Source organism: Lactococcus sp. FSL K6-0773 (genome assembly GCF_038006485.1).
Classification (GTDB): Bacteria; Bacillota; Bacilli; order Lactobacillales; family Streptococcaceae; genus Lactococcus; species Lactococcus lactis.
Genome location: NZ_JBBOVF010000001.1, coordinates 1,441,192 through 1,556,534, shown reverse-complemented (window position 1 = coordinate 1,556,534; position 115,343 = coordinate 1,441,192). Strand labels below are relative to the sequence as shown.

Below are 115,343 nucleotides of genomic sequence, written 5' to 3'. Positions count from 1 at the left end.
TTCGGGTGATTCGTGCTTTTAGACGAGACCAATATGAAATTGATAAATTTGATGAGGCTAACCGTGATTTGACACATACCAGTCAAGTGGTTTTGACGACGATTGCGATGTTAATGCCAATTATGACAGTTATTCTCAGTTTTACAAATATTGGAATTGTTTGGTTTGGCGCTCATCTTATCAGTAAAAATATGATGGAAATGGGTTCATTAGTTGCCTTTTTGACCTATGCCACACAGATTTTGATGTCATTTATGCAATTATCAGCAGTTGCTGTCATGGTGCCACGAGCTCAGGTTTCAGCTGTTCGAGTTCGAGAAATTTTAGAATCTAAAGATAAAATTACTGATGAAAATTCGAGCATATCCGTAGAGGCGCTAAAGCGCCAACGGCTATCCTCTGACGGAAATGACAAGTTGTCTGAAAGCAATTCTGTCCGCAATTCTCTAGCTCTTAATCATGTATCTTTCAAATTTGATGAAGCAAAAAGACAAGCGCTAAGTGACTTGTCAGTAAATGTAGCAGCTGGTCAGACCTTAGCAATTATTGGGGGGACTGGTTCTGGTAAATCAACGATTTTGAATTTGATTGCCAGATTAATTGACCCAACAAATGGAAGTGTCACAATTGATGGTACTGATATTCGCCAAATTTCACAGTATGACTTGCATGAAAAAGTTTCTTTTACGCAACAAAAAGCTCAACTTTTTTTGGGAACTGTCCGCTCGAATCTTCAATTTGGGAAAAGTGATGCAACAGATGAAGAAATGTGGCAAGCTTTGGAAATTGCACAAGCTGCTGATTTCGTTCGTGAACAAGGTGGACTTGAGCTGGCGGTCGAACAAAATGGCGCAAATTTCTCTGGTGGTCAAAAACAAAGAATTTCGATTGCTAGAACCTTGATTAAAGAGGCAGAAATTTATCTATTTGACGATTCATTTTCGGCCTTGGACTTTGCTACTGACAGACAATTACGAACAGCTATTAATCATTCGGAAAAACATAAAAATAAAATCAAGGTGATTGTGGCTCAAAGAATCGCAACCGTTATGTCAGCTGACCAAATCTTAGTTTTAGAAAATGGAATTGCCGCAGGACTTGGTACTCATGAAAGTTTGGCAAAATCCTGTCCGCAATATCAAGAAACAATGCAATCTCAACTCTCGGATGATGATTTGGTCAAGATGGGTGTTTCAATTGCACATTTGACCGCCAGAGGAGGTGATGACCAATGATGAGAGGAAATTATCTCAATCGAGGTGGCAAAGGGGCTGACCGTTTTCAAAAAGGTCGGCGAGCTCAAAATTTCTTTCCAACGATTATTCGACTTTTCAAATATATGCGCAGAGATTTATGGGGACTTCTTTTTTCAATTTTAATTGCTTCGCTGTCAGTCATTTTGTCGGTTCAGGCACCCAAAATTTTGGGAAATGCAACCACAGTGATATTTGATGGCGTAACAAAAAGTCTAAAAAATCATACCGCAATTCAAATTGACATGGCTAAGGTCGAATCTATTTTGCTTTATGTCATGGTCATTTATCTGATTTCATTTATCTCTGGGATTTTGCAACAAAGCATTATGACACGCATTTCGCAACGAACAGTTTATACTTTACGTCGTGAATTTAAAAACAAAATGAAAAAATTGCCAGTTTCATATTATGATAGCCATAGTAATGGGGATATCATGAGTCGAATGATAAATGATATGGATAATATTTCAGGGACTTTAAATCAAACTTTGATTCAGCTTATCACAAGTCTCTTGCAATTTGTTGGAACTATTTATTTCATGTTGACCATCTCTTGGCAGTTGGCACTCGTCGCCTTTATCACAGTTCCTTTGGCAATGATTACGGTAAGGATTGTCGCACCTTTATCGCAAAAATTCTTTGCGGAACAACAAAAAAATCTGGGATTATTGAATGACCAAATTGAAGAAAATTATGCAGGGCATGCGGTCATTAAAACATTCAATCATGAAGCCTCAGCTGAAAAAGAATTCGCAAAAAGAAATGATAATTTTTATAAATCAGCTTGGAAAGCTCAATTTGTATCGACTTTGATTTATCCAACCATGCGATTTATCAATAATTTAGATTACTTAGCCATGGCCGTAATTGGTGGTCTTAAAGTTATTTCAGGGACGGTTAATCTCGGAGATGTTCAAGCCATGTTGCAATATACCAATCAATTTGCACAGCCAATCACAAATATCTCGAATATGCTCAATACCATTCAGGCTACAGTTGCGTCAGCCGAACGAATTTTTGAAGTATTAGATGAAAAAGAAATGACTGACGGAATTCCTGTCAGTGAAAAAGTTGCTGACGAAAGTTCAAAAAAAGCTGTCAGTAATTTAGGAGCGACTGACAAGACTGATTTCATCAATTTTGACCAAGTCGCATTTTCTTATAATGAAAATCAATCCTTAATGACAGATGTTAATTTTTCCGTTGAAGTTGGGCAAATGATTGCCATTGTGGGACCAACTGGAGCAGGTAAAACAACAATGATTAACTTGCTCGAACGATTTTACGATGTCACTTCGGGAAAAATTTTACTTGAAGGAAAAGACATTCGCGAAATTAACCGTGAACAATTACGTGGACGAATGGCAATGGTTTTACAAGAAACCTGGTTGTTCTCAGGGACAATTATGGATAATTTACAGTATGGTCGTCTTGAAGCAACACAAGAAGAAGTGATTCAAGCAGCTAAAATGGCACATGCTGATGAATTTATCACCGCTTTACCTCAAGGTTATCAAACCCTTTTGAATGAAGCCGCAAGCAATATTTCTCAGGGTCAAAGGCAGTTATTAACCATCGCCCGTGCCTTTTTAGCAAATCCAGAAATATTGATTTTGGATGAAGCCACATCCAGTGTAGATACAAGAACGGAGCGCCTAATTCAATCAGCGATGAATCGTCTATTAAAAGGACGGACAAGCTTTGTCGTTGCTCACCGTTTATCAACTATTCGTGATGCCAATCAGATTTTGGTTATGGAAAATGGAAATATTGTGGAAATGGGGAACCATGAAAGTCTCCTTAAAGAAAACGGATTATATGCCAGCCTTTATAATTCGCAATTTGCAAAATAAGATATCGAAAAAATCAGTCTCTTTTTGATTGATTTTTTTGTTTATTAAGCGCCTATTTTGTTATAATGAGTTAAAAATAGGCGAGAAGGAGCGATAATGTTTAAAAAATCAGACAAGAAAATAAAAGAAAATGATCAAGAAAGCAATGCAGCTTTTGAGGAGTTTTTTAATCAAGTGCTCAAAAAAATGCCTGCTCGTTCCGCAAAAATAATCAGTTCTTCTTTAACTGTTTCAAAAGCGAAAGCAGAGCAGTTTTTAGCTAGCAATTCTCAGAAATTTGACCACCTCTTTGATGAATTTTTGATTGGAGTGGACAGTCAAACGCGAAGGAAATGCCATGAAACCATTCATTTCGCTACCTTGACGGCGGCAATTGTTGGCTTTTCACCGATCCCTTTTTCAGATGCCGTCTTGCTTGTTCCGATTCAATTGACAATGATGATGCGACTTTATAAGATATTTGGGGCTTCTTGGTCAGAAGCATTGGCAAAAGGAATCACTAAGGAATTAGTTGTTGTTGGTTTAGGTCGAAGCCTTGTAGGGAATGTTTTAAAATTTATTCCAGCGGTGGGAACAATTGCAGGTGGAGCAATTAATGCCACAGTGGCAACAACAATTACAGAAGCCTTAGGCTGGGTAACTGTCAAAATGCTTAATGATGGCGAAGATATTTTCAATAATGTCCTGACTTTTGAAGGTCAATTCAAAGGTTTGGTCAGTAAATTACAAAAAGCCAATAAGAAAAAATAGGCTGTCAGTAAAAAAAGACTTATCAGTTGATAAGTCTTTTTATTATTATTTAGAAAAACCATTTTCCAAAGTTTTAATGACAGCCAAAATTTGTTCATCGGAAACCAACTTGTCAGCTCCATTAATAATTGATTCATAAGCTGAATCATAAACTCTACCATAATCACCAGCAACCGTTGGAATATGTTTCACAATACGGTCACCATTTTGATTGAAATAGGTAAGTTGCCCAAAATCAGCTGGACTGTCTTGCCCAAAACCTTCATCACCTGGGAACATGCCAACTTTTAAATCATTTTCTTGTTGGTCAACATCCATTTTGATGAAAGTTCCTCTCGTACCATAAACAAGCCATTTTGGATGTGGTAGAGCAGCGACTTCAGTAGCAGCAACAGTTGCTCGCAAGTTTGGATAAAGAAGATTGACAGAAAAATAGTCATCGACACTGTCATAATCTCTTGTTGCTCGAATATCATATTGAACTTCTTTGGGAGTGCCAAAAAGTGAAACCATTTGGTCCACTAAATGAACACCGTGACCATACCAAGCGCCATCAAAAGTTCCACCTTGACTGGCATCATTAGGTCTAAAGTGGTCCATATTGACAGTGATATCTACCAAATCACCCAAATAACCTTGCTCAATCACTTTTTTGACGGTTAAAAAGTCGCTGTCAAAGCGTCGATTTTGGAAAGGCATGAAGAAAAGATTTTTTTCTTTGGCAAGAGCTACCAATTCTTTAGCTTGTTCCAAGGTTTCGACTAATGGTTTATCACAGAGTACATTTTTTCCAGCTGAAAGGAGTTCCTTAGCATAGTCATAGTGAGCAAAAGCTGGAGTCACAATGACTACTAAATCAATTGAATCATCATTAATAATATCAGCGATGTCAGTGGAGAACAAAGTTCCATTTGCTTCTAATTCTGCTTGTTCAGGACGTTTTCCTAAAGTCCGGTTGACAATTCGTTTAATCACAATATTCTCACGTTCTTTCACGTAAGGAATATGATAGCGATTTGTTGATTTACCAAAACCAACATAGGCAATATTAAGCTTTTTTGTCATTCTTTTTATTCTCCATTTTGGCACGGAGGGCTTCAATTTTAGCTTGAGTGGCATTCTTTGTATTAATGCCTTTTCCGCCTACCGTTGAGTTTTTTTCGTGAAATTTTCCGACAGATTTCTGTCCTTTATTATCAAGTTGATATTTTCCCATAAGATAAATTAGGTTTCAGTAAGTAAAGTGCCTACTGAATTCAGTTCCTTTCTAAGTGGATTTGACTGATAAAAGTCAAAAAGTTACTGACAAGAGCTGTCAGTAAAAATTTGACCGATTAAATTCCTTACTAAAGGAAATGAAGTTGCACTTGTAATTTAAAAATGCTGAACTTTTAGAATAAACTTTAAATTACTTTACGTTCGTAAGGGTCAGTAGAAATTCCTTCAGAAAGAATTTTCTTAGACCATTCTTTAGCACCGAAAAGTGAGTGATTACGGTAATTTCCGCATTCTTTTTCAGCAACACCAGGGACATTATCCCAACCAAATTCGTCACTTGCAAGCTCTTCTAGAGAAGATTTAATTACTTTAGCAATTTCTTCTGAACTATGTTCACCCCACATAATCATGTGGAAACCAGTTTGACATCCAAAAGGTGAAAAGTCAATCATGCCATCAATTCTATCGCGAATTAAACTAGCCATGCTATGCTCAATAGTGTGTAAAGCGGCCATTCCAATGGCATTCGCATTAGGTTGAACAAAACGAACGTCAAAATTAGTGATAACATCGCCTTTAGGCCCAGTTTCGCTACCGATTAAGCGGACATAAGGGGCAAGTACTTTTGTGTGGTCTAATTGAAAAGATTCTACTTCAGCCATAAGATATAGGATACAAAACTCAGCTGATAAAAGTCAGCCTTGTTAGTATCTCCTCCTTTATTTTAAATTCTAATTCTATTCTATCATTTTTTGAGCGAAATATTTTTTCATTTTAATTATAAAGTGGTAAAATGACTTTATAACGGTTTCAAAAGAAGCCTTATTGCTTAAAAAAGCAAGAAACATCATTGTCAAAAAGAGTGAGGAGGGGAAGTGAACATCAGAGAAGTTGAAAAGTCATCTTTCTCCATCATTGGAAAAGAAGGCTTAGGTAAAGCACAAGAAGCTGACATTTGGATTCCACCACTCTGGCAAGAAGCAACCAACGCTTTTGAGGAAATTATTCATTTGATTAAGCAGCCACTCACAATTTGGGGGGCCATGTCTGATGAATCAGGGCAATTTAAACCATGGAATAATGGTGGACTCTATCTGGCAGGCGTTGAAGTTGAAAATTCAGTGCAAAAGCCTGAAAATTGGACTAAATGGACACTTCCAGGCTTTCGTTATTTCGTTGTTGAAACAACAACTTATGAAATGAACAAGACTTATTCAGATATGTGGAATTATTTAACTCAAAATGATTTAAAAATTGTTGGAGCAGTACAAGAACATCAATCAATTTCAGCAGAAAATCCTGAAGAGTTAGAACTATGGTTTCCAATTGAAAGAATATAAAAGTCCAAATAGTTTCATTGATGACGAATTGTTGTATTTTAAAAATTACTAAGGAGAAAAAATCATGACATTAACAGACACTTACACACTAAACAATGGCATTAAAATTCCAAAAGTTGGCTTTGGAACTTGGCAATCTGCGAGCGGAGAAGAAGCTTATAATGCGGTAAAAGCAGCACTTGAAGCAGGATATCGTCATATTGATACAGCGGCAGTTTATAAAAATGAAGAATCAGTCGGTCAAGCAATTGCTGATTCAGGAATTCCCCGTGAGGAACTTTTCGTTACAACAAAACTTTGGGGTGTAGGAACAACAGAGGACGCTGCGGAAGCCTTGGATGAATCCTTGAAAAAATTGGGACTTGATTATGTTGATTTGTACCTCATTCATTGGCCAAATCCTAAAGCATTCCGCCCTGATTTTGAAACACGTAATCTTGCAGTTTGGAAAGCCATGGAAGCAGGCGTAAAAGCTGGTAAGATCCGTGCAATTGGTGTCTCAAACTTCCACCCACGTCACCTAAAACCATTGTTGAAATTTGCTGAAATTAAACCAGCAGTTAACCAAATTATGGTCAACCCAAGTGATCAACAAGAAGAAATTGTAAGTTTTAATGTTGACAACAATATCTTGACTGAGGCTTACAGCCCACTTGGAACAGGTAAAATCTTTGAAGTTCCAGAACTTGCAGACTTGGCAAGTAAATACAACAAGAGTATTGCTCAAGTGGTATTACGTTGGTCTCTTCACAAAGGATATTTACCACTTCCTAAATCAGTAACCCCTGCAAGAATTAAAGAAAATGCAGAAATCTTTGATTTTGATTTAAGTATTGAAGATATTGCTTTTATTGACAGCCTTCATGGAAAAGCTGGTTTGGCTAAAAACCCTGATGAAGTTGATTTCTAAAGAATAATTATGAACATATTTTACTGACAGATTGTTTACATCTCTTAAAAGACAGCAGAGAATTTGGTCAGTAATTTAAAAAAGGTCTGTCAGTAAAATTTTGCTGACAGGCTTTTTAGATTTTTGCTATAAGATTTTTGCTATAATAAAGAAAAATGATCAAATATCAAGGAGAAATGATGAAAAAAGCACTTGTTTTAGTTGATTTTCAAAATGATTTTATTGATGGAAGTTTGGGCACAAAAGAGGCACAAGCCATTATCTCAAATGTCATTGAAAAGCTCTCTCAATATTCTAAAGAAAATCGTCTAGCAACCCAAGACACCCATTTTGAAGATTATTTAACGGCACAAGAAGGCAAAAATCTGCCAGTTATTCATTGTCAAAATGGTACTTTTGGTTGGGAAATTCGTAAAGAAGCTCAAGTTGGCTTTGCTAAAATTTTTGAAAAAACAACTTTTGGTTCCAGAACATTGGCAGAATTTATTCGAGATGAAAATTATGATGAAGTTGAACTTGTCGGAATTTGTACGGATATTTGTGTTGTTTCCAATGCCTTGTTAATCAAAGCCTATGCGCCAGAAGTAAAAATAAGTGTTGATGCTTCTTGCTGTGCTGGAGTTTCACCTGAAAAACATTTGGCAGCACTTGAAACAATGCGTTCTTGTCAAATAGAAATCACGAATGCCTAATTTTGGTAAAAAGTTACTGACAGGTCTGTCAGTAATTTCAACTTGACAAAATCCTTATGATAATTGATAATGGAGTGAGAAATAAGAAAAATTTTGAAGGTGAGTGCGAGGTATAAATTTGGATTATCATCAATTATTTTCCCGCTTGAACGAAAAACTTTCAGAAGAAAATTTGCAACTTCACTTACATTGTGTTGGTGGTTTCGTCCTTGAATACTATGGAATGAAGGCAACAGAGGATATAGATGCCTTTTATGAAAGTACCGAAAAAGTTGAAAAAATCATTCAAGAAATTGGTGAAGAATTTCATGTCGGAACCTCTAATGAACCTTGGTTGAGTCAAGCAGTCGGCGAAGTCATGTCTCATTCAAAAACAGATGAAACAATTATTTTTGTGGAAAGTCATTTGACTGTTGGTCTGTCATCACTCGAATCTATTCTTATCGATAAAATACAGGCTGGCCGAACCAAAGATGTTCCAGACATCGCAAAAATAATGAAAAAATTAAAAATTGAAAGTCCAGATCCTCTCTTAGAACGATTTAAACATACAGATGGTTCAGCAGACCCAGCGGTCATTTTAGAGGCTTTTAGTTTAGCTTATGGCGAAGAAGCCTTAAAAAATTATTTACGAAAAAATCCAAAAATACTGAGGTTATTGCAATGACGTGGATTGAATATCTCCTGAATGCTGCTCAAAAGTCTAAATGGAATTTAGAACTTTGGGTCCGTTATTTAAATAAAGTGATTCAACGGGACAAAATTTTACTTTCAAAAACAGATATTGATTATTTAATGAGTTCTGAAGAATTAACTTCTTTTCAACGCGTTTTTCTTGAACTCGCGCTTGAAAAAGAAACAACACCTTGGGAAATGACTGTTGGCATGTCTGAACCGACTCAATCGATTCATCTTCAGTCTGTTTTAAAAGAATTAAAAAAAGAATGAATTAACTTTCATTCTTTTTATATTTTATAAATTACAATTTATTTAATACGAAGATATTGACCAATTAAAATGGTATCACTTGATAAATGATTCCAAGCCTTAATTGAAGCAATTGGGCTACCAGATTTTTGTGAAAGTCCCCAAAGTGTATCTCCTTTAACAACCTTATGGATAGAGGTATTTGAAGCTGCAGAAGAGTTAGAAGTTGAACTCGTAGAGGCTGAGCTTGAACCTGTTGAAGAACTTGAAGAACCGGCAGATTGTGAAACAATCAAGTTTTGTCCAATGAAAATTGTATCAGAATTCAAATGATTCCAACTCTTGAGTTGAGCAATCGTCGTTTTATATTTGACAGAGAGTCCCCAAAGCGTATCACCAGATTTAACCTTAATCGTCGTCTGTGAAGCTGGTTTGGCAGGAGTGACCGAAGTAGTAGGCGTTGTAGTTGCGGCAGAATTTCCTGAAGAAGTTGAACTATTTGCATTAGACGAAGAACTTGAAGTTGTCAATACAAGCTTTTGCCCAATATAGATGACTGTACTTTTAAGATTGTTTGCGCTTTGAATTTGAGCAACACTAATTCCATATTTTTGCGAAATTCCCCAAAGTGTATCGCCAGATTTAACTGTATAAGTGGTTGAGCTTGTATTTGAATTATTATTGGTATTTGTAGCTGTTGAACCACCGGAATTAGAAGTACCAGCAGAAGAAGCACCGTCAAAACGAGTCAAATTATATTGAGAAATAATTCGATTCAGGGAAGCACCATAATTAGGGTCAGTTGCATATTTTCCTGTTAAAGCTGCGGTTGCAGCTTGATAAGTTGCCGCGTTTGCTCGCCAAGCTTTAGCATAATAAGGACCATTTCCAAAGTTTGTAGTTTTTAAAACATAAGCATTGTCTTGGAAACTTTGATTAAAGGAAGGATAAACCCTAAATGGCATATCTTTTGTGACCCATTTACCATTGAGATATTCTTGAGTTTTAAAAACAACGCTTTTTCCTTGATAAGTTCCTTGAATACCGAATAAATTATAATAGGGGGCACGAGAAAGTTGGCTTGAACCCCAGTTACTTTCCAAAATAGCTTGAGCAATCATAACTGAAGGATAAAGACCATTACTATCGGCAACTGGTTTTGCTGATGCAGCAATACTTTCAATAAAAGCTTCTGTCGAATTGGTTGCAGCCTGAACCATTGGGCTTGTTTGTTGGAGCAAAAGCTCATGAGTGGTCGTCAAAGTTCCTGCAATGAGAACAGCGCCAGCAAATTTGGTCGCTGGTTTATAAAAAGCCAGTGGTTTTTTGGCTTTCTTTTTTAAATGTCTATTTTTAACTTTAATACGAGAAACTGGCATAAATAATTCCTTTCCTGAAAATACAGAATAAAATAAGTACTACCCTATTTTACCACGGTTAATGGAAGAAAAAGATGACAATTATGTGGCGGTTTGTAAACGTTTTTTATTTAATGTTTTATATTGGCTAGAAAATGTGAAAATTTAGAGAAAAAGTCTGATTTAAGACGCAATGATTACATTTTAAATACAAAGAGATTATATTTTGCTTTGCGAAATTGAGAAAAGGGAACGAAAACAAGCAACACAAGATATTGTGTGTGTTTACATAATTTAACCTATATATTGTGTCATTTCCGAGAATTTGATAAAATAGATGATGTAATTGAAGAGGATGGTTAATATGAAAAGTGAAGTAAAATATCAAGATGTAACACTAGAAGAAATTAATGTGATAAAGCGTGACGGACGCTCAGTGAAATTTAACAGTGAGAAAATTTTTGATGCTTTGACTAAAGCGGCTAAAAAAGTCGAACTGACAGATATGTCGGTTCTTTCAGAACTTACTGACAGAGTAGTCAGTGAAATCTTTACTCGTTTTTCTGAAAATGTCAAAATTTATGAAATTCAATCGATTGTTGAGCAAGAACTCCTTGAGTCTGGTGAAACTCAATTGGCTGAAGAATATATCTCTTATCGTGCTAACCGTGATTTGGCCCGTACCAAAGCAACGGATATCAATTTCACGATTGAAAAATTAATTAATCGCGACCAAACTGTCGTTAATGAAAATGCCAATAAAGATTCTAACGTTTTCAATACTCAACGTGATTTGACAGCTGGTGCGGTTTCCAAAGCAATTGGTTTGAAACTTCTTCCGCCACATGTGGCAAACGCTCACCAAAAGGGTGATATTCATTATCATGACCTTGATTATAGTCCATTTACTACAATGGCTAACTGTTGTTTGATTGACTTTAAAAATATGTTTGAAAATGGTTTTAAACTTGGAAATGCGCAAGTAGATTCGCCAAAATCAATTCAAACAGCAACTGCGCAAGCCAGTCAAATCATCGCTAATGTGGCTAGTTCACAATATGGTGGTTGTTCATTTGACCGTGCCGATGAAGTATTGGCGCCTTACGCGAAATTAAATTATAAAAAACATTTAAAAGATGCACAAAAATGGATTGATGGTGCTGAAAAACAAGAAGCTTATGCTCGTGAAAAAACAGCCAAAGATATCTATGATGCAATGCAATCTTTAGAATATGAAATTAATACTTTGTTTACTTCAAATGGTCAAACGCCTTTTGTAACGGTTGGTTTTGGTCTTGGAGACGATTGGTATTCGCGTGAAATTCAAAAAGCAATTTTGAATGTCCGGATTGGTGGTTTAGGTTCAGAACACCGTACTGCCATTTTCCCTAAATTAATTTTCACACTCAAACGTGGACTTAACCTCGAAGTAGGGACACCAAACTATGACATCAAAGAACTTGCACTTGAATGTTCAACAAAACGGATGTACCCTGATATTTTGAGCTATGATAAAATTGTTGAATTAACAGGTTCATTTAAAGCTTCAATGGGTTGTCGTTCATTCTTGCAAGGCTGGAGAGATGAAAATGGGAATGACGTGACTGCTGGACGTAATAATCTTGGAGTTGTTACAGTTAATCTTCCACGTATTGCTCTTGAAGCCGCTGGAAATAAAGAAAAATTCTGGGAAATCTTCAATGAAAGAATTGAAATTGCTCATGATGCGCTTGCCTTTCGTGTTGAACGTGCTAAAGAAGCACAACCTAAAAATGCACCTATTCTCTTTATGAATGGTGCATTGGGACGCCTTGATGCCGAAGGTTCAGTTGATGAATTGTACAATAAAGAACGTTCAACTGTAAGTTTAGGTTACATTGGACTTTATGAAGTGGCGACTACTTTTTATGGCCCAACTTGGGAAAATAATCCTGAAGCTAAAGCTTTTACAATTGAAATTGTGAAACGAATGCATGAAGATTGTGAAGATTGGTCTAAAGCCTCTGGTTATCATTATTCTGTTTACTCAACACCGTCAGAAAGTTTAACTGACCGTTTCTGCCGAATGGATAAAGAAAAATTCGGTTCAGTTGCAGATATTACTGACAAAGATTACTATACTAATTCTTTCCACTATGATGTGCGTAAAAATCCAACTCCATTTGAAAAATTAGAGTTTGAAAAAGACTATCCTGTTTATGCCAATGGAGGATTCATTCATTACTGTGAATATCCTGTTCTTCAACAAAATCCGAAAGCTCTTGAAGCAGTTTGGGACTTTGCCTACGATCGTATTGGATATCTTGGAACAAATGCACCAATTGACCACTGCTATGCTTGTGGCTTTGAAGGAGATTTTGCGGCAACGGAACGTGGATTTAAATGTCCACAATGTGGCAATGATGATCCTAAAACCTGTGACGTTGTCAAAAGAACTTGTGGATATCTTGGAAATCCGCAAGCACGTCCAATGGTTCATGGTCGTCACAAAGAAATTTCATCACGTGTAAAACATATGAATGGTTCTGTCGGAGCTTTGAACGATGGAAATTTAATTGATTCAGTCGAAGTTGACGAAGCGAAATCAAAATATTTTGCGGAGAAATAAGTATGAACAATCCAAAACCAGGAGAATGGAGAGCTGATGAACTCTCACAAAATTATATTGCAGATTATAAACCCTTCAATTTCGTTGATGGTGAAGGGGTGCGCTGCTCACTTTATGTGAGTGGCTGTATGTTTCATTGCGAGGGCTGCTATAATCAAGCCACTTGGTCATTTCGTTATGGAACGCCCTATACCAAAGAGCTTGAAGATAAAATTATGGCTGACCTTGCTCAGCCTTATGTCCAAGGACTGACGCTTCTTGGTGGGGAACCTTTCTTGAATACGACATTTTTGATTCCTTTGCTCAAACGGATTCGTCGTGAGTTACCGGATAAAGATATTTGGTCATGGACAGGTTATACATGGGAAGAGATGTTGCTTGAAACAGATGACAAATTAGAAATGCTTGATTTGTTAGATATTTTAGTTGACGGTCGTTTTGAATTATCAAAGAAAAACTTAATGCTCCAATTCCGTGGGTCATCAAATCAGCGGATTATCGATGTACCAAAATCTCGAAAACAAGGACAAGTTGTCATTTGGGAAAAACTCAATGATGGTGAAAAAACTTTTGAACAAATTCATAAAGAAAAATTAATTTAAAAGTTACTGATGGACATTTGAGTATATCCGTAAGCGCTAAAGTGCCAACGGCTATCTTCTGACAGAAATTCTGTCACTAAAAATAAGCACTGACAAATGCGTCAGCGCTTATTTTTTAAATAATTTTGTAAAATCTGGTTCGTCGTCAGTAATTTTGAAATCTTTTAGCGCCGATTTTAGAGGGAGATGTTTCTTTTTTCCTTTTAAATAATTTTGACTTTCTTTGCTTTGGGCACTTTCGGCTAAATAATTTTGCTTTTGTATAACTCTATTTTCAATTTTTCTTTTGCTTTTCTTATTTTCGTCGGTGCTTTCAAAAGATTCATCTGGAAAAGTTTGAGAAAGTTGCTTGATAATGGTTTCTAAACCGAAATTACTACTAATCCAAAAAGGTGTATCGGTTGCTTTACAAGCTTCTTTAGCAAATTGAACTGAATGATGAGCCACATTGCGGTTTCTCATAACGACGAAATCAGCTTTGGCAACAAGTTGGTCAATCTCAAATCGATTAGGTTTTTTCTTATCAAAACCAAGAAAAGAAACGCCAACTTTTGCCAAGCCCTCTCTAAAATCATGCCAATATTTAACTTCACATAGAACAAGTAGTGTTTTCATGTTATTCCTTACTGATGGCTCTGTCTTTACTGACAGGAGCGAATTATAGTGATTATAACACAATTTTGCTTAATGATAAATGTATTTTTTTAAATATAAGTTTCAAAAATTTGACCTCATAAAAATAAAGTGGTAAATTAATAGTAGATGGGTATGGTGCACACCCGAAACCGTTTCAAGAAATAGCTTGAATCTAATGGCGCCTACAAAGCAAAGTCTTTTTTTGCCTTGTAGTCTGCCATTTTTTCTTTGACTTACAAGGCATTAAAGGCAAAGAAAAGGAGATTTATTATGACAGTCACAATCGAAAACATCCACGCAAGAGAAATTTTTGATTCTAGAGGAAATCCAACCGTTGAGGTAGATGTTAGATTAACAGATGGAACATTAGGACGCGCAGCAGTACCCTCAGGAGCATCAACTGGAGACCGTGAAGCAGTTGAATTAAGAGATGGTGGAGACCGTCTTCAAGGGAAAGGCGTTTCTAAAGCCGTCGCAAATGTCAATGGCGAAATTTATGAAGCCTTGAAAGGACAATCACCATTTAATCAAGCAAAATTAGATCATTTGATGATTGAGCTTGACGGGACAAAAAATAAATCTCGTTTAGGGGCTAATGCAATTTTAGGGGTTTCAATGGCCATTTCTCGTGCGGCAGCGAATAGTGAAAAAATTCCACTCTATCGCTATCTTGGTGGAGTTGATTTGGAACTTCCACAACCATTTTTCAATGTCATTAATGGTGGAGTACATGCCGATTCAGGAATTGACGTTCAAGAATTTTTGATTACACCAGTCAAACGGGAAAGTTTTCGCGATGGTTTAGAAAAAATTGCAAATATCTACCATACTCTGAAGAAAATTTTAGCTGACAAAGGGCTAGAAACAGCCGTAGGTGATGAAGGTGGCTTTGCCCCTAAACTTGGTTCTACTGAAAATGCAATTGCTACACTTTATCAAGCAATTGAAAGTGCAGGATATGTTCCTGGTGAAGAAATTGCGATTGCCATTGACCCAGCTTCAAGTGAATTTTATGATGATAAAGAAAAAGTTTATCGTTTTGAAGGGCAAAAATTGACTTCTAAAGAACTATTGACTTACTATGAAAATTTAGTTGAAAAATATCCAGCACTTATTTCTATTGAAGATGGATTTTCTGAACATGACTGGGAGGGCTTTGCAGCTCAAACGAAAGCTCAAGGTCAAAAAATTCAATTAGTAGGTGATGATATTTTTGTGACAAATCCTGAAATTTTCAAAGAAGGAATTAAAAAAGGTGTAGCAAATGCTATTTTGATTAAACTTAATCAAATCGGAACAGTAACTGAAGCGATTGAAGCCATTAGTTTAGCGAGAAAAGCAGGCTATAAGACAATGATTTCTCATCGTTCAGGTGAAACAGTTGATAGCTACATTGCCGATTTTGCGGTAGCCATGCATGCTGGCCAAATAAAAACAGGTTCAATGGCTCGAAGTGAACGGGTTGAAAAATATAATCAATTCTTGCGAATTGAAGAAGAATTAGGAAAAGATGTAGCTCTTGCTAGTTTTCCAGGATAGATAAAAATAAAAAAACATTAATTTTTATAATTAATGTTTTTTTATTTTTAAGAATGTGAATTTATAAAGGAGAAGAGGGGATTCGAACCCCCGATACGCTTGTGACGTATACACACTTTCCAGGCGTGCTCCTTCGGCCACTCGGACACTTCTCCGATTACTTTAATATTATAACAAAATCCCTTCTCGTTTAGCAATGACTTTTGAATGTTTTGTTTTGGCGATAAAGAATGTCATTTTTAGTAGAAATATAAAACTAAATGCTTAAAAGTGTCTAAAATTTGGTATAATAAGGGCTATGAATAAAATTCTCGAAGTAGAAAATTTAGTTTTTAAATATGAAAAAGAAAGCGATGTAAATCAGCTTAATGGGGTTTCCTTTTCGATTACAAAAGGGGAATGGGTTTCGATTATTGGCCAAAATGGTTCTGGTAAATCGACAACTGCTCGACTGATTGACGGTCTTTTTGAAGAATTTGAAGGAAAAGTCAAAATTGATGGAGAACTTTTGACTGCTGAAAATGTCTGGAATCTTCGTCGAAAGATTGGGATGGTTTTTCAAAATCCGGATAACCAATTTGTTGGGGCAACAGTTGAAGATGATGTCGCTTTTGGTATGGAAAATCAAGGAATTCCACGGGAAGAGATGATTAAACGGGTTGACGAAGCTTTGCTTGCTGTCAATATGCTTGATTTCAAAACCCGCGAACCCGCGAGACTTTCTGGTGGACAAAAGCAAAGGGTAGCTGTGGCCGGAATTATTGCTTTGCGACCTGAAATCATTATTCTTGATGAATCAACCTCAATGCTTGATCCGACCGGGCGTCAAGAGATTATGCGCGTGATTCATGAAATTAAAGAGAAATATCAACTGACCGTTTTATCTATTACTCATGACCTTGATGAAGCAGCAAGCTCTGACCGAATTTTAGTGATGAAAGCAGGAGAAATAATTAAGGAAGCGGCACCGTCTGAACTCTTTGCAACGAGTGAGGATATGGTTGAAATTGGACTAGATGTTCCCTTCTCTTCAAATTTAATGAAAGACCTGCGAAAAAATGGCTTTGATTTACCAGAAAAGTATCTGTCAGAAGACGAATTGGTAGAGCTTTTGGCTGATAAGTTGCGCTAAATTTACTGACAGAATTTCTGTCAGTTACACGCGATTAACGTGAGTGTGAAATTGGCGGATAAATGAAGTTTCTGTCAGTTCAAGGCGATTAATGAGAGTCCTTGAATCGGTGACTTAATAAAATTCTAGTATGCTAGAATTTCTGTCATTAAAATGGATATTATTGGATTTGAGAAAAAAGAAAAATGATTAAATTTGAAAAAGTAAATTATACTTATCAGCCCAACAGTCCCTTTGCCAGTCGTGCCCTTTTTGACATTGATTTAGAAGTCAAAAAAGGAAGTTACACGGCTTTGATTGGGCATACTGGTTCTGGTAAATCGACACTTTTGCAACATCTGAATGGATTGTTGCAACCTACACAAGGGACGGTTAGAGTAGGTGATATTGTTGTCACTTCAACAAGTAAACAAAAAGAGATTAAACCTGTCCGCAAAAAAGTAGGTGTAGTCTTTCAATTTCCTGAAAGCCAACTTTTTGAAGAAACGGTTTTAAAAGATGTCGCTTTTGGACCACAAAACTTTGGAATTTCAAAAGAAGAAGCTGAGAAAATTGCTGCTGAGAAACTGGAAATGGTCGGTCTTTCAAAAGAATTTTGGGAAAAATCTCCTTTTGAACTTTCAGGAGGACAAATGCGTCGTGTGGCCATTGCTGGGATTCTCGCGATGGAACCAGAAGTTTTGGTACTTGATGAACCAACAGCGGGCCTTGACCCAAAAGCTAGAATTGAGATGATGAAACTTTTTGAGAGTATTCATCAAACGGGTCAAACCGTTGTTTTAGTCACTCATTTAATGGATGACGTGGCCGATTATGCTGACTATGTTTATCTTCTTGAAAAAGGACATATTATCAGCTGCGGTACTCCGTCAGATGTTTTTCAAGAAGTTGATTTTTTGAAAGCACATGAATTGGGAGTGCCAAAAGCGACTCATTTTGCTGACCAACTTCAAAAAACAGGGGTCTATACTTTTGAAAAATTACCAATCACACGAGCTGAACTTGTTAATTTACTGACAAGTCTGTCAGTAAAATCAGGAGGTGAAAACTGATGCAAAATATGCTGATGGGACGTTATATTCCAGGTGATAGTATCATTCACCGCATGGACCCGCGTTCAAAACTTTTGGTGATGATTGCTTTTGTTGTCATTATCTTTTTGGCTCATGATTGGTTAGGTTATCTTCTTTTAGTGCTTTACACTTTAGCGGGTGTTTTATTATCCAAGATTTCAGTTTCCTATTTTTTAAAAGGCCTACGGCCAATGATTGGTTTAATTCTGTTCACAGTTATTTTCCAAATGCTTTTTACTAATGGTCAACATGTCATTTTTAGTCTATGGTTTATCAAAATTTCCACAGAATCTTTGATTAATGCCGTCTATATTTTCTTTCGTTTTGTCTTGATTATTTTTATGTCAACAATTTTGACGCTGACCACGCCACCATTGACCTTGGCTGATGGAATCGAAAAAGGCTTAGGACCTTTGAAAAAAATCAAAGTCCCTGTTCACGAATTAGGTTTGATGTTATCTATTTCTTTACGCTTTATTCCAACATTAATGAATGACACAACAATGATTATGAATGCTCAAAAAGCCAGAGGAATGGATTTTGGCGAAGGAAATTTACTGAAAAAAATTAAATCAGTCATTCCAATTTTAATTCCATTATTTGTCAGTTCTTTCCGCCGTGCGGATGACTTAGCAGTCGCAATGGAAAGCAGAGGCTATCAAGGGGGAGATGGACGTACAAAATACCGTCAACTCAAATGGAAAATGCGAGATAGCTTGCTCGTTGTATCTATTATCATAATGACAATTTTACTTATTTTATGGTCAAAAGTTTCCTAAATAAAAGCTCAAGAGGAGAAAAAATGATTACTTTAAACGTAAATAGCTTGGAAAATGCAGAAATTTTTTGGAAAGAATTAGGTTTGGAAGATGAAGTAGCACTCAATGAAACCTATGACCCAAATCCTGAAACTTTAGCAATTTCAGTAGAAACAATTGATGAAATTCATGATAAAATCATTGAACTTGGACTTCCTGTGAGTCCAATTACGCCAGCTGTTGATGGAAGATTCATGTTTTCTTTTATTGCTCCTGAGGACAATACCTTTATTGTTATTGGTGAATGGGTCGAAAGACCTTACACTGGAGAAATGCGCACTGAATTTTTTGAAAATGTAAAAGGACTAATTCCACTTGCGCCAGAACGTCTGTCAGAGCTGACAGAAGGCCAATTTGTACTTTTTGGACGTGTCACTTGTCCTTGGACCAGAAGATTTGTTAAGGCTCTTCCTGACTATGCTGACAAAATGATTTATTACGTTGACACAGAAAATACAGACCTCAATCCAGAATTACAAGCGATTCGTAAAGCTCACGAAGTAGAAACCGTTCCAACATTTATGAAGAGAAGTGCTGACGGAACTTTTATCAAATTTGATAAAAAGAAAGAAAGTCTTTCTGAGTTTATAAAATAAATGCTGACAGTTCTGTCAGTAAAAAAACAGTTTCGGCTGTTTTTTCTTTAAGCAGAATTGAAAATTTTCCAAATATTTGATAATTTGCTATAATATAGAACAATAATATTGTAGGTAAAATGATTCTGTCAGTAAATTTTTACTGACAGAATCATAAAAAGGCCTATAAAGTGTCATCAATAACTGAATGGCCCTAGAATGGAGTAAAAATGGAAGCACAAAAACTATCAGCACAAGAAATAATTCAATTTATCGGGAACGCTGAGAAAAAAACACGTGTCAAGGTAACCTTATCAGGAATGCCTAGTTTTAAAGCAGCTGGTTTTCTTGCTGAAAATGGGCGTCCAAATTTTAAGGCACTAGCCAATAAAGGAATCCAAGTTCTGGGAGATTTTCACACACATTACAGCTTAAAAATTATCATTGGAGATTGGCAAGCAGTATGTCCATTGCTTTCTGGCTTGACTGAGAATAAAGATTACACCCTAGAACTTGAAGGCCGAAATTCAGCTGTTCCTCTCCTTGATACCAGAGAAATCAATGCTCGAATTGAGCCAGGAGCAATTATTCGTGACCAAGTAACTATTGGCGATAGTGCGGTCATTATGATGGGGGCTATCATCAATATCGGAGCTGAAATTGGTGAAGGCACAATGATTGATATGGGGGCAATTTTGGGTAGCCGTGCGACGGTTGGTAAGAACTCTCATATTGGTGCTGGAGCTGTTTTGGCTGGTGTTATTGAGCCTGCAAGTGCTGAACCTGTTCGTGTTGGGGATAATGTCCTTGTGGGAGCCAATGCTGTTGTAATCGAAGGAGTACAAGTCGGTTCAGGTTCTGTTGTTGCAGCAGGGGCAATTGTTACCCAAGATGTTCCAGAAAACGTTGTTGTTGCGGGTGTTCCAGCTCGAATTATCAAAGAAATAGATGAAAAAACACAACAAAAAACGGCTTTAGAAGATGCCCTTAGAAATTTGTAAAATTAAAGAAATAGCTTATTTCTGAACTTTTGTTAATCTTAGCAAAAGTTTTTTTGCTAAAAAGAGCAATATACAGCCAAAAAAGAGTAAAATAAATAAAAAAGATTGAAATTTAGCTTAGTAATGAGGAAAAAATATGATAAATTTAATCGAAATCAGACGGCAGCTTCACCAAATTCCTGAAATTGGTCTTGAAGAATACGAAACTCAAAAGTATTTACTAGCCATTATTCAAGAACTGACTCAAAATAAACCATTTATACAAGTAAGAACATGGCAAACCGGTATTCTAGTTTATCTAGCAGGAAGTCAGAGTCAAAAGACAATTGGTTGGCGAACAGATATTGACGGTCTGCCTATTGAGGAATTAACTGATTTACCTTATGCTAGTAAAAATGGACGAATGCACGCTTGTGGACATGATATTCACATGACCGTTGCTCTTGGTTTATTGGAAAAAATGAGTGAAAGCCAACCAAGAGATAATCTCCTCTTTCTCTTTCAACCTGCTGAAGAAAATGAAGCGGGCGGAAAATTAATGTATGATGCTGGAGCATTTGAAAATTGGCTTCCTGATGAATTTTATGGATTACATGTCAGACCAGATTTAAAAGTAGGTGATATCGCTACGAATCAGCATACACTTTTTGCAGGGACTTGTGAAGTTGAATTATCCTTTATTGGAACAGGAGGACATGCTGCTTTTCCCCACACAGCAAATGATGCTTTGGTAGCAGCCGCTTATTTTATCACTCAGGTTCAGACGATTGTAAGCCGTAATGTGGATCCGTTAGCTTCAGCAGTGGTTACATTTGGAAAAATGGAGGCTGGGACAACGAATAATATTATCGCTGAACGTGCTTTTTTACATGGAACTATCCGGAGTCTGACCCAAGAAGTCAATGAATTGACTCAAAAACGTTTAAGAGAACTTGCAAATGGAATCGCGCAATCTTTTAACATGGAAATTGAGCTTAAACTTAAACAAGGCGGCTATCTTCCAGTTGAAAATCATCCTAAACTTGCTAAAGAACTGATGGAATTTTTCAAAAAAGAAACTAAGGCTAATCTTATTGACATCGCTCCAGCCATGACTGGTGAAGATTTTGGTTACCTTTTGAGCAAAATTCCTGGAGTCATGTTCTGGTTAGGAATTGATAGTGATGCTCCCCTTCATTCACAAAAAATGAATCCAGACGAGCATGTTCTCAATTTTGCTGTTGATACAATTAGCCAATTTTTACAATTTAAAGTTAATAGGTTATCAGAAGGTGAAAAAACAATAAATTAATGGCTTTAATCTTAAGAATGGATATGTTAAGATAGGAGGATAGAGTTTTTTAAATCATTCAGTAGTTAAATTGTTACAATTGAACTTTTTTGAAATGATAAAAGTTATTTAGGGAAGAATAATGAAACAAAGAAGATTAAAATCAAAAGGAGCAAAAAAAGCTTTTTGGAAGCTTACCTTGCTTATAGGTGCGTTATTAATAGTGGTAGCGGGAGTAGGAACCTATTATTATGATCAAGGAGTTCAAAAGCAAAAAATTGCTTATGAAAAACAAGTAGATGAGGCGAGAAATGCAAAAGACAAGGCCTATGATTCAAGAAAAGCAAACGATATTGAACAGGCTCATAAGTTAATTGATAAGCTTCATGTTAAAGATAAAACTTCTTTAGATAAATCAATGAGCCAATTGACAAACTATTTGTCAGAGATTGACAAAGTGAACCAGATTGTTGCAAAAGCCCATGAAAATATAAGTGAAGAAGGAATAAAAAGCTCTGAAGAGGCTTTAGAATTATTAAAGGCTCCATATGAGAAATCAGACAAAGAAGCATTGGCAAAACAAGTAAATGCTGACAAACAAATACTTATTGAACGTCAAAAAGAAGCGGAGCGTATTGCGAACGTTCAAAATCAATATGCAAATAAAAAATTGATTGCCTTGACCTTTGATGATGGACCAAACCCTAATACGACCCCTCAATTATTAAAAATTTTATCAGATGCACAAGTTCCAGCAACCTTTTTTGCTTTAGGAAAACAAGCCCAAGCCTGCCCCCAAATTATTAAAGAAGAAGCTGATAGAGGAAATGAAGTCGCTTCGCATACATGGGACCATAAAGACTTGGTAACACTCTCACCAGACCAACAAAAGCAAGAAATTGAGAGTGCAAATCAGTTAATTAATAAAATTACAGGTAAAAACGTAACACTCTTCCGTCCACCTTATGGAAGTTATAATAAATCTGTTTTAAGTCAAACAAATTTAAGTGCAGTTAATTGGACTGTTGACACTAATGACTGGCGTTATCGTACAAGTGCTCCAGTTGTTCAAAATGTTTCGACTTACGCTCATGATGGAGCAATCATTTTAATGCATGATATTCATCAATGGTCAGTAGATGCGGTGCCACAGATTATTAAAAATTTGAAAGCACAAGGTTATACCTTTGTAACGGTCAGCACTTTGCTAACAGTACAAGATGGGGGAGCTAAGGCTCAACAAGTTTATTTTGGTAGATAATAAAATAAGAAGAGGAGAAGTGATTCTACTCTTTTTATTCGTCTTTAACGAAGGTTTATTCTAAAAAATTCATATCCAATGAGTTTATTCTTGACAACTTATGGGAAACTTGATATACTAATATAGTCGTTTGAGAGAAACGCAGGCGTGGCTCAACTGGATAGAGTACCTGACTACGAATCAGGCGGTTGTAGGTTCGAATCCTACCGCTTGCATAAACAGAATATGGCGAAAGTCATTTTTTTGTTTGATACTGATATTTTAGATAAAATGAGAGAAGTATCGGTAAGAATTTAAAAATTCTAAAATAATATTTGGAACTTCGCGATAAGCGCGAAGAACTGAATTGCTAAACGCTAAAGCGTCAAGCACTTCATGTCCGGGAAGTAGCTCAGCTTGGTAGAGCTCAAAGCATGCTTTGAGGCTGTGGATAGGAATTTGCGAAGCAAATTTACTTTACAAGTACTTTTAAAAGTGGAGATACTGAACAAAGAAGTTTCAAAAATTTAATATTAGCTACGGGAAGTAGCTCAGCTTGGTAGAGTACTTGGTTTGGGACCAAGGTGTCGCAGGTTCGAATCCTGTCTTCCCGATTACCGACTAACCCTAACTCATCTTTCGTGGATGAGTTTTTTTGATGTCAAAATTAAATAATCTTCCATAATTCTTGAAAGTGTTATCAAGATATGATAAAATTCAAGTGATAATGTGAGTTTAGAAAATTACTAAAAGCGAGCATTAAATGAAAGGAGCCATCATGGCATATAAATCACATAAATTTGGTAAACGTAACGGTAAAAAACATTTCAACGCAGTAGGCGTAAGAACTGCACCAAAACCAGAAGCTAAAAAAGAAGAAAAATAATTTTTGTTTAGGAATTTTAAATTACTTAAAATTGAATCCTAATCTCTTGATTTTCTAACTCATCTCTTGCAGATGAGTTTTTTTATTTAAATCACTTGTTCTAATGTGAAAAATATTGACAAAATAAGGATTTTTGGTATAATAGAAAAGTTGAATATAGCAGTCAGCTAGAAAGCTCGTCAACATTTTGCTGTTATGTCAGGGAGCGTAAGCTATTATACTCCTTGTGTCAAGTAACTGAAGCTATAAGCGAAGGTAAAATGAACGAATTCGAGGCTGTCAATATTCTTCAAATAAAATATTTGGAGGACATAAATTATGTCACGTTACACTGGTCCATCATGGAAACAATCACGCCGTTACGGTATCTCACTTTCTGGTTCTGGTAAAGAAATCGCTCGTCGTAACTACGTACCTGGACAACACGGTCCAAACAACCGTTCAAAACTTTCTGAATACGGTCTTCAATTGGCTGAAAAACAAAAACTTCGTTTTTCATACGGTCTTTCTGAACGTCAATTCCGTAACTTGTACATTGCTGCAACTAAAGTTAAAGAAGGAACTGTTGGTTTCAACTTCATGACTTTGCTTGAACAACGTCTTGATAACGTAGTTTTCCGTCTTGGTCTTGCGACTACTCGTCGTCAAGCACGTCAATTCGTAAACCACGGACATATCCTTGTTGACGGAAAACGCGTTGATATCCCATCATTCCGCGTACAACCTGGTCAAGTGATCTCAGTTCGTGAAAAATCTATGAAAGTTCCTGCAATCCTTGAAGCTGTTGAAGCTACTAAAGGTCGCGCTAACTTCGTATCATTTGATGCTGATAAACTTGAAGGAACTCTTGTTCGTCTTCCTGAACGTGATGAAATCAACCCAGAAATCAATGAAGCATTGATCGTTGAATTCTACAACAAAATGATGTAATTTCTTATTTGCATTTTGAAATCGCTCCTGTTTGGGAGCGATTTTTTTGTGACTTTTTTGGTAAAATAGAGGTAGGACACTGTCCTTTAAAATTGATGACAAAAACTAGTTAAGGATTATTTCTAAGTGGAAAATGTTAAAAAAATTGCTGAATTGTTGAATATTAAAAATTCACAAGTTGAAAAAGTATTAGAATTGACGGCAGAGGGGAACACAGTTCCGTTTATTGCTCGTTATCGTAAAGAAGCAACAGGTTCACTTGACGAAGTTGAAATCAAAAAAATTATTGATGAAGATAATTTACTGACAAAATTATCAGAACGTAAAACGGCTGTTTTGTCAAAAATTGAAGAGCTTGGTAAGTTGACTGATTCGCTAAAAGCACAAATTTTGGCTGCTGAAAAACTAACAGAAGTTGAAGATTTATATCTGCCTTACAAAGAAAAACGGCGCACAAAAGCAACGATTGCAAAGGAAAATGGTTTATTTCCTTTGGCTCAATTGATTGTAAAAAATTCAGCGAATCTTGAAGAAGAAGCTGAAAAATTTGTCAATGAGAATTTTACAAGCCCTCAAAAAGCTTTGGAAGGTGCTGTGGATATCTTGTCAGAAGCGATTTCTGAGGATGCACGTTTGCGCTCATGGCTGACCGGTGAAATCAAAAACAATAGTTTACTGACAAGTAGTTTGAAAAAAGATGCCGTTGATGAAAAGCAAGTTTTTCAAATGTATTATGAATTCTCAGAAAAAGTTTCAGAATTACCAAATTATCGTGTATTGGCTTTAAACCGTGGTGAAAAATTGGGGATTCTGTCAGTAAAATTTGAAAATAACGAAGATAAAATTTTACGTTATTTTGCCGCCCGTTTTGCTGCTCAAAATAATCCAATGATGCAAGTGGCGATTAAAGATGCTGTCAAGAAAAAATTGATTCCGGCTATGGAACGTAGTATTCGGACTGAATTGACAGAAAAAGCTGAAGCATCTGCCATCGAAGTTTTTGGCGAAAATTTGAAAAATTTATTATTGGTGGCTCCGCTTAAAGGGCGTGTAGTCATGGGATTTGACCCTGCTTACCGTACTGGAGCAAAGCTTGCTATTGTTGATGAGACAGGTAAATTATTGATGACAACGGTCATTTATCCTGTGAAGCCAGCAAATGCAGGTCAAATTGCTCAAGCGAAAAAAGATTTAGCAAAATTCATTCGAGAATATGGTGTGAATATGATTGCGATTGGGAATGGAACTGCCAGTCGCGAATCTGAAAGTTTTGTTGCAGAAGTACTCAAGGAAAATAATTTTTCTGATGTTTATTATGTGATTGTCAGTGAATCTGGAGCCTCTGTTTATTCAGCGAGCGAGTTGGCACGTGAAGAATTTCCAGAATTGACTGTTGAAAAACGTTCAGCAATTTCGATTGCACGCCGTTTGCAAGATCCATTGGCTGAACTTGTAAAAATCGAACCAAAAGCCATTGGTGTTGGTCAATATCAACATGATGTTTCTGAGAAAAAATTAACAGAAAATCTTGATTTTGTCGTGGAAACAGTAGTTAACCAAGTTGGTGTTAATGTCAATACAGCCAGTCCTAGTTTGCTTTCACACGTAGCTGGCCTTAATAAAAGTTTGGCACAGAATGTAGTAAAATATCGTGAAGAAAATGGCGCACTCAAAACAAGAGCGGAACTAAAAAAAGTCCCACGTTTGGGAGCTAAAGCATTTGAACAAGCGGCAGGTTTCTTAAGAATTCCAGAAGGTAAAAATTTCCTTGACAACACCGGTGTTCACCCAGAATCTTATAAAGTGACGGAACAACTTTTGGCGGAAATTTCCGCTGATAAACCTGTCAGTAACGAAGAATTGCTGACCAAACTTTCATCAGTAAATATTCCTGAAATGGCTGAAAAACTTGGTCTTGGTCAGGAAACATTGACTGATATTATCAATGATTTACAAAAACCAGGCCGTGATTTGCGTGATAGTTTTGATGCCCCAATTTTAAGACAAGATGTTTTGTCAGCTGGAGATTTACAAATTGGTCAACAACTTGAAGGTGTAGTTCGTAATGTTGTTGATTTCGGTGCCTTTATTGATATCGGAATTAAAAATGATGGCTTGGCACACGTTTCTGATTTGAGTAAATCTTTTGTCAAAAATCCAAGTGATGTTGTCGCTGTAGGGCAAATCGTAACGGTTTGGGTTAAATCTCTCGATTTACAAAGAGGGAAAATTAATTTAACCTTAGTGAACCCACGAGAAAAATAATCTGTCAGTAAATTTTTTTGATTCTAGTTTCATTAAGCGAAGCTGTCAGTAAAATTTACTGACAGTCGTTTGTGCGAGCCTGTCAAAGGAGGAAAAGTGTTAACTAATCAAGAATTGACAGCAAAAGTAAAAGAAATATCACTCACATATTTTAAGCAATCATTTGACCACGAAGCAAAATGGAATCAACGCCTACGGACAACTGGTGGTCGTTTCTTTCCCAAAGATTTACATCTAGATTTTAATCCTAAAATGGCTGAACTTAAAGATTTTGAAGGAGTGATACTTCATGAATTAACTCATTATCATCTGTATCGGTCTAAAAGAGGTTATAAACATCGAGATGCTGATTTTAAAAGGCTTCTGTCACAAGTTGGTGGCTTACGATATGCTCCCTCAGTGATTGATAAGAAGATAAAATATTATTATAGCTGTAAAATTGCGGCCAACTTTATCCTCGACAAAGAAAAATTGATACAAAAAAGTATCGCTGTGGAAAATGTCGAGGGAAATTAATCTTAAAAACAAGCGGAAATTAAAAATTCCGCTTGTTTTTTATTAAGAATTAAGAAATTTATCCACATTTTCTTCACTTTTTCCCCAAAAACTGTGAATAAGTTAAGATAAATTGGGGATAATTACAAAAAAATGGCTTAATTGAGCCAAAAAAATCTTATCCACAAGATAAAATAAATGCGTAAAGATGATAATTGCTTTTTCTCACAAAAAAGCGTAGAATAGTAAAAATACATTTTTGAAGGACTTCGAGCTATTTAGCTCGAAATCTTTTATATCATGTAAAATAATATTGAATGAAAAAGAAAAGGGAGAAACTCGTGCTTAAATCAGAAATTATTGCTCAAATGCCAAAAGTTGAACTTCATTGCCATCTTGATGGTTCGCTTAGCTTGTCAGTCATTAAAGAACTCGCTAAAAATGCTGGAATTCATATGACAATGTCCGATGAGGAAATTTTAGAAAAGGCACAAGCCCCAGAAAATACAAAAAATTTGCTAGAATACCTGCAACGTTTTGATTTCGTCTTACCACTTTTGCAAACTTATAAGAATTTAGAGTTGGCTGCTTATGATGTTGTCAGACAGGCAGCAAATGATAATATTAAATATATTGAAATCCGTTTTGCTCCAAGTCAACATCTCTTAGAAAATCTAACCCTTGAAGAAGCAGTAGAGGCTGTCATCGCCGGCCTTTCTCGTGCAGAAAATGATTTTGATATAAGAGCAAATGCACTCGTTTGTGGATTAAAACAAGAACCAATTCAAAAATTACAAAAACTGCTGCCACTTTTTGATAAGATTCCTGATGAACATCTTGTCGGATTTGATATGGCGGGTGATGAATTAAATTATCCACAGGAAAAATTTGTAGATTTGATTCATGATATAAAAATTAAGGGTGTCAATGTGACGCTTCATGCTGGAGAATGTCCAGCATGTGAGAAAAATATTTTAGATTCAATTGCAATGGGGGCAAGTCGCATTGGACATGGAATTATGACTAAAAATCTGTCCGAAGCCGAACAAAAAATGATGATTGAAAAACAAATTGTTTTAGAAATGGCTCCGACTAGCAATTTTCAAACAAAAGCGGTGACAGAGCTTGCGCAATATCCTTTTAAAGAACTTTATGACAAAGGAATACACGTGACATTAAATACCGATAATCGAATGGTTTCGGCTACAAATTTAAGCAAAGAATATGAGAAAATCTCAGCTTGGTACCCAGATTTTTCTCTTTCTGATTTTGAAAAAATAAATCATTACGCAATTGATGGCGCCTTTATTGGTCAAGAAGAAAAAGAAGAACTTCATCAAAGATTTACCAAAGAATACAAAAAAATCTCTGAATAATCAGAGTTTTTTTAGATTAGATGAATTATTATTATTTAATTTCTATCTTAGAAATGATTTGAGCAGCTTGTTCATCAAATGAAGTTGGAATGGCAAGCGTTTGGCTACTGTCCAATAGTTTTTGAGATTCTTCTTTTACCCAAGCAGAATCTTTAAGATATCTTTCATCTTGGTAATGATTTGGATCTTTATAAAAATTGATTGACCCATTATGATTAGAACTATAGGTAACAATAGTGGTTCCAGCCATTGTATTATCAGAACTAAAAGATAATGTTACTGTGTCCTGAGGAACAACTACAGAACCGGAAAAAGGAAAGACTTGGTGATTAGCTCCATTTTTAGTAACACTGATAGAAACAGGTTGATAATCATATTTATAATAACTTAGAAGGGTTTCGGTTACGCGTGCATACTCAACCTGTTCAGCGCTATATCCAGATAAAGGCGAAGAACTTTTTTGTACTTTTTCAGAATTATTGGTATTTGCTTGACTGCTTGAAGGAGAAGTGTTCGTAGAATGAGTAGCAGAATTTTTACCATTGCTAGTTTTTGAACTTGAGGTAACTTTAGAACTAGAAGTATTTTCTTTTTTGGTCTGATTTTCAGAACTTTTAGAATTTGAACAGGCAGCTAAGGCAAATAAACTCAAAAATGTAGCTGACCAAAGGATTGTTTTTTCATAAGATTTATTCTCCATTTTTATTACTTTATAATAATAGAATTAAATTTTTATAAAGTAAAATTTAGCTATGATTACTATAATCTTAGAATATATTTCTACTTGGTATAATCTATTGTGGGAATGAGCTTTATTTAGATATTCTTATTTCTAAGGTGTTGCTTTAGGACAATAAAAAAAGCTGAATCATTATATATTCAGCCTTTTTTTATTAATAAATATTATTCATCAGGAATAATAATAAGCTTTGAACTGTTTAGTATGCTTATGTTTATTTCAAATCAATACTTCTCATTATCATCTGTTTTATTAGATTCTGAGTGAGTTGTTTCTAAATTGTTGCCAGAAATACTATCAAAATTTTCGGTGTGACTTAATATAAAATCGTCTTTTAAACTATGGTGTGTAATTGGATGGTCTTTTATGTATTTATTATGTATCTCATCATTTGCTTTTTGAATTTTTGTTGTTAACTCGTGCAAATTTTCTTGAGTAAGGACACTATATTTTTTTATAAAGTCATCGTTAATTTCTTTAATTCTAGTGTTCAATTCCGCTTCTTCTTGTGGTAGTAGTGTGAAAGAAGGATGATATTTTATTTTTTCTTCTATATCTTCGTTACGACCGAGATTTAAATCACTTTGTCCTAGCATATAGTCTAAAGAACTATCAAGTTCCCAAGCCAACTCTATTAATTTATCTATATTAGGTTCAAGTTTACCATTCTCCCAACTTGATATTTTTCCTTGTGGTACTTTTAGATGGTCTGCTAATTCTTTTTGGGTCAGATTTTTTTCTTTCCTTAACTCTTTAAGACGCTCTTTAAATGTAGCCATTTCAATCCCTTTCAAAATAAATATACAGTTTTCGTATTTATTCATTGACAAATATACGAAAACCGTATATAATTTGTTTATACGATTTCTGTATATTTGAATTATATCAAAACATAGCAGAAATGGAAAGGAGAAATAGCCGCCTATCGACCAAACAAAATAAAAAATCGTCTTTCACAACCACGAAAAAGACGACATACTAAAATTTATACCACAATTATAACACAAACCACGTATGAGGTAAAATATGGAAAATCAAGAAAATAAAGTTGAATTAGATGAATTAATCAAAGGGTTGGGAATCATCTCAAACATTATGTTACTCGGTCGGCTATTACCAACTGAAACGAGTGATTTTAAGGATGTGTCTGACGAACAAATGCTTACTAATTACAATAATCTTTGTGAAATGACTGAAGTTTATACCGACCATTTAATTAGTGGACTTTCAGAAGTTGAGAAAAACAGGCGTACGGATAATGTTGACGCAAATAAGTTCCGAAAAATTGAAGCTGTCATTAAAGCTGGATGAATTATAGAGAGCTTGCTGAAGCAATTGACCGTCCTTATAATACAGTTCGTAAATGGCGTGGAGAAATTACAAAGATTTCAGGAAACGAATTTAAGCGAATTAAAGTTAGAAATGGTCGAGGTCGGAAAAATAGAACCACTTATGATTTTAATGAACTAGATGTGAAATGCTTTAAAGAGTTGGATGGACTGCTAAAAACTGGTACAAATAAAGTTGAGGCAATTTATGAAGTCTTTGGGAATAAAGAAGTTGAGGAACTTCAAAAACAAAAGAGTGATTTTGAAATTCTAGAGCGTAAAAGTCAGGCATTAAGGCGACAAATTGTAGCTCTTTCTAAGAGAATACAAGACCAACAGAGTGAGCTTGATACTCTGAAAACAAAGACAAGTGATCTAACAGAACGAATTGAAACCCTCGAAAAAAGAGGAATAAAAAATATATTTAATAAGAAATAAATGGAGAAAAAACATGAACGTATTTAGCTTGAAAGATGAACAACCAAACTTATCCGCAGTAGAATTGAATGTCAATCAATTTGAAGTTCCTAAACAATTTTTAGCTGATTTTTCAAAAGCTCGTCATAATTTTGTTTATGAAAAAGGGCACAAAACAGATAAAATTTCAAAAGCAACATTGATTACTATTGCAAAAGATGAAGCAGATAAACTGGCAAGTGTTGGGTTAGATGTCAAAGAATATATGAAACTTCCTGTAGAAATTGAAGATTACAAGAGTATTGACGCTCTAATGGATAGTGAAGAAATGCTTGCGGTTGAGTTGGTAGATGTCCGCGTGAAGTTCAAAGTGGATAATTTCCGTGCGGTTGGTTATAAATTGGTTGCTCGGTCGTTGAAAGTAATCGAGGACACAAAAGCGCCTGTTAAGCCTGCCAAATAATAAAATTGACTAAGAAATAAAACCTGTTTTAGAGAGTGCGTTGAGGTCTGACTACATAGCCTGTCGCCCTCAAGGCGATAAGGGCGAGTAGTCAGAAGCTCTGCTAACAAGGCGCTCTCGATAAAAAACTGGTTTTGTTTTGTTAGATATAAATTAAATTATCTGACAATAGACGGAAAAGTGCAAGAGTTTCTGAGGATATGTGAGTGGTTAGCCACCACCCTACACCCGCACCGTTTTAGGGCTTGTCAACAGAAACGGTGTAAACCCCCACTAGCGCTAGTTTTAGGTTAGACACCTCCACCCAACTAAAAGCCGAAAATTACTAAAAAACAATGGTTTAAGGTGGCTATGAAAGGTGGCTATGAAAAGTGGTTAGCCATTTTACCCCTATTTTTCAGAGTGGTTAGCCCCCAATATTTTGAAAAAATACAAGAAAAATCTAAAAACCATTGATTCACGCTTGATAATTAAAAAATAATAAGAATAGTAGAAAGAATAGAATATGAAAAAACAACGAATTAAAATTTTTGTTTTTGAGCAATACTTTGATTCAGAATTTTGGGATTGGGACGAAAAAAAATCTTGGTTTCAAAATTGGGAAGAAAATAAAGAAAAAATCTTTCAAGAAATCTATGAGCGTTTAAAATTTTACGATACACCAGAAAAACAATTAAAAATTGCTTTGATTGTTCATGATAAAGATAGAAAAAATAACGGTCAGTTGATTGACCCTCATGTTCATGTCTATGTAGAATTACCTACAAAACGTTCACTTGAATTGGTTGCCGATAGAATAGGAATTTCTCAACATTTTATTGACTACCCCAAAGGAAGAAATAACTACTTTCCTTTTAATCAAAAAGCCTATCTTATCCATGCGCAACAACCTACTAAACATCAGTATGAGATTAGCGAAGTTGAAACTTTTGGAACAATAGATTATGAAAAGTTCATTTTGGATAATAAAGATAACTTTCTCAAACGGAGTGCAACTGTACGTTATAAAGAAATCAATGAGAGTTTAGACCTTATCTTTGATAAAGTTCTCTTTGGGCAAATTACCTATGATGAAATTATGGAAGATGACAGCTTATATCGGCTTTATGCAAACAATGAGCAACGCTTTATTTCAGCCTTTAATTCCTTCTCTCAATATAAAGCGCGAAAAACTTTAAAAGCCTTGCGGAATAATGAATTTAAGCTGAGTGTAGTTTATATTCAAGGAAATTCAGGAATAGGAAAATCACACCTAGCTCAAGAAATTGTAGAAAAATTATGTGATGAATCAGAACAATTAGGTTATAACGGAGTTTCTATCTACTCGGCTTCATCCTCTAACCCTTTTGATGAATATAAGGGAGAAGAAATCATTTTACTTGATGATCTTAGACCTGAATCAATGGAACGTGCAGACTGGTTAAAAGTTTTAGACCCTATGAATCGTTCAAGAATATCGGCTAGATATCGTAATAAAGTGATTGCAGCTCGTGTGATTGTATTGACGAATACTGAAACAGCAGAATCTTTCTTTAAAAATATAAAAAATGAAGATTTAGACCAGTACGTTCGCAGAATCAATTTAAATGTTGGAATTACTGAAAAACAATTTCCTCGATTTGAATACGATAATTATTATAACTTATCAGAAACAAAGAAATTAGATGAACCTATGAAAGAGCGAGTTTCAGCAAATGAATTTTTAGAGCGTCGCTACGGCTTTCAGCCAGTCTTTTCATCAGATGATAAAGAAATATTTCTAAACAAATTAATCTTTGATGAATTGTTGCCTAAGAGTTTTCCTAAAAATAAAGGAGTGATAAAAAATGATTAAAGAACAAAGTAGAAAAAGCAAATTTGAAATTGAAGGTATTACTTCAAAAATCAAGCAAGATAAATCACTTAAGAAAGAGGTAATGTCAAATCATCATGGCATGGTGTGCGGTCAATGTATAAAAACGACAGATATTACAGCCCTTGTCAGAAGTGAGTATCTTAAAGGTTTGGCATTTGGTACTTTTCCAGTTCATTGTGGAAGTGAAAGAACCGTTACATTAGATTTTAGCGAATAAAAAGTAGAAATGGAGAAAAAATATGTTTATTGATAAAAATGATTTAGTAAAATGTGGATTTGGTCCTTATCAAGCGTATATGCTTATTAAACAAGCAAAGGCAATCATGGTAAAAAGAGGATTTGCTTACTATAAGTCTAACGGTGTTGGTAAAGTTCCAAAAGAAACTGTAGAAGAAATTCTCGGTACAAAGTTAGAAATCGAAAGTGTGGCAGATATTGCCTAAGGTTTCTCACGTATATAAAGATAAAGTGAGAGGAACGTATTATGCAGTCGTCTCTCTCGGTTTTGATGATATTACAGGTAAGAGGATTCAGAAAAAGAAAACAGGCTTTACAAGTCAAGTAGAAGCTCAAAAATGGTATGACTTTACAAAAGCAGATTTATCAAGAAGTTCAGTGCAAATGAATAGTACAATGAGTTTCAAAACTTTTGTTGATAAATACTTTATGCCAGATTACAAGACACGGACAAAGTTGCAGACCTATGATGTTGGAGTAGCTCGATTGAAAAGATTAGATTATTTCTTTGATAGAAAATTAAGTTCGATTTCTCCAATAGTTATTCAAGATTGGCACAACAGCTTATTAAAAGAAAATGTATCAATGAGTTATATTTACTCCTTACATCAATTTTTACAAATAATTTTAAACTTTGCTGAGAAGTTAGGACTTGTAAGCAGAAATAATGCTAAAGTTGCTGGAAATGTAAAAAGGTCAAGAGGTAAAGTTGATTTTTGGACAATTGAGGAATTTACTGCTTTTATTCAGACTTTTAATCAAAAAAGAGTGAATGAAAAGCTGATGTTTACAGTTTATTGGTTTCTATTTTTTACAGGTCTGCGTATTGGAGAACTCCAGGCTCTGACTTGGAAAGATATTGATTTTGAAGAAAAGTGGGTATATATCCACAAATCTATTTATTACCGAAATCGAAAAAATTGGAAATTTACTGATACAAAAACACAAAGTAGTATTAGAAAACTATATCTTGATGATGACACATTGAAGTATATGAGAGAGTGGAAAGAAGTACAAGAACAAATCGGTAAAATTGATTTCATATTTTCAGACAATGGCTTACCTATTGTTAAAAATCGAGTGAATAAAATGTTAATTCGACATGCTGAAAAAGTTAATATTAAGCCAATTCGTGTGCATGATTTAAGACATTCTCACGCTTCACTTATGCTCCAACTAGGAATGAATGACCTAGAATTAAAGAATCGTTTAGGACATTCTGATATAAGTATTACACTTGGCGTCTATTCACATCTCCACCCGACTGCAATGAGAAGTGTAGCAGATAAATTTAATGGACTAGTCAAGGTATCTGTGAGCGATAGCGAAATTTCTTAGGGGACTGAAATGTCCTCTTTTTATATAACGTGTGTACAAGAGGAACGACAAGAGCAATAAAGGGAAAAAAAAGAGCGAAATCTATTTTATTTTGGGGAAGTGATGTTTTAACTAGAATATAATACTGGTATTTGTTATAATTATGTAGGAATTTAGGAGGAAAAATGAAAATTAAAAATCTATTTTTATTTGCTACATTGACTGTTATTGGACTATTTGTATTCAGTGCCTGTGGACAAAAACAAGTAACCAATTCATCAATTAGTAGTAGTAGTAGTAGTTCGTCAATGCAAAGTTCATCACAAACTGCAAGCACTGTAGAAGTCACTGGAACAATAGAAAATCCAATTAATTTAACATTTGAACAGGCACAAAAAATGACGGCAAAAGAGTTTGTTTCTGAGTTTAGTGGTAAAATTATAAAATTTGATGGTTATATTTATATGTTAGAGCAAGCTGCTGGTACTTCTGCAAAGAATATTTCTTTAACGATAGATAGAACTGATATGAACGGTGGCGGACTGAAAGATGCAGATTTTTCATTTTCATTTTTATACCCAGAAGATGTTTCTAAGAGTTTGTTGTGGATTCTGTCTGACGCAGATAAAGCTAATAGTACGATTAATCAAAGGACAATTGATGGTCTCACAGACGATATGATCCCCGTTAATGTAACCGCAAAAGTTGGAAATGTCATTGAAAAGGATTGGGGAACAGAGGTAAGCTTAGAAACTGTTAAATTACCAAATAATGAAGCTAGTATCAAATCTAGATAAATAAAAAATAAAAAGAAGCAAAATTTATTATTTGCTTCTTTTACTATTTCTACTTTTTGTTTCTAAACTGTTACCATGAACAAAAATAAAAGTCGGTAACTCTTGGAAATACTACCTTTGTTAATATAATGGGAACTATTCATCAGGTGTCATAATCATTGGAACAACAAGTGGTGAACGTTCAGTTTGTTTATAAAGGAATGGTGAGAGTGCTTCACGCATCGCACGAGCCACAGAAGCTTCATTTGCATTTTCTTCATGCATCGCTTCACGAATGGCATTGAAAAGGACACGTTGACCACTACGAATCAAATCACCAGACTCACGCATGTAGATAAATCCACGCGAAAGCATGTCAGGGCCAGCAAGAACGGTTTTCTTTTCAAAGTCAACGGTTGCAACCGCAAGGACAATTCCGTCTTCTGAAAGTTCATGACGGTCGTGGAGAACGGCATTTCCGACATCACCAATTCCTGAACCATCAACATAAGTGTCAGAGGCTGGGAAATGGTCGGCATATCTTGCGCTGTCAGCAGTTAATGCAAGGACGTCACCATTTTCTTGAATGAAACAATTTTCTTTAGGGACACCAGTATCTTGAGCAAGTCCAGCGTGAATTTTGAGCATTCGATATTCACCGTGAACAGGCATAAAGTATTTCGGTTTGATGAGACGTAACATGAGTTTTTGCTCTTGTTGCCCACCATGACCAGAGGTGTGAATGTTGTTCATTTTACCATAAATAACTTCAACACCAGCTTCAGCGATTTTGTTAATCAATTGGTTAACACCGTGGGTATTCCCAGGAATAGCATTTGATGAGAAGACAACCGTATCGCCCATTTGTAAGGTAATATGACGGTGCATTCCGTTGGCAATTCTTGAAAGTGCAGCCATTGGCTCACCTTGCGAACCTGTACACATAATCAAAAGTTCATGTGAAGCGTATTGATTAACTTCATTTGGTTCAATGAAAGTTCCTTTAGGAGCTTTGATATAACCGAGTTCCAAACCATTCACGATTGCTTTTTCCATTGAACGACCGAAAACGACAATTTTGCGTCCAGTCTTAACTGCTCCATCAACGGCTTGTTGCAAACGGAAAATATTTGAGGCAAATGAAGCGAAAATAATTCGACCTTCAATACGTTCAAAAATTTTCATGATGCTTGCACCAACGACTTTTTCAGAATGTGAAAAAGTTGGAATTTCAGCATTGGTTGAGTCAGAAAGAAGGAGTAAAACACCTTCGCTTCCAAGTTCAGCCATTCGGTGAAGGTCAGCAGGTTCACCCACTGGTGTGAAGTCAAACTTGAAGTCACCAGTAGCCACAATTTTACCTTGAGGAGTATTTACAACAATCCCTAAAGGTTCTGGAATTGAGTGAGTCGTGCGGAAGAAGTCAAGACTTAAATGATTAAATTTAATGACTGAATCTGCATGAATTTCATAAAGTTTAGCATCACGTAAAAGTCCGTGTTCTTCGAGCTTTCCACGAATGAGCGCAAGTGACAATGGTCCAGCATAAATTGGAATATTGGCCTGTTTCAAGAGGAATGGAATTCCTCCGATGTGGTCTTCGTGTCCGTGAGTGATGAAGAGACCTTTGATACGATCAATATTTTCAACGATGTAAGTATAATCAGGAATGACGTAGTCAACACCTAATAAATCGTCTTCTGGGAATTTAATTCCGGCGTCAATGATGATAATTTCATCTTTATACTCAACGCCGTAAGTATTTTTACCGATTTCACCCAGTCCGCCAATGGCGTAAACTGCGACTTCATCAGCTTTTATTTTAAGTTGCTTTGGCATGTTTCTCCTATTCTTTGGATTTTTTATTTTATTTTTTGACTGACAAGTTGGTCAGTTCGGTTTTTTAATGTAATATTTACTGACAGAATTTTAAAGGTACAAGAAAATCACTTTAGATTGCTGTCATTTTTGACAAAAATCTAAAGTGCTCTCCTTTATACTCCAGTCAGTCTTAGAAGCTTGTGATTTCAAATACGCCAGTTTCTTTTTCATATTCGACAGATTCATCAGAAAGTGAGTCAATAAACTCTACATGGTAGGCAGTATTTTTAGCAAGAAGTTCGCGTGCAAGGATAACTCCTTCTTCTTTAGTAGCAACATCAAGGTCGAGGTAAAGAGCCTCAGTAGTCTCACGACGTGGTGAGCGGGTATTATCTTTTTGGTAGAAAACTTTAAAAATCATTCTATAAATCACGAGCAAAAGCTCGTTCCTTTCTTAATAGTTCGTGTTTGCTGTTCTTTGCAATTACTATCATTTTAGCATATTTGCAAGGAAATGAAAAGTTGAGTTCATTAATTTTATAAATGAAGCGCTTCCTAAAAAATAATGGTGGAACTTGTAAGACAAGCGTGGTAAAATATAAGGAAGTAGAACTGATGACAGAGAAGATAAAAATTATTTGTAGATAGGTCGCATTGGATAAGTGGCTGTCAGTAAAAGTCTATCAGTAATTAAAAAATAACATACTTTCAGAAATATTATAGGTAAAAAATGAAAATATTAGCATTTGATAGCTCATCAAAGGCTTTGTCAGTAGCTGTGGTTGCTGACGGAATATTACTTGGTGAAGTAACATTAAATTTGAAAAAAAATCACAGTACAACTTTGATGACAAGCATTGATTTTTTGATGGCTCAAGTTGGTCTTGAAGCCAAAGAACTTGACCGGATTGCGGTAGCACAAGGCCCTGGTTCTTATACAGGTTTGCGACTTTCTGCGACAGTTGGAAAAACATTGGCTTTTAGCTTAAATAAAGAGCTTGTTGGTCTATCAAGTTTATTGGCAATTGCTAATCGTGTTCAAGACAAAAATGCTTACGTGCTTCCGATAATTGATGCAAGACGTGGAAATGCCTATGCAGCTCTTTATAAAAATGGTCAGCAAATAATTGCGGATCAACATTGTAATTTTAGTGAATTTTTGGCTGATTTATCAGAAAAAGTTTCTTCATTTGAACAAATTATTTTCACAGGAGAAACTGATAATTTCGTTGAAGCAATTCAAAATGCTGGTTTCTCTGAAGAACAAATCATTTCTGACAGTTTAGAAAAGCTCCCGTCAGCCTATGAAATTGCTAAGATTGCCGAAAAATTAGCTCCTGAAAATGTGCACGCTTTTGTGCCAAATTACCTCAAAAAAGTTGAGGCCGAAGAGAAATGGTTGGAAAGTCATGAAAAAGCTGAAAACACTCCTGACGACTACGTTCAAAGGGTTTAGTGGAAAAAAATTTAATCCTCGTCGTTATTTAGAAATGGCTGACATTGAACTTGAACATGACCGAGAAGGTGTTCACTATCGATTGGCAGACAGAGTTGATATTGTTGCTTTGCTTGCGATTGAACGAGATGTTTACAATGGAGATATTCCATGGACCTTCTCTCATTTTGAACATGAAATTGTCAAAAATGATGAAGCCTTTTTCATTGTGGCCGAAATTTCTGGCAGTGTCATTGGTTTTATTGGAACTAGAATCAATCACCATGGTCAAGATGCACATATCACTAATCTCGCAGTGTTTAAAGCCTTTCAAGGACAACAAATTGCTTCAACTTTGATTGAACAACTGATTGTATTGATGAGTGCACTTGGAAAAAATGAGATGACTTTGGAAGTCCGTCGTGACAATACTAAAGCACAAGGACTTTATCGTAGGCAAGGTTTTGTCACTGACAAATTATTGCCAGAGTACTATGAAGACGGTGCTGATGCCATTTGGATGATTAAGAAATTGAAAAAATGAAAAAATGAAAAAATGAAAAAATGAAAAAATGAAACTAAAACATCTCTCTTACTTTGAAGAAAAATTAGAAGATAAAAAATATTTTCCAACCATAGAAAACCTATCAGCTCAGATTTATGAACTTTTGTCACTTGCTTACGAAGAATCACCGTGGACACGAGCTTATATTTTAGCTGATATAAACAATGAAAATTCCGATTATTTCTTCCTAGAAGAAGAGGGGCAAATTGTTGGTCTTTTAGCAATTTCAACAATAATGGATGAATTAGAAATTACAAATATCGCTATTCATCCTGATTTTCAGGGGCAAGGACTAGCGAGTTTTTTACTGACAGAAGTGTCAACATTTAGTGGGACTTTATTTTTGGAAGTTCGGAAGTCCAATCTTACCGCTCAAAAATGTTATGAAAAATTTGGTTTTAAGATTTATCATACAAGAAAAAATTATTATGACAAACCTCTTGAAGATGCTTTGTTAATGAGAAAAGAGCAATTTTAAAAATGAAAGATAATTATATATTAGCCTTTGAAACTTCATGTGATGAAACTTCAGTGGCAATTTTAAAGAATGGAAATGAATTATTATGTAATATCATTGCCAGTCAAATCAATAGTCATAAACGCTTTGGTGGAGTTGTGCCAGAAATTGCCAGCCGTCATCACGTCGAACAAATCACTGTTTGTATTGAAGCAGCACTTGAAGAAGCAGAAATTTCGGCTGACCAACTGACGGCCGTTGCGGTGACCGAAGGTCCAGGCTTAAATGGCGCTTTGTTAGTTGGAATCATGGCAGCAAAAACTTTTGCATGGGCAAATCATCTTCCTTTGATTCCAGTTAATCACATGGCCGGTCATTTGATGGCTGCAAGTTTAGTGGATACCATTGAATATCCAGCTATGGCCCTTTTGGTTTCAGGTGGACATTCTGAACTTGTTTACGTAGAAAAAGAAGGAAGCTATAAAAAAGTTGGTGAAACTCGTGACGATGCTGCCGGTGAAGCTTATGATAAAGTTGGTCGAGTGATGGGCCTGACTTATCCGAGTGGAAAAGTCATTGATGAATTAGCACACAAAGGAGCTGATACTTACAATTTCCCACGAGCAATGATGAACACACATGAAGTAGAATTTAGCTTCTCAGGCTTAAAATCAGCCTTTATTAATCTCGTTCATAACGAAAATCAAAAAGGAAATGACGTGATTGCTGATGATTTAGAAAATTTAGCTGCTTCCTTTCAAGCTGCGGTCGTCGATGTCCTTATGGCCAAAACCAAATTAGCCATGGAAAAATACCCAGTAAAAACGCTAATAATTGGCGGTGGAGTATCAGCAAATCAAGGCTTACGCGAACGTTTGTCAGCAGAAATTACTGACGAAAAGTTAATTATTCCTCCTTTAAGACTCTGTGGTGACAATGCTGGAATGATTGCAGCAGCAGCATATATCGAATGGAAAAAAGGTTTAGAAAATGTTCAAGCAGGATTAGATTTAAATGCAAAACCTAGTCTCGTTTTTGAAGACATAGAAGAAGGAGAAGTTTAATGATTAAATTAATTGGAAAACTTCAAAATGGCATGACCTTTACTGAAGAATTTGACGGAGTCAACGATTTCCTAGCCCTTCAACAAAGCGATTATAATGCCATTGCTGATGAAATTGAAGTTGTTGAAGTAAAAATTGCTGACGAAGTCCTTGATTTTAAAGGCAATATGGGTCAACTTTACTATGAACTCATGAAATAAATAAAAAGTTACTGACAGTTCTGTTAGTAACTTTTTTTATTTAGAGTTGATTAATCATTAATATTTTTGTCTGTGGAAAACTTTCTTTAAGCTCTTTCAGATGAAGTTTGAGCTCTGGATAACAAAAGATATAATCAATTATTTCATTTTTTTCGTCAGTAATTCGGACAAATATATTTTTTGAAGTTGAATGTCATTGCCAACTATCACTTGAGCTTTTTTTTAACCAAAGTTTTTCCATTTCTTTGTAAGCAAATATTTTTCCAATTGGTAATCCTGCGGGTGTTTCTAGCGATTTGTCATTGCCAAGTAGCAGATAAGCAGTAGTCATGTAACCGCCTCCTTTTGCTATATTATAACTCCACAAAAAAAGATTAGCAAGGGGAACTTCACAGATTGGGGTCCTATTGTCATCTTTTAGTAAGAATTACTAGACCACAGACAATTCATGAATTGTCCGTCCTTCTTTATCGACCAATTGTAACCAGCTATTTGTTCCAGCGAAGTAAAGGAAATGTCCCACTTCATTGACTGATTTTAAGACAATATCCTCAGTAGTTGTGAATGTTTTAGCATCCCAATTGGCTTTTTGTTCTTCTCTTAAAGTCTGTGTAAAACGATAGGCTAAACCTGGTGTACCATCAGATTTCATTCCACCGCTTTCGGAGATTTTTGCTCCGGCTTTTATCACAAGTTGATTGGATTTTTCCCAAATAATGGTCGCTTTACTGTCGGAACGATTAACAAAAAATTCAACTTCAGAAAGTCCTTTTTTCCAGCGATGTTGTGCTTTAGGAGAAAAAGCTTTTTTCTTTTCTAATTTAATGCCAAAAGCAGTTAAAGCAGTCAAAAACTCGTCAGCAGAAGTGGCACAAGCTTTTTCGATATTGCTTGTAATTTTAATTGGCTCGGCTTTATCACGTAAAATAATGCCAGCTTCCTCAGCCAAATTAACTAAATATTGCGTTAGATATTCCAGCTCTAAATCATAGGCAGCCATATTTAAAATCACGACTTTATCAAATTCTAACTTAGGAATTAATTTTAAATCATTGGCAATCATTTTAATCTGCCCTTTTTTTAGTAAAAAGAAAAGCTCATCATTTTGCAAATCAAAACGTGCATTATTCTGATCAAAAATACGTAAAAAGGCAGTTGATGGAAGACGAATTTCTAAACCAAGGTCAGACATGCTGACCGTAAAAGTTAAATTTTTCATAACTTTATTATAGCAGAAAGTTTGACAGCCTTATCAAACAATACATCATCAAGCTAAAGTTTGGTATATACAAACAATGTAATCTGTTTTTTTGTATTTTATAAAAAATGAATCTATAAAAAAACAAAATAATGTAATTTTATAAAATAAAGTTCGGTATTTACGTACAATGGTAACTGTTAACAGAATATTTACAAAAAGGTCATTGTCAGATAAATTAAAATGGTTAGAATTATTTTGTGAAGCACACCGATTCATCAACCGATTGATAAAAATCTTAAGGAGATTCATTTTTATAATGAAAAAGACATCGAAGAAAGTCATTGGACTTACAGCAAGTGCACTAATTGCAGTATCATTACTTGCAGCTTGTGGAAATAGTAGCTCTGCATCAAAATCTGATAGCAAAACCATTTCAAATTTAAAGATTTCATTTATTCCATCCAAAAATCCGGATGATATTACCACAGCGACTAAACCAATCGCAAATATTTTGAAATCTGAATTGAAAAAACAAGGCTATACAGTAAAAAATATTGATACTAGTGTTGGTACAAATTATCAAGCGGTTGGTGAAGGGCTCGATGCTGGTTCAGTTGACGTCGGTTATGGAATGTCAGCGACAACTTATGCCATGTATCAAGATGGTTCAACTCCACTCTTGATGGCAACACGTAAAGGACTTTCAAATGATGGCTCAGATTCTGCAAAATATTGGAATGAGCATAAACCAACAACTAAAACCGATAAAGAAGTGACTTCTTACCGTTCGCTGATCATTGCTGGTAATTCTCCAATGGGCAAAAAGTTAGCTAAAGAAGCCAACGACGGAACTTTGACGTGGAAAGATTTAAACGATGCAAAATGGGGGCTTGAATCAACTTCTTCTGCGGCAGGCTATATGTATCCTTCGCAATGGTTAACTGAGAACTTTAAACATTCAATTCGTGATTTAAAAAATACAGTTACTATGGATTCTTATGATTCAGCAATGGCTCAACTTGCTTCAGGTCAAATTGATGTAATGCCAGAATATGCTGATGCACGAATGGATGACGCTGCTAAGTGGACCACAACTTTCGGCGCAAAAGAAAGTATTTGGGATGATACAAATGTGATTGGTGTGACACCTGCCATTGCCAATGATGGAATCATGGTTTCAGAAAAATCAAAAATCATGACAGCTGACTTCAAAAAAGCACTCTCAGCAGCAATTAAAGATATGGCTAAAACTGATGAAGGAAAGAAAGTCATTGCCATTTATTCACATGATGGCTATGTTGATTCAACAAAAGCTGACTTTAAAACAGCCATTAAAGTGGCAAATTCAATGAGTAAAGCCAACTAATGAACAAATAAATCATTTAATAAGGGTCTGGGTTACTCAATGAGTTCCAGACTCTTTTTGTGGAAATTGACTAATATTAATTAAAAAGCCTTCATTAGTGAAGAAGGATGGAGAAGTAATGATAAAATTTGAAAATGTGTCAAAAATTTATCCAAATGGCACAAAAGGTTTGACGGATGTTAATTTACAAATCAATCAAGGAGAATTCGTAGCTATTATTGGAACATCGGGAGCAGGAAAATCAACTCTGATTCGTTGTGTTAATGGTTTAAATGATATTACTTCAGGCTCGTTAATTGTGAATGATACAGAAGTGTCAAAACTTAAAGGAAAAGAGTTAAGAAAATTTCGGAGACATGTGGGAATGATTTTTCAATCCTATAATTTAGTTCCTAGAGTGACGGTTTTGAAAAATGTAATGTTTGCTCGTGTACCAGATATGAGTTTATTTAAGGTCATTTTTGGTTTGTTTTCAAAAGAAGATAAACTTGTTGCCTTAGATTCTCTGAATAAGGTAGGAATTTTAGATAAAGCTTATATCCGAGCAGATCAACTTTCAGGTGGACAACAGCAACGTGTATCACTCGCTCGTGCTCTTAGTCAAGAAAGTGAAATTTTACTCGCTGATGAACCTGTTTCAGCACTTGACCCAGTCACAGCTAAAGAAGTAATGGATGATTTTAAAAGAATTAATGAAGAATTCAATAAAACAATTTTACTGAATATTCACCATGTTGAACTTGCTTTAGAATACGCTTCGCGGATTATTGCTGTAAAAAAAGGGAAAATTGTTTATGATGGTCCTTCGCAAGAGGTAACCAAAGAAATTTTGGATGAAGTTTATAGAAAAGAGGCCTAAATGTACGATAAAATTTTTAAGCCTAAAAAAATAAAACTTATTACAGGAGAAGTTGTTGAAGAAAAAGTCAGTCGAACTTGGTTGACTTGGTTAATTATCATCTTACTGATTGCTTTTTCTGTTATTCTTACAAATTTTGATTTTAGTGCGCTTAGCAGAAGTGGTCTCTTTTTTCAAAAATTAGCAAGTATGATTCCCCCAAATTGGGCTTACTTTCATAAAGTTCTTCCTCCATTACTAGATACGATTAAGATGAGCTTTTTTGCTTCCTTACTTGGAGCAATTTTGTCAGTTCCATTTGCGATATTAGCGGCAAATAACATCCTTAAAAATCGTTTTGGTAATGGCATCATTCGTTTGATTTTTATGCTAGCAAGAACTTTGCCAACTTTGGTTTTGGCTTTAATTGCAACCTATATTTTTGGTCTAGGAACTTTTGCTGGAGTTGTTGCAATTTTTGTATTTACCTTTTCTTTCATAGGAAAACAATTGTTTGAGGTGATTGAAACCGTTGATATGGGACCTTTTGAAGCGGCAGAAGCTTTAGGGGTCAGTCCTTTAAAAGCCTTTTTCATTGCTGTTTTTCCTCAAGTCCTACCTACTTATCTTTCAACTGCTCTTTATGCATTTGAGGGAAATGTCCGCTATGCTGCAATTTTGGGATATGTTGGGGCTGGAGGGATAGGAAATATCTTAAATGACCGAGTGAATTTTCGCGACTTTTCCTCTGTTGGTATGATTTTAATTTCTATTCTAGCTACAGTCATGATTATTGATTCAATCAGCGCATTAATTCGTAAGAAAATTGCCTAGGAATGAGAGGAAAAATGAATTCACAAATTATTGAAGAATATAATCATAGACCTAAAAACTGGTTTTATTATCTTTTGATATTTATTGTTTTATTAGCAGTTTCGATTTGGTCGACTTCAGTCGTCCATTATCATGGCGTTTCAGAACATGGAGCTTTAATCGCCAAAAATATTTTCACAGGGATTTTTCATCCAGATACCAGTTTGATGTTTAACCTAACTGAAACTGGCTTACCTTATCTCTTACTACAAACTTTTGCAATTGGTTTGCTTGGGACTTTGGTTGGTGCAATTGTTGCCATTCCACTCTCTTTTCTTGCAGCGACTAATTTGGTTCCGAATTGGTTAGCTTATCTGATTCGTTTTGTCTTGATGGCGATTCGGACAATTCCTTCTTTTGTTTATGCCCTTTTATTTATTCCAGTCGTTGGTTTAGGTTCTTCAGCTGGTGTAATGGCGCTTGGTTTTGAGTCAATTGGGATGATTGCAAAACTATTTATTGAAGCTATTGAAGATTTGGATATGGGTGTTATTGAAGCTATGGACGCAGCTGGTGCAACAACATTTCAAAAAATTCGTTTTGGAGTTTTACCCCAATTATTACCAGATTTATATTCGATTTTACTTTACCGTTTAGATATGAATCTGCGTGATGCAGCCATTTTGGGATTAGTTGGTGCTGGTGGAATTGGTGCGCCATTGAGTTTTGCAATGTCTGGTTATAAATGGTCAGCCGTTGGTGCAATTTTGTTGGGACTTTTAGTTTTAATTATCCTTGTTGAACTCATTTCATCAAGAATTCGGAAAAAATTAGCAAAGGGATAAATAATATGAAAATAAGAATTCTAGAAACGAGTGATTTACATGGTTTTGTTCTCCCAACAAACTTCACCGAAAGAGAAATGAATTTGCCTTTTTCAATGGCCAAAGCCAAATCTAAAATAGATGAACTGACAGCAGTGGCTCAAGAGCAAGGTGAAATTATTGTAAAAATTGAAAATGGTGATTTATTGCAAGGTTCCCCCTTGGCTTATTATCTAGCTAAAAAATCAAGTCGCGGTATTAAAGACTTGGTCAATGTCACTAATTCTTTTGGTTATGATGTGGGATTGCTTGGTAATCATGAGTTTAATTATGGGATTGATTATTTAAAAAGTTATGTTAATCAGGTAAATTATCCTATTTTGGCTGCGAATGTATTGAATAATGAAGGTCAACCTGCTTTTGGCCCTGCTTATAAAATCATTGAAGCGCAGGGGGTGAAAATTGGAATTGTTGGTTTTTTGACACAATATATTCCACATTGGGAAAAACCGTCAATTATCAAAGATTTGACTTTCCAATCTATTCTGACAACTGCAAAAGATATTCTACCCGATTTGCGCCAATCAGTTGACCTTTTGATTGTTGCATATCATGGAGGCTTTGAGCGAGATTTACAGACAGGTCTTCCGACAGAAAGTTTGACAGGGGAAAATGAGGCTTATCAGTTAGTTGAAGAGTATAAAGATTACATTGATGCCTTAGTGACTGGACACCAGCATCGTGAAATTGCTGACCATCTTTTTGGAGTTCCAGTTATTCAACCAGGCTATCGTGGTGCTTTTGTTGGCGAAATAGAACTTGAATTAGATAATCATAAAAAAGTTGTGGCTTCAAACGCTAGACTTCATAAAACGGAGAATTGCAAAGTCTCATCGGAGGTCAATCAGCTGATATCCGTTGTGAGTGAAGAAGCAGAGGATTGGTTAGACCAGCCAATGGGAGAAGTTCATGGAGAAATGATTATTCGTGATCCAATGACTGCTCGATTGATTGAACACCCTTATATTGAATTGATTAATAAAATACAAATGGAAGCGACAGGGACCGAAATTTCTGGGACTGCACTTTTTAATAATGAAGCGAAGGGTTTTGCAAAAGAAATTACGATGAGATCGATTCTGACAAATTATATTTATCCCAACACTTTAGCTGTTTTAAGAGTGACAGGTGCAGACTTAAAGGCTGCCTTAGAGCGGACAGCGGAACATCTTGAACTTGACAAAAGTGGCGAAATTGTTTTTAGTCCACGCTTTATTGAACCAAAACCTGAATATTATAATTATGATATGTATGAAGGAGTTGAATATGCTATCAATTTGCAAAAAGAAATTGGTCAGCGAATTGTACGTTTAAATTTCAAGGGGCATCAGGTAAAAGATGACGAAATTTTAGAAATTGTCGTCAATCAATATCGCGCAGTTGGGGGTGGAAATTATCCAATGTTTTCTGCGGACAAGATTGTTAGAGAAATTACTGTTGATATGACCGAATTGATTGCTGATTATTTGAAGAAACATCCGATAATTGAGGCAAGTGTGAATCATAACTTCACAGTTCTAAAATAAATTTACTGACAGAAATTTTAGCAGAATAATAGGTGCTAAAAAAATCTGTCAGTAATTTTTTTATTAAGTTATACTTGAGAATGAGCTAAGTTTTTCTAAAGTTTTTACTGATATACTTTTATTTATCAAAAGGAGGAGCCTAGCATGAAACATACAGTAATAATTCCAAAAATCAATTATCAATTTGTGAAATCAGAAGATGACTCACTTTTACTTCCAAGTCCTTTAGAAAGTCAATATTTAACAGTAAAATATGAGCAATAAGAGCCAAATGAGTTGAGATTCTATGATAAAATGAAGTCATAAAGATTAACAAAGGAGCATTAATGACAATGAATATCACATCTCATGGTGAAAAAATAGCAACACTAAATCCGACAATAAGTGGTGATGCACCTGATTTTGAACTGACAGATTTAAAAGGAAATAAAATTAAATTATCAAAACTTGAAAAACCTGTTCTGATTAGTGTTTTTCCTGATATTAATACTAGAGTTTGTTCACTTCAAACCAAACATTTTAATCTTGAAGCAGCAAAACATTCTGAAATTGACTTTTTGAGTATTTCAAATAATACAGCAGATGAGCAAAAAAATTGGTGTGCAACCGAAGGTGTTGACATGACAATTCTTGCTGATGATGGAACTTTTGGAAAGGCTTATGGTCTTATTTTAAATGGTGGTCCTCTTGAAGGACGTCTTGCCAGAAGCGTCTTTGTTGTGAAAAATGGTCAAATTGTCTATAGTGAAGTTTTGTCAGAGCTTTCTGATGAACCAAATTATGAAAAAGCACTAGCAGCTACTAAATAGTTATAAATGACAAAATAGGGGATAATTGCAATTGATGCTTGTCTTCTATTTATAAGCTGTCAACAGGCAGCTTTTTTAGTAGTAAAAAGAATAGATGTAATTTTTCTTTGTACTCGAAATTTTCTATTCAATTTGATATAATTAGATTAATACTGAATATTTAGGAGAAAACATGGCTGTAAAACGTTTAATTGAAACTTTTGTTCCGGAAAATTATAAGATTTTCCTCGATATTGACCGTAAAACCAAGAAAATAAAAGGTCAAGTGGCAATTACTGGGGAAGCAAAAGATAGTGTTATTGCCTTTCATGCCAAAGGTTTACACTTTAGTAAAGTTCGTGCTTTTAGTGTCGACACAAACTTCATTGAAAATGAAGAAGATGAAGAAATCGTTGTTAAAATTGGTGAAACAGGGCGCGTGACTGTTTCATTTGAATATGAAGCTGAATTGACTGACAACATGATGGGAATTTACCCTTCATACTATGAAGTCAATGGCGAAAAGAAAATGCTCATTGGTACACAATTTGAAAGCCATTTTGCTCGTCAAGCCTTTCCTTCTATTGATGAACCAGAAGCAAAAGCAACCTTCGATTTGTCAGTAAAATTTGATGAAGAAGAAGGCGACATCATTGTTTCAAACATGCCAGAACTCTTGAATATTAACGGAATTCACGTTTTTGAACGTACTGTCAAAATGAGTTCTTACCTTTTGGCTTTTGTATTCGGTGAACTTCAATTTAAAAAAGGAAAAACAAAATCTGGTGTTGAAGTAGGTGCTTTTGCAACTAAAGATCATAGTGAAGCTGCGCTTGATTTCCCGCTTGATATTGCTATTCGTTCAATTGAATTTTATGAAGATTACTATAAAACGCCATATCCACTCCCACACAGTTGGCACATTGCCTTACCTGACTTTTCGGCAGGAGCAATGGAAAACTGGGGATGTATCACTTATCGTGAAGTCTGCATGCTTGTTGACCCTGAAAATGCAACCATTCAAAGCAAACAATATGTAGCAACTGTTATTGCACACGAATTGGCACACCAATGGTTCGGTGACCTTGTAACAATGCAATGGTGGGATGATTTGTGGCTCAATGAATCATTTGCCAACAACATGGAATATGTTTGTATGGATGCTTTGGAACCAAGTTGGAACGTTTGGGAATCATTCTCAATCTCAGAAGCCAATATGGCACTGAATCGTGATGCAACTGATGGAGTTCAATCTGTCCACGTTGAAGTGACTCATCCAGATGAAATTGGAACGCTCTTTGACCCAGCAATCGTCTATGCCAAAGGTTCACGTTTGATGGTTATGCTTCGTAAATGGCTTGGAGATGAAGATTTTGCTGCTGGTTTAGCTCTTTACTTCAAACGCCACCAATATGGAAATACAGTCGGAGATAATCTTTGGGATGCCTTGGCTGAAGTCTCTGGAAAAGATGTGGCAGCTTTCATGCATTCATGGGTTAACCAACCAGGTTACCCTGTCGTTACTGCCGAAGTCATTGATGATACTTTAGTTTTGAGTCAAAAACAATTCTTCGTTGGTGAGGGTGCTGATAAAGGACGTTTGTGGAATGTTCCTTTGAATACAAATTGGTCAGGATTGCCAGACTTACTTTCTTCTGAAAAAGTTGAAATTCCTGGTTTTGCTGCTTTGAAAGCAAAAAATGATGGTAAGGCCCTCTTTTTGAATGATGCAAATATGGCTCATTACATTATTGATTACAAAGGACAATTGTTGACAGACCTCCTCTCAGAAGTTGAGACTTTGGAGAATGTCACTAAATTCCAAATCTTGCAAGATCGTAAATTATTGGCTAAAGCAGGTGTAATTTCTTATGCTGATGTCGTAAATATCTTGCCAGCATTTACCAACGAAGAATCTTACCTTGTCAATACTGGTTTGAGTCAACTCATTAGCGAATTGGAACTTTTTGTTGATGAAGATTCAGAAACTGAAAAAGCTTTCCAAAGCTTGGTAGGAAAACTTTTCGCTAAAAACTATGCTCGCTTAGGTTGGGATAAAGTTGCTGGCGAATCTGCTGGTGATGAGAGCCTTCGTGGAATTGTTTTGAGTAAGACTTTGTATGCTGAGAATGCAGATGCCAAAGCAAAAGCCAGTCAAATCTTTGCAGCACATAAAGAAAATCTAGCAGGAATTCCGGCTGATATTCGTCCAATTGTTTTAAATAATGAAATTAAGACGACAAATTCTGCTGAATTGGTTAAAACTTATCGTGAAACTTATGTTAAAACTAGCTTGCAAGAATTTAAACGTGAGCTTGAAGGGGCTGTCGCATTAATCAAGGATGAAAAAGTCATTGCTGAATTGCTTGAAAGCTTCAAAAATGCTGATATTGTTAAGCCACAAGATATTGCTTTCTCTTGGTTCTACCTTTTGCGCAATGATTTCTCACAAGATGCTGCTTGGGCTTGGGAAAAAGCAAATTGGGCATTCCTTGAAGAAAAATTGGGTGGAGATATGAGTTATGATAAATTTGTTATCTATCCAGGAAATACTTTTAAAACTGCTGATAAATTAGCAGAATATAAAGCTTTCTTTGAGCCAAAATTAGAAAATCAAGGTTTGAAACGTTCAATCGAAATGGCAATCAAGCAAATCACAGCACGTGTTGCTTTGATTGATAGCCAAAAGGCTGACGTTGATAAATCAATCAAAGAAATTTCTGAAAAATTATAATAAATAAAAAATCACCTTTTTGAGGTGATTTTTTTTATTCATTCTTGGTCTGACTTTGTTTTTGATAGCACAAGTAGAGCGATAATTAGAAAGATAAATCCCATGAGTGCTGGAGCGAAATGACCAAGGCTGATATAGATTTGTCCACCAATTAAAGGGCCTATCACGCGAGTAAGTGCTTGAAGTGCTTGACTTCCACCTTGAAGTTTACCTTGTTCGGAAGAAGTCGCTGATTTTGAAAGTTTACCGTTAAAGGCAGTTCCAAAAATACTATCTCCAAAAGCAAAGATAAACATTGCCAGAATGAAGAAGGGCCACATTTTAGAAAAAGCAGAAAGTGCGAAAAGAAGGTAAGCAATAATTTCGCAGACTAGTGCCAAACGGATGAGTTTATCTTCATTAGCTAATTTTAGAAGTCTTGGCATGATAAAGATTTGAGTCAAGATATCCATTAAACCCATGATGGATATGGCTAGACCAATTAATACAGGCGTCCAAGCAAAAGAATCTAATGAAAATTGACTAATAATTGCTTGGAGTGCACCATTTGGTAGCCAAAGTAAGATACCGGCAAAGAGCAGACGATTGAGATTTTTCATGCGTAAGAGCTGAAAAAGTTGAGTGAAAGGATTGAGTTGTTTAAGGGAAAAATTACGTGTGCGATGAGTTTCGGGCAAGCTCTCGTTCATTACGAATGCACCGTAAAGAAGATTGGCGATTGAGATTAGGGCGCCGAAGTAAAAGGGAACTGAATTGCCAAAATGAGCTAGAAGTCCTCCAACTGTTGGGCCAGAAATTGTTCCAACACCAACAGCGGCGGCTGTCCAACCAAAAACTTTAGTTCGATTTTCTTCATCAGTAATATCAGCGAAGTAAGCAAAAAGGGTCACGATATTTCCACCAGTTAAACCATCAATGATTCGTCCGAGAAAAAGCATCCAGAGACTACCAGCTAAGCCAAAGATAAGATAACCAAGAGCAGAGCCAGCTAAAGAAATCAGTAAGATAGGTTTACGACCAAAGCGGTCTGATAAAGAACCAAGAGCAGGAGCGGCAAAGAAAGTACATAGTGCATAGATTGCCATTAAACTAGTAACAATGAGTGCTTGGTCATGAGCATTAGCAAAAGGTGCGACCATAAAAGGAACGACTGGTGAGATGATTGTAAAACCAAGTCCTGTCAGGAAAGTGGTGATAAGCCCAAAAGTGAGGGCGTGTTTATTAATTTTCATAGGTAAAACCTCCATAAGATATGAGCCCGACTGTGTTGAAGCGATGAAATTTAGAAAAATTGGTGGTTCTGCCCAACAGGCAGGTTCAAAATTTTGTCTTTTTCATAAACTTCTAGCGGTCTGAACTCAATTACAATAATTGATGATGATTTCTTAGGAAGTTTTTTGCGCAGACTTGCGTCTGCTAAAGTGAAATCTATAGACTTGTGATTTCACTTTTCTACACAGTTTCCCTGGAAACAAAAATAGTATATCATAACATTGTTTCCGTGTCAACAAAAAACAAACAAAAAAACTGTCAGTAAAAATTAATTTACTGACAGAATTATTTTTCAATATTATTCCGAATAGCAGAATCAAGATGATTATTGTATTTATTGAGAAATTCTAAAATATTGCTGACAGACTCATCAGTTAATTCATCGAAGATAACTTGATCCTTTTCTGAAAATTTTTGGTGCAAACTTTCGTGACGGTCATTAATTTCTTGACCCTCTTTTGTTAAGCGAAAATAGATTTCCTTTTTGTTTTGAGGAATTTGATAAGATTCAACGAGATTTTTTTTGAGCAGTTTTTTAGCGATTTTACTGGCAGCACCACGTGTCATGTAGAGATGATGAGCTAATTTGGTCACATTTGGATAAGGGGTTTTAGCAATAAATTCAATCGTTTCAATTTCTGATAACGAAATATTTGAGAATTCAGCCTCCATTTGTGGCTTGTAATAGGCATCAATCTTATTAAATAAATCAGTTAAAGAAGTCATAATTTGTTCCTGATTTTGCTGAAGATTGGTCATAATCACTTTTCCTCTCTTTTTAAAGTTGTCTGTCTATAAATACAGCGCCAATAGTCATTGCGTCGCCAGATACTTGTAACCACAAAATTTTGTTCATTTTTCCAGTAATCATAAGTTAAAATAAATGTTTTCTTGCTGACTTGTGAACTACTATAGTGATTTATTGCTAATGGAATTACTGACAGACTTGTCAATGAATTTTTAGAGTTATTATTTTTACTGACAGAATTTTCGTCAGTAATTTTTGCAAAATCTATCAATTTATCAGAAGCACTGATGATTTTTCCATCAGCAAGAATTTCTTGAAAAGTGCTGTCAGTTAATTTGTCCAAATTTTCCAGATTTAAAAACTGTTCTTCTTTTGCCAAAAGTTCAAGTGAGCGACTGGCGTAATGTTCCTCTTCAGGTAAGGCAGCAGGTTCAACGTGGACATCGACATCATAAACACCATAATTGTCAATTAACATTTTCTCAATGAACTCGGTCGCTTCATGACTTTCGAAAACACTTAAATCAGGAGACATTTCAACCACTACATCAAGGAAAATATTACTTCCATAAGAACGACCTCGGACAAGCTTAACCCCTTTTACCTTTGGAACTAAGCAAATTGCTTCGCGATATTCTTCGACAAGATTTTCATCAAAACCATCAGAGAGACTAAAAACAGATTCATGGAAAATATCATAAGCAGTCTTTAAAATGAAACCACAAATAACTACAGCCATCGCAGTATCAAGCCACTCCCAGCCTACACTACTTGCTAAAATAGCAACCACAGTTCCAATAGAAGTCACCGCATCAGAGAGATTGTCCTTACTTGCTGCTGACAGCGCTTGTGAGTTCGTTTTTTTAGCCAATGCCCGATTATAAAGATAAACGCCCAGCATGACAAAAGCTGAGAATAGACCAACAAGAGCTCCCAGTGGGTCTATGGCTTCTTCTTTACCAGAAAGAAGTGTCATAACTGTTTCTCTTAAAACCTCAAAACCAACGAAAAACATGATAAAACTAGAAATTAAGCTAGCGATTGACTCAATTTTCCAGTGACCATAAACATGATCACTATCTGCTGGAATTCGAGCAAGTCGAAGACCAATCAAAATTGCAATATTTCCCATAATATCAGTCACATTATTAAAACCATTAGCTTGAAGAGCACTAGAATGCACAATTGCTGCAAAAGCAATTTGTCCAATGGATAAAACAATATAAGCGATAATAGAAACCCAAACTCCTTTTTCAGCGAGTTTCAGATTGTTTGTACTTGAAGCTGCCATATGAATCCTCCCAAATTTACATCATTCCATTATAACAAAATTTTGAATGAAAGTTTGTATCTATTGCCAAAAAATGCTTTTATAACAAGGGCTCACAAAATATAAATAAAAAATAAGGGCTGACTAATTTATATAAAAATACCCACTTTCTACTATATTAATGTAGTAGAAATCAGTCAAAAATAAAATAATTATATAAAAAATTCAAGTACCTTGACTTACATAGTAATGTGAAGTATAATATACTTTGTTTAAAATGATAGAAAGGAAAAAGAATGGCAGAAATACCAAAGGAAATGTTACGCGCCCAAACCAATGTCATTTTGCTCAATGTCTTAAAACAAGGGGATAATTATGTTTATGGCATTATCAAGCAAGTCAAAGAAGCCTCAAATGGAGAAATGGAGCTTAATGAAGCCACGCTCTATACAATCTTTAAAAGACTTGAAAAGGATGGGATTATCAGTTCTTATTGGGGAGACGAAAGCCAAGGTGGCCGTCGTAAATACTACCGCTTGACAGAAATTGGTCATGAAAATATGCGACTTGCTTTTGAATCTTGGTCTAGAGTCGATGAAATTATTGAAAATTTAGAAGCAAATAAAAAAGATGAATCTAATAAATAATTTCCAATTAAAATTTAAGTTACAAAATAAGGGATGAAGGTAAAAAAATATTCGTCGCAAATTGTTGACTTAAACTTTGAAAAGCGTTACAATATTTTTGTTAGTTTATCTTTTTTGAAACTAACTATTGTAATATTTAACAGCATTAACAATTAATGCTTGTTTACTAAAAAAAATAATGTTATAATTATTTTCTCAAAAAATTTATTGAAATTATTTTGAAGTAAAATGAAATTGAAAATTCAATTTAATGTAAACTTATTTACATTATTTAACTCTAGAAAGGAATTTTATGATTTTCAAATCAATCATGAAGCATAAATGGGTTGCCTTATTCTCAATCGTTTCAACCTTTATTTATGCAGGAGTACAGCTTTACCAACCCCAAATCATGAAACGAATTATGACCGTAATGTCATCAACAACTTATAGCCGTCATCAAATGGCTGACAAGGTTTCAGGATATGGAGTTGAGCTTTTGGTTGTTGCTGGGATAGGGATAATTTTTGCTATCTTTAGTACACTTTCAGCGGCACGTATTGCCCAAGAAATTGGAGCAGACGTTCGTGAAGCGACTTACAAAAAAATCAATACATTTTCTTATGAAAATGTTGAAAAGTTCAATGCCGGAAACCTTGTTGTTCGGATGACAAATGACGTCACACAAGTTCAAAACTTGATGATGATGGTTTTCCAAATTTTGATGCGGATTCCAGTCCTTTTGATTGGTGCGGTTGTTCTTTCTATCACAACTCTTCCAAGATTATGGTGGATTACAGTCCTTTTAATTGTTTTAATCGTATTAGTCACAGCCGTTTTAATGGGACGCATGGGCCCTCACTTTATGGCTTTCCAAAAATTGATGGACCGTATTAACGCCATTGCTAAACAAAACTTGCGTGGTTCACGTGTCGTTAAATCATTCGTTCAAGAAAAAAATCAAATCAAAGATTTTGATGAAACTTCTGATGAACTTTACGATCATAACTGGGCAGTAGGAAAACTCTTCTCAGCAATGATTCCACTCTTTACTGTGATTGCTCAAGGAGCAATTTGGCTTGCTATTTACTTTGTTTCAACTTTTGTAACAGAGTCAACAACAGTTGCCCAAGATAGTATTGGTGGGATTGCTACATTCATGACTTATATGGGAATGATTATGTTTGCCATTATCATGGGTGGTATGATTTCAATGTTTGCTTCACGTGGTATGGTATCAATTGGTCGTATTAATGAAGTGTTAAATACTGATCCAGCCATGAAATTTGATGAAAATGCTAAAGATGAAGTTCTTTCAGGTTCTGTCAAATTTGACCATGTGTCATTCTCTTATCCAAATGATGAAGAACCAACACTTAAAGATATTAGCTTTGAAGTAGAACCTGGTCAAATGGTTGGGATTGTCGGAGCGACTGGTGCTGGTAAATCTACATTGGCACAATTGATTCCAAGACTCTTTGACCCAACAGAAGGTACCGTTTCAGTTGGTGGAAAAGATCTTAAAACAGTTAGCCGTGGAACATTGAAGAAAAATATTTCTATTGTTCTTCAAAAAGCCATTCTCTTCTCAGGAACAATTGCTGGAAATATTAAACAGGGGAAAGCCGATGCAACTGATGAAGAAATGACTCGTGCTGCACGCATTGCCCAAGCCGCAGAATTTATTACAACTAAAGATGGTCAATATGATTCTGAAGTTGAAGAACGCGGAAATAACTTCTCAGGTGGTCAAAAGCAAAGACTTTCAATCACACGTGGAGTTGTTAAAAATCCAAATGTCTTAATTTTAGATGACTCAACATCAGCCCTTGATGCTAAATCTGAAAAACTTGTTCAAGAAGCTTTGAATAAAGACCTTAAAGACACAACCACAATTATTATTGCTCAAAAGATTTCATCAGTGGTTCATGCAGATAATATTTTGGTTCTTGACCAAGGAAAACTTGTTGGTCAAGGAACTCACCAAGAATTAGTTGCTGAGAATAAAATTTACCAAGAAATCTACGACACACAGAAAGCACAGGAGGACTAAGACATGGAAAATACCAAATCAACAAGAAAAATGTCTGACACCACACGTGCCATCCGATTTTTTTACCTCTATCTGAAAAGATATAAACTCCAATTTGCTGTAATTATGATTTTCATCATTTTAGCAACTTGGTTACAGGTTGTTTCTCCATCACTTTTGGGGGACGCCATCACTAATTTGACTAAATATGTGACTGACTTCTTTACACATCAACATGCTGGTCAATCCCAAGATGCACTACAACAAATTGCTCAACAATTAAGCCAACAAATGCACCAAACAGTAGATTGGCACAATGTTCCTGAAGTTGTGAAATCTTTGCCACAAGCAGCACAAGACCAAATCACTGCTAATCTTCCTAAAGGAACAACTTTAGAAACACTTAAAACAGTGGCAACTTCACATGCAGCCAGCACTTCTACATTCATGAAAGGAATGTGGCAATTGCTTGCAGTCTATGTAGCAACAGGTGTATCAATGTTGATTTATACCTTGCTCTTTAGTCGTATCGTTGCTCATTCAACAAATCGCATGCGTAAAGGTTTGTTTGGTAAACTTGAACGTTTGACAATTTCATATTTTGACCGTCATCAAGATGGTGATATCCTTGCTCGTTTCACATCTGACTTGGATAACATTCAAAATACTTTAAACCAAGCACTCGTTTCGGTTATTTCAAATGCTGCGGTCTTTGTGGGTGTCATTATCCAGATTTTCAATAAAGATGTGACATTTGCTTGGTTGACAGTTGCTGCTTCTCCAGTTGCCATTTTATCTGCTGTGATTATCATTCGTCAATCGAAAAAAGCAACAGACAAACAACAAGAAGAAGTTTCACAACTTAATGCCTATATGGATGAAAAAATCTCTGGGCAAAAAGCAATTATCGTTGAAGGTTTACAAGAAGATTCTATTAATGGATTCTTGGAACACAATGAAAATGTTAAAAAACGTACCTTTGCTGCTCAAGCATGGTCTGGTATGATTTTCCCATTGATGAATGGTTTCCAACTTTTATCAATTGCCATTGTTATCTTTGGTGGAACGGCCTATGTTCTTAACGATGATAGCATGTCAATTGCCACAGGTTTAGGGCTTTTGGTTGCCTTTGTTCAATACGTTCAAAGTTACTACAACCCAATCATGCAAATTTCATCAAACTTTGGTCAACTTCAACTTGCCATCACAGGGGCAACTCGTCTGAATGTCATGTTTGATGAACCAGAAGAAGTTCGTCCTGAAAATGGTAAGAAATTTGATACGATTAAAGACGGAATTCAAATCGAAAATCTTGATTTTGAATATCTTCCAGGAAAACCAGTCCTCAAAAAAGTTAATATTGATGTTAAAAAAGGACAAATGGTTGCCCTCGTTGGTCCAACTGGTTCAGGTAAAACAACAGTTATGAACTTGATGAACCGTTTCTACGATGTTAATGGTGGAGCAATTAAATTTGATGGAACTGATATTCGTGAATTTGATTTAGATAGCTTGCGTTCAAATGTCGGAATTGTTTTGCAAGAGTCTGTTCTCTTTGATGGAACGATTGCTGATAATATCAAGTTTGGTAAACCAAATGCTACTCAAGAAGAAATTGAAACAGTGGCTAAGACAACTCACATTCATGATTTCATTGATAGCTTACCTGACAAGTACGAAACACATGTTTCAGATGATGAATCAGTCTTCTCAGTTGGTCAAAAACAACAAATTTCTATCGCACGTACCATTTTGACAAATCCAGAACTTTTGATTTTGGATGAAGCAACTTCAAATGTGGATACAGTAACTGAACAACAAATTCAATGGGCGATGGAAGCTGCTATTGCTGGTCGTACTTCATTCGTTATTGCTCACCGTTTGAAAACAATTCTTAATGCAGATAAGATTGTTGTTCTTAAAGATGGTGAAGTTATCGAAGAAGGAAATCACCATGAACTTGTTGCTCAAGGTGGCTTCTACTCTGAACTTTATCACAATCAATTTGTTTTTGAATAAGAGATTATTCAGTTAAGCAATGGAAAATAAAATCACAGTTAAAATTTTAGCTGTGATTTTTTATTTAGATAAAAAAGTCTATGAAAAACTACTATAAAATGTTAAAATAGAGAGCGGTTCTTAAAAATATAATTTTTTTAAGATAATAAAAATGTGAAAAGTGATTTTGAAATAATATGAAAAAAATAGTAATTAATGGTGGGAAGCGTATTTCAGGAACCATCCCAATTTCTGGCGCAAAAAATTCAGTAGTCGCTTTGATTCCAGCAACTATCTTAGCTAACGATGTTGTAACGCTTGAAGGAGTTCCAGATATTTCTGATGTCGCAAGTTTAGTCGAAATCATGGAAATCATGGGAGCAAAAATTGAACGAAATCTTGAAGAAGGACGACTTGTGATTGATACACGCAGTGTTGTTTCTCGTCCCCTTCCTTATGGAAAAATCAACTCTTTACGTGCTTCTTATTATTTCAATGGGGCACTTTTGGGACGTTTTGGTCAGGCAACAGTAGGCTTGCCTGGTGGCTGTGATTTAGGCCCTCGTCCAACGGATTTGCATGATAAAGCCTTTAAAGCTCTAGGGGCTAAGAAGATTCAAGAAGAAGAAGCTGAGCACTTAGAAGTGATTGGTGATTCATTAGTTGGAACAACCATTTATATGGATGTTGTTTCTGTTGGGGCAACTATTAATACTATGCTTGCTGCTAGTCGTGCAAAAGGTTTAACTATCATTGAAAATGCTGCCCGTGAACCTGAGATTATTGATGTGGCGACACTTATAAATAATATGGGCGCGCAAGTTCGAGGAGCTGGAACTGACATTATCCGCATTACTGGAGTGGATGAAATGCACGGTGCTCAACATACGGTGATTCCTGACCGTATTGAAGCGGGAACTTATCTTGCCTTAGCTGCTGCTATGGGAGATGGTGTCATCATTGAAAATGTTATTTATGAACACTTGGAATCTTTCATTGCTAAACTTGAAGAAATGGGTGTAGGTTTGACCATTCGTGAAGATAGTATTGAAGTTCATAAATCAGAAAATCTAAAATCAGTCAATATTACTTCTGTTCCTTACCCAGGGTTTGCGACGGATTTGCAACAACCAATTACACCACTTTTATTGAAAGCAAAAGGTCGTGGTTCAATTGTTGATACGATTTATCAAAAACGTGTCAATCATGTCCCTGAATTAGCTCGTATGGGTGCTAATATTTCTGTTTTAGATGATCGAATTATTTATGACGCTCCTAATGAATTAACTGGTAGTTGTGTTCAAGCAACTGACTTACGTGCTGGTGCGGCTTTGGTTACTGCTGGAATTATTGCCAGTGGAACTACAAAAATCTCTAATATTGAGTTTATCCTACGGGGTTATGACCACATTATTGAAAAATTGACTGCTGTTGGTGTAGATATTCAATTGATTGAAGAGTGACAAAAGTGATTTATTTTCGTATAGACTAATGAGAAAGGAAATAAGATGGCTGATAAATTAAAATTTGAAATCATTGAAGAATTGATTGTTCTCTCTGAAAATGCAAAAGGTTGGCGTAAAGAATTAAATCGTGTTTCTTGGAATGATGCCGAACCTAAATATGACATTCGTACTTGGTCATCTGACCATGAAAAAATGGGTAAAGGAATTACTTTATCTGAAGAAGAATTTGGTGTTCTCTTAAAAGAATTAGGAAATAAATAAAAGCCCTGAGATTTCAGGGCTTTTTTTTAATGGGTAAATGTTATCACAATAAGGATAAGATAAATAATCAAAGTAATAAAGAAGGTCAAGCGCCACCAGAGTTTTAAAAAGCGACGATAGGTAAATTGTTTATAATAAAGCAAATCAAGCAACAACAAAACAAGCGCTAAGCCAGAAATGATTAGCAGGTAGTATGGAATGATGCTGATACTTGTAACATTTTTAGAAAAAATTTGCATCCCTAAGATGAGAAATATTGTAAAAACATCTGGAATTTTTAGTTTGCGATTGGTTAAGTGACGAAGTCTAAAAAACTTGAAAATGAAAACCAATGCAATAAAGACAATAAGGGGATAAAGCGCCATAAGTACTTTTATAAACATAGACTAATTGTATCGGTTTTGCCTTAGTTTGTAAAGTATTTATTTGTGTGAGAAAGTGCACGAATAAGTGCTAAGCCAAAGATAGTGACAAGGACAGCTTTAATAATTTCAACAATGACAAATGGTGTGAATCCAAGCTTTAAGGCCAATGACCAGTCGACATTGGTAAAAAATTTGAGCCACAATGTTCCGATAACTAACATAAGCAGGTGTCCTACAATATTTATGATAAAAGCAGGGATGGTCTTATAATTAATTTGATGAAGGCCAAAAGAAATAAGAGTTCCCATTATTAAAAAGGCAATTAGAAAACCACCTGTTGGGCCAAAAAGAACCGCAATTCCTGATGTCCCACCAGTGAATACGGGAATTCCAATAAATCCTAGCAGGAGATAGAGTAAGATAGCAAAAAAAGTTTCACGCGCTTTTAGTACTGTGGCAACAAGTCCTACGGCAAGTGTTTGTAAGGTGACGGGCACAATACCAATTGGGATAGACAGAGGAGAGAGAACCGCAATAATTGCTGCACCAAGAGCAATTAGGGTTAAAGAATATAATTTTGTATTTTGCATTAAGAATCCTTTGTTTTATGTATAAAATAAAATATACTAAAAAAGAAGAATTTTTGCAAACTCTTGCTTTAATAAACAAAAAATTACTGACAGAAATTCTGTCAGTAATTTTATTCTCTAATTTCGACAAATTGAGCATGAACAAAGTCAGCAAGGACTTTAGGAGCGATTTTTATGCTACGCCCAACTTCGCCAGCTGAACAAACGATAAAGTCGTGCTCTAAGGCAATAGAATCAATGAAAATTGGGAATTTTTTATTTTGCCAAATCCCCACAGGATTATTTGCACCGTGAATATAACCTGTCGTTTTTTGCAAGTCTTTTTGAGGAATCATGCTTACTTTTTTATTGCCCGAAACTTTGGCCAATTTTTTTTCTGACAAATGCTCTGTCAGTGGAAGAATACCAATGACAGGGCCAGTTTTATCGCCGATTAGTGCTAGGGTTTTATAAATATCACTGCGGCTGATATCCACAGGGAGGCTATTACTTTCTAAAGCGTTAATTGCAAGTCCAGTATGCTCAATTTTTGCCTTATCAAGAATTTGTTCTACAAGTGTTTTCTTTAATTTTTGCTTTTTAGACATAGCTTTATTATAGAAGAATTTGTGCTGACTGACAAGATAAAATAATTTTACTGACAGATTTTATTAGTAATTGCTATAAATGAAAAGTTTAGGGAATTTTTTGACGAAAATGATCAAAATGACAAATGCAGCAATAGCAGTCAAAATTGCACTGATTCCATTGACAGCAAGAGAATAAGCCACGGCTCCCCAGCCTTTCCAAGCGTATTGGCTCCAGAAAATGATTCCGGCAATAAAATGGAAGAAGTATTTAAGAAGAACAGCAACAAAAGTTCCCAAAAGAACTGGTACAAGTTTTAGAGGGGCTGTTTTTTGGCGGAAAAGTCCAGCAATTCCAAGTGAAACAGGGGCGATGAGATATTCAAGAAAAGCTTGAGACAAGGTTAAAATATAAGCGTGTCCAGTAATCATTGACAGAATTCCCCAGATTAATCCACCAACAAGTCCAGCTGTTAGGCCGCGACGAAAACTGAGAATAAGAATTGGGATACAGGCGATTTCAACAATAATCCAGCCATAAACAGTATTTGGAATAAGGCTGATGATGAAGGCGAGTGCCGCCATGAAGGCAATTTCCGTTAATAAACGGACATTGAACTTAGAATTAGACATAAAAAAACTCCTTTTTGATGCGCACAAAAGGAGGGTTAGAAATTAGACATTTGTCTTAACACATTCCTACGCTGGCATTACCCAGATCAGGTCAGATGGTATTTCTCGCTACTGACAGTTTTATCAATAGACCCATTGTGCAAATATTTATTTTTACCCTTTAAGTTTAGCATATTTTAAGTTGAAAAGCATTTTTTTAAGATTGTTAATCTATTTTATAAATTAAACTTAAAAAATATTTAAGGCAACATAAAAAATCAATAATTCAAAAAAAACGAAAGTCTGTTAGAATAAGTCTATACACAAATTCGGACAAAATAAAAGCGGTCGAGTAAGTAATTGTGAAGGTCAGCACAGAGAGCTTGTAGCGGTGAGAGCAAGCCTGAGTGAAGCAATGAAAATGGCTTGATAAGCGTAGCAAGAGTGAGGTTTAACTAAGCTCTTGACGGAATGGTTCTCGTTATTGAACTTGAAAGTTGCCTTTGGGATCTGAAAATTTTCAGTGAACTAAAAAGTGCTTAAATCAAGAATGGGACCACGATATAGCTCGTTTCTTTATATGAAATGAGCTATTTTTATTTAGCATGAGCGCTTTATCTTGAAGAATTTGTTTAGTATTAGAAAAATTAACAGGTGCACGGTTAATTTTTCTAATAGATGTAAAAAGTTTATCAAAAGGGGAATAATTGATTTTGAAAAATAAATCAATTAGAAAAAAGGGAGAAGAAATGAATCCAAGAAACAGAAATATTTTAATTGTCGTTATTGTTGTTGTAATTGTTGCTATCGCTGCATTTTTCGGTTTTAATCATAAATCTGGTGAAAGTAAAACGGCAAATAAAACTGTGAATATTGGAATAATGACAGGAACAAAAGAAGATGATGCCATTTGGTCAACTGTTTCTAAAACAGCTAAAGATAAATATGGAATTACTTTAAAATTCACTCATTTTACAGATTATACACAACCAAATACAGCTTTGAAAAACGGCGATATTGATTTGAATGCCTTCCAACATTATGCTTTCTTGAATGCTTGGAATAAAGCTAATGACGGTGATTTGAAAGCAATTGGTAATACAACAATTTCACCAATTCGTCTTTATTCTAAAAAAATTACTTCATTGAGCCAAATTAAATCAGGAGATACAATTGCAGTACCTAATGACGCTTCAAATGAAAGTCGTGCACTTTATGTCTTGAAGAATGCTGGTTTGATTGGCCTTTCTGTATCAGGTGATACACTTGCGACAGTCAAAGATATTAATTCAAATCCAAAAAATTTGGTCATTAAAGAATTAGATGCGGCACAAACACCGCGTGCGCTTGATTCAATTACAGCGGCAGTAATTAATGACGATTTTGCAACAACAGCAAAATTAACGGTTGAAGAGTCTATTTATACTGAACCTGTAAACAAAGATAGCGAGCAATGGATTAATATTATCGTTGCAAATAAAAAAGATGCTAATAACAAAATTTATAAAGAAGTTGTGAAAGCCTACCAAACTGAAGCAACGAAAAAAGCAATTGAGAAAGCTTATCCTGATAAGAGAAAAATTGCTGCTTGGGGATTGAAACTCGACTAAGTAATTTCGTTAAAAAGTAACGGTTAGGTGAAAACTTTGGAAATTTCTACTTTAGAAATTTCTGCCTTAGGGCTAATAAATTTTACTGACAGAAGACTCAAACTGATTACGAACGGTTTGGTCAGTAGAAATTGGAGAAGATTATGAATCCTAGAAATCGTAATATAATTATTGGAATAATTGTTGTTGTTATTGTAGCTATTGCTGCATTTATCGGCTTTGGTCAAAAATCTCAAGCAAATAAAACGGTAAATAAAACAGTGAAAATTGGGATAATGACAGGAACAAAAGAAGATGACAGCATTTGGCAAACGGTATCTAAAACTGCTAAAGATAAATATGGAATTACTTTGAAATTCACACACTTTACGGATTATACTCAGCCAAATACAGCATTGAAAAATGGCGATATTGACTTAAATGCCTTTCAACATTATGCTTTTTTAAAAGCATGGAATAAAGCAAATAATGGCAATTTAGTGGCGATTGGGGATACAGTGATTTCGCCAATCAGTGTTTACTCAAAACAACTCAAAAATATTTCAGATATCAAAGAGGGTGGAACCATTGCGGTACCAAATGATGCTTCTAACGAAAGTCGTGCCCTTTATGTCTTGAAGTCTGCGGGATTGATTAAATTGGATGTTTCTGGTCAAACACTGGCGACGGTCAAAGATATCACATCAAATCCAAAAAATTTGGTCATTAAAGAACTTGATGCTTCACAAACTGCGCGTGCTTTAGATTCAGTCGATGCAGCAGTTATCAATAATAATTATGCCGTTACTGCTGGTTTAAAGAAATCTGATGCCATTTTTACAGAACCAGTTAATAAAGATAGCCAACAATGGATTAATATTATTGTTGCTAATAAAAAAGACGAAAACAACACTGTTTATAAAGATGTTGTCAAAGCTTATGAAACAGAAGCAACCAAAAAAACTATTGCTAAGGCTTATCCGGACAAGAGTACAATTCCTGCTTGGGGCTTGAAATTAAAATAATTGTTTTTAATACTCAAATAAGTCTCTCTTCATTGAGAGGCTTATCGTTCAAAGAAGGTCTGAACACTTGTGAAATAGAATATTTTATAAGTATTCAGTAGAATTTGGGGAAAAATTTGAATCCGAAAAATAGAAATATTATTGTTGCACTCGCAGTGATTATCGTTGTTGCTTTGGTTGCTTTCTTTAGTTTAAATCATCAAGCAAGTAAAAAATCAACCGCTCAAAAAACAGTTAAGGTTGGAATCATGAGTGGGGACAAGCAAGATCAAGAGGTCTGGAAATCAGTAGCTAAAACCGCCAAAGAAAAATATGATTTAAAGCTAAAATTTGTTTATTTTTCTGATTATAATCAACCTAATGAAGCACTTCTTTCGGGAGATATTGATGTCAATGCCTTTCAATCTTATAATTATGTGAAAACTTGGAATAAAGCACATAAGAGTGATATTGTGGCAGTAGGAAATACTTATATTACACCAATGCACATTTATTCAAAAGAAGTCAGCAAATTGTCAGATTTAAAAGAAGGCTCAACCGTTGCAATACCAAATGATGCTTCAAATGAAAGTCGGGCATTGTTCGTGCTCCAAAGTGCAGGTTTGATTAAATTGACAACAAGTGATTCTAGCAAATTAGTTGGCTTACCAGATATCACAGAAAATCCGCATCAATTGAAATTCAAGGAAGTGGATGCAAGCCAAACACCGCGTGCGCTTGATTCTGTTGCTTTGTCAGTGGTTAACTATAATTATGCAACCGCAGCTAGCTTACCAAATTCTGAATCTGTCTATATGGAACCTCTCAACAAAACTTCTGCTCAGTATATTAACTTTATTGCTGCGACAAGTAAAGAAAAAAATAATAAAGTTTACAAAGAAGTTGCCAAGGCTTATGCTTCAAAAGCGACAGAAAAAGCAATCAAAGAACAATATCCAGATGGCGGAGAATTGCCAGCTTGGAACTTGAAACTTTGAAAATGAAAGGATTTATTTATGAATCCAAGAAATCGAAAAATTCTTTTTGGAAGTTTGCTTTTGCTGGTTATTATCGTTGGTTTAATCACTTTTACTTTAAGGCAAGGAAAAAGCAAATCTACTTCTGTCAGTAAAATCGTAAAAATAGGTTTGATGCCTGGTGGGAAACAAGAAGATGCCATTTGGAAACAAGTTCAAAAAAATGCAAAAGACCAATTTGGGATTACTTTAAAATTTGTCAATTTTACTGACGGAGATCAGCCCAATAAAGCTTTGGCTAACCATGAAGTGGACCTCAATGCCTTTCAACATTACGCTTACTTGAAATCATGGAATAAAGCTAATAATGGAAATATCGTATCAATTGGTGATACAATTATTACGCCGATTCATTTGTATTCGACAAAGTATAAAAATGTGACGGAAATTCCTGATAAAAGTACGATTGCTATCCCAAATGATGTTACCAATGAAAGCCGCGCCCTTTATGTTTTAAAAAATGCAGGACTCATTAAACTTGATACTTCTAGAGGAGCATTAGCAACGGTTAAAGATATCAGAGATAATCCGAAAGGCTTAATTATCAAAGAAATTGATGCAAGTCAAACCCCACGTGCGCTTGATTCTGTTGCTGCAGCAGTCATTAATTATAATTTTGCTATTTCAGCAAAAATTTCGGAGAAAGAATCAATTTATCAAGAACCTTTAAATGAAGATTCAGCTCAATGGATTAATTTTATTGCGGCAAATCAGTCTGATAAAAATAATAAAGTTTATAAAGAAGTGGTCAAAGCTTATGAGCAAAAAAATATCGCTGATACCATTAAAAAAGAATATCCAGATGGTGGAGAACTCCCCGCTTGGAATTTAAAATTGTAACTAAGAAAACTCGTCAGAGACGAGATTTTCTGTCAGTACTGACAAAAGAGAAAATAACTTTGTCAGTACTGACAGAGAATGAAAAAAGATAAAGGAAAACAATATGACAGCAATTATTGAATTAAATAATCTTTCTGTACAATTTCATCAGAAAGGACGATTAGTCACAGCAGTAAAAGATGCTACTTTACACATTGAAAAAGGGGATATTTATGGAGTAATTGGTTATTCTGGGGCTGGTAAATCAACTTTGGTCAGAACCATTAATCTCCTTCAAAAACCGACCAAAGGTCAAATTGTGATTAATGGTGAGAAGATTTTTGATAGTGAAAATCCTGTAAAATTTACTGGCGCGAAATTACGTGAGTTTCGTCAAAAGATTGGGATGATTTTTCAACATTTTAATCTTTTAAGTGAAAAAACCGTTTTTAATAACGTGGCTTTTGCTTTACAGCATAGCCAAATCGAAGATAAAAACGGGAAAAAACGTTATCTTACAAAAAAAGAAAAAACGGATAAAGTGACCGAATTATTAAAATTAGTTGATTTAGAAGAGCTTTCTGATAAGTATCCAGCTCAGCTTTCTGGGGGACAAAAACAAAGAGTTGCTATTGCGCGTGCACTTGCTAATGACCCTGAGATTTTGATTTCAGATGAAGGAACATCAGCACTTGATCCAAAAACAACCAATCAAATCTTAGATTTACTTAAATCTCTTCATGAAAAATTGGGAATCACAGTTGTTTTAATTACACATGAGATGCAAGTGGTTAAGGAAATTGCTAATAAAGTAGCTGTTATGCAAAATGGTGAAATCATTGAACAAAATTCATTAATTGATATTTTTGCACAACCTAAAGAAGCTTTAACAAAACAATTTATTGAAACAACAAGTTCGGTCAATCGTTTTATTGCCAGTCTTTCTAGAACAGAACTTCTGGCACAATTAGCAGATGATGAAGAATTAATTCACTTAGATTATTCAGGTTCAGAGCTTGAAGACCCTGTGGTTTCTGATATTACGAAAAAATTTGATGTAACAACTAACATTTTCTATGGTAATGTTGAGTTACTTCAAGGACAACCTTTTGGTTCATTAGTTTTGACCTTAAAAGGTTCAAGTGAACATCGGGCTGCCGCAAAGGCATATTTTGTTGAAAGACATTTAAAATTTGAAGTTTTAGGTAAAATTGAAAGGACGGTAGACTAATGGCAGAATGGTTTGCACATACATTTCCTAATGTGGTTTATTTAGGATGGACAGGTGAGACGGGTTGGTGGACAGCAATTGTTCAAACGCTTTATATGACATTTATTTCAGCACTTATTGGTGGTTTATTGGGATTGATATTTGGAATTGGTGTTGTGGTGACTGCTGAAGATGGAATTACACCTAATCGACCATTATTTTGGATTTTAGATAAAATTGTTTCTATCGGACGGGCTTTTCCCTTTATTATCTTATTAGCAGCAATTGCTCCCTTGACTAAAATTTTGGTGGGGACACAGATTGGTGTTACTGCGGCTTTAGTTCCATTGGCTCTAGGAGTGGCTCCTTTTTATGCCAGACAAGTTCAAGCTTCGCTTGAGTCTGTTGACCATGGAAAAGTTGAAGCAGCTCAAACGGTGGGAGCTGATTTTCTCGATATTGTTTTCACGGTCTATCTTCGTGAAGAATTAGCTAGTTTAATTCGTGTTTCAACCGTTACTTTAATTTCCTTGATTGGTTTGACTGCAATGGCTGGTGCGATTGGAGCTGGTGGACTAGGAAATACGGCCATTTCTTATGGATATAATCGCTTTGCCAATGATGTTACTTGGTTTGCAACCATTTTAATCTTGATTTTTGTTTTATTGGTTCAGCTTGTTGGGGATTTCTTAGCTAGACGGGTTTCACATCGATAATTTATCAAATAATTTTAGATAAAAATATTTTATAAAAAGGAGAAACAATGAAAAATAACTCTGTAAAAATTGTTGTTGCCACTGGGATTGGGGCTGCTTTGTTTGTGATTATTGGTTGGCTAATTAATATTCCTACACCAATTCCAAATACTAGTATTCAATTGCAATATGCGGTCCTTGCCCTATTTTCAGCCTTATTTGGCCCTTTAGCTGGTTTCTTGATCGGATTTATTGGTCATGCCCTTAAAGATTCATTTCTCTATGGTGCGCCTTGGTGGACTTGGGTTTTAGGCTCAGGTTTAATAGGCTTATTTCTAGCTTTTGGAGTCAAAAGAGAAACTTTGACTCAAGGAATTTTTGGAAATAAAGAAATCATTCGTTTTAATATTGTTCAATTTTTAGCCAATGTCGTAGTTTGGGGAATTATTGCTCCAATTGGGGATGTTTTAGTTTATAGTGAACCGGCAAATAAGGTCTTCACACAAGGAATTGTTGCTGGTTTAGTAAATGCATTGACTATTGCCGTAGCAGGAACTTTACTACTCAAACTCTATGCTGCTACCAGAACCAAATCTGGCTCACTCGATAAAGAATAAAAAGCTCCAGATATGCTAAAATAAAAGCAGCAAATATTTGCTGCTTTTACGCTTGTATCGGTTTAATAAAGCACAAAAAATAAAGTATCTCTAAAAAGAAGGATAAAAATGGAAGCCTTAATTTCGTTCAAAGATTTTACATTTAAATATGATTTACAAAAAAATCCAACTTTAAAAAAGATTAATTTGGAAATATTTCCTGGGGAAAAAGTACTGATTGTCGGTCCTTCTGGTTCAGGTAAATCAACGATTGGTTCTTGTCTTAATGGGATTTTGCCTCATTTACATAAAGGAGAAGCAAGTGGTGAACTCTCAATTGCTGGTTTGCCCTTTGGGACTTCAATTGCTGAATTATCTGAAAAGGTGTCGACGATTTTGCAGGATACTGATGGCCAGTTTATTGGTTTGAGCGTTGCTGAGGATATTGCTTTTGCTTTGGAAAATGATGGTCTGATTCATGATGAACTGGTCAGTAAAGTGGCCTATTGGTCAGACAAAACAGAAATAAATAAACTCTTGAATCATCGTCCCCAAGATTTGTCGGGAGGACAAAAGCAGCGGGTTTCTTTAGCTGGTGTTTTGATTGATGAATCGCCAATTTTGCTTTTTGATGAACCTTTAGCCAATTTGGACCCGCAAACTTGCTTAGAAACAATGGCTTTGATTAAGGATATTCATGAAAATAATGAAGTCACTACGATTATCATCGAACACCGAATCGAAGAAGTTTTACCGCTTGGTATTGATAAAATTGTCGTGGTCAACGACGGCGAAATTGTTGCAACTGGAAGTCCTGCTGAATTATTAAAAACAGAAATTTTTAATGAAAATTCATTACGCGAGCCCCTCTATCTCTCAGCATTAAAAGCTGCAAATGCTACAAAATTACTGACAGATTTTTCTGACCTAAAAAGTTTGGAAGTCCTGTCAGCAAAAAAATTACTGACAGATTTTTTAGACACTTATAAATTTACTGACAAGGCTGTCAGCAAAAATAATATTCTGTCAGTAAAAAATTTATCAGTAAATTTTGCTCAACATGAAGTTCTAAAAGGCATTAATTTAGAAGTTCAAGAAGGAGAAAAAATTTCAATTGTCGGGAAAAATGGAGTTGGTAAATCAACCTTTGCCAATGCACTCTGTCATTTTGTTGAAGCGAGTGGCGAAATTTTATACCGAGGGCAATCGATTATTGCTGATTCTATTTCTGAACGTGCGAAAAAAATTGGCTATATTATGCAAAATCCAAATCTGATGATTTCGCAAAATATTGTCAGTGATGAGGTGGCAGCTGGTTTACGACTTCGCCATGTTGATGAAAAAATGATTCAAGATAAAGTTGAAGAAATTTTGAAAGTTTGTGGGCTTTATCCTTTTAGAAATTGGCCAATTTCTTCTTTGAGTTATGGTCAGAAAAAAAGAGTGACGATTGCTAGTATTTTAATACTAGAACCTGAAATTTTAGTCCTTGACGAGCCAACAGCTGCTCAGGATTTACAATCTTATCGGGAAATCATGGATTTTCTTGACGAACTTAACCGCCGTCTTCATTTAACAATGATTATGATTACGCACGATATGTATTTAATTACAGAATATAGTGACCGGACCCTTGTTTTTGCTGACGGGAAAATTATTGCTGACAGCAGTCCTTATCAAATTTTAGAAAATGAAGATTTTGTAAAAATGGGCAATTTAAGTCAACCAGGCCTTTATCAACTTGCCAGACAAACAGATACCAATCCCGTTTTACTGACAAAAGCTTTCATCAATTTTCAGAATCAGGAGAGATTAAAGCATGAATAATCAACTTAGTGTTCTAGGCTATCAAGCTGGAAATTCTTTTATTTACCAACTGAATGCAACAGCAAAACTCCTTTTCTTTCTATTAATTTCTATCAGCAGTATGGTGACTTATGATACGAGATATTTGGCTTTTGTTGCTTTATTTTCGGTAGTTTTATTTTATTTTTCTAAAATTCCTTTTTCATCAGTAAAAAGGGTTGCCCAATTTGCAGCAATTTTTGCGATTTTAAATCTGCTTTTTGTATTTATTTTTGACCCTGGATATGGCGCGCGACTTTATGATTCAAAAACAATCCTTTGGGGACCTCTTACTTTAGAAGAACTTTTTTACCTTTTTAATCTCGTCTTGAAGTATTTTTCAACCATTCCGCTCGCTTTACTCTTTATCTTAACTACTAATCCGAGCCAATTTGCCAGTAGTTTAAATAAAATTGGTCTGCCTTATCGTTCCTCATATTCGGTTTCCTTAGCGCTGCGCTATATTCCTGATATGCAAGAAAGATTTTTAGCAATCCGTAATGCTGGACAGGCCAGAGGAATGGATTTATCAAAAAAAGTAGGACTTTTTTCGCGAATAAAATTAAATGTTCAATTGTTACTTCCTTTAATTTTTTCCAGTTTAGAACAAATTGATACTATTTCCACAGCTATGGAGCTTAGACGATTTGGTAAAAAGAAGAAAAGAAGTTGGTATTCTTATCAACCTTTGAATGTTAAAGATTACTTGGTTATCTTGCTTGCGCTTTTAGGAGTGGCGATTGTTGTTCTTCTCTTCTTTGTAAATCAGGGCCGATTTTTTAATCCATTTCATTAAAAAAAGCAGGTTTTCTGCTTTTTTCTTATCTTGCAAAAATGGGTGGAAAATGGCATAATAGGACTTGTAAAAAACTTTTGACAAGCCAATTGTTTGCAAAAGATAATAAAATTTGAATTAAATCTTAAAAAAGAACTTCCAAAAGAATTAGAAGGGAAAAACATGGAAAATAAAATACGTGAATTGCGCCGATTATCTCATCTTTCACAAGAGGATGTCGCACATATCGCTCACGTCTCGCGTCAGACGATTAATGCGATTGAAAATGACAAATACGACCCAGAGTTAACGCTTGCTTTCAAACTTGCAGAAACCCTAGGGACAACCGTTGATGAGCTTTTTAACTATCAACCAACCGTTGTGAAAAGGAAAGAAAACGATGTATTTTGGTGCGAAAAATATCAATGTGTCTTATGGAAAAGAGCAGGTATTGAAAAACGTAACGCTGTCGATTGAAAAAGGAAAAACGACAGCTATTATTGGAGTCAATGGTTCTGGGAAATCAACGATTTTAAAGGCACTTGGACGTTTAATTAAATCGGATGGACAGGTTATCTTTGATAATCAACCTTTAAGTCAACATTCTAATCGTGAAATTGCTAGAATTTTAGCGCTCTTGCCTCAATCAATTACTGCCCCAGCTGATATTACAGTCTATGAACTTGTCAGTTTAGGACGTTTCCCACATCAAAAATTAATGCAACAACGTCTCTCAAAAGAAGATATTTTGTTCATAGAAGAATTGATGAGAGAAACAAAGATTTGGGACATTCGAGAAAGTAAGATATCAGAACTTTCTGGTGGACAAAAACAAAGAGTTTTTATCACGATGATTTTAGCTCAAGATAGTGAGATTATTTTATTAGATGAACCAACGACTTATCTAGATTTAGCTCATCAGTTAGATATTTTATGTTTATTAAAAGATTTGGCGACAAAGAGAAATAAAACCATTGTTTACGTCATTCACGATTTAAATCATGCCGCTCGTTTTGCTGACAATCTAGTCCTTGTTAAAGACGGAGAAGTGGTTGAAGAAGGAACTGTTGATGAGTTATTTACTCAAAAAACGTTGAAAGAATGCTTTGGATTAGATGTCACTTTAGGATGTGATACCTTTACCAAAAAATTAATGATTACTGGGGTGAAAGATGCCTAAAAAACATTTTCTGACAATCTTTTTTGCCCTAGTTTTTTCTTTACTTTTTTTGTCAGTAATATACCTGATGCTTGGAAATAAAAATGTTCCTCTGACAGAAATTTTAGTAAATAAAATGGTCTTACAATTAAGATTTCCAAGATTAATAAGTCTTTATCTCACAGGATTTCTCTTATCCGTCAGTGGATTTATTGTTCAAATTATGACTAGAAACCCAATTGCAGAAATGGCAACTTTAGGGATTTCTGGCGGTTCGAGCTTGGCTTTATCACTCATTTTAACTTTGGGTTGGTCAACAAATGATGGGATTTCAGTTCTAGTTTCATCACTAGGAGCATTTATTGCTTTAGCCGTCGTCATGCTTTTGACTGCCAGAACGCATTTTCAGCCATTAAAAGTTGTACTAGTTGGAACGTCAGTCGGACTTTTTGCAACTAGTTTAGCCAGCTCCTTAACTTTTGCCAGCCACGATACACAGGCCTATTTTCGCTGGATTGTGGGTTCTTTTTCAGGGATAACTAATACTAAAGTTCTTTTGATGGCAGTAGTAAGTCTTATTTTTCTTATCCTCTTGCTTTTATTTTCAAAACAAATTTATTTATTGAATTTTGGTGATGAGCTTGCTCAATCTTTTGGGATTTCTGTCAATTTTGTTCGTTTAGTCATTATGTTTTTAGTTGCGCTGGCTTCTGGTGTAACTGTTGCCTCAGTTGGGGTGGTCAGCTTTGTCGGTTTGATTGCTCCACATATTGCCAAGAAGCTTGTCAGAGCTAATTTTTGGCAAAATGTAATTCTGTCAGTACTGACAGGAATGTTATTGCTTGTTTTAGCTGATTTGATAGCCAGAAATTTATTTAAACCTTACGAATTTCCAGCAGGAAGTCTAACCATGCTTCTAGGTGCTCCCTTCTTTCTTTGGGTTATTACAAAGGAGGCAAAATAGAATGAAAAGAAAATTCACTTTACTTTTTGTCCTGCTTTTGGTTTTGATAGTGGTTGATTTGACGCAATTTTCAACAAATCCTCAAATTCTATCAATCCTAATTCCTAATTTTCGTCTTCCTCGTTTAATAACAATCCTGTCAGCTGGAATTGCTCTTTCCTTATCAGGCTTTATTATCCAAAATATTACAGAAAATCCTTTAGCTGATAGTGGAACAATTGGGATAACCTCTGGTGCTTCGGCAGGAAGTGTTGCTTTTTTACTGATTGCTGACCATTTTAAGCTGACAGGACTTTGGAATTTTTCCTATCCTATTTTTGCTTTAATAGGTGCTCTTCTTTCATTTGTCTTAATTTACTTTTTTGCCTTAAGAAAGCAAGTTTCTTCTGTCAGAGTTTTACTGACAGGAATTGCAATTACCGCTTTTTTCCAAGCATTAATCACAATTGGTCAGCTTTCAGTCAATGCCTTTGACTTTCAGAAAGTTGCAGTTTGGCTGTCAGGAGATATCTGGCAAACGGGAAGCACTTATTTGTTCATTTGTGTTCTCTTATTAGTAATTGGCTTGATTATTTTGCCATTTTTCTTAAGAAAACTTGAAATCCTCTCACTTGGCGAAGAAATGGCAACTACTTTAGGATTAGAAGTTCAAAAAACGAAAATCTATCTTTACTTGTTAGCACTCCTTTTTGCAGCTGTCGGTGTTTTATTGGTTGGAGGATTAGCATTTGTTGGTTTAATTGCCCCTCATATTGCTCGTGAAATCGCTGGTTTTAAATCACGAAAAAGTTTAATTGCCACCGCGCTTTCTGGTATGATTATTTTATCTTTTGCTGATATTATTTCACAAACAATCATTGCACCATCAAGTTTACCTTTAGGTTTTGTAGTTGCCTTTATTGGCGCTCCATACTATATTTATCTTATTCAAAAAGTTTAAGAAATTAATTTACTTTTAGTAAATTTCTTATAAAAAAATATCGGCTTATTTTTAAAAAATAGCCTAAAAATAGAGGAGAATCTTTTGAAAAAAGTACTCACAACCCTAATCGCTGCAGGAGCTTTACTTACTTTAGCTGCCTGTTCATCAAATTCATCATCAAAAAAAGCGACATCAAGCGATGATAAAGTGACCTTTCACGCTTTAAATGGGGACGTCAAAGTTCCTAAAAATCCTAAACGTATTGCTGTTCAAAATTATCCAGATGAAGTCGCTTCATTAGGTGCAAATGTTGTTGGAACAGATTCATGGGCCTTTCCAAATACCTTCTTATCAAAAGACCAAAAGAAGAATATGGTTGATTTAGGAGCGCCAAAATTCAATATGGAAAAATTGATTGCTCAAAATCCTGATTTGATTATTACAGTTGATAAAGACCAAGTAGCAGACTATCAAAAAGTAGCCCCTACTGTTCTTGTCAATTATAAGGACCTCTCAGGAATGAATAAATCATTGGATTACTTCGCTAAACTCCTTAATCGCGAAGATGAAAAAGCAAGTTTCCTTAAAAACTTTAAAAAAGAAGCCGATAAGCAAAAAGAAAAATTGGCAAAGGTTGATGTTAAACCAGCTAAAAACACAATTTCACTTCTTGAACTCCAAGGAGATAAGGTTTATGCCTTCGGTGACAATTTTGCTCGTGGCGGACAAGCTTTGACGACTGGTTTAGGCTTTAAAGAATCAAGCAAAATGGCCGAACTCTCAAAAGGCGTAGGTTATGCTGAAGCAAATACTGAAAGCTTAGGAGAATTTGATGCAGACTATATCTTTATTGACTTTGCAGATAAAGATAAAGAACAATATGCTGCATTAAAAAATAATCCAGCTTGGCAAAACCTCAAAGCAGTTAAAGAAGGACATGTGATTACGATGGACTACGACAAAGTTTACTTCTTTGGCGGACCAACAGCGGCTAAAGAAGAGCTGTCACTCTACACTGACGCTATCATTAAAGCTACAAAATAAAAAGAAAAAGTGTATAATCAACTTATACACTTTTTTTGTAAAAAATTAAGGACTTTATGACATGAATATTAAACAATTACGGTACGTCGTCGCCATTGCTAATAGTGGAACTTTTCGTGAGGCTTCAGAGCAACTCTTTGTTAGTCAACCCTCAATGTCGATTGCGGTTAAAGACTTGGAGCAAGAACTAGGTTTTCAAATCTTTGAGAGAACAAATACAGGTGCGACTTTAACTATTGAAGGCGAACGTTTTTATGAACAAGCACAGACTGTTTTACGTAATTTTGAAACTTTTGAATCAAAATATTCTAAGCCAAAAGAGTCTGATAAGACTTTCTCAGTTGCCAGTCAACACTATGATTTTCTAGCACCAGTTGCAGTGGAATTTGCAAAGAAAAATCCTGAAATCAAAAATTTTAGAATTTTTGAGTCAACTACTTATAATATTTTGCAAGAAGTGGCGCAAGGGCACAGTGAACTTGGAGTGGTTTATCTCAATAAACAAAATCGCTCAGGGATTTTAAGAATGCTCAATAAACTTGAATTAGATTACGAAGAAATTTTCTTATCGCAAACGCATATCTATATTCGCAAAGGCCATCCACTAGCTCAACGTGAAACAATTTCAGATGATGATTTAAAACCGCTAGATCGTGTGCGATTTACACAAGAAAATGAACAGTTTCTTTACTATTCTGAAGATTTGATTGAGACTTTTGAAAATACCTTGATTTATAACGTCACTGACCGTGCAAGTTTAAATGGAATTTTAGAACGGACAGATGCCTACGCAACAGGTCTTGGTTTTATTGATAAAGAGAGCGTCCATAATGTAACAGTTGTCCCTATGGAGGGAGACAATGGAAATAGTTTGATTTTAGTCAAACATCGTGGACATTTATTATCAAATGCGGCGACTTCTTATAAACGTAGTCTTGAAGTCTACTTTGAAAACTATGAATTTTAAACAATAGCTAAAATAAATACTCTCTGAATAATTTTCAGAGAGTATTTTTATAACTTATTATAATTTACTTGCTTGGTCTTTTTGAGCCAAACGAATGAGGAACATTGCAAGGAGAATGATAATGATTCCCCCAAGTGGAGTAAAGACAACACTTGAGCCTTTAGAAATTTGTCCTCCAACAAATGAGCCTAAAGTAATTCCGACATTGAAAGCTGCAATGTTAAAAGCTGAAACTAAAGTAATATCTTTTGGCGTAAATTTCTCTGCCAATTGAACAACGTATAGTTGTAAACCAGGGACATTCATAAAGGCAAACAAGCCCAAAAGTAAAGTTGCAATCAATCCCAAAGCTTGCGAAGCTAAACTTGCACTGATAAAAAGAAAAAGTAAACTCAAAGCTAAAGCCGCAAACATTTTTTGAAGGGCAGGTAGGATATTTTTATTTGCTAGATGTCCACCTAGTGAATTACCAATGGCAACCATCACACCATAAGCAACCAGAATAATCACTACTGTACTTGCTGAAAATCTAAAAGTTCCTTCAAGGATTGGTGTAAGATAAGTATAAGCCGCGAAAGTTCCTCCATAACCAAAAGAGGTGATAAAAAGAGACATTAAAATTGATTTATTAGTAAAAATTCTAGCAAGCCCACTTAAATTAATTTTTCCGGGAATTGGAAGCCCTTTTGGAACAAGAATACTAGTAGCAATCAGTCCAATTAAGCCAATAACAACAATGAAAACAAATGACATATGCCAGTTAGAGTGCTGACCAATGAAAGTCCCTAAAGGAACACCAATGACAGTAGCAACGGTTAATCCTGTAAACATGAGGGCGATTGCTGAGGCCCTTTTCTCAGGTCGAACAACATCAGCGGCAATGACTGTGGAAATTGACATGAAAATACCATGAGCAAGTGAGGCAAGAACCCGTCCTACTAAAAGTAAAAGGAAAGTTGGAGCGAAAGCTGACAGTAAATTACCAAGAATAAAGAGACCCATAATCGAAACCATCAAAGTTTTTCGATTCCAAGTTCCTGTAAGAATAGTTAATAAGGGAGCACCAACCGTTACCCCTAAAGCATAAAGAGAAACGGTTAAACCCGCTTGAGATAAACTAATATTAAAGGTGTTGACAATCATTGGCATTAAACCAACACTGATAAATTCGGTTGAGCCGATAGCAAAAGCATTAATTGCTAGAGCTAGAAGAGTGAGACTGGGAGATATTTTTTTCATTATGCTTCTTTCTTAAAAATTAAAATGTTCTGGATCTGGACCGACACGAAGTTCTTCATTGAGTGAGTTGATAGCTTTCATATCTTCAGAGTCAAGTGAAAAATCAAAAATTTGACGATTAGCTATCATTCGTTCACTTTTAATAGATTTTACATTTACTAAAATATCTTGTTGAATATCCCAACGAAGAATAATTTGAGCCACAGATTTTCCATGTTTATCAGCAATTTTTTTGAGGACTTCATTGTCTAATAATTGACCTTGCATCAAAGGTGACCAAGCTTGAACCTTGATATCATGAAGTTCTAAGAAATTACGAAGTTCTTCTTGTGATAATTTTGGATGGAGTTCAATTTGATTTAAAACGGGAGTGATTTTAGTATAGCTAAGAAGTTCTTCTAAATGTGATTTTTGAAAGTTACTGACACCAATCGCTTTTATTTTGCCTGCTTTATATAAATCTTCCATTGCGTTCCAAGCTTCTTTGTAAGCATAATGTGTGCCTGGCCAGTGGATAAGATATAAATCTAGATAATCTAAATCCAATTTTTTCAAACTTTTTTCAAAGTTTTGAACTGTTTCTTCATAAGAATGATTATCTCCCCAAAGTTTTGAAGTGATGAAAAGATCATCACGAGAAAGTCCTGTCATAGCCAAACCTTCTTTAATTCCTTGACCAGTTCCTTCTTCATTTTCATAAATTTTAGCTGTATCAATTAAACGATATCCGTTAACAATTGCGTTTTTGACAACATCAGCGGTTTCGTCATTTGGAATTTGAAAAACTCCCAAACCAAGTTCCGGAATTTCAATCTGATTATTAAGTTTCATTTTTTGCTCCTCATATATTTTATTTTGGCAGAAAATTAGTATATAATAAATAAAACCTCTTGAACAGTACCTACTTTTTTGTGTCATACATACTAAAAAGTAATAATTGGATAAAATAAGGGATTAGAAAGGAAATTAATTTTGAAAAAAATTTATAATATTGGTGTCGAAGCGACAATGGATGTTATTGGTGGAAAATGGAAACCAATTATTTTGTGTAATTTAAGACATAATCCAAGTCGTCCAGGAGAATTGAGACGTCAAATTCCAGGAATCAGTCAAAAAATGCTGACTCAGCAATTAAGAGAATTAGAAATTGATAATATTATCGTCCGTAAGGTTTATAATCAAGTTCCACCGAAGGTTGAATATTCTCTGAGCCCTTATGGTGAAACTTTAAATGGTTTATTAGATATTCTTTGCTCGTGGGGTGAAGGTCATGTCCAAACTTTAAAAAGTATGGGTGAAGAAGTTCAAATTTTAGAATAAGAGAACTTAGAAGAGGAGCCGCAAGATGTACCAACCAGCTTTCAATAAAATTCATCACATCGCTATCATTGCCGCAGATTATGAAAAATCTCGTCAGTTCTACGTTGATATTTTAGGATTTTCAATCATTCGAGAAAATCATCGTCCAGAAAAAGGAGATATCAAGCTTGATTTAAAGATGAATGAAGAAACAGAAATTGAATTATTTATCAAATCTGATGCCCCTAAACGCTTAACTTATCCAGAAGCAAAAGGCTATCGCCACTTAGCTATTAAAACGACAAATATTGAAGAAGATAGAAATTATTTAATAAGTCAAGGAGTCAAAGTGGAGGAAATTCGTCAGGACGAAATTACTGACAGAAAAATGCTTTTTTTCTATGATCCAGATGACTTACCAATAGAACTACATGAGTAATTTTTAAAAAATGGAAATGAAGAAATGGTTTTTAGGTTAGCCAAAGCTTCTGTCAGTAAATAAAAGGGCTTACAGAAAATAAAAGCTAGAAAAAAAAGGAAAAATGTAGTAAAATTAACTTTGTAAATGAACGAACTAAATTTCGTTCAAGTAAAAATAAACGGAGAATACACAAAATGCCAAAATTAGTATTTGCACGTCACGGTGAATCTGAATGGAATCTTGCTAACCTTTTCACAGGTTGGGCTGACGTTGACCTTTCTGAAAACGGAACTAAACAAGCGATTGAAGCTGGTAAATTGATTAAAGAAGCTGGAATCGAATTTGATATTGCTTACACTTCAGTATTGAAACGTGCTATCAAAACAACTAACCTTGCTCTTGAATATTCAGACCAACTTTGGGTACCAGTTGTTAAATCATGGCGCTTGAACGAACGTCACTACGGTGGTTTGACAGGTTTGAACAAAGCTGACGCTGCTGCAAAACATGGTGATGAACAAGTTCACATCTGGCGTCGTTCATATGATGTATTGCCACCAGCAATGGATCATGATGATAAATATACAGCTCACGGAGACCGTCGTTACGCTGGTCTTGAAGATTCATTGATTCCTGATGCTGAAAACCTCAAAGTTACTTTGGAACGTGCTCTTCCATTCTGGGAAGACCAAATCGCTCCAGCTTTGAAAGAAGGAAAAAATGTCTTCGTTGGTGCTCACGGTAACTCAATCCGTGCACTCGTTAAACAAATCAAAAAACTTTCTGATGACGAAATTATGGATGTTGAAATCCCTAACTTCCCACCACTTGTTTTCGAATTTGATGACAACTTGAACGTTCAAAACGAATACTACTTGGCTCCTAAAAAAGCATAATATTTGAATGAAAATACTCTAAGTTATAGTAGATACTCATCTATTTAGGACTTAGAGTGTTTTTTTGTAATCAATGCAATAGTTTGTAAGTTTTTGAACAAATTAATTGATTCTTCATTTTATTCTTGAGATAATTTAATAGTAAAGCTTTAAAGAAGAAAAAGGAGAATCTTATGTCATTAGTAGGTAAAAAAATAGAAGAATTTTCAACAGATGCTTATCTTGGTGGGAAATTTATTAAAGTTTCCGATAAAGACTTTTATGGAAAATGGTCTGTGCTTTGTTTCTATCCAGCAGACTTTTCATTTGTTTGTCCGACAGAGTTAGAAGATTTAGAAGAAACTTATCCAACCTTGAAATCGCTTGGTGTAGAAGTTTACTCAGCTTCAACTGACACCCATTTTGTCCATGCTGCTTGGCATGAACATAGTGATGCTATTTCAAAAATTACTTATCCAATGCTTGCAGACCCTTCACAAAAAATTTCACGTGCTTTTGATGTTCTTGATGAAGAAGCAGGATTGGCTCAACGTGGAACATTTATTATTGACCCAGACGGTGTGATTCAAGCGCTTGAAATTACGGCTGATGGTATTGGACGTGATGCAAGTCAATTGGTCGATAAGATTAAAGCTGCTCAATATGTGCGTAATCATCCAGGGGAAGTTTGTCCCGCTAAGTGGAAAGAGGACGGAGCAAGTCTTCACGTTGGTATTGACCTTGTAGGTAAAATATAGAATAAAAAAAGTGAGTCTTGGCTCACTTTATTTGTCTTTAGAAACTTAATGACAGAAAGGTTTAATATGATTTTAGATGAAACTCTTCGTGCTCAGTTGATGCCTTATATGGATTTGTTGGAAAATCCAATTATTTTAAAAGTTGATGCAGATTTAGAGAGCGAAAATGGGAAAAAAATAGTAGAATTTACAGATGAACTTGCAAGTTTGTCCGAAATGATTTCAAAAGAAACAGCAAAACTCAATCGAAAAACAGCTTTCTCTATTGAAAGAGAAGGTGTTTCTGGAGTCCTTTTTTCAGGGCTACCATTAGGTCATGAGTTGAATTCATTGGTCTTGGCGCTTGTCCAAGTAAGTGGACGCCCTCCACGGATTGAACAAGAATTAGTTGAGCGAATTCAAGCGATTCAAAATCCACTTCACTTTGAAACTTATGTGAGTTTAACTTGTCATAACTGTCCAGATGTTGTCCAAGCATTAAACACAATGAGTATTCTCAACCCCAATATTAGTCACACAATGATTGAGGGGGGAATGTTTCAAGAAGAAGTGGAAGCAAAAGGAATTATGGCGGTTCCAACTGTTTTCAAAAATGGTGAAGAATTTCATAATGGACGAGCTAGTCTTGAAGAATTACTAGAAAAAATTACTGGTCCAGAGAGTTCGGAAGCTTTTTTTGATAAAGACCCTTATGATGTTTTAGTTGTTGGTGGAGGCCCTGCTGGTGCAAGTGCAGCTATTTATGCTGCACGTAAAGGGATTCGGACAGGTTTAATCGCTGAACGCTTTGGCGGTCAACCACTAGAAACTTTAGGAATTGAAAACCTCATTGGAACTCCTTATGTTGAAGGAGTTCAACTTGGTCGTCAGCTTGAAGAACATGTGAAAAAATATCCTGTCGATTTGATGAACTTGCAAAAAGCAGTTAAGCTAGAGAAAAAAGATTTGATTGAGGTGAGTCTTGAAAATGGGGCACTTCTAAAAAGTAAGTCAGTCATTATTTCAACGGGCGCTCGTTGGCGAGATTTGGGAATTCCAGGAGAGCAAGAATTTAAAACCAAAGGAGTCGCTTACTGTCCACATTGTGATGGTCCTTTGTTTGCAGGAAAAGATGTAGCGGTTATCGGTGGCGGAAATTCAGGAATCGAAGCAGCTATTGATTTAGCTGGTTTGGTTAGACATGTTACTGTTCTTGAATTTTTACCTGAACTTAAAGCAGACAAAATTTTACAAGAAAAACTTGCGACCCTAAATAATGTTACTGTCCTCACCAATGTAGAAACAAAAGAGATTTTAGGAGATGACAAGGTTAGAGGTTTGAATTATCAAGTTCGCGGCTCTAAAGAAACTGTTCATTTGGAACTTGCTGGTGTCTTTGTATTAATTGGTTTAGTTCCGAATACTCAGTGGTTGGAGGGAACAATTGACTTATCCGCACGTGGAGAAATTTTGACTGATAAAGTTGGAGCGACAAATCTTCCTGGTGTTTTTGCAGCGGGAGATTGTACGGATAGTGTTTATAAGCAAATTATTATTTCAATGGGGACTGGGGCGACCGCTTCTCTAGGTGCTTTTGATTATTTAATAAGAAACTAAAATTTTAGATGACAAAAAAGAAAACGTATTTGAGTTTTCTTTTTTTATTTGATTAAATTGATAGGAATCAAAATTGTAAGGAAAAGTTTTCATAAATGTGGTAAAATGTTTAAGTACAAATTTTGAATGTAAAAACTATTTATAAAACTCATTCTTGGAGTCGAAATGTCAGATAATAAAAGAAAAAATGATAAGCGCAAGCAATCCGATAAGTCTAAAAAATCACATAAAGAAGTAAAAATTTTAAAAGATCCAACTAAATTAATTCCAAAACGAGTGAACCTCTTATTTTTTGTTATCTTTGTTTTGTTTATGATTTTAATTGGAAAGCTCTTCAATATGCAGGTATTGAATTCACATTTCTACGCCGAAAAATCAATTAGTGCAGGTGGAGATGTTCAAATTATTGAAGGTGCGCCTCGCGGAAATATTTATGATGCAACAGGAAAAGCTTTGGCATCTACAGTTGCGGTACAGGCTGTTGAATTTACAAGAAGTCAAAATGCTACTGCTGATGAAATTTATCAGGTAGCCAATAAGTTAGCAACTATTTTATCTAATAACATTGATGTTGCTGATTTGACAACGCGTGATAAAAAAGACTATTTCTTGGCTAATTCTAAAAATCTAGAAAAAATAGCTAATAGTTTATCTGAAAAGGAAAAGAAAGATAAACATGGTAATGATTTAAGTGGTTCACAAATTTATGATGTCGAATTAAGTAAAGTTAAAGATAGTGACTTGAATTTTACGGCAGAACAAACTTTTGCCGCAAAATTATTCAAAGAAATGAATAGTACCACTACTTTTAACACTACTAAAATTGCTACTGGAAGTATTACAGCAGAGCAACAAGCGACAATTGCCGAACAAGAAGGCGATTTACCAGGAATTACAATTGGAACTTCTTGGGACCGTTCATATGCTCAAAATTCTTTGACACCACTTATGGGAACTATTACTTCACAAAAATCAGGAATTCCAGCAGAGGATTTGGATGCCTATCTTAAAAAAGGTTATCAACGTAATGACCGTGTGGGAACTGGGCTTCTTGAAAAGGGATACGAAAGTGAACTTCAAGGAACTCATAGTATTAGTAAGGTTAAATTTGACAAAAATGGTGATGTTTCTGGAACAAAAACAATACAAAAAGGAAAACGTGGGGATGATTTAAAATTAACTATTAACCTAGATTTCCAAAACGGGGTTAATAATATTGTTAAAACACAATTAGATCAACTGATTGCCCAAGGCTATGGTCAGTATAATAGAGGGGCTTATGCTGTTGTGTTAAATGTTAAAACGGGGGCAGTCTTAGCTTTATCTGGCTATCAACGAGATCCTAATACAGGAACAATTACGGAAAATACTTTAGGGACTTTCCAAAGTGTCTTCACACCGGGGTCTGTTGTCAAAATGGGAACATTGACTGCTGCTTGGAATGCTGGTGTAATTTCTGGAAATGACACTTTAACGGCGCAGTCTATTCAATTTAAAGATTCTAATCCTATCAATGACTGGTGGGGAGACGCTTCACCAATGGCTTTAACAGCTGTTGAAGCTTTGCAATATTCATCAAATACTTACATGATGCAATTGGCAATGAGAATGTTAGGTGCTCCTTATACGGCAGCTAATCAATTTTTGGATGATACCAACCGAGTAAAAGTTTATGAGCAGTTTCGTAAGGCTTTTGCTTCTTATGGTTTAGGGGCATCAACTGGTTTTGATATACCTGGAGAATCAACGGGATATCTCCCTTCAGCTAAATCTGAAGCGGCTTCTGGGGTCAATGTATTGTATGAATCATTTGGTCAGTATGATAATTATACGCCGCTTCAGTTGGCGGTTTATGCGGCAACTTTAGGAAATAACGGAACTCGTTTGTCACCACATATTGTTCAAGGAATTTATGAAGGTGGAACTGACGGACAGCCTGGCACGCTTATCAAAAATATTACTCCTAAAATCATGGATAAGGTAAATATCACTCCCGATAATATGGATGTTCTTCATCAGGGGATGTATGCTGTTGTTCATGGGGCTGGTGGATTGACTACTGGTCGTTCAATGGATTCATCAAAGGTTTCTATTTCTGGTAAAACAGGGACTTCCGAAAGTACAAAAGTATTGGCAGATGGTAGTCAAGTTATTGTAACAGCTAATAATGCAGTGGCCTTTGCTCCTTCTGACAACCCAGAAATTGCTATTGCGGTTGTACTTCCAGATAATACTGAAAGTAATGCTTCAAGTGGAACAAAAGCAAACCAAAGTATTGTAACGGGAATTACTGATTTGTATTATTCAAATGAGGCTTTTCGTAAAAATTAAAAAAAGTTCTCTCTGATAGGAGAGGCTTTTTATTTATAAGTGATTGAGAATTCTATCACCTTTCCTTTTCATTTTCAGTCTTTTATAGTAAAATTAATAAATTGAATAAAATATTTACAAGTGAAGAATTGGTGAAATATGTATTATCCTGAACCTATTGCTCGCCTGATTGAGTCGTTTTCAAAATTACCAGGGATTGGTCAAAAAACAGCGACTCGATTGGCTTTTTATACGATTGGCATGGAAGATCAAGATGTCAATGAATTTGCAAAAAATCTTCTTTCAGCAAAACGGGATTTGAGTTTTTGCTCGATTTGTGGGAATTTAACAGAAAGTGATCCTTGCGCCATTTGTACCGACCCAACGCGTGATCGAACAACTATATTGGTCGTTGAAGAATCTAAAGATGTTCTTGCTATGGAAAAAATTCGGGAATATCGAGGACTTTATCATGTTTTGCATGGTACGATTAGTCCAATGAATGGGATTTCTCCTGATGAAATTAATGTTAAAACATTGATTACAAGATTAATGGATTCAGAGGTTAAAGAAGTGATCATCGCAACTAATGCCACTTCTGACGGAGAAGCAACCGCCATGTATCTGGCTCGAATGATTAAGCCTGCAGGAATTAAAGTGACTCGCTTGGCTCGTGGATTAGCTGTAGGCTCTGATATAGAATACGCAGATGAAATTACTTTATCAAAAGCGGTAGAGAATCGGTTGGAAATTTGATTTTTTCTGTGGTAAAATAAAAAAGACAATTACTGACAGAATTGTATTGTAAAAATATCGCATGCTGTCAGTAAAAAGAAGTGTCTGACAAAGCTGTCAGTAAAAAAGGAAGAAATATGTCAAAAGAAACATTAATTTTGTTGTATGGTGGTCGTTCTGCTGAGCGAGAAGTATCAGTTTTATCAGCAGAATCGGTGATGAGAGCTGTTAATTATTCTCGTTTTGTTGTAAAAACTTACTTTATCACTAAGGGTGGTGAATTCATAAAAACGCAAGAATTTACTGACAAACCTGCTGAAGAAGAAAAACTACTGACAAATGATTTGGCAGAATCTTATCCAAAGATTTCACCAGCAGCAATTTACGAAAAAGCTGCCGTTGTATTCCCAGTTTTACATGGACCAATGGGTGAAGATGGCTCGATTCAAGGATTTTTAGAAATTTTACGTTTGGCATATGTTGGTCCAAATATTTTATCTGCGTCAAGCACAATGGATAAATTATTGGCAAAACACGTTTTTGAAGCGGTTGGTGTACCCCAAGTTCCTTATGTTGCGGCTTTTGCTGATGAAAATCAAGGAGAAATTGCTCAAGAAGTAGTCGAAAAATTAGAATTTCCAGTTTTTGTTAAACCTGCTAATATGGGTTCTAGTGTTGGAATTTCAAAAGTTGATGATTTAGCAGACCTTCAACCTGCGCTAAGCGAAGCCTATAAATATGATAACCGTGTTGTCATTGAACAAGGTGTGGATGCGCGTGAAATCGAATGTGCTGTTTTGGGAAATAATAGTGACGTTTCTGCAACGCTTCCAGGTGAAGTTGTGAAAGATGTTGAGTTTTATGATTACAACTCAAAATATATTGATAATAAAATTCAAATGGACATTCCAGCAAAAGTTCCTGCTGATTTAGCTCAAAAAATGCAAGAATATGCTATAAAAGCGTACAAGGCAGTCAATGGGACGGGCTTGTCACGTTGCGATTTCTTTGTGACTAAGGATGGAAATGTTTATCTCAACGAAATTAATGCCATTCCAGGATTCACACAATGGTCAATGTATCCATTGCTTTGGGAAAATATGGGCTTATCTTATTCTGATTTAATTGAAAAGTTAGTTGATTTAGCTAAAGAAACTTTTGAAACACGTGAAAATCATCTTTTATAAAAAATACAAATCTGTCAGTAAATCGATTGCTGACAGATTTTTTTGTCAGTAAAAAGTGTTATAATGGAGTCACTATGAAACTCACAATTCACGAAATCGCCCAAGTCGTTGGCGCAAAAAATGATTGGTCGCAACTGGCAGATTTGTCAGTCAATAAAATTGAATTTGACAGCCGTTTGATTGAAAAAGGGGATATCTTTTTGCCACTTAAGGGGGCACGAGATGGTCATGATTTCATCGAAATCGCTTTTGATAATGGAGCAATAATCAGCTTTTCAGAAAAAGAAGTCGAACAAGCTCATCTCTTGGTTGACGATAATCTGCTTGCTTTCCAAAAATTAGCAAAATATTATCTTGAAAAGACAAAAGTTCCAGTCATTGCGGTGACAGGTTCAAATGGAAAAACAACAACCAAAGACATGATTGCTGCTGTTTTGTCTAAGAAATTTAAAACATACAAAACACAAGGAAATCACAATAATGAAATCGGCTTACCCTACACCATTTTACATATGCCGGACGATGCTGAAAAATTAGTTTTGGAAATGGGAATGGATCACCCTGGTGATATTGATTTTTTATCAGAACTTGCTAAGCCTGAACTTGCTGTCATTACCTTAATTGGTGAAGCACATCTTGAACATATGGGAAGTCGCGAAAATATTGCTAAAGGGAAAATGGGGATTACGGCTGGTTTGCATGGTGAGCTTATTGCCCCTGCTGACCCAATTATTAATGCTTTTATCCCAGACAATCAAAAAATTATTCGCTTTGGTTTGCCCGGTGAAGATTTATTTATTACAAAATTAGTCGAACACAAAGAAAAATTAACTTTTGAAACTAATTTTTTAGATGAATCAATTACTATTCCAGTTCCTGGTAAATATAACGCGACGAATGCTATGTTAGCTGCTTTTGTTGGCTTACATTATGGACTTTCAGAAGCCGAAATTAAAAAAGCTTTGAAAGAAGTAGAGCTGACCAGAAATCGGACAGAGTGGAAAAAAGCAAAAAATGGTGCAGACCTTTTGAGTGATGTTTATAATGCCAATCCGACAGCAATGCGTTTGATTTTGGAAACTTTCCAAGCCATTCCTAAAAATGAGAATGGTCGAAAGATTGCAGTTCTTGCTGATATGTTAGAACTTGGACCCAGTGCAGCCCAACTCCATAAAGATATATTGAAATCTATTGATTTCAATAAAATTGATAAAGTCTATCTTTATGGTGAAATGATGAAAAACTTGGCAGAAATTTCGACTGACAAAGCGGTCAGCTATTTTACAGATTTAGATTTACTGACAGAAAGTCTGTCAGCAGATTTGAAACCAACTGACCAAGTATTATTCAAAGGTTCAAATAGCATGAAACTTTCAGAGGTTGTTGAAAAATTATAATGATAAAAAATACTGACAGAAAGTTAGTATTTTTTTATTTTCATTAAATTATCAGAAAAATACAACAATATTCTTGACAATGTATTTTTGAAAAAGTATAATAAGTCCACATTTAATTTTCAGAATAATATGAAAATTCAATAGTATCTTTACGATTTGGAGAAAGCAGATGAAACAAGGAAAAATTATTGGACTCACCAGCCTTATTGCCCTGTCAGGAATTATTTTAGTGGCCTGTGGCACAAAAACAAGTGAGCAAAAAAACATCAAATTTTCAATTCCCACAGATGTGGCATCACTTGATACTACAATTTTAACTGACCAGTATTCTTATGATGTTGCTGGAAATGTGGAAGAAGGATTGACACGCGTTGACTCTAAAGGAAATGCTGCCTTAGCACTTGCAAAATCAATTGACGTTTCAAAAGACGGCTTGACCTACACGGTTACTCTTAGAGATAATTTGAAATGGTCAAACGGTGACAGGTTGACTGCTAAAGATTTTGTTTATTCATGGAAAAGAGCAGTGGACCCTAAAACTGGTTCAGAATATGCCTATTTGATGGGGGCAGTTTCTGGGGCTAATGATATTATTTCTGGTAAATCATCACTCGATAGTCTAGGAATTAAAGCCGAGTCAGATACAGAATTTACAGTCACATTGGCACAACCAACACCATATTTTAAATTTCTCTTGTCAGAACCTGTTTATTACCCTCTTGACCAAAAAGTTGTTGATAAATATGGCAAACAATATGGAACGTCCTCAGATAAAACCGTTTATAATGGACCATTCATGTTCAAATCAGATAAAGGTTGGACAGGAACCAATAAAACTTTTTCAATTTATGCCAATCCAAACTACTATGATAAGTCGGCAGTCAAATCTAAACAAATTGATTTCCAGGTCATTTCAAATGCGAATACAGGAGCACAGCTTTATAAACAAGGGAAACTTGATTTTACACTCCTTTCAACAACTGATTTGATTAATGCCAATAAAAAGACGAAAGGTTATACTGTCTTTAAACAAGCACGGACAGACTATATTGAATACAATCAATCCGGTAAAAATGCCTCAAGTCCAGACGCTCAAAAAGCACTAGCTAATCAAAATATTCGTGAAGCCTTAAATTTGGCAACTAACAGAGCAGGAGTCGTCAAAACAGCCCTACCAGGTTCGACCGTTGCGACAAGCTTTACACCAGTGGGAATGAGCAAGACCTCAACAGGAGAAGATTTTGCAACTTATGCAAAACAAGATTATCGCTATGACCCGACAAAAGCAAAAGACCTCTGGGAAAAAGGATTAAAAGAGCTTGGCTTAACCAAGCTCACCCTTAGCCTTGAAGCTGCTGGTGATTTAGCACCGTCAGAAGCAACAGCCAACTTTTTACAAACAGCCTATCAACAAAATCTACCAGGCTTGACTGTCAATTTAAAACTTGTTCCATTCAAACAAAGATTGAATGACGCTCAAAATGGAAATTTTGATATGGTTCTCTCAGGTTGGGGTGGAGATTACGCTGAACCTTCAACATTCTTGCAACTCTTTACGACAGGCCAATCATATAATGACGGTAAATTTTCTAGTAAAACTTATGATGATGCCTTTAAAGCAGCAACAACAACGCCAGACGTTCTTGAACCAGCCAAAGTAGATGAACACTACAAAGCGGCAGAAACAGCACTCTATCAAGGGTCATACATCAATCCAGTTGATTTCCAAGCCAATCCAGCTTTAATGAACCCTAAAATTACAGGCTTAGAATTTCATTCAACCGGTTTAGCTTACGACCTAAAATCGGCTTATGTTAAATAAAAAATACAAAAAGATAAATTTTCTGAAAATTTATCTTTTTTATTGAATATTCTTTCTGCAAAAATAAAACACGAACCAGTCAGAGCCCAACTAAATGAAAGGGTTTTAAATAAAAGCATAGTAAAAAAATCTTTTTCAAAAGTTTGTGAAAACTTTCCGCTATTTAAAAATTAAATGTTAATTTTCAGAAAACATAACCATTATACTTTACAATTCAGGTTGAATTAAGTATAATACCAATATAATAAATTTTCTGACAATAATAAAAATTGCGAAGTCAGACACAATTCATGAAAGAGGGAAATTACATGAAGACTTGGAAAAAAGTTACCTTAGGTACAGTTGCACTTGGTTCGGCAGCTTTGCTTGCAGCATGCGGCAATAGCGGTTCTAGCTCATCGTCATCATCAAAAGACATTCAATGGAATTTGACATCACCTATTCAAACATTGGATTCATCACTCGCGACAGATACATATTCAAATATCATTATTGGTAATACCAATGCTGGTTTGACACGTGTGGACAAAGATGGTAAAGCACAGCCAGAATTGGCAAAATCAGTTGATGTATCAAAAGATGGCTTGACATATACTTTCCATCTTCGTGATGGCTTGAAATGGTCAAACGGTGATGCTTTGACAGCTAAAGACTTCGTTTATTCTTGGCAACGTGCGGTTGATCCAGCGACTGCTTCAGAATACGGATACCTCCTTGGCCCAGTTAAAAACGCCAACGAGATTAATGGTGGTAAAGCTGATAAATCAACACTTGGTGTTAAAGCAACTGATGACAAAACATTTGTTGTTACCCTTGCACAACCAACACCATACTTTGAATTCTTGACAGCTAACTCTGTTTATTACCCACTCAACCAAAAAGTGGTTGAAAAATATGGGAAACAATACGGAACATCTTCAGAGAAAATGGTTTACTCTGGACCATATAAATTTGAAAAATCAAAAGGTTGGAACGGTTCAAACCAAACATTCTCAATCGTGAAGAATGACGATTATTGGGATAAGAGCGCAGTTAAAACTAAAGAAATCGACTTCCAAGTGGTTCAAGACCCTAAAACTTCATTTAACCTTTATAAACAAGGTAAGATTGTCCAAGCAAGTATTGGTGACCCAGACCTTTTCAAAGCAAATAAAAATAATAAAGATGTCGTATCTTTGGATGAAGCAACAACAGCTTACATTCAATATAATCAATCTGGGAAAAATAAAGCTCTTGCTAACAAGAACATTCGTGAAGCCTTCAACCTTGCTACTGACCGCCAACAATATGTTGATACAGTAACGCCTGCTTCGAATCCTGCGACAGGCTTAACACCAGCGGGTATGGCTAAAACAAATACTGGTGAAGACTTTGCTAAGTATGCAGCACAACCATATAAATACGATGCCACAGCAGCTAAAGCAGCTTGGGCTAAAGGATTGAGCGAAATTGGCGAAACTAAACTTACTTTGACTTTAACAACTGATGATACATCAGCTTCTAAAGACTCAGCAACTTTCCTTAAACAAGCATGGGAAAAACAACTTCCAGGTTTGACTTTGAATATCAAATCAGTACCATTTAAACAACGTTTGAATGACTCTACTACTGGTAACTTTGATATGGTTATCTCACTTTGGAGTGGTGACTATGCTGAACCGTCAACTTTCCTTGATTTATTTGTAAAAGATGGACCAAATAATAATGGTAAAATCAATAACGTTACTTATGATAAAGCCATTAAAGCAGCTGAAGTAACAGATGCGCTTGATCCTGAAAAGCACTATGCAGACTACAAAGCGGCTGAAGAATCACTTTATACAGAATCAAATCTCAATCCGCTGTACTTCCGTACAACTCCAGTCCTCCGTAATCCTAACCTTAAGGATGTACGCTTTGGTTCAACTGGTTTAATGTATGACTTCAAAACAGCTTACCTCAAATAATAATAGAGTTTTAGAGCAAGAAAGTTAGGATTGGCAGATTGCCAACCCTATCTTTTGCTTAGATTAGGAAATTTTTTATGATTAAATATATTCTTAAACGTTTGGGGCTTTTGCTTCTGACTTTGTTCCTGATTGTGACATTGACTTTCTTTATGATGCAAGTCATGCCCGGAACACCTTTCTCAAATCCCAAACTAACGCCAGATCAACTGGAAATTTTAAAACATGCCTATGGTTTAGATAAACCGCTTTGGCAACAATACTTTATCTATGTAGGACACATGTTCACAGGTAATTTTGGAACATCATTTGTTTATACAAACCAACCTGTTATTACAATGATCGCTCAACGTTTACCAGTTTCAATGCAACTTGGAGTTCAAGCGCTTATTCTTGGGACAATTCTTGGAGCCTTTATGGGAAAAGCTTCCGCTCGTCGTAAAAATGGCATCCTTGATGGAATTTTCGGTTTTGTTTCAGTCCTTGGGATTTCAGTTCCTTCATTCGTAATTGGTACCTTAATCCTTCTTTACTTAGGATTTAATTTGAATCTTTTCCCAATTTCTGGTTGGGGAACCTTCTCACAAACAATTATGCCAACAATCGCTCTTTCTTTTGCTCCAATGGCTGTGGTAACTCGTTTTGTTCGTTCTGAAATGATTGAGTCTTTATCTTCTGACTACATCTTGTTAGCTCGTGCTAAAGGACTTTCTGAAAAAGAAGTGGTCAATAAACATGCATTGCGTAATTCATTGATTCCAATGTTGACTTTGATTGGGCCAATGGCTGCCAATCTTTTGACAGGTTCGGTCTTGATTGAAAAAATCTTTTCAATCCCCGGGATTGGTTCACAATTTGTTGATTCAATTCCAGCCAAAGACTTCCCAGTTATTATGGCAACAACAATTGTCTATGCAGTAATCTTGATGCTATTTATCTTAGTTACAGATATTCTGACTGCAATTGTTGATCCACGAGTTCGTCTCTAGAAAGGGTTTGTCGAAATGGAAAATTTAAATAAAGACTTCACCCTTGTTGGTTCAAAGGGTTCAGATTCAACAGAAAAAATTGCGAAACCTGCCTTGAGTTTTTTCCAAGATGCTTGGCGTCGTTTTAAGAAAAATAAAGTAGCTTTGGTTGCCATGTGGATTATTGCGATTACATTGGTTTTCTCAGTAATCTCAGCATTTGTTGTACCACAATCAAAGGCAAATTACTTTGATCCAAATAAATCACAAGTTTATGGAAATCTTCCGCCAAAACTATCAGGTGATTTACCATTTTGGAATGGTGAATTTAAAGCACCGGGTTCTACTGAAAGAACAGATGTCTATAAATCACAAGATGTTCCAAGCAAAGACAAATATGTCTTCGGGACTGATAAATATGGTCGTTCATTAGCTAAACGAACAATTGTTGGTTTGCGTATTTCATTGATTATTGCCCTTGCTGCCGCCTTGATTGACTTAGTAATCGGGGTGACCTATGGGATTATTTCCGGCTGGATGGGTGGAAAAGTCGATATGGTCATGCAACGGATTATTGAAATCATCCAATCTGTACCTAACTTAGTTGTAGTAACAATGCTTGCTCTACTTTTGGGACAAGGAATTTCATCAATTATTATTGCGATTGGTCTATTTGCATGGACCGGGATGGCCAGGCAGGTACGGAACATGGTTCTCTCCTATAAGGAGCGTGACTTCGTCTTGGCCTCAAAAACTTTAGGACAATCTACTTGGAAAATTGCAGTAAAACATTTGTTGCCAAACGTTTCAGGGGTTATTGTTGTCCAAATCATGTTTGATATTCCAAGTATGATTATGTATGAGGCTGTTTTATCAGCGATTAACCTTGGGGTTAAACCGCCAACGTCTTCTTTGGGGACTTTGATTAATGATGGGATTGCAAGCTTGCAATTCTATCCATTCCAATTGATTATTCCAGCAGTAGTATTGTCTGTGCTTTCACTCACATTTATCTTCTTTGGAGATGGTTTGCGTGATGCATTTGACCCTAGAGCAAGTGAGGATTAGAAATGGCAGAAGAAAAAGTATTAGAAGTTAAAAATTTGCATGTCAATTTCCACACCTATGCTGGAGATGTTAAAGCGATTCGTGATGTATCTTTTGATTTAGAAAAGGGACAGACCCTAGCGATTGTTGGTGAGTCTGGCTCTGGTAAATCAGTAACAACAAAAACTTTGATGGGCTTGAATGCGAAAAATGCGGTAATACCACAAGGTGAATTATTATTTAAAGGGCGTAACCTTCTTGATTTAAAAGAGGAAGAGTGGCAAAAAATTCGTGGAAATGAAATTTCTATGATTTTCCAAGACCCAATGACTTCTCTTGACCCAACAATGCGTATTGGAAAACAAATTGCTGAACCTTTGTTGAAACACAACAAAGGAATGAGCAAAGCCGATGCCATGAAACGGGCCCTCGAATTGATGCAACAAGTCGGAATTCCTGATGCCGAAGTGCATATTAATGATTATCCACACCAATGGTCAGGCGGGATGCGTCAACGTGCAGTTATCGCGATTGCCTTGGCTGCTGACCCTGAAATCTTGATTGCAGATGAACCAACAACTGCGCTTGACGTTACAATTCAAGCACAAATTATGCATATGATGGCTGAATTGCAAGAAAGAATTAATTCATCAATTGTCTTCATTACCCATGACTTGGGAGTTGTTGCTGGTTTTGCACATAAAGTGGCGGTAATGTATGCGGGTGAAATTGTTGAATACGGAACAGTTGAAGAAATTTTCTATAACCCACAACATCCATATACTTGGGGGCTCTTAGATTCAATGCCAACGGTTGATTCAAGTGTGGACCGACTGGTTTCAATTCCAGGAACTCCACCTGATTTATTGAATCCACCAAAAGGAGATGCCTTTGCAGCACGTAATAAATTTGCCTTGGCAATTGATTTTGAAGAAGAACCTCCATACTTTGAAGTATCTCCAACACATTTTGCCAAAACTTGGCTTTTAGACCCACGAGCACCAAAAGTAACGCCTTCCGATAATATCTTGGCACGCTGGAAACGCTGGGAAGAATTGAAAGGGGATAAATGATGACAGAACCTAAAAAAGTAATTGAAATAAAAAACCTTGATTTGACTTTTAATAAAGGAAAGAAAGGGGCTAATAAGGCAATTAATAATGTTTCTTTAGATATTTATGAAGGAGAAACATTTGGTCTCGTTGGAGAATCTGGTTCTGGTAAAACGACGATTGGTCGAGCAATTCTTAAACTTTATGATAATTTCATTACTGGTGGAGAAATTCTCTTTGAAGGTAAAGATGTTCGTAATTTAAAAGGTTCGGAGTTGCGTGAGTATCGTTCAGAAGCACAAATGATTTTCCAAGATCCACAAGCTTCATTGAATGGACGGATGCGCGTTAAAGATATCGTTGCTGAAGGACTTGATGCTAATGGTTTAGTAAAAACAAAGGCTGAACGTGATGCTCGTGTATTGGAACTCTTACGTTTGGTTGGATTGAACGATGACCATTTGACACGTTATCCGCATGAGTTTTCTGGTGGACAGCGTCAACGGATTGGGATTGCACGTGCACTTGCCGTAAAACCTAAATTTGTCGTAGCTGATGAGCCTATCTCAGCACTTGATGTTTCAATTCAAGCTCAGGTTGTTAACTTGATGAGAGATATTCAAGCAAAAGAAAACTTGACTTACTTGTTTATCGCTCATGATTTGTCAATGGTTAAATATATTTCTGACCGAATTGGTGTCATGCACTGGGGGAAAATTTTGGAAGTTGGAACTTCTGACCAAGTTTACAATCATCCAATTCATCCTTATACTAAGAGTTTGCTGAGCTCAATTCCGTCACCAGACCCTATTTCTGAGCGGGAACGTACTCCAATTGTTTATGACCCAACGGCTGAATTGGATGGACAAGAACGTGAAATGCGGGAAATTACTCCAGGACATTTTGTTTTCTCAACAGAAGCAGAGGCAGAAATTTACAAGAAAAACGCTACTGTATAAATAAAAAATTTAATGATAAAACAATTAGTTTTGCTGATTGTTTTTTCTTTTGTTTAATTACCAATCGAATGAATTTTTTAACTCTTTAGTTTGTTGGTAAGATTTATAAAAATCAACTATAAAATCAGGGCAAATTTTGATATAATTAAAAGAACTATTTTTTTTTGAGGATTAACAAATGTAAAATAAATTAAAAATATAAATGAATAATTAAAGAAAAAGAGAGTATAAATGACTTTACAAGAAGAAATAAAAAAACGCCGGACTTTTGCCATCATCAGTCACCCGGATGCTGGTAAGACGACGATTACAGAACAATTATTGAAATTTGGGGGAGCCATTCGAGAAGCGGGGACTGTAAAAGCTCGTAAAACTGGTAATTTTGCTAAGTCAGACTGGATGGATATTGAAAAAGAACGTGGAATTTCTGTAACAAGTTCTGTCATGCAATTTGATTATGCAGGCAAGCGTGTTAATATCTTGGACACGCCTGGGCACGAAGATTTCTCAGAAGATACTTACCGAACATTGATGGCAGTTGATGCTGCGGTCATGGTTATTGACAGTGCTAAAGGGATTGAAGCACAAACGAAAAAACTTTTCCAAGTTGTAAAACGCAGAGGGATTCCGGTTTTCACTTTCATTAATAAACTTGACCGTGATGGACGTGAACCGCTTGATTTACTTTCTGAATTGGAAGAAATTCTTGGGATTGCTAGTGTACCAATGAATTGGCCAATCGGAATGGGGAAAAATTTCCAAGGTCTTTATGATTTTACGCATGGTCGTGTGGAAGTTTATCAACCTGAGGATGGCAAACGTTTTGTTGAATTTGATGAAAATGGGGAAGTGCCGGCTAGTCATCCTTTGACAAAAAATCCATTCTTTACTCAAGCTTTAGAAGATGCTGAATTACTTTTGGATGCAGGGAATCAATTTTCTGAGGAAGAAGTTGTTGCAGGGCAATTGACACCAGTTTTCTTTGGTTCGGCTTTAACTAGTTTTGGGGTAGAAACTTTCCTTGAAACATTTTTAGAATATGCCCCAGAGCCTCATTCACACAAAACGGTGGACGAAGAAGAAATTGAACCTTTAAATCCTGATTTTTCTGGTTTCATTTTCAAAATCCAAGCAAATATGGACCCACGTCACCGTGACCGAATTGCTTTTGTTCGGATTGTATCTGGTGAATTTGAACGAGGAATGGATGTTAATCTTATTCGGACGGGTAAGAAAGTGAAACTCTCAAATGTCACACAATTTATGGCTGAATCGCGAGAAAATGTTGAGAATGCTGTAGCTGGTGATATTATTGGGGTTTATGATACTGGAACTTATCAGGTTGGGGATACATTAACCACAGGTAAATTGAAAAAATCTTTTGAGCCATTGCCAACATTTACCCCAGAGCTCTTTATGCGTGTCCAAGCGAAAAATGTGATGAAACAAAAATCTTTCCAAAAAGGAATTGACCAATTGGTACAAGAAGGAGCCATTCAGCTCTACAAATCTTATACAACTGGTGATATTATGCTTGGTGCGGTTGGGCAACTTCAATTTGAAGTCTTTAAAGACCGGATGGAGCGTGAATATAATTCTGAAACAATCATGACACCAATGGGGACAAAAACGGTTCGTTGGATTAAAGAAGAAGATTTAGATGAAAAAATGTCTAGTTCACGTAATATTTTGGCACGAGATCGTTTTGACCATCCTTTATTCTTGTTTGAAAATGAATTTGCCATGCGTTGGTTTAAAGATAAATATCCAGATGTTGAATTAATGGAACAATTTTCAGTATAAAATTACTGACAGATATTTTATATAGTAGAAAAGCTTATATTCTTTAAAAAATATCATAAAAATTTACTGACAGCTTTGTCAGTATATTTTTTATGAAAATATTTTAAAAAAAGTAAAGGGCGTAAGCATTTTCAGTCAAAAAATTATGCTATAATAGATAAGTTACGTCAGGCGAGTCACATAAATTTCGCCTGTAGCAAGGGTTTCGTACCCTGTAATAAAAAGTTTGGCGTGGGAACACGCAGTAGAAATATAGGTAAAAAATGAAATTTAGTGAACTCGGCCTGTCAGAAGGAATCGTAAATACACTTACAGAGATTGGTTATGAACAACCAACACCAATCCAAGAACAAACAATTAAACTTGCACTTGAAGGGCGTGACGTTCTAGGTCAAGCGCAAACAGGAACTGGTAAAACAGCAGCATTTGGTCTTCCAACAATTGAAAAAATTGATGCTTCTAATCCAGCTATTCAAGCACTCGTTATTGCTCCAACCCGCGAACTTGCGGTTCAAGGACAAGAAGAACTTTTCCGTTTTGGTAAATCAAAAGGGCTTAAAGTTCGTACTGTTTTTGGTGGTTCAAGTATTGAAAAACAAATTAAAGGCCTTAAAGCTGGTGCACATATTGTTGTGGGAACACCAGGACGTTTGGTTGACTTGATTAAACGTAAAGCAATTAAATTGGATCAACTTGAAACTTTGATTCTTGATGAAGCTGATGAAATGTTGAACATGGGATTCTTGGAAGACATTCATTTCATCATTGAAAAAACACCAGAAGCTCGTCAAACATTGCTTTTCTCAGCAACAATGCCAAATGACATCAAAAAAATTGGTGTGAAATTCATGAAGAATCCTGAACACATCAAAATTGCAGCCAAAGAAATGACTGCTGACCGTATTGATCAATATTTTGTAAAAACAAAAGAATTTGAAAAATTTGATGTTTTGACTCGTTTGCTTGATGTTGAACGTCCAGAACTTGCAATTGTTTTTGGTCGTACAAAACGTCGTGTTGATGAATTGATTCGTGGTCTTAAATTGCGCGGTTACCGTGCTGAAGGAATGCACGGAGATTTGGACCAAAATAAACGTTTGGCTGTTTTGCGTGATTTCAAAGCAGGACATATTGACGTTTTGGTTGCAACTGACGTTGCTGCTCGTGGACTCGACGTGTCAGGAGTTACTCACGTTTATAACTACGACATTACTCAAGACCAAGAAAGCTATGTTCACCGTATCGGTCGTACCGGCCGTGCTGGTAAATCAGGACGTTCAGTAACATTTGTTTCATACAATGAAATGGGTTATCTTCGTGCCATTGAAAATATGACTAAAAAGCCAATGAAAGGCTTGAAACCACCTACAAAAGAAGAAGCTTACCAAGCGTCACTCTCAGTAGCTATGGATGATGTCCTTCGTGATTTGTCTGATGATTCAGCTAAAGCAAAATTGGCTAAATTTGACAAACAAGCAGCGAGCCTACTTGAAAAATTTGATGCTAAAGAATTGGTTGCTTTACTTCTTCAAGGTCGCGTAAAAGACCCTGATAATCAAGAAGAAGTTAAGATTACAGCTGAACGTCCATTGCCATATAATGGTGAAGGAAAAGGCTTCAAGAAAAAAGGTAAAGGTGGCGGCGGACGCTACAAAGGTCGTGGAAATGGCGACCGTGATGGCAACCGTGGCGGTTACCGTGGAAATCGTGATGGTAAAGATGGCGACCGCGGTGGAGATCGCAAACGCAACTGGAAAGACCGTGATGATAACCGTGGCGGTTACCGTGGAAAACGTGATGACCGTCGTTTTGACGATCGTAAACAAGGAGAAAAAACTCCTCGTAAACGTACCACAGGAACTGAAAAATCAGCTGGCTTCGTAATGCGTAGCCGTGGTGACAAATAAAAATAATCAAGAAATTTCGGTAAATAGAGGAATCATCAGTTAGCTGATGATTTTTTCTTTTTTCTTTTGTCAGCTGTCAGTAAATTTATTGTTTGAAAGTTAAACAATAAATCTGTCAGTAGTTTTTGAATACAAGATTATTCTGTCAGTAAATTTGCACTGAACATAATTGGATTTAACAAGCTGACGGAGATGACAAATGATTTTTAAAAACTCTGTCGCTTTCCGTCAGTTTAAAGCGATTGCTTAATGAGCTTTAAATCGGTGAATAAAGAATTTGTCAGCTTTACTGATGATTCTGTCAGTAATTTTCACAATCATTTTTTAGAATTTTACTTAAAAAGGACTGATTTTATGCTATAATAGCGCTATGACAAATAACAAATTTAAATCAGGATTTGTGGCGATTTTAGGTCGTCCAAATGTTGGAAAATCAACATTTATGAACCACGTGATGGGACAAAAAATTGCCATCATGTCAGATAAACCTCAAACAACAAGAAATAAAATTCAAGGAATTTATACTACAGAAAATGAACAAATTGTTTTCATTGATACGCCAGGTATTCACAAACCACACAATGCTTTAGGCGATTTCATGGTTCAATCTGCTTATTCGACTTTACGTGAATGTGATGTCGTTTTGTTCATGGTTGCGGCTGATGAACCACGTTCAACCGGTGAAAATATGATTATTGAGCGCTTGAAAAAGGCAGAAGTTCCTGTCATTTTGGTCGTCAATAAAATTGATAAAATTCATCCTGACCGTCTTTTTGAAATTGTAGCCGATTATACTTCACAAATGGAGTTTTCTGAAGTGGTTCCAATCTCAGCTAAACAAGGGAATAATACAGAAAGATTAATTGATACGCTCTCTGAAAAATTGGACGAGGGTCCTCAATATTTCCCAGAAGATCAAATCACTGACCATCCTGAGCGTTTTCTTGTTTCAGAAATGATTCGTGAAAAAATCTTATTATTAACTCGGGAAGAAGTTCCACATTCAATCGCAGTCACTACTGACCAAATGACTCGAGATGAAGAAACTGGAAAGATTCATATCATGGCAACAATTATTGTTGAACGCAAGAGCCAAAAAGGGATTATTCTTGGTAAAGGCGGCGATATGATTCGTAAAATCGGAAAAATGGCTCGTCGAGATATTGAAATTATGCTTGGGGATAAAGTTTATCTTGAAACTTGGGTCAAAATCAAAAATGACTGGCGCGACCGAAAAATGGATTTAGCTGACTTTGGCTACAATCGTGATGATTATATGTAATGAAAATAGCGAATTATCGCTATTTTTGTTTTATTATGAAATTTCCAGACAATTGTGATATAATATTGAAAATTATAATTATTATTGGGGGAAATTATGTGCGGTTTTTTATTTATGGAAACATCTGATTTAACGATAGAAGAGTTTAAAAGTAATTTGGAATTGATTGAGCATCGAGGACCAGATGACCAACAGCATGTTCGTGATACTTTGGGAAATGATTTTGGTTTTTGCCGACTTTCAATCATGGATTTATCAGACTTGGGACGTCAACCCTTTGGTTTAAATGGCAAAAGAGTTATGTGTAATGGTGAAATCTATAACTTTTTAAGTCTCCGTAAGTTCTTGGAAACAAAAGGTTATAAATTTACCGGAGATTCTGACTGTGAGGTTCTTTTACCACTTTTTGAAACTACTGGAATCGAAACAATGGTAAAAATGCTTGATGCTGAATTTGCTTTTGTCTTGGTTGATGAAAACACTGCTGAAATTTTTGCCGCTCGTGACCCATTTGGGATTCGTCCACTTTTTTATGGTTATAATAAAGTAACTGGCAAAATTTCGTTTTCATCCGAAGCCAAAGCACTAATTTCAACATGTAATGATGTGACACCATTTCCTCCAGGTTACTACTATGCCAATGGTGAATTTCATGTTTTTAATGACATTGCTGAGGTTTCAACAATTGTTGAAGAACCTTTGGCTGAAATTTCAGGACATATTCGTCGCAAATTGGAACGTGCAGTCAAAAAACGTCTTCATGCAGATGCTCCAATGGGCTATCTCTTGTCAGGTGGTTTAGATTCATCATTGGTTTGTGCGATTGCAGCTAAGGAATTAGAAAGTCCAATCAAAACCTTTGCTATTGGAATGGAAACCGATCCGATTGATTTGAAATATGCTCGTGAAGTGGCAGATTTCTTACGAACTGACCATACCGAAATTCTGATGACAAAAGAAGATGTACTTTCAGCAGTCCGTGAAGTGATTTGGCACTTAGAAACATGGGATATCACAACTATTCGGGCTTCTATTGGGATGTATTTAATCTGTAAATATATTCATGAGAATACAGAACTGAAAGTTTTGATGACTGGTGAAGTTTCTGATGAAATGTTTGGTTATAAATATACTGACTTTGCTCCATCAGCGGGTGCCTTTCAAAAAGAAGCTCAAAAACGAGTGCATGAACTTTATATGTATGACGTCCTGCGGGCTGACCGCTGTTTAGCGGCTCATTCTCTTGAAGCGCGTGTTCCTTTTGCTGATTTGGATTTTGCGGCCTATGTCATGTCTATTAATCCCAGCAGAAAATTGAATACTTATGGCAAAGGGAAATATCTCTTGCGTCATGCTTTTGAAGGGACTGAACTATTGCCAGATGAGATTTTATTCAGAGAAAAAGCTGCTTTTTCTGACGCTGTTGGTCACTCAATGGTTGACTATTTAAAAGAATTTGCTGACGAAAAATATTCTGATGAAGACTTAGCAAAGGCCAGTGAAAAGTATCCAAAACATACACCATTTACCAAAGAATCATTGATGTATCGTGAGATTTTTGAAGAATTTTATCCAGGATATGAAGATTGGATTCTTGATTTTTGGATGCCAAATCGCGATTGGGTTGGGGCAGAAGTTACTGACCCATCAGCTCGCGTCTTATCAAATTATGGTGATTCTGGAAAATAAATTTTGAAATCTTTATCATAAAAAAATGAATGAGAAATGTTAAAATAGTCACTGATGAAACTTATCTAATGATAATTGTCAGTGATTTTTTTATATTTAAATTTAATTTAGAATACAAAAGAAAGTTGTCAGTAAAAAATGAATTAAAATTTACTGACAGACTTGTTAGTAAATTTTTTGATGTGAGGGAAAAATGCCAGAGTTACCAGAAGTTGAAACAGTGAGAAGAGAGCTTGAAAAAAGAATTGTTGGACAAAAAATTGTATCTATAGAAGCCACTTATCCAAGAATGGTTTTAACTGGTTTTGAGCAATTGAAAAAAGAATTGACAGGAAAAACCATTCATGGCATTTCACGTCGCGGAAAATATTTAATTTTTGAAATTGGCGAGAAAGATCGTTTGATTTCTCATCTGCGGATGGAAGGAAAATATCGACTTGCAAGTCTCAATGTTCCAATGGAAAAACATGACCATTTAGCCCTTAAATTTACTGACGAACAATTAATTTATGCTGACGTAAGAAAATTTGGGACTTGGGAACTGATTTCTACTGACCAAGTCCTTCCATATTTTTTGAAGAAAAACATTGGTCCGGAGCCAACTTATGAAACTTTTGATGAACAGATTTTCCGAGAAAAATTGCAGAAATCGACAAAGAAAATTAAACCTTTTCTACTTGAACAAACATTAGTGGCTGGACTTGGAAATATTTACGTTGATGAAGTGCTCTGGCTAGCAAAGATTCATCCAGAAAAAGTGGCAAATCAACTGACAGAAAGTTCTATTCATCTTTTACATGATTCTATCATTGAAATTTTGCAAAAAGCAATTAAATTAGGCGGCTCAAGCATCAGAACTTATAGTGCCTTAGGTTCAACAGGAAAAATGCAGGACGAATTACGAGTGTATGGAAAAACAGGGGAAAAATGTGTGCGTTGTGGCAATGAAATTCAAAAAATAAAAGTGGCTGGTCGGGGGACCCACTTTTGCCCATTCTGTCAGCAAAAATAATGACTTGATTTTTACTGACAGCTTTTAAAAATTAATTTAAAAAACTCAGTGACAAAGTTAATAAAAAAACGTATAGATAGAATATAGGGGCTTATAAAAAATCCTGAAAAATGCTATAATTAAACAATAAATAAAGAATAACGGAGATAAAATTTGGCAACAAAGAAAAAAACAAATTTTGATGATATTACCAAAAAATATGGCGCTGAACGTGACAAAGCTTTGGCAGATGCACTTGCTCTGATTGAAAAAGACTTTGGGAAAGGTTCACTTATGCGACTTGGCGAAGCAGCCAACCAGAAAGTGTCAGTAGTAAGTTCAGGCTCACTTGCACTTGATATTGCGCTTGGTGCAGGTGGATATCCTAAAGGACGTATCGTTGAAATCTACGGACCAGAATCTTCTGGTAAAACAACAGTCGCTCTTCATGCCGTTGCAGCGGTTCAAAAAGAAGGTGGAATTGCAGCCTTTATCGATGCTGAAAATGCGCTTGACCCAGAATATGCAAAAGCGCTCGGTGTCAATATCGATGAACTTTTACTTTCACAACCAGACTATGGTGAACAAGGGCTTCAAATTGCTGAAAAATTGATTACATCTGGTGCAGTTGACTTAGTTGTTATTGACTCAGTTGCAGCTTTGGTACCTAAAGCCGAAATTGATGGTGAAATTGGTGACAGTTCAGTTGGGCTTCAAGCTCGTATGATGTCACAAGCCATGCGTAAACTTGCAGGACATATTAATAAAACAAAAACAACAGCTATTTTCATCAACCAATTGCGTGAAAAAGTTGGGGTTATGTTTGGTTCGCCAGAAACAACACCTGGTGGTCGTGCATTGAAATTCTACGCTTCTGTACGTCTTGATGTACGTGGTTCAACAAAAATCGAAGAAGGTTCTGGAGATAACAAGACCCAAATCGGTAAAATCACAAAAATCAAAGTCGTAAAAAATAAAGTGGCTCCACCATTCAAGGTTGCTCTCGTAGATATCATGTTTGGTGAAGGAATTTCAAGAACCGGTGAACTTTTAAACATTGCTGTTGATGAAGGAATCATCAAAAAATCAGGCGCTTGGTTTGCTTACAATGACGAAAAAATTGGTCAAGGAGCAGAAAAAGCGAAGAACTATCTCAAAGAACATCAAGAAATCTTTGATGAAATTGACCATAAAGTTCGTACCGCACACGGTCTTCTTGATGAAGCAGAAGTAGCAGAAACTACAGAAGATACTTCAACAAAAGCTAAGGCAACTAAAGCTAAAAAAGAAGAAAAAGTAGTCGAAACTGAAGAAATTGAACTCGAACTTGAAGATTAAAAAAACAGCTGATTATTCAGCTGTTTTTATTTTTTTAAAGAAAGTAAATAGTCCAAAAATAAGAACCCAAATCACAGAACCAATGGCCGGAACAATTGTATCTTTAAAGCAGAATAGTGAAATAAAGATTAAGACAAATCCAGCAATGGCTAATGGAATAAAGATGTGGGCTGCAGGTAAAACAAACCCTTTAGGATCAAAATCGCTTGATTTCCGATATTTAAGATAAGTAATTAAGGTCATCAGATAAACCACTAGAAAAAGATTGGTTGCGACACTTGTAATAAAGACAAAAGAATTAGAAATCGCAGGAATCATCGAGATGAATGGAGTAAATAGAATTAATAATGAGGTGAAAAGTAAAGCATTTACTGGTACACCAGCTTTTGAAAATTTAGTAAATGGTTTAAGTATTTTATCATTATTGAGTTTTGATAAAGAATAAAGATTACGAGTGATTGAAAAGAGGGCAGAGTTTAAAGCCGAAGCAGCAGAAGTTAGTACGACAAAGTTCACTAAAGCCGCTGCCCACTTAATTCCAATGAGTTGGAAAATGGTAACAAATGGTGATTTATCAGCCGGAATATCGCGCCATTGGTAGATACTCATAATTGCCAACAGTGCCCCAACATAAAAGAGGACAATCCGAATTGGAATTTGGTTAATCGCTTTTTTCAAAGTTGGTCTAGGATTATCTGTTTCTGCTGCAGTCATTCCGATGAATTCCATCGAAACAAAAGCAAACATGACCATCTGGAAGCTTTCAAAGAAATTAGAAAGCCCATTTGGGAAGAACTCGAAGCCTTTGGTGATATTAGTTACACTTACAGTATCAGTTCCTGTATGATAATGACTAAAAATGAGGATTATTGCCGTTAAAATCAAACCAATAATCGCCACAATTTTAATCATCCCAAACCAAAATTCGGTTTCTCCAAAAAATTTTGGATTTAAAGTATTCAATAAAGTTAGAAGAACTAATACAAAGACTTCTGTCATCCAAATTGGTAAATCCGGCAACCAAAAATTAATATAAGTCCCAATAGCAATTAGCTCAGCCATAGCTACAAAAACAACAACCAGTAAATAAGACCACTGAATAAAGTAACCAGGTTTTTCACCGAGATAACGTGACACAAAATTTAAAAAGGAATGTTGATTGGGATCTTGGTAAAGCATCTCCCCGATAGCTCTTAGGAGAATATACATAAGCGCACCGATTATTAAATAAACAAAAATAATTGATGGGCCGGTGAGGTGAATCGATTTTCCGGCACCGAGGAATAATCCCGTACCAATTGTTCCAGCAATGGCAATAAGTTGAATATGCCTATTTTTTAAACCACGTTGTGAGGGCTTATTTTCTTCATTTTGATTTGTATTCATAATATTATATTATACGCTTTTTCATTTAGTTTTTCAGAAGTCACTCTGTCTAGGAAAAGATGACTCGCTTAGATTTTTTTATAGTGCGAGTAGAGTCCAAAGAAAATTGTCCAGACAATTGCTCCCAAGGCCGGATAAAAGGTATCAGCATTGAAAAACAAAGAAGCAAAGACAATTGCAAAGATAGCTACGATAAAGGGAACGGTAATTTGAGGTTTTGGTGTCAAGAAACCTTTAGGATTGTAATCTTCAGATTTGCGATATTGCCAATAAGTGTAGAGGGTAATAAAGTAAACCACTAAAAATAAATTAGTCGTACAAGAGGCTGCAAAATCGAAAGCATTTTTTATCTGAGGAATAAGAGTCAGGACAGGAGCCAAAAGCGAGAGAGCAGTTGCCATATAAAGGGCATTGATAGGAATTCCCGCCTTAGAAAGTTTTGTAAAAGGAGTTAATCTTCCTTTGTCATGCTGTTGAGCAAGTGAGTACATATTTCGTGTTGCTGAAAATAATGAACTATTAAGCGCTGAAGCAGCAGAAGTCAGGACAACAAAGTTAATGAGCGCCGCTGCCCATTTGATTCCAATAAGTTGAAAAACCATAACAAATGGAGATTTATCAGCCGGAATGTAGTGCCAGTTGAAAATAGCCATAATAGCCAAAAGTGCTCCAACATAGAAAAGTAAAATACGTACTGGAATTTGATTAATTGCTTTTGGTAAACTCTTTTTAGGATTAACTGTTTCTGCCGCAGTCATTCCAATAAATTCCATAGAAGTAAAGGCAAACATAACCATTTGTAAGGCACCAACAAAGTTCCAAGCACCGTGTGGGAAGAGTTGAAAGCCATCAAAAATGTTGCTTAGTGAAGCAGAGTCATGAACGGTTTTTCCGCTTAAAACAGTGCTATAGTGAAAATTACCAGCTACTAAAATAATCGCAGTGACAATCATTCCAATGATTGCTGCTACTTTAATCATCGCAAACCAAAATTCAGTTTCACCAAAAAAGCGAGAATTTAAAGTATTAAGTCCAAAAAGAAGAGCTAGCATGACAATTTCAATCAACCAAAGTGGAACCTGAGGAAGCCAAAATTGAATATAAGTTCCGATTGCTGTCAATTCAGAGATACAAACAAAAACAATAACTAACCAATAAGACCACTGAGTGAAGTAACCTGTCCTGACGCCTGAATATTTTGTGACAAAATTTAAAAATGAATGCTGACTAGGGTCGTTGTAAAGCATTTCTCCGATTGTTCTTAAGAAAAAGAACATCGCAATCCCAATAAGAATATAAGCAAAGATAACGCTTGGACCAGTCATTTGAATGGTTTTCCCAGCTCCTAGAAAAAGTCCGGTACCAATCGTTCCAGCAATAGCAATAAGTTGAATATGTCGGTTCTGTAAGCCCCGTTGAGCTTCATGTTTCTCTTGAAGATTTTCCAAAAGTTTTCCTCCCTTAAATTATCAGATAATTCCAATAATGTGTTAATTATTATACCAAATTAATAAATTTGTATCAAGAGTCATATTCTTTTTTGCTAAAAATAACAGTAAAGTGTATCATTTGATATTTATGATATAATAAAAATATGTTAATAATCGACCAAAATCTATTAGAAATAGATAATTTGTTGGAAAAGATAATGGACGAGTTTTTGAAATTTCCAGAAGTTGAAGCTTATCAGAAAGCTAAAGCTGATTTTATGGCAGATGAAAATTTACAAAGTCAGCTTAAAACTTTACAGGATAATTCTGAATATATCGCTTTTCGCCCAGAGCTAAGAGCGCTTCAGCATGAAATAAATTTGAATGAGAAGGTTTATGCCTTTCGTTTGGCAGAAAATGACCTTCAACAAATTTTGACAGCTTTGACTAAGAAAATTACAAATAGTATTTCGGAACAGATTTATGTTGATGAGAATTTACCGTTGAAAGGAGGGCAACATGGACGACATCATGGAAAGCATTGAGAAAAAAGAAATTCGCCCCCTTTTTATAAAGGAGCGAATCGCAGTTTATGTTTATTGCTATTCATATAAAGGAACAAGACAATTAAGTAAATTTGGAGATGTGGTTTATACAAGCCAAAAATCAAATTATAGTTTACTCTATGTCAATAATGAAAATCTTTCAGATTTATTGAGTAAATTAAAAGATTTGAAATTTGTTAAAAAGGTACGTGTGGGTCATATTAAAGAACTTGACCAAAACTTTTCTGAAGCTTTTGCTCAAACTAATCTTGCCGTTAAAGAGGAAATTGAGCGCTTGTAAGTAAGGGAATAAAAGTGAGCTCACGTGTCAATAATGTAATTGGTATTGTGTATTATTTGAGTGAGCAGACTTTTTTTGTTAATATAGTAAAAAAAGAGAGGAGACTTGGTAGAGTAATACTGCTTCATTAGATGAAGTCTGGAATTTGTAAAAAAGTTGTATTCTATAGATTCTGATTATCACTTCTTCTCAACCATGAAACGATACCCAAAACCAAGGAAGAAAAACTATGTTGGAGACTCATTATTACTTCACTCCCATTTTAGACCATTTAGAACCATTTGATCATAATGATTGGCATTTATATCCGATTGTCACTTTACCTGCGGCTAAGCAACTACGGGATGCAGAAGATTTGCCTAAAAATATCGTTTCGTTAAATGCTTGTTATGACCGTTTGCGAAAAGTATCACTTGATTATCTAACTGTAAATCTTTACGGACGAAAACAAGGAAGAGCTTTTCTCTTATTATTGCAGGATGTTTTAGAAGAAACGACGATTTTAGATTATACAGTTCAAGTTCGTCAGCAGATTTTGAAAGAAATTGGCGTGTCTACTCTGAATTTTATGGAGTATCGTTCTTTTGCTAAAAGACATCTCGCTTTAATGTTAAAAGATTTTAGAAAAAATGATTTTCAAGCCTCTCCAGCAAGTCTGATTATGACTAATGAGGAATGTTTGAAAATTGAAGATTGTCCTCATGCCCTCTTACAACAATACTTAGAACAAATTGAAAAAACTGCCTGATGCTTGTCAGACATTTTTTTTATAAAAAAATACTGACAGGATTCTGTCAGTAAAATTTTAAAAATTATTTTCGTAAATGTCTTAAACAGTCTAAAAAACGAACAACTTTGGATTTTGAAAAACGATATTCAACTCGATTTTTATCTAAAAAGTCAAAAAAGTCTTTTTTCCCTTGTTTGCTGTCATCTACTTCAAGCTCAAGCTCATAATCAGTATGCCCTAGATAATCATTCTTGTCTAATGCAGCAAGCCCAATTGGAAGATGTTGCTCATAACGAATCGTCGTCAGACTTCCAATTAAAGTGATTTCCTCAAGATTAATATCTCGTGCAGTTAGTAACTCACAGATTTCACTTAAATCAGTCTCTCCACAGACAATATTTCGCTCGCCAAGGAGTTGTTGAGCTTCTTCAAGACTGAGATCAATATTATATTCAATATTTCCAACTTCTTGCGGAACTTTTAAAGTCATTTCTGCGGACTTATCAAAAGTTCTAATACGCAAAGCCAATTTTTTCTTGCGTAATTTAAAATCTTTTGAATCTAAGTAGTGGTTAGTTTGCCTAACAGGGGTTACGTGAGTAAAGAGTTTTTTGAGCTGGTCATACTCAGCCAGCGACAATAGCGACTTATACTCAATCTCCAAATTCGTACTCATTAATTAATTTTTAAGATAATTTTCTAAAGAAAATATCTTTCCTTTCAGTTGGGTTAAACGATATATTAATTAAAAGTATATCAAAAGGCTGACTATAAGTAAAGTTGCGCCCTAAGTTGAAGAAAGAGAAAAGCTGGCTCAAAGCAGAGAAACAAAGGGAAGTTTTAAAAATGAAGGAGACTAGACAAGGACTGAAAATATGATAGAATTAAGGCTATGGAAAAAGTAGAAGAGAAATATCATTTAAAAGATTTTTGGGATTTTGGTTTGAAACAATTTCGGTCAGCAATTTTTGGAATTACCATTATTCTGTCATTAATTGTGACTACCTTCATCAAAATTCCACATCTTGCACGTTATGACACTTTATTGATTTGTGTCATCGTCATTCAAATGATACTTTTGGTCAGCAAATATGAGCGAGCTTATGATTTAATTCCAATCATGGTCTTCCATGTTTTGGGAATGATTTTAGAAATATTTAAAGTAAAGCATGGGAGTTGGTCCTATCCAGATGCCGGCTTATTTAAAATTATGGATGTTCCCTTATACAGTGCTTTTATGTACTCGGCAATTGGTTCTTATATTGTTCGGGCAATAAAAGAGTTTGATTTAGAAGCAATCAATTGGCCGCATTGGTTGATGTCCATTGGTATTTCTGTTCTTATTTATTTTGCAGAGAATATTGGTTCTTATTTTAGTGCTTGGACTTATTCTTATCAGTTAAAAGCTTGGCAATTTGTTGATTTAGGTAAAATATCTTCATGGACTTTATTGATTATCGTTTCAATCATTATTGTTATTGAACTACAGAGATATTTTTCAAAAAAGATAAAAGTAAAAAATATAATTAAGAACTAAAAAGGGCAAAATGATTGCTCTTTTTTTATTGAAATTTAAAGCATTTAAGTAGCAATAATGTGAATAAAGCAAACTTATGTTAAAATATTAGATGTGATTCTAATAAATATAGAAGTCAGAAATCGTTTAGGATTTAAATACTCAAAAAAGGAGTATGTGAGAGCAATAGCTTTTGCAAAGTGAAAAAATGTTTAATTGGGAAGAATTCTTGGACCCTTATGTCCAAACAGTTGGTGAGCTAAAAATAAAATTTCGGGGCGTTCGTAAGCAATATTTGAAGAAAGGACTTTATTCTCCGATTGAATTTGTTACGGGGCGTGTGAAACGTCGAGAATCAATCAGAAATAAGGCCAAACTTCGTGGTTACACACGAGAAAACTTAGCTGAAATGGAAGATATTGCTGGTGTTCGAGTGATGGTCCAATTTGTTGATGATGTTTGGGATGTGTTGGAGCTTTTGCGTAAACGCAAAGATTTTAAAATTATTGAAGAACGTGATTATATTAATAACCAAAAAGCTTCTGGTTACCGTTCTTATCATGTAATTGTTGAATATCCAATTGATACAATTGATGGTTTCCAAATTGTCAATGCTGAAATTCAAATTAGAACTTTAGCCATGAATTTTTGGGCAACAATTGAACACTCCCTTAATTACAAGTACGGGGGCTTGATTCCTGAGGATGTCAAGGCAAGATTGACTAATGCAGCGCGTGAAGCTGCTCAACTTGATTTGGAAATGGGCGAAATCCGTGAGGATATTCAAGAAGCACAGTTACTTTTTGATAGTCCTCAGCAAAAACAAGACTTTAAAAAAGAAAATGGTGAAGAAAATGAACTTTGGTAAAAAAGTCTGGCTTATTGGAAATTCGAGTGAAAAATCCAAAAAAACGCTCAATAAATTGAGCAAGATTTTGAAAGCTGAACATTTCGTTTTTGATGATATTAATCCTGAAATTGTGATTTCAGTTGGAGGAGATGGGACGCTTTTAAGAGCAATGCACATGTACGAATATCAGCTAGATCGTGTGCGATTTTTGGGTGTTCATACGGGGCATTTGGGCTTTTATACTGATTTTACTGACGAAGATTTGTTTGAAGTCGTAGAGGCTCTTTATGATGAAAATCCAGCTCAAGCGATTCACTATCCACTCATTCGTGTTCAAGTTAGTTTTACTGACGGATATCAAATTGTACGACATGTTCTCAATGAAGCAACGATTCGACGTGCAAGTAAAACGATGGTTGGGGATGTTAGAATTTCTGATTATCTTTTTGAACGTTTTCGTGGGGACGGCTTGTCAATTTCAACTCCAACAGGTTCAACGGCTTATAATAAATCAATTGGAGGAGCCGTTGTTCATCCGCGGGTAAAAGCAATGCAAGTTGCTGAAATTGCAAGTTTGAACAATGTCGTTTATCGAACATTAGGTTCACCAATGATTGTAGCTGAGAAAGATACAATTACCGTTTGTCCTGCGCCAGAGGATGATTATAGTTTGACTTTTGATCAGTTGACTTTTGAATACAAAAATATCAAATCAATTGAGTTTTCTTTGGATGGAACAACGATTTCTTTTGCAAATTGTGCTCACACACCATTTTGGGAACGGGTCAGTAAGTCCTTTATTGGGGAGGTTGAGTAATGCAGTTTGCTTTTAGAAACGAGATTGAAGGAAGCATGGTTAAATCAATGCTAATCCGTCACGGTATTTCTAGGAGATTGCTGACAAAAGTAAAATTTGATGGTGGAAAAATAACAGTTAATGGTCAGGAAAAAAATGCCATTTATCGTCTGGAAAAGGATGATTTGGTGACGGTCACAGTCCCAGATGAGCCAGATAATGAAAAGTTAATTCCTGATGATTTTCCACTCAATGTCCTATTTGAAGATGACCACTATTTAGTGGTTGAAAAGCCAGCAGGCAAGCCATCAATTACAGGGTCCTTGCATCCGACTGGTGCCATGTCAAATGCTGTCAAAGGATATATTAGTCAAAAAAATTATGCTAATCAAACGGTGCATATTATCACTAGACTAGACCGTGATACCAGTGGAATCATGTTTTTAGCTAAACATCGTTATGCACATGCTTTAATGAATCAACATAAATTTCGCGACACGATGGAAAAACGCTATTTTGCTATTGTAAATGACCAAGATTTGCCAGATTCTGGTCGAATTGATTTACCAATTGGACGTCGTGATGATTCGATTATTCAAAGGCAAGTTCGCTTTGATGAAAAAGCAAAAGATGCCCTGACTTCTTACGTTGTTGCTGAGCGAAAAAATGATTTAGCCCTTCTTGATATTATTTTGCATACAGGCAGAACTCACCAAATTCGTGTTCATTTTTCTCATTTGGGTTATCCTTTAATTGGTGATGATTTATACGGTGGAAATCATGATTTGATTTCACGTCAAGCCCTTCACAGTCACCATTTACAGTTCTTAAATCCTTTTACTGACGAAATGGTTCATGTTGAATTAGACATGCCAGAAGATATGAAAAACTTATTGAAATAAAAAAGTTACTGACAGATTTTCTGTCAGTAACTTTTTATTTATTAAAATTTCCAGTTTTTAAGAATTTTAACAGATTTAATTTTTACAGGGTCAACAGGAGATGAAGCTTCGCCAGAACCACTTGATGTAACCTCGGCTTTCGCGATTTTATCAACGACATCCATTCCTGAAATAACTTGACCAAAGACAGTGTAACTTCCGTCTAAACTTGGGTATCCCCCTTTTTTATAAGCATCAATTATTTTTTGAGGATATTTAGT

At 35.6% G+C, this 115,343-nt stretch carries 113 protein-coding genes, 3 tRNA genes, 1 pseudogene and 2 riboswitches (2 of these 119 only partly in view); of the genes and pseudogenes, 92 read left to right on the top strand and 25 right to left on the bottom strand.

The features are described 5' to 3' along the window. From MHB61_RS07505 to MHB61_RS07495, 3 genes are all read left to right on the top strand, one after another. On the top strand, positions 1-1,235 hold the 3' portion of the coding sequence (locus MHB61_RS07505) for an ABC transporter ATP-binding protein (protein ID WP_003131178.1). The gene continues 601 nt to the left of window position 1, outside the view; 1,235 of the gene's 1,836 nt are visible here — the last part of the coding sequence; the start codon falls outside the window, past its left edge; it ends in the stop codon at positions 1,233-1,235. Further along, a complete protein-coding gene (locus MHB61_RS07500) occupies positions 1,232-3,109 on the top strand; it encodes an ABC transporter ATP-binding protein (RefSeq protein WP_058221459.1) in 1,878 nt (625 codons plus the stop codon). Before MHB61_RS07505 ends, MHB61_RS07500 begins: the two co-directional genes overlap by 4 nt. A gap of 96 nt (positions 3,110-3,205) precedes the next feature. Continuing rightward, positions 3,206-3,859 carry a YcjF family protein gene (locus tag MHB61_RS07495; protein WP_340817522.1) on the top strand — a complete coding sequence of 218 codons (654 nt, stop codon included), beginning with the start codon at positions 3,206-3,208 and terminating at the stop codon, positions 3,857-3,859. Positions 3,860-3,904: 45 nt separating this feature from the next. Here MHB61_RS07495 and MHB61_RS07490 read toward each other — a convergent pair whose 3' ends face one another. The 3 genes from MHB61_RS07490 to MHB61_RS07480 all read right to left on the bottom strand — a co-directional run bounded on the left by MHB61_RS07490 (position 3,905) and on the right by MHB61_RS07480 (position 5,739). Beyond that, complete coding sequence (locus MHB61_RS07490; protein WP_137016388.1) at positions 3,905-4,924, bottom strand: Gfo/Idh/MocA family oxidoreductase; 1,020 nt, start codon at positions 4,922-4,924, stop codon at positions 3,905-3,907. Then, positions 4,908-5,075, bottom strand: a complete 168-nt coding sequence (locus MHB61_RS07485) for a hypothetical protein (protein WP_003131184.1) — start codon at positions 5,073-5,075, stop codon at positions 4,908-4,910. Before MHB61_RS07485 ends, MHB61_RS07490 begins: the two co-directional genes overlap by 17 nt. Positions 5,076-5,262: 187 nt before the next feature. After that, complete coding sequence (locus tag MHB61_RS07480; RefSeq protein ID WP_003131187.1) at positions 5,263-5,739, bottom strand: S-ribosylhomocysteine lyase; 477 nt, start codon at positions 5,737-5,739, stop codon at positions 5,263-5,265. Between the two features lie 213 nt (positions 5,740-5,952). Here MHB61_RS07480 and MHB61_RS07475 point away from each other — a divergent pair, with 213 nt between their 5' ends. From MHB61_RS07475 to MHB61_RS07455, 5 genes are all read left to right on the top strand, one after another. Further along, a complete protein-coding gene (locus MHB61_RS07475; protein ID WP_003131188.1) occupies positions 5,953-6,417 on the top strand; it encodes a GyrI-like domain-containing protein in 465 nt (154 codons plus the stop codon). A gap of 64 nt (positions 6,418-6,481) precedes the next feature. Next, positions 6,482-7,327, top strand: coding sequence for an aldo/keto reductase (locus MHB61_RS07470; RefSeq protein WP_137016386.1), 846 nt, complete (start codon positions 6,482-6,484; stop codon positions 7,325-7,327). A gap of 179 nt (positions 7,328-7,506) precedes the next feature. Further along, positions 7,507-8,019, top strand: a complete 513-nt coding sequence (locus MHB61_RS07465) for a cysteine hydrolase family protein (protein WP_043991118.1) — start codon at positions 7,507-7,509, stop codon at positions 8,017-8,019. Positions 8,020-8,137: 118 nt separating this feature from the next. Further along, positions 8,138-8,686, top strand: coding sequence for a DUF6036 family nucleotidyltransferase (locus MHB61_RS07460; protein WP_003131191.1), 549 nt, complete (start codon positions 8,138-8,140; stop codon positions 8,684-8,686). Next, on the top strand, positions 8,683-8,967 hold the full coding sequence (locus MHB61_RS07455) for a hypothetical protein (RefSeq protein ID WP_003131192.1): 285 nt from the start codon (positions 8,683-8,685) through the stop codon (positions 8,965-8,967). The genes MHB61_RS07460 and MHB61_RS07455 overlap by 4 nt, the downstream gene beginning before the upstream one ends. A 38-nt stretch (positions 8,968-9,005) precedes the next feature. On the opposite strand, the gene MHB61_RS07450 is transcribed toward MHB61_RS07455, so the two are convergent. Beyond that, positions 9,006-10,325: a LysM peptidoglycan-binding domain-containing protein gene (locus tag MHB61_RS07450; RefSeq protein ID WP_003131193.1), complete on the bottom strand. Its 1,320-nt coding sequence runs from the start codon at positions 10,323-10,325 to the stop codon at positions 9,006-9,008. Positions 10,326-10,668: 343 nt separating this feature from the next. Between MHB61_RS07450 and nrdD the strand changes: the two genes are divergently transcribed. Together nrdD and nrdG are read left to right on the top strand one after the other, a co-directional pair. Continuing rightward, positions 10,669-12,912 carry an anaerobic ribonucleoside-triphosphate reductase gene (gene nrdD, locus MHB61_RS07445; protein ID WP_003131195.1) on the top strand — a complete coding sequence of 748 codons (2,244 nt, stop codon included), beginning with the start codon at positions 10,669-10,671 and terminating at the stop codon, positions 12,910-12,912. Further along, positions 12,909-13,514 carry an anaerobic ribonucleoside-triphosphate reductase activating protein gene (gene nrdG / locus MHB61_RS07440; protein ID WP_025016575.1) on the top strand — a complete coding sequence of 202 codons (606 nt, stop codon included), beginning with the start codon at positions 12,909-12,911 and terminating at the stop codon, positions 13,512-13,514. Before nrdD ends, nrdG begins: the two co-directional genes overlap by 4 nt. A 108-nt stretch (positions 13,515-13,622) precedes the next feature. Here the strand turns inward: nrdG and MHB61_RS07435 are convergent, their stop codons facing one another. Next, positions 13,623-14,129, bottom strand: a complete 507-nt coding sequence (locus MHB61_RS07435; RefSeq protein ID WP_003131197.1) for a DUF2325 domain-containing protein — start codon at positions 14,127-14,129, stop codon at positions 13,623-13,625. 140 nt (positions 14,130-14,269) lie between these two features. Further along, a riboswitch (Fluoride riboswitch) is annotated at positions 14,270-14,342 on the top strand. A gap of 78 nt (positions 14,343-14,420) precedes the next feature. Between MHB61_RS07435 and eno the strand changes: the two genes are divergently transcribed. Continuing rightward, positions 14,421-15,689, top strand: a complete 1,269-nt coding sequence (eno, locus tag MHB61_RS07430) for a phosphopyruvate hydratase (protein WP_003131198.1) — start codon at positions 14,421-14,423, stop codon at positions 15,687-15,689. A gap of 67 nt (positions 15,690-15,756) precedes the next feature. Here the strand turns inward: eno and MHB61_RS07425 are convergent. Further along, a tRNA-Ser gene (locus MHB61_RS07425) sits at positions 15,757-15,844 on the bottom strand. 143 nt (positions 15,845-15,987) lie between these two features. Between MHB61_RS07425 and MHB61_RS07420 the strand changes: the two genes are divergently transcribed. The 13 genes and pseudogenes from MHB61_RS07420 to add all read left to right on the top strand — a co-directional run bounded on the left by MHB61_RS07420 (position 15,988) and on the right by add (position 28,750). After that, complete coding sequence (locus MHB61_RS07420; RefSeq protein ID WP_004255784.1) at positions 15,988-16,821, top strand: energy-coupling factor ABC transporter ATP-binding protein; 834 nt, start codon at positions 15,988-15,990, stop codon at positions 16,819-16,821. 185 nt (positions 16,822-17,006) lie between these two features. Next, positions 17,007-17,873: an energy-coupling factor ABC transporter ATP-binding protein gene (locus tag MHB61_RS07415; protein WP_004255782.1), complete on the top strand. Its 867-nt coding sequence runs from the start codon at positions 17,007-17,009 to the stop codon at positions 17,871-17,873. Next, positions 17,873-18,673: an energy-coupling factor transporter transmembrane component T family protein gene (locus MHB61_RS07410; protein ID WP_137016384.1), complete on the top strand. Its 801-nt coding sequence runs from the start codon at positions 17,873-17,875 to the stop codon at positions 18,671-18,673. The genes MHB61_RS07415 and MHB61_RS07410 overlap by 1 nt, the downstream gene beginning before the upstream one ends. A 23-nt stretch (positions 18,674-18,696) precedes the next feature. Next, positions 18,697-19,308, top strand: coding sequence for a thiol-disulfide isomerase (locus MHB61_RS07405; protein WP_010905259.1), 612 nt, complete (start codon positions 18,697-18,699; stop codon positions 19,306-19,308). A gap of 209 nt (positions 19,309-19,517) precedes the next feature. Beyond that, positions 19,518-20,288, top strand: coding sequence for a 2,3,4,5-tetrahydropyridine-2,6-dicarboxylate N-acetyltransferase (gene dapD, locus MHB61_RS07400; RefSeq protein ID WP_004255773.1), 771 nt, complete (start codon positions 19,518-19,520; stop codon positions 20,286-20,288). 136 nt (positions 20,289-20,424) lie between these two features. Beyond that, the gene (locus MHB61_RS07395; protein WP_004255772.1) at positions 20,425-21,579 is read left to right on the top strand and encodes an N-acetyldiaminopimelate deacetylase; all 1,155 of its coding nucleotides are present in this window, start codon (positions 20,425-20,427) and stop codon (positions 21,577-21,579) included. Between the two features lie 121 nt (positions 21,580-21,700). After that, entirely contained in the window at positions 21,701-22,819 is a 1,119-nt protein-coding gene (locus MHB61_RS07390) for a polysaccharide deacetylase family protein (protein ID WP_004255771.1), read from the top strand. 141 nt (positions 22,820-22,960) lie between these two features. Next, a tRNA-Arg gene (locus MHB61_RS07385) sits at positions 22,961-23,034 on the top strand. Positions 23,035-23,338: 304 nt separating this feature from the next. Further along, positions 23,339-23,412: transfer RNA gene (locus MHB61_RS07380), tRNA-Pro, on the top strand. 590 nt (positions 23,413-24,002) lie between these two features. Then, a complete protein-coding gene (rpsD, locus tag MHB61_RS07375; protein ID WP_004255752.1) occupies positions 24,003-24,614 on the top strand; it encodes a 30S ribosomal protein S4 in 612 nt (203 codons plus the stop codon). Positions 24,615-24,740: 126 nt separating this feature from the next. Then, complete coding sequence (locus MHB61_RS07370) at positions 24,741-26,879, top strand: Tex family protein (protein ID WP_010905263.1); 2,139 nt, start codon at positions 24,741-24,743, stop codon at positions 26,877-26,879. 96 nt (positions 26,880-26,975) lie between these two features. Then, positions 26,976-27,418: pseudogene (locus MHB61_RS07365) on the top strand (SprT family protein). A 273-nt stretch (positions 27,419-27,691) separates the two neighbouring features. Beyond that, on the top strand, positions 27,692-28,750 hold the full coding sequence (add, locus tag MHB61_RS07360) for an adenosine deaminase (protein ID WP_010905265.1): 1,059 nt from the start codon (positions 27,692-27,694) through the stop codon (positions 28,748-28,750). A 31-nt stretch (positions 28,751-28,781) separates the two neighbouring features. Here add and MHB61_RS07355 read toward each other — a convergent pair whose 3' ends face one another. After that, positions 28,782-29,450: a hypothetical protein gene (locus tag MHB61_RS07355; RefSeq protein WP_017864079.1), complete on the bottom strand. Its 669-nt coding sequence runs from the start codon at positions 29,448-29,450 to the stop codon at positions 28,782-28,784. A 263-nt stretch (positions 29,451-29,713) separates the two neighbouring features. After that, the gene (locus MHB61_RS07350; RefSeq protein ID WP_170959157.1) at positions 29,714-30,268 is read right to left on the bottom strand and encodes a helix-turn-helix domain-containing protein; all 555 of its coding nucleotides are present in this window, start codon (positions 30,266-30,268) and stop codon (positions 29,714-29,716) included. A gap of 247 nt (positions 30,269-30,515) precedes the next feature. On the opposite strand from MHB61_RS07350, the gene MHB61_RS07345 reads away from it, so the two are divergent. From MHB61_RS07345 to MHB61_RS07310, 8 genes are all read left to right on the top strand, one after another. After that, positions 30,516-30,800, top strand: coding sequence for a hypothetical protein (locus MHB61_RS07345; RefSeq protein ID WP_081213360.1), 285 nt, complete (start codon positions 30,516-30,518; stop codon positions 30,798-30,800). Further along, the gene (locus MHB61_RS07340) at positions 30,797-31,255 is read left to right on the top strand and encodes a hypothetical protein (protein WP_081213361.1); all 459 of its coding nucleotides are present in this window, start codon (positions 30,797-30,799) and stop codon (positions 31,253-31,255) included. Before MHB61_RS07345 ends, MHB61_RS07340 begins: the two co-directional genes overlap by 4 nt. Before the next feature lie 13 nt (positions 31,256-31,268). After that, complete coding sequence (locus MHB61_RS07335) at positions 31,269-31,697, top strand: hypothetical protein (RefSeq protein WP_081213362.1); 429 nt, start codon at positions 31,269-31,271, stop codon at positions 31,695-31,697. Between the two features lie 505 nt (positions 31,698-32,202). Further along, positions 32,203-33,531: a Rep family protein gene (locus MHB61_RS07330; protein WP_081213363.1), complete on the top strand. Its 1,329-nt coding sequence runs from the start codon at positions 32,203-32,205 to the stop codon at positions 33,529-33,531. Further along, a complete protein-coding gene (locus tag MHB61_RS07325) occupies positions 33,524-33,769 on the top strand; it encodes a hypothetical protein (protein ID WP_081213364.1) in 246 nt (81 codons plus the stop codon). The genes MHB61_RS07330 and MHB61_RS07325 overlap by 8 nt, the downstream gene beginning before the upstream one ends. Positions 33,770-33,791: 22 nt before the next feature. Beyond that, on the top strand, positions 33,792-33,995 hold the full coding sequence (locus MHB61_RS07320) for a DUF3173 family protein (RefSeq protein ID WP_081213365.1): 204 nt from the start codon (positions 33,792-33,794) through the stop codon (positions 33,993-33,995). A 25-nt stretch (positions 33,996-34,020) separates the two neighbouring features. Next, a complete protein-coding gene (locus MHB61_RS07315; protein WP_237025690.1) occupies positions 34,021-35,127 on the top strand; it encodes a site-specific integrase in 1,107 nt (368 codons plus the stop codon). 164 nt (positions 35,128-35,291) lie between these two features. After that, the gene (locus tag MHB61_RS07310) at positions 35,292-35,903 is read left to right on the top strand and encodes a hypothetical protein (RefSeq protein WP_081213366.1); all 612 of its coding nucleotides are present in this window, start codon (positions 35,292-35,294) and stop codon (positions 35,901-35,903) included. Between the two features lie 135 nt (positions 35,904-36,038). Here MHB61_RS07310 and rnjA read toward each other — a convergent pair whose 3' ends face one another. Then, positions 36,039-37,721: a ribonuclease J1 gene (rnjA, locus tag MHB61_RS07305; protein WP_003131712.1), complete on the bottom strand. Its 1,683-nt coding sequence runs from the start codon at positions 37,719-37,721 to the stop codon at positions 36,039-36,041. A 172-nt stretch (positions 37,722-37,893) separates the two neighbouring features. Continuing rightward, positions 37,894-38,124 (bottom strand): RNA polymerase epsilon subunit, encoded by a 231-nt coding sequence (locus MHB61_RS07300; protein ID WP_003131711.1) that lies wholly within the window; start codon positions 38,122-38,124, stop codon positions 37,894-37,896. A 309-nt stretch (positions 38,125-38,433) separates the two neighbouring features. On the opposite strand from MHB61_RS07300, the gene tsaB reads away from it, so the two are divergent. From tsaB to MHB61_RS07275, 5 genes are read left to right on the top strand one after another with little or no spacing between them, the layout of a single operon-like run. Further along, positions 38,434-39,159, top strand: coding sequence for a tRNA (adenosine(37)-N6)-threonylcarbamoyltransferase complex dimerization subunit type 1 TsaB (gene tsaB, locus MHB61_RS07295; protein ID WP_003131710.1), 726 nt, complete (start codon positions 38,434-38,436; stop codon positions 39,157-39,159). After that, the gene (gene rimI, locus MHB61_RS07290; RefSeq protein WP_010905268.1) at positions 39,113-39,682 is read left to right on the top strand and encodes a ribosomal protein S18-alanine N-acetyltransferase; all 570 of its coding nucleotides are present in this window, start codon (positions 39,113-39,115) and stop codon (positions 39,680-39,682) included. Before tsaB ends, rimI (MHB61_RS07290) begins: the two co-directional genes overlap by 47 nt. Before the next feature lie 28 nt (positions 39,683-39,710). Next, positions 39,711-40,181: a ribosomal protein S18-alanine N-acetyltransferase gene (rimI, locus tag MHB61_RS07285; protein ID WP_137016381.1), complete on the top strand. Its 471-nt coding sequence runs from the start codon at positions 39,711-39,713 to the stop codon at positions 40,179-40,181. 2 nt (positions 40,182-40,183) lie between these two features. Next, a complete protein-coding gene (tsaD, locus tag MHB61_RS07280; RefSeq protein ID WP_003131705.1) occupies positions 40,184-41,224 on the top strand; it encodes a tRNA (adenosine(37)-N6)-threonylcarbamoyltransferase complex transferase subunit TsaD in 1,041 nt (346 codons plus the stop codon). After that, positions 41,224-41,424, top strand: a complete 201-nt coding sequence (locus tag MHB61_RS07275) for a DUF4649 family protein (RefSeq protein ID WP_012897155.1) — start codon at positions 41,224-41,226, stop codon at positions 41,422-41,424. Before tsaD ends, MHB61_RS07275 begins: the two co-directional genes overlap by 1 nt. A 193-nt stretch (positions 41,425-41,617) precedes the next feature. Here MHB61_RS07275 and MHB61_RS07270 read toward each other — a convergent pair whose 3' ends face one another. Continuing rightward, a complete protein-coding gene (locus tag MHB61_RS07270) occupies positions 41,618-41,755 on the bottom strand; it encodes a hypothetical protein (RefSeq protein WP_003131703.1) in 138 nt (45 codons plus the stop codon). 99 nt (positions 41,756-41,854) lie between these two features. After that, positions 41,855-42,643: a hypothetical protein gene (locus tag MHB61_RS07265; protein WP_010905270.1), complete on the bottom strand. Its 789-nt coding sequence runs from the start codon at positions 42,641-42,643 to the stop codon at positions 41,855-41,857. Between the two features lie 298 nt (positions 42,644-42,941). Between MHB61_RS07265 and MHB61_RS07260 the strand changes: the two genes are divergently transcribed. The 7 genes from MHB61_RS07260 (at position 42,942) to MHB61_RS07230 (ending at position 51,574) form a co-directional block, all read left to right on the top strand. After that, entirely contained in the window at positions 42,942-43,991 is a 1,050-nt protein-coding gene (locus MHB61_RS07260) for a phosphate/phosphite/phosphonate ABC transporter substrate-binding protein (RefSeq protein ID WP_003131701.1), read from the top strand. Between the two features lie 118 nt (positions 43,992-44,109). Next, on the top strand, positions 44,110-44,850 hold the full coding sequence (gene phnC, locus MHB61_RS07255) for a phosphonate ABC transporter ATP-binding protein (RefSeq protein ID WP_010905272.1): 741 nt from the start codon (positions 44,110-44,112) through the stop codon (positions 44,848-44,850). Then, positions 44,851-45,663: a phosphonate ABC transporter, permease protein PhnE gene (gene phnE / locus MHB61_RS07250; RefSeq protein WP_003131699.1), complete on the top strand. Its 813-nt coding sequence runs from the start codon at positions 44,851-44,853 to the stop codon at positions 45,661-45,663. Between the two features lie 14 nt (positions 45,664-45,677). Further along, the gene (gene phnE / locus MHB61_RS07245) at positions 45,678-46,487 is read left to right on the top strand and encodes a phosphonate ABC transporter, permease protein PhnE (protein WP_010905273.1); all 810 of its coding nucleotides are present in this window, start codon (positions 45,678-45,680) and stop codon (positions 46,485-46,487) included. 5 nt (positions 46,488-46,492) lie between these two features. Next, positions 46,493-48,052: a bifunctional metallophosphatase/5'-nucleotidase gene (locus MHB61_RS07240; protein ID WP_003131697.1), complete on the top strand. Its 1,560-nt coding sequence runs from the start codon at positions 46,493-46,495 to the stop codon at positions 48,050-48,052. Positions 48,053-48,378: 326 nt separating this feature from the next. Next, complete coding sequence (locus tag MHB61_RS07235; RefSeq protein WP_003131693.1) at positions 48,379-48,861, top strand: thiol peroxidase; 483 nt, start codon at positions 48,379-48,381, stop codon at positions 48,859-48,861. A gap of 172 nt (positions 48,862-49,033) precedes the next feature. After that, positions 49,034-51,574 carry a M1 family metallopeptidase gene (locus MHB61_RS07230; protein WP_003131692.1) on the top strand — a complete coding sequence of 847 codons (2,541 nt, stop codon included), beginning with the start codon at positions 49,034-49,036 and terminating at the stop codon, positions 51,572-51,574. A gap of 38 nt (positions 51,575-51,612) precedes the next feature. On the opposite strand, the gene MHB61_RS07225 is transcribed toward MHB61_RS07230, so the two are convergent. From MHB61_RS07225 to MHB61_RS07215, 3 genes are all read right to left on the bottom strand, one after another. Beyond that, positions 51,613-52,806 carry an MFS transporter gene (locus MHB61_RS07225; protein WP_010905276.1) on the bottom strand — a complete coding sequence of 398 codons (1,194 nt, stop codon included), beginning with the start codon at positions 52,804-52,806 and terminating at the stop codon, positions 51,613-51,615. Between the two features lie 325 nt (positions 52,807-53,131). After that, positions 53,132-53,605, bottom strand: coding sequence for a MarR family transcriptional regulator (locus MHB61_RS07220; protein WP_003131690.1), 474 nt, complete (start codon positions 53,603-53,605; stop codon positions 53,132-53,134). A 2-nt stretch (positions 53,606-53,607) separates the two neighbouring features. After that, the gene (locus tag MHB61_RS07215; protein WP_003131689.1) at positions 53,608-54,885 is read right to left on the bottom strand and encodes a cation diffusion facilitator family transporter; all 1,278 of its coding nucleotides are present in this window, start codon (positions 54,883-54,885) and stop codon (positions 53,608-53,610) included. A 275-nt stretch (positions 54,886-55,160) separates the two neighbouring features. Here MHB61_RS07215 and MHB61_RS07210 point away from each other — a divergent pair, with 275 nt between their 5' ends. The 5 genes from MHB61_RS07210 to MHB61_RS07190 all read left to right on the top strand — a co-directional run bounded on the left by MHB61_RS07210 (position 55,161) and on the right by MHB61_RS07190 (position 61,247). After that, complete coding sequence (locus MHB61_RS07210) at positions 55,161-55,511, top strand: PadR family transcriptional regulator (RefSeq protein WP_003131688.1); 351 nt, start codon at positions 55,161-55,163, stop codon at positions 55,509-55,511. A 310-nt stretch (positions 55,512-55,821) separates the two neighbouring features. Further along, positions 55,822-57,543: a multidrug efflux ABC transporter LmrCD subunit C gene (gene lmrC / locus MHB61_RS07205; RefSeq protein WP_047205617.1), complete on the top strand. Its 1,722-nt coding sequence runs from the start codon at positions 55,822-55,824 to the stop codon at positions 57,541-57,543. A 3-nt stretch (positions 57,544-57,546) separates the two neighbouring features. Beyond that, complete coding sequence (gene lmrD, locus MHB61_RS07200; RefSeq protein WP_003131686.1) at positions 57,547-59,541, top strand: multidrug efflux ABC transporter LmrCD subunit D; 1,995 nt, start codon at positions 57,547-57,549, stop codon at positions 59,539-59,541. A gap of 176 nt (positions 59,542-59,717) precedes the next feature. Beyond that, positions 59,718-60,983: a UDP-N-acetylglucosamine 1-carboxyvinyltransferase gene (locus tag MHB61_RS07195; RefSeq protein WP_003131684.1), complete on the top strand. Its 1,266-nt coding sequence runs from the start codon at positions 59,718-59,720 to the stop codon at positions 60,981-60,983. Positions 60,984-61,028: 45 nt separating this feature from the next. Then, positions 61,029-61,247 (top strand): YdbC family protein, encoded by a 219-nt coding sequence (locus tag MHB61_RS07190; protein ID WP_137016379.1) that lies wholly within the window; start codon positions 61,029-61,031, stop codon positions 61,245-61,247. Between the two features lie 26 nt (positions 61,248-61,273). Here MHB61_RS07190 and MHB61_RS07185 read toward each other — a convergent pair whose 3' ends face one another. The 4 genes from MHB61_RS07185 to thiT all read right to left on the bottom strand — a co-directional run bounded on the left by MHB61_RS07185 (position 61,274) and on the right by thiT (position 63,401). After that, a complete protein-coding gene (locus tag MHB61_RS07185; RefSeq protein WP_003131682.1) occupies positions 61,274-61,612 on the bottom strand; it encodes a DUF3397 domain-containing protein in 339 nt (112 codons plus the stop codon). Between the two features lie 41 nt (positions 61,613-61,653). Beyond that, entirely contained in the window at positions 61,654-62,202 is a 549-nt protein-coding gene (locus MHB61_RS07180) for a biotin transporter BioY (RefSeq protein WP_003131681.1), read from the bottom strand. Positions 62,203-62,312: 110 nt separating this feature from the next. Beyond that, the gene (locus tag MHB61_RS07175; RefSeq protein ID WP_003131680.1) at positions 62,313-62,789 is read right to left on the bottom strand and encodes an aminoacyl-tRNA deacylase; all 477 of its coding nucleotides are present in this window, start codon (positions 62,787-62,789) and stop codon (positions 62,313-62,315) included. 63 nt (positions 62,790-62,852) lie between these two features. Further along, positions 62,853-63,401 carry an energy-coupled thiamine transporter ThiT gene (thiT, locus tag MHB61_RS07170; protein WP_014570375.1) on the bottom strand — a complete coding sequence of 183 codons (549 nt, stop codon included), beginning with the start codon at positions 63,399-63,401 and terminating at the stop codon, positions 62,853-62,855. Between the two features lie 46 nt (positions 63,402-63,447). Then, positions 63,448-63,547, bottom strand: a riboswitch (TPP riboswitch). A 582-nt stretch (positions 63,548-64,129) separates the two neighbouring features. Between thiT and MHB61_RS07165 the strand changes: the two genes are divergently transcribed. The 15 genes from MHB61_RS07165 (at position 64,130) to MHB61_RS07095 (ending at position 78,006) form a co-directional block, all read left to right on the top strand. Next, on the top strand, positions 64,130-64,990 hold the full coding sequence (locus tag MHB61_RS07165) for a MetQ/NlpA family ABC transporter substrate-binding protein (protein WP_010905280.1): 861 nt from the start codon (positions 64,130-64,132) through the stop codon (positions 64,988-64,990). A gap of 143 nt (positions 64,991-65,133) precedes the next feature. Beyond that, entirely contained in the window at positions 65,134-65,994 is an 861-nt protein-coding gene (locus MHB61_RS07160) for a MetQ/NlpA family ABC transporter substrate-binding protein (protein ID WP_003131676.1), read from the top strand. Between the two features lie 116 nt (positions 65,995-66,110). Continuing rightward, positions 66,111-66,971, top strand: coding sequence for a MetQ/NlpA family ABC transporter substrate-binding protein (locus tag MHB61_RS07155; RefSeq protein ID WP_010905281.1), 861 nt, complete (start codon positions 66,111-66,113; stop codon positions 66,969-66,971). An 18-nt stretch (positions 66,972-66,989) separates the two neighbouring features. Beyond that, entirely contained in the window at positions 66,990-67,850 is an 861-nt protein-coding gene (locus tag MHB61_RS07150; protein WP_003131672.1) for a MetQ/NlpA family ABC transporter substrate-binding protein, read from the top strand. Positions 67,851-67,953: 103 nt separating this feature from the next. After that, positions 67,954-69,060, top strand: coding sequence for a methionine ABC transporter ATP-binding protein (locus MHB61_RS07145; RefSeq protein ID WP_003131670.1), 1,107 nt, complete (start codon positions 67,954-67,956; stop codon positions 69,058-69,060). Further along, positions 69,060-69,755, top strand: a complete 696-nt coding sequence (locus MHB61_RS07140) for a methionine ABC transporter permease (protein WP_003131669.1) — start codon at positions 69,060-69,062, stop codon at positions 69,753-69,755. Before MHB61_RS07145 ends, MHB61_RS07140 begins: the two co-directional genes overlap by 1 nt. Before the next feature lie 47 nt (positions 69,756-69,802). Continuing rightward, positions 69,803-70,351: an ECF-type riboflavin transporter substrate-binding protein gene (locus MHB61_RS07135; protein ID WP_003131667.1), complete on the top strand. Its 549-nt coding sequence runs from the start codon at positions 69,803-69,805 to the stop codon at positions 70,349-70,351. Between the two features lie 108 nt (positions 70,352-70,459). After that, the gene (locus tag MHB61_RS07130) at positions 70,460-72,157 is read left to right on the top strand and encodes an ABC transporter ATP-binding protein (protein ID WP_137016377.1); all 1,698 of its coding nucleotides are present in this window, start codon (positions 70,460-70,462) and stop codon (positions 72,155-72,157) included. Beyond that, positions 72,150-72,971 (top strand): energy-coupling factor transporter transmembrane component T family protein, encoded by an 822-nt coding sequence (locus MHB61_RS07125; RefSeq protein ID WP_003131664.1) that lies wholly within the window; start codon positions 72,150-72,152, stop codon positions 72,969-72,971. Before MHB61_RS07130 ends, MHB61_RS07125 begins: the two co-directional genes overlap by 8 nt. Positions 72,972-73,133: 162 nt before the next feature. Next, positions 73,134-73,427 (top strand): helix-turn-helix transcriptional regulator, encoded by a 294-nt coding sequence (locus MHB61_RS07120; protein ID WP_010905285.1) that lies wholly within the window; start codon positions 73,134-73,136, stop codon positions 73,425-73,427. Continuing rightward, positions 73,351-74,130 (top strand): ABC transporter ATP-binding protein, encoded by a 780-nt coding sequence (locus MHB61_RS07115; RefSeq protein WP_014570376.1) that lies wholly within the window; start codon positions 73,351-73,353, stop codon positions 74,128-74,130. The genes MHB61_RS07120 and MHB61_RS07115 overlap by 77 nt, the downstream gene beginning before the upstream one ends. Beyond that, a complete protein-coding gene (locus MHB61_RS07110; RefSeq protein ID WP_010905286.1) occupies positions 74,123-75,073 on the top strand; it encodes an iron ABC transporter permease in 951 nt (316 codons plus the stop codon). Before MHB61_RS07115 ends, MHB61_RS07110 begins: the two co-directional genes overlap by 8 nt. Position 75,074: 1 nt before the next feature. Beyond that, positions 75,075-76,013 carry a FecCD family ABC transporter permease gene (locus MHB61_RS07105; RefSeq protein WP_003131660.1) on the top strand — a complete coding sequence of 313 codons (939 nt, stop codon included), beginning with the start codon at positions 75,075-75,077 and terminating at the stop codon, positions 76,011-76,013. Between the two features lie 84 nt (positions 76,014-76,097). Next, positions 76,098-77,039 (top strand): iron-hydroxamate ABC transporter substrate-binding protein, encoded by a 942-nt coding sequence (locus MHB61_RS07100; protein WP_137016375.1) that lies wholly within the window; start codon positions 76,098-76,100, stop codon positions 77,037-77,039. A 61-nt stretch (positions 77,040-77,100) separates the two neighbouring features. After that, complete coding sequence (locus tag MHB61_RS07095) at positions 77,101-78,006, top strand: LysR family transcriptional regulator (protein ID WP_003131658.1); 906 nt, start codon at positions 77,101-77,103, stop codon at positions 78,004-78,006. Positions 78,007-78,063: 57 nt separating this feature from the next. Here MHB61_RS07095 and MHB61_RS07090 read toward each other — a convergent pair whose 3' ends face one another. Further along, positions 78,064-79,245 carry an MFS transporter gene (locus tag MHB61_RS07090; protein ID WP_003131657.1) on the bottom strand — a complete coding sequence of 394 codons (1,182 nt, stop codon included), beginning with the start codon at positions 79,243-79,245 and terminating at the stop codon, positions 78,064-78,066. A gap of 12 nt (positions 79,246-79,257) precedes the next feature. Further along, positions 79,258-80,076 (bottom strand): aldo/keto reductase, encoded by an 819-nt coding sequence (locus MHB61_RS07085; protein WP_003131655.1) that lies wholly within the window; start codon positions 80,074-80,076, stop codon positions 79,258-79,260. A gap of 141 nt (positions 80,077-80,217) precedes the next feature. Here MHB61_RS07085 and MHB61_RS07080 point away from each other — a divergent pair, with 141 nt between their 5' ends. From MHB61_RS07080 to recA, 21 genes are all read left to right on the top strand, one after another. Beyond that, on the top strand, positions 80,218-80,565 hold the full coding sequence (locus MHB61_RS07080) for a winged helix-turn-helix transcriptional regulator (RefSeq protein WP_003131654.1): 348 nt from the start codon (positions 80,218-80,220) through the stop codon (positions 80,563-80,565). 25 nt (positions 80,566-80,590) lie between these two features. Continuing rightward, the gene (gloA2, locus tag MHB61_RS07075) at positions 80,591-80,983 is read left to right on the top strand and encodes an SMU1112c/YaeR family gloxylase I-like metalloprotein (protein WP_003131653.1); all 393 of its coding nucleotides are present in this window, start codon (positions 80,591-80,593) and stop codon (positions 80,981-80,983) included. Positions 80,984-81,159: 176 nt separating this feature from the next. Next, positions 81,160-81,861 (top strand): phosphoglycerate mutase, encoded by a 702-nt coding sequence (locus MHB61_RS07070; RefSeq protein ID WP_003131652.1) that lies wholly within the window; start codon positions 81,160-81,162, stop codon positions 81,859-81,861. 173 nt (positions 81,862-82,034) lie between these two features. Continuing rightward, on the top strand, positions 82,035-82,598 hold the full coding sequence (gene ahpC / locus MHB61_RS07065; RefSeq protein WP_003131651.1) for an alkyl hydroperoxide reductase subunit C: 564 nt from the start codon (positions 82,035-82,037) through the stop codon (positions 82,596-82,598). A 66-nt stretch (positions 82,599-82,664) separates the two neighbouring features. Further along, positions 82,665-84,194 (top strand): alkyl hydroperoxide reductase subunit F, encoded by a 1,530-nt coding sequence (gene ahpF, locus MHB61_RS07060; RefSeq protein WP_010905291.1) that lies wholly within the window; start codon positions 82,665-82,667, stop codon positions 84,192-84,194. A 165-nt stretch (positions 84,195-84,359) separates the two neighbouring features. After that, complete coding sequence (locus tag MHB61_RS07055; protein ID WP_003131649.1) at positions 84,360-86,525, top strand: penicillin-binding transpeptidase domain-containing protein; 2,166 nt, start codon at positions 84,360-84,362, stop codon at positions 86,523-86,525. Positions 86,526-86,663: 138 nt separating this feature from the next. Continuing rightward, positions 86,664-87,260, top strand: coding sequence for a recombination mediator RecR (gene recR, locus MHB61_RS07050; RefSeq protein ID WP_003131648.1), 597 nt, complete (start codon positions 86,664-86,666; stop codon positions 87,258-87,260). 116 nt (positions 87,261-87,376) lie between these two features. Beyond that, positions 87,377-88,426 (top strand): D-alanine--D-alanine ligase, encoded by a 1,050-nt coding sequence (locus MHB61_RS07045; RefSeq protein WP_010905293.1) that lies wholly within the window; start codon positions 87,377-87,379, stop codon positions 88,424-88,426. A gap of 74 nt (positions 88,427-88,500) precedes the next feature. Then, positions 88,501-89,823, top strand: a complete 1,323-nt coding sequence (locus MHB61_RS07040) for a UDP-N-acetylmuramoyl-tripeptide--D-alanyl-D-alanine ligase (RefSeq protein ID WP_137016373.1) — start codon at positions 88,501-88,503, stop codon at positions 89,821-89,823. Between the two features lie 169 nt (positions 89,824-89,992). Next, positions 89,993-91,645 carry a peptide ABC transporter substrate-binding protein gene (locus tag MHB61_RS07035; protein WP_003131645.1) on the top strand — a complete coding sequence of 551 codons (1,653 nt, stop codon included), beginning with the start codon at positions 89,993-89,995 and terminating at the stop codon, positions 91,643-91,645. Between the two features lie 308 nt (positions 91,646-91,953). Next, positions 91,954-93,591, top strand: a complete 1,638-nt coding sequence (locus MHB61_RS07030; protein ID WP_058221338.1) for a peptide ABC transporter substrate-binding protein — start codon at positions 91,954-91,956, stop codon at positions 93,589-93,591. 77 nt (positions 93,592-93,668) lie between these two features. Continuing rightward, on the top strand, positions 93,669-94,580 hold the full coding sequence (locus MHB61_RS07025; RefSeq protein ID WP_003131640.1) for an ABC transporter permease: 912 nt from the start codon (positions 93,669-93,671) through the stop codon (positions 94,578-94,580). 15 nt (positions 94,581-94,595) lie between these two features. Next, positions 94,596-95,627: an ABC transporter permease gene (locus tag MHB61_RS07020; protein WP_003131638.1), complete on the top strand. Its 1,032-nt coding sequence runs from the start codon at positions 94,596-94,598 to the stop codon at positions 95,625-95,627. Positions 95,628-95,629: 2 nt separating this feature from the next. Continuing rightward, positions 95,630-96,679, top strand: coding sequence for an ABC transporter ATP-binding protein (locus MHB61_RS07015; protein ID WP_003131637.1), 1,050 nt, complete (start codon positions 95,630-95,632; stop codon positions 96,677-96,679). Then, a complete protein-coding gene (locus MHB61_RS07010) occupies positions 96,676-97,617 on the top strand; it encodes an ABC transporter ATP-binding protein (protein WP_003131636.1) in 942 nt (313 codons plus the stop codon). Before MHB61_RS07015 ends, MHB61_RS07010 begins: the two co-directional genes overlap by 4 nt. Positions 97,618-97,848: 231 nt before the next feature. Next, positions 97,849-99,420, top strand: coding sequence for a peptide chain release factor 3 (locus tag MHB61_RS07005; protein WP_003131635.1), 1,572 nt, complete (start codon positions 97,849-97,851; stop codon positions 99,418-99,420). Positions 99,421-99,683: 263 nt separating this feature from the next. Beyond that, entirely contained in the window at positions 99,684-101,327 is a 1,644-nt protein-coding gene (locus MHB61_RS07000) for a DEAD/DEAH box helicase (RefSeq protein ID WP_010905296.1), read from the top strand. 370 nt (positions 101,328-101,697) lie between these two features. Continuing rightward, positions 101,698-102,609, top strand: coding sequence for a GTPase Era (gene era, locus MHB61_RS06995; protein ID WP_003131632.1), 912 nt, complete (start codon positions 101,698-101,700; stop codon positions 102,607-102,609). 96 nt (positions 102,610-102,705) lie between these two features. Next, entirely contained in the window at positions 102,706-104,298 is a 1,593-nt protein-coding gene (gene asnB, locus MHB61_RS06990; RefSeq protein ID WP_010905297.1) for an asparagine synthase B, read from the top strand. Between the two features lie 193 nt (positions 104,299-104,491). Next, positions 104,492-105,310, top strand: a complete 819-nt coding sequence (gene mutM / locus MHB61_RS06985; RefSeq protein ID WP_010905298.1) for a DNA-formamidopyrimidine glycosylase — start codon at positions 104,492-104,494, stop codon at positions 105,308-105,310. Positions 105,311-105,463: 153 nt separating this feature from the next. Then, entirely contained in the window at positions 105,464-106,627 is a 1,164-nt protein-coding gene (gene recA / locus MHB61_RS06980; RefSeq protein ID WP_003131629.1) for a recombinase RecA, read from the top strand. Between the two features lie 12 nt (positions 106,628-106,639). Here recA and MHB61_RS06975 read toward each other — a convergent pair whose 3' ends face one another. Both MHB61_RS06975 and MHB61_RS06970 read right to left on the bottom strand, forming a co-directional pair. Next, positions 106,640-108,013 (bottom strand): amino acid permease, encoded by a 1,374-nt coding sequence (locus MHB61_RS06975; protein ID WP_003131627.1) that lies wholly within the window; start codon positions 108,011-108,013, stop codon positions 106,640-106,642. 68 nt (positions 108,014-108,081) lie between these two features. Next, complete coding sequence (locus MHB61_RS06970; RefSeq protein WP_003131626.1) at positions 108,082-109,461, bottom strand: amino acid permease; 1,380 nt, start codon at positions 109,459-109,461, stop codon at positions 108,082-108,084. A 146-nt stretch (positions 109,462-109,607) separates the two neighbouring features. Between MHB61_RS06970 and MHB61_RS06965 the strand changes: the two genes are divergently transcribed. From MHB61_RS06965 to MHB61_RS06955, 3 genes are all read left to right on the top strand, one after another. Then, a complete protein-coding gene (locus tag MHB61_RS06965; protein ID WP_010905299.1) occupies positions 109,608-109,988 on the top strand; it encodes a YlbF family regulator in 381 nt (126 codons plus the stop codon). Continuing rightward, positions 109,975-110,289 carry a YlbG family protein gene (locus MHB61_RS06960; RefSeq protein WP_003131624.1) on the top strand — a complete coding sequence of 105 codons (315 nt, stop codon included), beginning with the start codon at positions 109,975-109,977 and terminating at the stop codon, positions 110,287-110,289. Before MHB61_RS06965 ends, MHB61_RS06960 begins: the two co-directional genes overlap by 14 nt. A 229-nt stretch (positions 110,290-110,518) precedes the next feature. Next, positions 110,519-111,037 (top strand): hypothetical protein, encoded by a 519-nt coding sequence (locus MHB61_RS06955; RefSeq protein WP_003131623.1) that lies wholly within the window; start codon positions 110,519-110,521, stop codon positions 111,035-111,037. A gap of 64 nt (positions 111,038-111,101) precedes the next feature. On the opposite strand, the gene MHB61_RS06950 is transcribed toward MHB61_RS06955, so the two are convergent. Next, complete coding sequence (locus MHB61_RS06950; RefSeq protein WP_010905301.1) at positions 111,102-111,695, bottom strand: CYTH domain-containing protein; 594 nt, start codon at positions 111,693-111,695, stop codon at positions 111,102-111,104. Positions 111,696-111,911: 216 nt separating this feature from the next. Between MHB61_RS06950 and MHB61_RS06945 the strand changes: the two genes are divergently transcribed. From MHB61_RS06945 to MHB61_RS06930, 4 genes are all read left to right on the top strand, one after another. Continuing rightward, on the top strand, positions 111,912-112,556 hold the full coding sequence (locus tag MHB61_RS06945; RefSeq protein WP_010905302.1) for a DUF817 domain-containing protein: 645 nt from the start codon (positions 111,912-111,914) through the stop codon (positions 112,554-112,556). Positions 112,557-112,743: 187 nt separating this feature from the next. Beyond that, entirely contained in the window at positions 112,744-113,403 is a 660-nt protein-coding gene (locus MHB61_RS06940; protein ID WP_003131620.1) for a GTP pyrophosphokinase, read from the top strand. Continuing rightward, on the top strand, positions 113,390-114,202 hold the full coding sequence (locus MHB61_RS06935) for an NAD kinase (protein WP_003131619.1): 813 nt from the start codon (positions 113,390-113,392) through the stop codon (positions 114,200-114,202). The genes MHB61_RS06940 and MHB61_RS06935 overlap by 14 nt, the downstream gene beginning before the upstream one ends. Then, entirely contained in the window at positions 114,202-115,083 is an 882-nt protein-coding gene (locus tag MHB61_RS06930) for an RluA family pseudouridine synthase (protein WP_003131618.1), read from the top strand. Before MHB61_RS06935 ends, MHB61_RS06930 begins: the two co-directional genes overlap by 1 nt. 41 nt (positions 115,084-115,124) lie before the next feature. On the opposite strand, the gene MHB61_RS06925 is transcribed toward MHB61_RS06930, so the two are convergent. Next, on the bottom strand, positions 115,125-115,343 hold the final stretch of the coding sequence (locus MHB61_RS06925; RefSeq protein WP_003131617.1) for a peptidylprolyl isomerase. 612 nt of this gene lie beyond the right edge of the window; the window shows 219 of its 831 coding nt (coding positions 613-831); its start codon lies off the right edge, out of view — the gene reads right to left on this strand; the stop codon is at positions 115,125-115,127.

What these genes read in the sequence shown, in the direction of transcription:
- MHB61_RS07500 (WP_058221459.1), top strand. Translation starts at nt 1,232, where the DNA reads ATGATGAGAGGAAATTATCTCAATCGAGGTGGCAAAGGGGCTGACCGT.
- MHB61_RS07495 (WP_340817522.1), top strand. Translation starts at nt 3,206, where the DNA reads ATGTTTAAAAAATCAGACAAGAAAATAAAAGAAAATGATCAAGAAAGC.
- MHB61_RS07490 (WP_137016388.1), bottom strand. Translation starts at nt 4,924, where the DNA reads ATGACAAAAAAGCTTAATATTGCCTATGTTGGTTTTGGTAAATCAACA.
- MHB61_RS07485 (WP_003131184.1), bottom strand. Translation starts at nt 5,075, where the DNA reads ATGGGAAAATATCAACTTGATAATAAAGGACAGAAATCTGTCGGAAAA.
- MHB61_RS07480 (WP_003131187.1), bottom strand. Translation starts at nt 5,739, where the DNA reads ATGGCTGAAGTAGAATCTTTTCAATTAGACCACACAAAAGTACTTGCC.
- MHB61_RS07470 (WP_137016386.1), top strand. Translation starts at nt 6,482, where the DNA reads ATGACATTAACAGACACTTACACACTAAACAATGGCATTAAAATTCCA.
- MHB61_RS07465 (WP_043991118.1), top strand. Translation starts at nt 7,507, where the DNA reads ATGAAAAAAGCACTTGTTTTAGTTGATTTTCAAAATGATTTTATTGAT.
- MHB61_RS07455 (WP_003131192.1), top strand. Translation starts at nt 8,683, where the DNA reads ATGACGTGGATTGAATATCTCCTGAATGCTGCTCAAAAGTCTAAATGG.
- MHB61_RS07450 (WP_003131193.1), bottom strand. Translation starts at nt 10,325, where the DNA reads ATGCCAGTTTCTCGTATTAAAGTTAAAAATAGACATTTAAAAAAGAAA.
- nrdD (WP_003131195.1), top strand. Translation starts at nt 10,669, where the DNA reads ATGAAAAGTGAAGTAAAATATCAAGATGTAACACTAGAAGAAATTAAT.
- MHB61_RS07435 (WP_003131197.1), bottom strand. Translation starts at nt 14,129, where the DNA reads ATGAAAACACTACTTGTTCTATGTGAAGTTAAATATTGGCATGATTTT.
- eno (WP_003131198.1), top strand. Translation starts at nt 14,421, where the DNA reads ATGACAGTCACAATCGAAAACATCCACGCAAGAGAAATTTTTGATTCT.
- MHB61_RS07420 (WP_004255784.1), top strand. Translation starts at nt 15,988, where the DNA reads ATGAATAAAATTCTCGAAGTAGAAAATTTAGTTTTTAAATATGAAAAA.
- MHB61_RS07415 (WP_004255782.1), top strand. Translation starts at nt 17,007, where the DNA reads ATGATTAAATTTGAAAAAGTAAATTATACTTATCAGCCCAACAGTCCC.
- MHB61_RS07410 (WP_137016384.1), top strand. Translation starts at nt 17,873, where the DNA reads ATGCAAAATATGCTGATGGGACGTTATATTCCAGGTGATAGTATCATT.
- MHB61_RS07405 (WP_010905259.1), top strand. Translation starts at nt 18,697, where the DNA reads ATGATTACTTTAAACGTAAATAGCTTGGAAAATGCAGAAATTTTTTGG.
- dapD (WP_004255773.1), top strand. Translation starts at nt 19,518, where the DNA reads ATGGAAGCACAAAAACTATCAGCACAAGAAATAATTCAATTTATCGGG.
- MHB61_RS07395 (WP_004255772.1), top strand. Translation starts at nt 20,425, where the DNA reads ATGATAAATTTAATCGAAATCAGACGGCAGCTTCACCAAATTCCTGAA.
- MHB61_RS07390 (WP_004255771.1), top strand. Translation starts at nt 21,701, where the DNA reads ATGAAACAAAGAAGATTAAAATCAAAAGGAGCAAAAAAAGCTTTTTGG.
- rpsD (WP_004255752.1), top strand. Translation starts at nt 24,003, where the DNA reads ATGTCACGTTACACTGGTCCATCATGGAAACAATCACGCCGTTACGGT.
- add (WP_010905265.1), top strand. Translation starts at nt 27,692, where the DNA reads ATGAAAAAGAAAAGGGAGAAACTCGTGCTTAAATCAGAAATTATTGCT.
- MHB61_RS07355 (WP_017864079.1), bottom strand. Translation starts at nt 29,450, where the DNA reads ATGGAGAATAAATCTTATGAAAAAACAATCCTTTGGTCAGCTACATTT.
- MHB61_RS07350 (WP_170959157.1), bottom strand. Translation starts at nt 30,268, where the DNA reads ATGGCTACATTTAAAGAGCGTCTTAAAGAGTTAAGGAAAGAAAAAAAT.
- MHB61_RS07345 (WP_081213360.1), top strand. Translation starts at nt 30,516, where the DNA reads ATGGAAAATCAAGAAAATAAAGTTGAATTAGATGAATTAATCAAAGGG.
- MHB61_RS07340 (WP_081213361.1), top strand. Translation starts at nt 30,797, where the DNA reads ATGAATTATAGAGAGCTTGCTGAAGCAATTGACCGTCCTTATAATACA.
- MHB61_RS07335 (WP_081213362.1), top strand. Translation starts at nt 31,269, where the DNA reads ATGAACGTATTTAGCTTGAAAGATGAACAACCAAACTTATCCGCAGTA.
- MHB61_RS07330 (WP_081213363.1), top strand. Translation starts at nt 32,203, where the DNA reads ATGAAAAAACAACGAATTAAAATTTTTGTTTTTGAGCAATACTTTGAT.
- MHB61_RS07325 (WP_081213364.1), top strand. Translation starts at nt 33,524, where the DNA reads ATGATTAAAGAACAAAGTAGAAAAAGCAAATTTGAAATTGAAGGTATT.
- MHB61_RS07320 (WP_081213365.1), top strand. Translation starts at nt 33,792, where the DNA reads ATGTTTATTGATAAAAATGATTTAGTAAAATGTGGATTTGGTCCTTAT.
- MHB61_RS07310 (WP_081213366.1), top strand. Translation starts at nt 35,292, where the DNA reads ATGAAAATTAAAAATCTATTTTTATTTGCTACATTGACTGTTATTGGA.
- rnjA (WP_003131712.1), bottom strand. Translation starts at nt 37,721, where the DNA reads ATGCCAAAGCAACTTAAAATAAAAGCTGATGAAGTCGCAGTTTACGCC.
- MHB61_RS07300 (WP_003131711.1), bottom strand. Translation starts at nt 38,124, where the DNA reads ATGATTTTTAAAGTTTTCTACCAAAAAGATAATACCCGCTCACCACGT.
- tsaB (WP_003131710.1), top strand. Translation starts at nt 38,434, where the DNA reads ATGAAAATATTAGCATTTGATAGCTCATCAAAGGCTTTGTCAGTAGCT.
- rimI (WP_010905268.1), top strand. Translation starts at nt 39,113, where the DNA reads ATGAAAAAGCTGAAAACACTCCTGACGACTACGTTCAAAGGGTTTAGT.
- rimI (WP_137016381.1), top strand. Translation starts at nt 39,711, where the DNA reads ATGAAACTAAAACATCTCTCTTACTTTGAAGAAAAATTAGAAGATAAA.
- tsaD (WP_003131705.1), top strand. Translation starts at nt 40,184, where the DNA reads ATGAAAGATAATTATATATTAGCCTTTGAAACTTCATGTGATGAAACT.
- MHB61_RS07275 (WP_012897155.1), top strand. Translation starts at nt 41,224, where the DNA reads ATGATTAAATTAATTGGAAAACTTCAAAATGGCATGACCTTTACTGAA.
- MHB61_RS07270 (WP_003131703.1), bottom strand. Translation starts at nt 41,755, where the DNA reads ATGACTACTGCTTATCTGCTACTTGGCAATGACAAATCGCTAGAAACA.
- MHB61_RS07265 (WP_010905270.1), bottom strand. Translation starts at nt 42,643, where the DNA reads ATGAAAAATTTAACTTTTACGGTCAGCATGTCTGACCTTGGTTTAGAA.
- MHB61_RS07260 (WP_003131701.1), top strand. Translation starts at nt 42,942, where the DNA reads ATGAAAAAGACATCGAAGAAAGTCATTGGACTTACAGCAAGTGCACTA.
- phnC (WP_010905272.1), top strand. Translation starts at nt 44,110, where the DNA reads ATGATAAAATTTGAAAATGTGTCAAAAATTTATCCAAATGGCACAAAA.
- phnE (WP_003131699.1), top strand. Translation starts at nt 44,851, where the DNA reads ATGTACGATAAAATTTTTAAGCCTAAAAAAATAAAACTTATTACAGGA.
- phnE (WP_010905273.1), top strand. Translation starts at nt 45,678, where the DNA reads ATGAATTCACAAATTATTGAAGAATATAATCATAGACCTAAAAACTGG.
- MHB61_RS07240 (WP_003131697.1), top strand. Translation starts at nt 46,493, where the DNA reads ATGAAAATAAGAATTCTAGAAACGAGTGATTTACATGGTTTTGTTCTC.
- MHB61_RS07235 (WP_003131693.1), top strand. Translation starts at nt 48,379, where the DNA reads ATGACAATGAATATCACATCTCATGGTGAAAAAATAGCAACACTAAAT.
- MHB61_RS07230 (WP_003131692.1), top strand. Translation starts at nt 49,034, where the DNA reads ATGGCTGTAAAACGTTTAATTGAAACTTTTGTTCCGGAAAATTATAAG.
- MHB61_RS07225 (WP_010905276.1), bottom strand. Translation starts at nt 52,806, where the DNA reads ATGAAAATTAATAAACACGCCCTCACTTTTGGGCTTATCACCACTTTC.
- MHB61_RS07220 (WP_003131690.1), bottom strand. Translation starts at nt 53,605, where the DNA reads ATGACCAATCTTCAGCAAAATCAGGAACAAATTATGACTTCTTTAACT.
- MHB61_RS07215 (WP_003131689.1), bottom strand. Translation starts at nt 54,885, where the DNA reads ATGGCAGCTTCAAGTACAAACAATCTGAAACTCGCTGAAAAAGGAGTT.
- MHB61_RS07210 (WP_003131688.1), top strand. Translation starts at nt 55,161, where the DNA reads ATGGCAGAAATACCAAAGGAAATGTTACGCGCCCAAACCAATGTCATT.
- lmrC (WP_047205617.1), top strand. Translation starts at nt 55,822, where the DNA reads ATGAAGCATAAATGGGTTGCCTTATTCTCAATCGTTTCAACCTTTATT.
- lmrD (WP_003131686.1), top strand. Translation starts at nt 57,547, where the DNA reads ATGGAAAATACCAAATCAACAAGAAAAATGTCTGACACCACACGTGCC.
- MHB61_RS07195 (WP_003131684.1), top strand. Translation starts at nt 59,718, where the DNA reads ATGAAAAAAATAGTAATTAATGGTGGGAAGCGTATTTCAGGAACCATC.
- MHB61_RS07190 (WP_137016379.1), top strand. Translation starts at nt 61,029, where the DNA reads ATGGCTGATAAATTAAAATTTGAAATCATTGAAGAATTGATTGTTCTC.
- MHB61_RS07185 (WP_003131682.1), bottom strand. Translation starts at nt 61,612, where the DNA reads ATGGCGCTTTATCCCCTTATTGTCTTTATTGCATTGGTTTTCATTTTC.
- MHB61_RS07180 (WP_003131681.1), bottom strand. Translation starts at nt 62,202, where the DNA reads ATGCAAAATACAAAATTATATTCTTTAACCCTAATTGCTCTTGGTGCA.
- MHB61_RS07175 (WP_003131680.1), bottom strand. Translation starts at nt 62,789, where the DNA reads ATGTCTAAAAAGCAAAAATTAAAGAAAACACTTGTAGAACAAATTCTT.
- thiT (WP_014570375.1), bottom strand. Translation starts at nt 63,401, where the DNA reads ATGTCTAATTCTAAGTTCAATGTCCGTTTATTAACGGAAATTGCCTTC.
- MHB61_RS07165 (WP_010905280.1), top strand. Translation starts at nt 64,130, where the DNA reads ATGAATCCAAGAAACAGAAATATTTTAATTGTCGTTATTGTTGTTGTA.
- MHB61_RS07160 (WP_003131676.1), top strand. Translation starts at nt 65,134, where the DNA reads ATGAATCCTAGAAATCGTAATATAATTATTGGAATAATTGTTGTTGTT.
- MHB61_RS07150 (WP_003131672.1), top strand. Translation starts at nt 66,990, where the DNA reads ATGAATCCAAGAAATCGAAAAATTCTTTTTGGAAGTTTGCTTTTGCTG.
- MHB61_RS07145 (WP_003131670.1), top strand. Translation starts at nt 67,954, where the DNA reads ATGACAGCAATTATTGAATTAAATAATCTTTCTGTACAATTTCATCAG.
- MHB61_RS07140 (WP_003131669.1), top strand. Translation starts at nt 69,060, where the DNA reads ATGGCAGAATGGTTTGCACATACATTTCCTAATGTGGTTTATTTAGGA.
- MHB61_RS07135 (WP_003131667.1), top strand. Translation starts at nt 69,803, where the DNA reads ATGAAAAATAACTCTGTAAAAATTGTTGTTGCCACTGGGATTGGGGCT.
- MHB61_RS07130 (WP_137016377.1), top strand. Translation starts at nt 70,460, where the DNA reads ATGGAAGCCTTAATTTCGTTCAAAGATTTTACATTTAAATATGATTTA.
- MHB61_RS07125 (WP_003131664.1), top strand. Translation starts at nt 72,150, where the DNA reads ATGAATAATCAACTTAGTGTTCTAGGCTATCAAGCTGGAAATTCTTTT.
- MHB61_RS07120 (WP_010905285.1), top strand. Translation starts at nt 73,134, where the DNA reads ATGGAAAATAAAATACGTGAATTGCGCCGATTATCTCATCTTTCACAA.
- MHB61_RS07115 (WP_014570376.1), top strand. Translation starts at nt 73,351, where the DNA reads ATGTATTTTGGTGCGAAAAATATCAATGTGTCTTATGGAAAAGAGCAG.
- MHB61_RS07110 (WP_010905286.1), top strand. Translation starts at nt 74,123, where the DNA reads ATGCCTAAAAAACATTTTCTGACAATCTTTTTTGCCCTAGTTTTTTCT.
- MHB61_RS07105 (WP_003131660.1), top strand. Translation starts at nt 75,075, where the DNA reads ATGAAAAGAAAATTCACTTTACTTTTTGTCCTGCTTTTGGTTTTGATA.
- MHB61_RS07095 (WP_003131658.1), top strand. Translation starts at nt 77,101, where the DNA reads ATGAATATTAAACAATTACGGTACGTCGTCGCCATTGCTAATAGTGGA.
- MHB61_RS07090 (WP_003131657.1), bottom strand. Translation starts at nt 79,245, where the DNA reads ATGAAAAAAATATCTCCCAGTCTCACTCTTCTAGCTCTAGCAATTAAT.
- MHB61_RS07085 (WP_003131655.1), bottom strand. Translation starts at nt 80,076, where the DNA reads ATGAAACTTAATAATCAGATTGAAATTCCGGAACTTGGTTTGGGAGTT.
- gloA2 (WP_003131653.1), top strand. Translation starts at nt 80,591, where the DNA reads ATGTACCAACCAGCTTTCAATAAAATTCATCACATCGCTATCATTGCC.
- MHB61_RS07070 (WP_003131652.1), top strand. Translation starts at nt 81,160, where the DNA reads ATGCCAAAATTAGTATTTGCACGTCACGGTGAATCTGAATGGAATCTT.
- ahpC (WP_003131651.1), top strand. Translation starts at nt 82,035, where the DNA reads ATGTCATTAGTAGGTAAAAAAATAGAAGAATTTTCAACAGATGCTTAT.
- ahpF (WP_010905291.1), top strand. Translation starts at nt 82,665, where the DNA reads ATGATTTTAGATGAAACTCTTCGTGCTCAGTTGATGCCTTATATGGAT.
- MHB61_RS07055 (WP_003131649.1), top strand. Translation starts at nt 84,360, where the DNA reads ATGTCAGATAATAAAAGAAAAAATGATAAGCGCAAGCAATCCGATAAG.
- recR (WP_003131648.1), top strand. Translation starts at nt 86,664, where the DNA reads ATGTATTATCCTGAACCTATTGCTCGCCTGATTGAGTCGTTTTCAAAA.
- MHB61_RS07045 (WP_010905293.1), top strand. Translation starts at nt 87,377, where the DNA reads ATGTCAAAAGAAACATTAATTTTGTTGTATGGTGGTCGTTCTGCTGAG.
- MHB61_RS07040 (WP_137016373.1), top strand. Translation starts at nt 88,501, where the DNA reads ATGAAACTCACAATTCACGAAATCGCCCAAGTCGTTGGCGCAAAAAAT.
- MHB61_RS07035 (WP_003131645.1), top strand. Translation starts at nt 89,993, where the DNA reads ATGAAACAAGGAAAAATTATTGGACTCACCAGCCTTATTGCCCTGTCA.
- MHB61_RS07030 (WP_058221338.1), top strand. Translation starts at nt 91,954, where the DNA reads ATGAAGACTTGGAAAAAAGTTACCTTAGGTACAGTTGCACTTGGTTCG.
- MHB61_RS07025 (WP_003131640.1), top strand. Translation starts at nt 93,669, where the DNA reads ATGATTAAATATATTCTTAAACGTTTGGGGCTTTTGCTTCTGACTTTG.
- MHB61_RS07020 (WP_003131638.1), top strand. Translation starts at nt 94,596, where the DNA reads ATGGAAAATTTAAATAAAGACTTCACCCTTGTTGGTTCAAAGGGTTCA.
- MHB61_RS07015 (WP_003131637.1), top strand. Translation starts at nt 95,630, where the DNA reads ATGGCAGAAGAAAAAGTATTAGAAGTTAAAAATTTGCATGTCAATTTC.
- MHB61_RS07010 (WP_003131636.1), top strand. Translation starts at nt 96,676, where the DNA reads ATGATGACAGAACCTAAAAAAGTAATTGAAATAAAAAACCTTGATTTG.
- MHB61_RS07005 (WP_003131635.1), top strand. Translation starts at nt 97,849, where the DNA reads ATGACTTTACAAGAAGAAATAAAAAAACGCCGGACTTTTGCCATCATC.
- MHB61_RS07000 (WP_010905296.1), top strand. Translation starts at nt 99,684, where the DNA reads ATGAAATTTAGTGAACTCGGCCTGTCAGAAGGAATCGTAAATACACTT.
- era (WP_003131632.1), top strand. Translation starts at nt 101,698, where the DNA reads ATGACAAATAACAAATTTAAATCAGGATTTGTGGCGATTTTAGGTCGT.
- asnB (WP_010905297.1), top strand. Translation starts at nt 102,706, where the DNA reads ATGTGCGGTTTTTTATTTATGGAAACATCTGATTTAACGATAGAAGAG.
- mutM (WP_010905298.1), top strand. Translation starts at nt 104,492, where the DNA reads ATGCCAGAGTTACCAGAAGTTGAAACAGTGAGAAGAGAGCTTGAAAAA.
- MHB61_RS06975 (WP_003131627.1), bottom strand. Translation starts at nt 108,013, where the DNA reads ATGAATACAAATCAAAATGAAGAAAATAAGCCCTCACAACGTGGTTTA.
- MHB61_RS06965 (WP_010905299.1), top strand. Translation starts at nt 109,608, where the DNA reads ATGTTAATAATCGACCAAAATCTATTAGAAATAGATAATTTGTTGGAA.
- MHB61_RS06960 (WP_003131624.1), top strand. Translation starts at nt 109,975, where the DNA reads ATGGAAAGCATTGAGAAAAAAGAAATTCGCCCCCTTTTTATAAAGGAG.
- MHB61_RS06955 (WP_003131623.1), top strand. Translation starts at nt 110,519, where the DNA reads ATGTTGGAGACTCATTATTACTTCACTCCCATTTTAGACCATTTAGAA.
- MHB61_RS06950 (WP_010905301.1), bottom strand. Translation starts at nt 111,695, where the DNA reads ATGAGTACGAATTTGGAGATTGAGTATAAGTCGCTATTGTCGCTGGCT.
- MHB61_RS06945 (WP_010905302.1), top strand. Translation starts at nt 111,912, where the DNA reads ATGGAAAAAGTAGAAGAGAAATATCATTTAAAAGATTTTTGGGATTTT.
- MHB61_RS06940 (WP_003131620.1), top strand. Translation starts at nt 112,744, where the DNA reads ATGTTTAATTGGGAAGAATTCTTGGACCCTTATGTCCAAACAGTTGGT.
- MHB61_RS06935 (WP_003131619.1), top strand. Translation starts at nt 113,390, where the DNA reads ATGAACTTTGGTAAAAAAGTCTGGCTTATTGGAAATTCGAGTGAAAAA.
- MHB61_RS06930 (WP_003131618.1), top strand. Translation starts at nt 114,202, where the DNA reads ATGCAGTTTGCTTTTAGAAACGAGATTGAAGGAAGCATGGTTAAATCA.